The 112,542-nt window shown below is 66.2% G+C and carries 104 protein-coding genes and 1 pseudogene (1 of these 105 only partly in view); 61 read left to right on the forward strand and 44 right to left on the reverse strand.

Annotated elements, in window-relative coordinates; genetic code table 11:
- Nucleotides 1-1,461: cadherin-like domain-containing protein (locus AC1D2L_RS04675; RefSeq protein ID WP_476844676.1), on the reverse strand; the 1,461-nt coding region annotated here is incomplete at its 3' end.
- 193 nt (nt 1,462-1,654) lie between these two features.
- Between AC1D2L_RS04675 and AC1D2L_RS04680 the strand changes: the two genes are divergently transcribed.
- The 5 genes from AC1D2L_RS04680 (at nt 1,655) to AC1D2L_RS04700 (ending at nt 5,120) form a co-directional block, all read left to right on the forward strand.
- Entirely contained in the window at nt 1,655-2,716 is a 1,062-nt protein-coding gene (locus AC1D2L_RS04680; protein ID WP_476844677.1) for an alpha/beta hydrolase, read from the forward strand.
- Between the two features lie 241 nt (nt 2,717-2,957).
- Nucleotides 2,958-3,377 carry a carboxymuconolactone decarboxylase family protein gene (locus AC1D2L_RS04685; RefSeq protein ID WP_476844678.1) on the forward strand — a complete coding sequence of 140 codons (420 nt, stop codon included), beginning with the start codon at nt 2,958-2,960 and terminating at the stop codon, nt 3,375-3,377.
- A gap of 8 nt (nt 3,378-3,385) precedes the next feature.
- Nucleotides 3,386-3,856, forward strand: coding sequence for a (R)-mandelonitrile lyase (locus tag AC1D2L_RS04690; RefSeq protein ID WP_476844679.1), 471 nt, complete (start codon nt 3,386-3,388; stop codon nt 3,854-3,856).
- Nucleotides 3,857-3,868: 12 nt separating this feature from the next.
- The gene (locus AC1D2L_RS04695; protein ID WP_476844680.1) at nt 3,869-4,351 is read left to right on the forward strand and encodes a cytochrome P460 family protein; all 483 of its coding nucleotides are present in this window, start codon (nt 3,869-3,871) and stop codon (nt 4,349-4,351) included.
- 16 nt (nt 4,352-4,367) lie between these two features.
- Entirely contained in the window at nt 4,368-5,120 is a 753-nt protein-coding gene (locus AC1D2L_RS04700) for a DUF4405 domain-containing protein (protein WP_476844681.1), read from the forward strand.
- Here AC1D2L_RS04700 and AC1D2L_RS04705 read toward each other — a convergent pair.
- From AC1D2L_RS04705 to AC1D2L_RS04740, 8 genes are all read right to left on the reverse strand, one after another.
- Complete coding sequence (locus AC1D2L_RS04705) at nt 5,073-5,966, reverse strand: LysR family transcriptional regulator (protein ID WP_476844682.1); 894 nt, start codon at nt 5,964-5,966, stop codon at nt 5,073-5,075. The two genes, AC1D2L_RS04700 and AC1D2L_RS04705, sit on opposite strands and share 48 nt — an antisense overlap.
- Before the next feature lie 109 nt (nt 5,967-6,075).
- Nucleotides 6,076-7,485 carry a chromate efflux transporter gene (chrA, locus tag AC1D2L_RS04710; RefSeq protein ID WP_476844683.1) on the reverse strand — a complete coding sequence of 470 codons (1,410 nt, stop codon included), beginning with the start codon at nt 7,483-7,485 and terminating at the stop codon, nt 6,076-6,078.
- Nucleotides 7,486-7,496: 11 nt separating this feature from the next.
- Nucleotides 7,497-8,315: a chromate resistance protein ChrB domain-containing protein gene (locus tag AC1D2L_RS04715; protein ID WP_476844684.1), complete on the reverse strand. Its 819-nt coding sequence runs from the start codon at nt 8,313-8,315 to the stop codon at nt 7,497-7,499.
- Between the two features lie 251 nt (nt 8,316-8,566).
- Entirely contained in the window at nt 8,567-9,247 is a 681-nt protein-coding gene (locus AC1D2L_RS04720; protein WP_476844685.1) for a GntR family transcriptional regulator, read from the reverse strand.
- A 202-nt stretch (nt 9,248-9,449) separates the two neighbouring features.
- On the reverse strand, nt 9,450-10,475 hold the full coding sequence (locus tag AC1D2L_RS04725; RefSeq protein ID WP_476844686.1) for an extracellular solute-binding protein: 1,026 nt from the start codon (nt 10,473-10,475) through the stop codon (nt 9,450-9,452).
- Nucleotides 10,476-10,536: 61 nt separating this feature from the next.
- Nucleotides 10,537-12,180, reverse strand: coding sequence for an ABC transporter permease (locus AC1D2L_RS04730; RefSeq protein ID WP_476844687.1), 1,644 nt, complete (start codon nt 12,178-12,180; stop codon nt 10,537-10,539).
- Nucleotides 12,177-13,235, reverse strand: a complete 1,059-nt coding sequence (locus AC1D2L_RS04735) for an ABC transporter ATP-binding protein (RefSeq protein WP_476844688.1) — start codon at nt 13,233-13,235, stop codon at nt 12,177-12,179. The genes AC1D2L_RS04730 and AC1D2L_RS04735 overlap by 4 nt, the downstream gene beginning before the upstream one ends.
- Before the next feature lie 57 nt (nt 13,236-13,292).
- Nucleotides 13,293-14,084, reverse strand: a complete 792-nt coding sequence (locus tag AC1D2L_RS04740; protein WP_476844689.1) for an inositol monophosphatase family protein — start codon at nt 14,082-14,084, stop codon at nt 13,293-13,295.
- Between the two features lie 353 nt (nt 14,085-14,437).
- Between AC1D2L_RS04740 and phnD the strand changes: the two genes are divergently transcribed.
- From phnD to phnE, 3 genes are read left to right on the forward strand one after another with little or no spacing between them, the layout of a single operon-like run.
- Nucleotides 14,438-15,487: a phosphate/phosphite/phosphonate ABC transporter substrate-binding protein gene (phnD, locus tag AC1D2L_RS04745; protein WP_476844690.1), complete on the forward strand. Its 1,050-nt coding sequence runs from the start codon at nt 14,438-14,440 to the stop codon at nt 15,485-15,487.
- 36 nt (nt 15,488-15,523) lie between these two features.
- Nucleotides 15,524-16,309: a phosphonate ABC transporter ATP-binding protein gene (phnC, locus tag AC1D2L_RS04750; protein WP_476844691.1), complete on the forward strand. Its 786-nt coding sequence runs from the start codon at nt 15,524-15,526 to the stop codon at nt 16,307-16,309.
- The gene (gene phnE, locus AC1D2L_RS04755) at nt 16,306-17,934 is read left to right on the forward strand and encodes a phosphonate ABC transporter, permease protein PhnE (protein WP_476844692.1); all 1,629 of its coding nucleotides are present in this window, start codon (nt 16,306-16,308) and stop codon (nt 17,932-17,934) included. The genes phnC and phnE overlap by 4 nt, the downstream gene beginning before the upstream one ends.
- Nucleotides 17,935-17,959: 25 nt before the next feature.
- On the opposite strand, the gene AC1D2L_RS04760 is transcribed toward phnE, so the two are convergent.
- Genes AC1D2L_RS04760 through AC1D2L_RS04775 form a run of 4 tightly spaced genes read right to left on the reverse strand, consistent with a single transcriptional unit; the run spans nt 17,960 to nt 22,200 of the window.
- The gene (locus tag AC1D2L_RS04760; RefSeq protein ID WP_476844693.1) at nt 17,960-19,375 is read right to left on the reverse strand and encodes a lipopolysaccharide biosynthesis protein; all 1,416 of its coding nucleotides are present in this window, start codon (nt 19,373-19,375) and stop codon (nt 17,960-17,962) included.
- 20 nt (nt 19,376-19,395) lie between these two features.
- On the reverse strand, nt 19,396-20,268 hold the full coding sequence (locus AC1D2L_RS04765) for a hypothetical protein (RefSeq protein WP_476844694.1): 873 nt from the start codon (nt 20,266-20,268) through the stop codon (nt 19,396-19,398).
- 52 nt (nt 20,269-20,320) lie between these two features.
- On the reverse strand, nt 20,321-20,572 hold the full coding sequence (locus AC1D2L_RS04770) for a phosphopantetheine-binding protein (RefSeq protein WP_476844695.1): 252 nt from the start codon (nt 20,570-20,572) through the stop codon (nt 20,321-20,323).
- Entirely contained in the window at nt 20,569-22,200 is a 1,632-nt protein-coding gene (locus AC1D2L_RS04775; RefSeq protein WP_476844696.1) for an AMP-binding protein, read from the reverse strand. The genes AC1D2L_RS04770 and AC1D2L_RS04775 overlap by 4 nt, the downstream gene beginning before the upstream one ends.
- Nucleotides 22,201-22,606: 406 nt before the next feature.
- Between AC1D2L_RS04775 and AC1D2L_RS04780 the strand changes: the two genes are divergently transcribed.
- The 12 genes from AC1D2L_RS04780 to AC1D2L_RS04835 all read left to right on the forward strand — a co-directional run bounded on the left by AC1D2L_RS04780 (nt 22,607) and on the right by AC1D2L_RS04835 (nt 35,471).
- Nucleotides 22,607-24,190 carry an amidohydrolase family protein gene (locus AC1D2L_RS04780; protein ID WP_476844697.1) on the forward strand — a complete coding sequence of 528 codons (1,584 nt, stop codon included), beginning with the start codon at nt 22,607-22,609 and terminating at the stop codon, nt 24,188-24,190.
- Nucleotides 24,183-25,163 (forward strand): CobW family GTP-binding protein, encoded by a 981-nt coding sequence (locus tag AC1D2L_RS04785; protein WP_476844698.1) that lies wholly within the window; start codon nt 24,183-24,185, stop codon nt 25,161-25,163. The genes AC1D2L_RS04780 and AC1D2L_RS04785 overlap by 8 nt, the downstream gene beginning before the upstream one ends.
- Before the next feature lie 163 nt (nt 25,164-25,326).
- On the forward strand, nt 25,327-26,838 hold the full coding sequence (locus AC1D2L_RS04790; protein WP_476844699.1) for an FAD-dependent oxidoreductase: 1,512 nt from the start codon (nt 25,327-25,329) through the stop codon (nt 26,836-26,838).
- 79 nt (nt 26,839-26,917) lie between these two features.
- A complete protein-coding gene (gene dctP, locus AC1D2L_RS04795; protein ID WP_476844700.1) occupies nt 26,918-27,976 on the forward strand; it encodes a TRAP transporter substrate-binding protein DctP in 1,059 nt (352 codons plus the stop codon).
- Between the two features lie 62 nt (nt 27,977-28,038).
- A complete protein-coding gene (locus tag AC1D2L_RS04800; protein WP_476844701.1) occupies nt 28,039-28,551 on the forward strand; it encodes a TRAP transporter small permease subunit in 513 nt (170 codons plus the stop codon).
- The gene (locus AC1D2L_RS04805) at nt 28,548-29,864 is read left to right on the forward strand and encodes a TRAP transporter large permease (protein ID WP_476844702.1); all 1,317 of its coding nucleotides are present in this window, start codon (nt 28,548-28,550) and stop codon (nt 29,862-29,864) included. Before AC1D2L_RS04800 ends, AC1D2L_RS04805 begins: the two co-directional genes overlap by 4 nt.
- 159 nt (nt 29,865-30,023) lie before the next feature.
- The gene (locus AC1D2L_RS04810) at nt 30,024-30,809 is read left to right on the forward strand and encodes an SDR family oxidoreductase (protein ID WP_476844703.1); all 786 of its coding nucleotides are present in this window, start codon (nt 30,024-30,026) and stop codon (nt 30,807-30,809) included.
- 3 nt (nt 30,810-30,812) lie between these two features.
- Nucleotides 30,813-31,583 carry an SDR family NAD(P)-dependent oxidoreductase gene (locus AC1D2L_RS04815; RefSeq protein ID WP_476844704.1) on the forward strand — a complete coding sequence of 257 codons (771 nt, stop codon included), beginning with the start codon at nt 30,813-30,815 and terminating at the stop codon, nt 31,581-31,583.
- 28 nt (nt 31,584-31,611) lie between these two features.
- The gene (locus AC1D2L_RS04820; protein ID WP_476844705.1) at nt 31,612-32,574 is read left to right on the forward strand and encodes a dihydrodipicolinate synthase family protein; all 963 of its coding nucleotides are present in this window, start codon (nt 31,612-31,614) and stop codon (nt 32,572-32,574) included.
- Between the two features lie 35 nt (nt 32,575-32,609).
- Nucleotides 32,610-34,406, forward strand: coding sequence for an oxidoreductase (locus AC1D2L_RS04825; RefSeq protein ID WP_476844706.1), 1,797 nt, complete (start codon nt 32,610-32,612; stop codon nt 34,404-34,406).
- On the forward strand, nt 34,403-35,014 hold the full coding sequence (locus AC1D2L_RS04830) for a TetR/AcrR family transcriptional regulator (protein WP_476844707.1): 612 nt from the start codon (nt 34,403-34,405) through the stop codon (nt 35,012-35,014). The genes AC1D2L_RS04825 and AC1D2L_RS04830 overlap by 4 nt, the downstream gene beginning before the upstream one ends.
- Before the next feature lie 67 nt (nt 35,015-35,081).
- Nucleotides 35,082-35,471, forward strand: a complete 390-nt coding sequence (locus AC1D2L_RS04835) for a cupin domain-containing protein (protein WP_476844708.1) — start codon at nt 35,082-35,084, stop codon at nt 35,469-35,471.
- 47 nt (nt 35,472-35,518) lie between these two features.
- Here AC1D2L_RS04835 and AC1D2L_RS04840 read toward each other — a convergent pair whose 3' ends face one another.
- The 4 genes from AC1D2L_RS04840 to AC1D2L_RS04855 are packed head-to-tail and all read right to left on the reverse strand — an operon-like array spanning nt 35,519 to nt 38,672.
- On the reverse strand, nt 35,519-36,235 hold the full coding sequence (locus AC1D2L_RS04840; RefSeq protein ID WP_476844709.1) for an ABC transporter ATP-binding protein: 717 nt from the start codon (nt 36,233-36,235) through the stop codon (nt 35,519-35,521).
- A 2-nt stretch (nt 36,236-36,237) separates the two neighbouring features.
- Entirely contained in the window at nt 36,238-37,146 is a 909-nt protein-coding gene (locus tag AC1D2L_RS04845) for an ABC transporter permease (protein WP_476844710.1), read from the reverse strand.
- Between the two features lie 2 nt (nt 37,147-37,148).
- On the reverse strand, nt 37,149-38,117 hold the full coding sequence (locus tag AC1D2L_RS04850) for an ABC transporter substrate-binding protein (protein ID WP_476844711.1): 969 nt from the start codon (nt 38,115-38,117) through the stop codon (nt 37,149-37,151).
- 27 nt (nt 38,118-38,144) lie between these two features.
- Complete coding sequence (locus AC1D2L_RS04855) at nt 38,145-38,672, reverse strand: cupin domain-containing protein (RefSeq protein WP_476844712.1); 528 nt, start codon at nt 38,670-38,672, stop codon at nt 38,145-38,147.
- A gap of 401 nt (nt 38,673-39,073) precedes the next feature.
- On the opposite strand from AC1D2L_RS04855, the gene msuE reads away from it, so the two are divergent.
- Both msuE and AC1D2L_RS04865 read left to right on the forward strand, forming a co-directional pair.
- Nucleotides 39,074-39,640: an FMN reductase gene (gene msuE, locus AC1D2L_RS04860; RefSeq protein ID WP_476844713.1), complete on the forward strand. Its 567-nt coding sequence runs from the start codon at nt 39,074-39,076 to the stop codon at nt 39,638-39,640.
- Nucleotides 39,641-39,674: 34 nt separating this feature from the next.
- Nucleotides 39,675-40,760 carry an LLM class flavin-dependent oxidoreductase gene (locus AC1D2L_RS04865; protein WP_476844714.1) on the forward strand — a complete coding sequence of 362 codons (1,086 nt, stop codon included), beginning with the start codon at nt 39,675-39,677 and terminating at the stop codon, nt 40,758-40,760.
- A 102-nt stretch (nt 40,761-40,862) separates the two neighbouring features.
- Here the strand turns inward: AC1D2L_RS04865 and AC1D2L_RS04870 are convergent.
- Nucleotides 40,863-41,780 (reverse strand): annotated as a pseudogene (locus AC1D2L_RS04870) (AraC family transcriptional regulator); the annotation flags it as partial.
- A 41-nt stretch (nt 41,781-41,821) separates the two neighbouring features.
- Here AC1D2L_RS04870 and AC1D2L_RS04875 point away from each other — a divergent pair.
- From AC1D2L_RS04875 to AC1D2L_RS04900, 6 genes are all read left to right on the forward strand, one after another.
- On the forward strand, nt 41,822-42,556 hold the full coding sequence (locus tag AC1D2L_RS04875) for an SDR family oxidoreductase (protein WP_476844715.1): 735 nt from the start codon (nt 41,822-41,824) through the stop codon (nt 42,554-42,556).
- 206 nt (nt 42,557-42,762) lie between these two features.
- Nucleotides 42,763-44,550: a peptide ABC transporter substrate-binding protein gene (locus AC1D2L_RS04880; protein ID WP_476844716.1), complete on the forward strand. Its 1,788-nt coding sequence runs from the start codon at nt 42,763-42,765 to the stop codon at nt 44,548-44,550.
- 367 nt (nt 44,551-44,917) lie between these two features.
- On the forward strand, nt 44,918-47,074 hold the full coding sequence (locus AC1D2L_RS04885) for a coiled-coil domain-containing protein (RefSeq protein WP_476844717.1): 2,157 nt from the start codon (nt 44,918-44,920) through the stop codon (nt 47,072-47,074).
- A 65-nt stretch (nt 47,075-47,139) separates the two neighbouring features.
- On the forward strand, nt 47,140-48,198 hold the full coding sequence (locus AC1D2L_RS04890) for a TAXI family TRAP transporter solute-binding subunit (protein ID WP_476844718.1): 1,059 nt from the start codon (nt 47,140-47,142) through the stop codon (nt 48,196-48,198).
- A gap of 32 nt (nt 48,199-48,230) precedes the next feature.
- The gene (locus AC1D2L_RS04895; RefSeq protein ID WP_476844719.1) at nt 48,231-48,731 is read left to right on the forward strand and encodes a hypothetical protein; all 501 of its coding nucleotides are present in this window, start codon (nt 48,231-48,233) and stop codon (nt 48,729-48,731) included.
- A 25-nt stretch (nt 48,732-48,756) separates the two neighbouring features.
- Entirely contained in the window at nt 48,757-49,263 is a 507-nt protein-coding gene (locus AC1D2L_RS04900) for a DsrE family protein (RefSeq protein WP_476844720.1), read from the forward strand.
- Between the two features lie 28 nt (nt 49,264-49,291).
- Here AC1D2L_RS04900 and AC1D2L_RS04905 read toward each other — a convergent pair whose 3' ends face one another.
- The gene (locus AC1D2L_RS04905) at nt 49,292-49,966 is read right to left on the reverse strand and encodes an RraA family protein (protein ID WP_476844721.1); all 675 of its coding nucleotides are present in this window, start codon (nt 49,964-49,966) and stop codon (nt 49,292-49,294) included.
- 320 nt (nt 49,967-50,286) lie between these two features.
- On the opposite strand from AC1D2L_RS04905, the gene AC1D2L_RS04910 reads away from it, so the two are divergent.
- The 7 genes from AC1D2L_RS04910 to AC1D2L_RS04940 all read left to right on the forward strand — a co-directional run bounded on the left by AC1D2L_RS04910 (nt 50,287) and on the right by AC1D2L_RS04940 (nt 58,432).
- Nucleotides 50,287-51,876 carry an ABC transporter substrate-binding protein gene (locus tag AC1D2L_RS04910; protein WP_476844722.1) on the forward strand — a complete coding sequence of 530 codons (1,590 nt, stop codon included), beginning with the start codon at nt 50,287-50,289 and terminating at the stop codon, nt 51,874-51,876.
- A 75-nt stretch (nt 51,877-51,951) separates the two neighbouring features.
- The gene (locus tag AC1D2L_RS04915; RefSeq protein WP_476844723.1) at nt 51,952-53,568 is read left to right on the forward strand and encodes an ABC transporter substrate-binding protein; all 1,617 of its coding nucleotides are present in this window, start codon (nt 51,952-51,954) and stop codon (nt 53,566-53,568) included.
- A gap of 74 nt (nt 53,569-53,642) precedes the next feature.
- Nucleotides 53,643-54,467, forward strand: a complete 825-nt coding sequence (locus tag AC1D2L_RS04920) for a M55 family metallopeptidase (protein ID WP_476844724.1) — start codon at nt 53,643-53,645, stop codon at nt 54,465-54,467.
- A 21-nt stretch (nt 54,468-54,488) separates the two neighbouring features.
- Nucleotides 54,489-55,499: an ABC transporter permease subunit gene (locus tag AC1D2L_RS04925; RefSeq protein ID WP_476844725.1), complete on the forward strand. Its 1,011-nt coding sequence runs from the start codon at nt 54,489-54,491 to the stop codon at nt 55,497-55,499.
- 13 nt (nt 55,500-55,512) lie between these two features.
- The gene (locus AC1D2L_RS04930) at nt 55,513-56,424 is read left to right on the forward strand and encodes an ABC transporter permease subunit (protein ID WP_476844726.1); all 912 of its coding nucleotides are present in this window, start codon (nt 55,513-55,515) and stop codon (nt 56,422-56,424) included.
- A 5-nt stretch (nt 56,425-56,429) separates the two neighbouring features.
- On the forward strand, nt 56,430-57,455 hold the full coding sequence (locus AC1D2L_RS04935) for an ABC transporter ATP-binding protein (protein ID WP_476844727.1): 1,026 nt from the start codon (nt 56,430-56,432) through the stop codon (nt 57,453-57,455).
- Complete coding sequence (locus tag AC1D2L_RS04940; protein WP_476844728.1) at nt 57,452-58,432, forward strand: peptide ABC transporter ATP-binding protein; 981 nt, start codon at nt 57,452-57,454, stop codon at nt 58,430-58,432. Before AC1D2L_RS04935 ends, AC1D2L_RS04940 begins: the two co-directional genes overlap by 4 nt.
- Before the next feature lie 108 nt (nt 58,433-58,540).
- Here AC1D2L_RS04940 and AC1D2L_RS04945 read toward each other — a convergent pair whose 3' ends face one another.
- The 6 genes from AC1D2L_RS04945 to hisD all read right to left on the reverse strand — a co-directional run bounded on the left by AC1D2L_RS04945 (nt 58,541) and on the right by hisD (nt 65,541).
- The gene (locus tag AC1D2L_RS04945) at nt 58,541-59,626 is read right to left on the reverse strand and encodes a DUF2778 domain-containing protein (RefSeq protein ID WP_476844729.1); all 1,086 of its coding nucleotides are present in this window, start codon (nt 59,624-59,626) and stop codon (nt 58,541-58,543) included.
- Nucleotides 59,627-59,878: 252 nt separating this feature from the next.
- Nucleotides 59,879-60,724 carry an ABC transporter permease gene (locus AC1D2L_RS04950; protein WP_476844730.1) on the reverse strand — a complete coding sequence of 282 codons (846 nt, stop codon included), beginning with the start codon at nt 60,722-60,724 and terminating at the stop codon, nt 59,879-59,881.
- Nucleotides 60,721-61,893, reverse strand: a complete 1,173-nt coding sequence (locus AC1D2L_RS04955; RefSeq protein WP_476844731.1) for an ABC transporter permease — start codon at nt 61,891-61,893, stop codon at nt 60,721-60,723. Before AC1D2L_RS04955 ends, AC1D2L_RS04950 begins: the two co-directional genes overlap by 4 nt.
- A complete protein-coding gene (locus AC1D2L_RS04960; protein ID WP_476844732.1) occupies nt 61,890-62,963 on the reverse strand; it encodes an ABC transporter ATP-binding protein in 1,074 nt (357 codons plus the stop codon). The genes AC1D2L_RS04955 and AC1D2L_RS04960 overlap by 4 nt, the downstream gene beginning before the upstream one ends.
- 90 nt (nt 62,964-63,053) lie before the next feature.
- Complete coding sequence (locus AC1D2L_RS04965) at nt 63,054-64,055, reverse strand: ABC transporter substrate-binding protein (RefSeq protein WP_476845211.1); 1,002 nt, start codon at nt 64,053-64,055, stop codon at nt 63,054-63,056.
- 178 nt (nt 64,056-64,233) lie between these two features.
- Entirely contained in the window at nt 64,234-65,541 is a 1,308-nt protein-coding gene (hisD, locus tag AC1D2L_RS04970; protein WP_476844733.1) for a histidinol dehydrogenase, read from the reverse strand.
- 150 nt (nt 65,542-65,691) lie between these two features.
- On the opposite strand from hisD, the gene AC1D2L_RS04975 reads away from it, so the two are divergent.
- Nucleotides 65,692-66,237 (forward strand): cupin domain-containing protein, encoded by a 546-nt coding sequence (locus tag AC1D2L_RS04975; protein WP_476844734.1) that lies wholly within the window; start codon nt 65,692-65,694, stop codon nt 66,235-66,237.
- Between the two features lie 98 nt (nt 66,238-66,335).
- Here the strand turns inward: AC1D2L_RS04975 and AC1D2L_RS04980 are convergent, their stop codons facing one another.
- Nucleotides 66,336-67,103 (reverse strand): SDR family oxidoreductase, encoded by a 768-nt coding sequence (locus tag AC1D2L_RS04980; RefSeq protein ID WP_476844735.1) that lies wholly within the window; start codon nt 67,101-67,103, stop codon nt 66,336-66,338.
- A gap of 11 nt (nt 67,104-67,114) precedes the next feature.
- On the reverse strand, nt 67,115-68,314 hold the full coding sequence (locus tag AC1D2L_RS04985) for a mandelate racemase/muconate lactonizing enzyme family protein (protein WP_476844736.1): 1,200 nt from the start codon (nt 68,312-68,314) through the stop codon (nt 67,115-67,117).
- A 175-nt stretch (nt 68,315-68,489) separates the two neighbouring features.
- Here AC1D2L_RS04985 and AC1D2L_RS04990 point away from each other — a divergent pair, with 175 nt between their 5' ends.
- The 6 genes from AC1D2L_RS04990 (at nt 68,490) to AC1D2L_RS05015 (ending at nt 73,279) form a co-directional block, all read left to right on the forward strand.
- On the forward strand, nt 68,490-69,272 hold the full coding sequence (locus tag AC1D2L_RS04990) for a GntR family transcriptional regulator (protein ID WP_476844737.1): 783 nt from the start codon (nt 68,490-68,492) through the stop codon (nt 69,270-69,272).
- Nucleotides 69,273-69,274: 2 nt separating this feature from the next.
- Nucleotides 69,275-70,255, forward strand: coding sequence for a 2-hydroxyacid dehydrogenase (locus AC1D2L_RS04995; RefSeq protein WP_476844738.1), 981 nt, complete (start codon nt 69,275-69,277; stop codon nt 70,253-70,255).
- Between the two features lie 74 nt (nt 70,256-70,329).
- Entirely contained in the window at nt 70,330-71,133 is an 804-nt protein-coding gene (locus AC1D2L_RS05000; protein ID WP_476844739.1) for a transporter substrate-binding domain-containing protein, read from the forward strand.
- A gap of 121 nt (nt 71,134-71,254) precedes the next feature.
- The gene (locus AC1D2L_RS05005) at nt 71,255-71,914 is read left to right on the forward strand and encodes an amino acid ABC transporter permease (protein ID WP_476844740.1); all 660 of its coding nucleotides are present in this window, start codon (nt 71,255-71,257) and stop codon (nt 71,912-71,914) included.
- On the forward strand, nt 71,914-72,567 hold the full coding sequence (locus tag AC1D2L_RS05010) for an amino acid ABC transporter permease (protein ID WP_476844741.1): 654 nt from the start codon (nt 71,914-71,916) through the stop codon (nt 72,565-72,567). Before AC1D2L_RS05005 ends, AC1D2L_RS05010 begins: the two co-directional genes overlap by 1 nt.
- A complete protein-coding gene (locus AC1D2L_RS05015) occupies nt 72,548-73,279 on the forward strand; it encodes an amino acid ABC transporter ATP-binding protein (RefSeq protein WP_476844742.1) in 732 nt (243 codons plus the stop codon). Before AC1D2L_RS05010 ends, AC1D2L_RS05015 begins: the two co-directional genes overlap by 20 nt.
- Nucleotides 73,280-73,381: 102 nt before the next feature.
- Here the strand turns inward: AC1D2L_RS05015 and AC1D2L_RS05020 are convergent, their stop codons facing one another.
- Nucleotides 73,382-74,203: a DeoR/GlpR family DNA-binding transcription regulator gene (locus tag AC1D2L_RS05020; RefSeq protein WP_476844743.1), complete on the reverse strand. Its 822-nt coding sequence runs from the start codon at nt 74,201-74,203 to the stop codon at nt 73,382-73,384.
- Nucleotides 74,204-74,442: 239 nt separating this feature from the next.
- Between AC1D2L_RS05020 and AC1D2L_RS05025 the strand changes: the two genes are divergently transcribed.
- From AC1D2L_RS05025 to AC1D2L_RS05065, 9 genes are all read left to right on the forward strand, one after another.
- Nucleotides 74,443-75,363 carry a PfkB family carbohydrate kinase gene (locus AC1D2L_RS05025; RefSeq protein ID WP_476844744.1) on the forward strand — a complete coding sequence of 307 codons (921 nt, stop codon included), beginning with the start codon at nt 74,443-74,445 and terminating at the stop codon, nt 75,361-75,363.
- A gap of 270 nt (nt 75,364-75,633) precedes the next feature.
- On the forward strand, nt 75,634-77,034 hold the full coding sequence (locus AC1D2L_RS05030; protein ID WP_476844745.1) for a class II fructose-bisphosphate aldolase: 1,401 nt from the start codon (nt 75,634-75,636) through the stop codon (nt 77,032-77,034).
- A gap of 96 nt (nt 77,035-77,130) precedes the next feature.
- Nucleotides 77,131-78,411 carry an ABC transporter substrate-binding protein gene (locus tag AC1D2L_RS05035; RefSeq protein WP_476844746.1) on the forward strand — a complete coding sequence of 427 codons (1,281 nt, stop codon included), beginning with the start codon at nt 77,131-77,133 and terminating at the stop codon, nt 78,409-78,411.
- A 107-nt stretch (nt 78,412-78,518) separates the two neighbouring features.
- The gene (locus AC1D2L_RS05040; RefSeq protein ID WP_476844747.1) at nt 78,519-79,409 is read left to right on the forward strand and encodes a carbohydrate ABC transporter permease; all 891 of its coding nucleotides are present in this window, start codon (nt 78,519-78,521) and stop codon (nt 79,407-79,409) included.
- A 1-nt stretch (nt 79,410) separates the two neighbouring features.
- Nucleotides 79,411-80,295 carry a carbohydrate ABC transporter permease gene (locus AC1D2L_RS05045; protein ID WP_476844748.1) on the forward strand — a complete coding sequence of 295 codons (885 nt, stop codon included), beginning with the start codon at nt 79,411-79,413 and terminating at the stop codon, nt 80,293-80,295.
- A 114-nt stretch (nt 80,296-80,409) separates the two neighbouring features.
- Entirely contained in the window at nt 80,410-80,745 is a 336-nt protein-coding gene (locus AC1D2L_RS05050) for a hypothetical protein (protein WP_476844749.1), read from the forward strand.
- A gap of 6 nt (nt 80,746-80,751) precedes the next feature.
- On the forward strand, nt 80,752-82,137 hold the full coding sequence (locus tag AC1D2L_RS05055) for a phage head spike fiber domain-containing protein (protein ID WP_476844750.1): 1,386 nt from the start codon (nt 80,752-80,754) through the stop codon (nt 82,135-82,137).
- Nucleotides 82,138-82,204: 67 nt separating this feature from the next.
- On the forward strand, nt 82,205-82,957 hold the full coding sequence (locus AC1D2L_RS05060) for an aspartate/glutamate racemase family protein (protein WP_476844751.1): 753 nt from the start codon (nt 82,205-82,207) through the stop codon (nt 82,955-82,957).
- 246 nt (nt 82,958-83,203) lie between these two features.
- The gene (locus AC1D2L_RS05065) at nt 83,204-84,610 is read left to right on the forward strand and encodes a DUF2793 domain-containing protein (protein ID WP_476844752.1); all 1,407 of its coding nucleotides are present in this window, start codon (nt 83,204-83,206) and stop codon (nt 84,608-84,610) included.
- Between the two features lie 192 nt (nt 84,611-84,802).
- On the opposite strand, the gene AC1D2L_RS05070 is transcribed toward AC1D2L_RS05065, so the two are convergent.
- The 4 genes from AC1D2L_RS05070 to AC1D2L_RS05085 all read right to left on the reverse strand — a co-directional run bounded on the left by AC1D2L_RS05070 (nt 84,803) and on the right by AC1D2L_RS05085 (nt 89,252).
- Nucleotides 84,803-85,720 carry a 3-hydroxyacyl-CoA dehydrogenase NAD-binding domain-containing protein gene (locus AC1D2L_RS05070; protein WP_476844753.1) on the reverse strand — a complete coding sequence of 306 codons (918 nt, stop codon included), beginning with the start codon at nt 85,718-85,720 and terminating at the stop codon, nt 84,803-84,805.
- Nucleotides 85,721-85,722: 2 nt separating this feature from the next.
- The gene (gene araD, locus AC1D2L_RS05075) at nt 85,723-87,453 is read right to left on the reverse strand and encodes an L-arabinonate dehydratase (RefSeq protein WP_476844754.1); all 1,731 of its coding nucleotides are present in this window, start codon (nt 87,451-87,453) and stop codon (nt 85,723-85,725) included.
- A gap of 187 nt (nt 87,454-87,640) precedes the next feature.
- Nucleotides 87,641-88,558, reverse strand: a complete 918-nt coding sequence (locus tag AC1D2L_RS05080; RefSeq protein WP_476844755.1) for a dihydrodipicolinate synthase family protein — start codon at nt 88,556-88,558, stop codon at nt 87,641-87,643.
- Complete coding sequence (locus tag AC1D2L_RS05085) at nt 88,548-89,252, reverse strand: GntR family transcriptional regulator (protein ID WP_476844756.1); 705 nt, start codon at nt 89,250-89,252, stop codon at nt 88,548-88,550. The genes AC1D2L_RS05080 and AC1D2L_RS05085 overlap by 11 nt, the downstream gene beginning before the upstream one ends.
- A 224-nt stretch (nt 89,253-89,476) precedes the next feature.
- Here AC1D2L_RS05085 and AC1D2L_RS05090 point away from each other — a divergent pair, with 224 nt between their 5' ends.
- Both AC1D2L_RS05090 and AC1D2L_RS05095 read left to right on the forward strand, forming a co-directional pair.
- Nucleotides 89,477-90,448, forward strand: a complete 972-nt coding sequence (locus AC1D2L_RS05090) for a Bug family tripartite tricarboxylate transporter substrate binding protein (protein ID WP_476844757.1) — start codon at nt 89,477-89,479, stop codon at nt 90,446-90,448.
- A 156-nt stretch (nt 90,449-90,604) separates the two neighbouring features.
- Nucleotides 90,605-91,318, forward strand: coding sequence for a ribonuclease activity regulator RraA (locus AC1D2L_RS05095; protein ID WP_476844758.1), 714 nt, complete (start codon nt 90,605-90,607; stop codon nt 91,316-91,318).
- A gap of 171 nt (nt 91,319-91,489) precedes the next feature.
- On the opposite strand, the gene AC1D2L_RS05100 is transcribed toward AC1D2L_RS05095, so the two are convergent.
- Nucleotides 91,490-92,524 (reverse strand): NAD-dependent epimerase/dehydratase family protein, encoded by a 1,035-nt coding sequence (locus AC1D2L_RS05100; RefSeq protein WP_476844759.1) that lies wholly within the window; start codon nt 92,522-92,524, stop codon nt 91,490-91,492.
- Between the two features lie 249 nt (nt 92,525-92,773).
- Between AC1D2L_RS05100 and AC1D2L_RS05105 the strand changes: the two genes are divergently transcribed.
- Nucleotides 92,774-94,636, forward strand: coding sequence for an ABC transporter ATP-binding protein (locus AC1D2L_RS05105; protein ID WP_476844760.1), 1,863 nt, complete (start codon nt 92,774-92,776; stop codon nt 94,634-94,636).
- A 100-nt stretch (nt 94,637-94,736) separates the two neighbouring features.
- Here the strand turns inward: AC1D2L_RS05105 and AC1D2L_RS05110 are convergent, their stop codons facing one another.
- Genes AC1D2L_RS05110 through AC1D2L_RS05120 form a run of 3 tightly spaced genes read right to left on the reverse strand, consistent with a single transcriptional unit; the run spans nt 94,737 to nt 99,431 of the window.
- Complete coding sequence (locus AC1D2L_RS05110; protein ID WP_476844761.1) at nt 94,737-96,689, reverse strand: MacB family efflux pump subunit; 1,953 nt, start codon at nt 96,687-96,689, stop codon at nt 94,737-94,739.
- Nucleotides 96,690-96,693: 4 nt separating this feature from the next.
- Nucleotides 96,694-97,899 carry an efflux RND transporter periplasmic adaptor subunit gene (locus AC1D2L_RS05115; RefSeq protein ID WP_476844762.1) on the reverse strand — a complete coding sequence of 402 codons (1,206 nt, stop codon included), beginning with the start codon at nt 97,897-97,899 and terminating at the stop codon, nt 96,694-96,696.
- Entirely contained in the window at nt 97,896-99,431 is a 1,536-nt protein-coding gene (locus tag AC1D2L_RS05120) for an efflux transporter outer membrane subunit (protein ID WP_476844763.1), read from the reverse strand. The genes AC1D2L_RS05115 and AC1D2L_RS05120 overlap by 4 nt, the downstream gene beginning before the upstream one ends.
- Before the next feature lie 228 nt (nt 99,432-99,659).
- Between AC1D2L_RS05120 and AC1D2L_RS05125 the strand changes: the two genes are divergently transcribed.
- Nucleotides 99,660-100,565: a dihydrodipicolinate synthase family protein gene (locus AC1D2L_RS05125; protein ID WP_476844764.1), complete on the forward strand. Its 906-nt coding sequence runs from the start codon at nt 99,660-99,662 to the stop codon at nt 100,563-100,565.
- A gap of 294 nt (nt 100,566-100,859) precedes the next feature.
- On the opposite strand, the gene AC1D2L_RS05130 is transcribed toward AC1D2L_RS05125, so the two are convergent.
- The gene (locus AC1D2L_RS05130; RefSeq protein WP_476844765.1) at nt 100,860-101,048 is read right to left on the reverse strand and encodes a hypothetical protein; all 189 of its coding nucleotides are present in this window, start codon (nt 101,046-101,048) and stop codon (nt 100,860-100,862) included.
- Nucleotides 101,049-101,170: 122 nt separating this feature from the next.
- Nucleotides 101,171-101,452, reverse strand: a complete 282-nt coding sequence (locus AC1D2L_RS05135; protein WP_476844766.1) for a hypothetical protein — start codon at nt 101,450-101,452, stop codon at nt 101,171-101,173.
- 29 nt (nt 101,453-101,481) lie between these two features.
- Between AC1D2L_RS05135 and AC1D2L_RS05140 the strand changes: the two genes are divergently transcribed.
- Nucleotides 101,482-101,841 (forward strand): hypothetical protein, encoded by a 360-nt coding sequence (locus AC1D2L_RS05140; RefSeq protein ID WP_476844767.1) that lies wholly within the window; start codon nt 101,482-101,484, stop codon nt 101,839-101,841.
- A gap of 128 nt (nt 101,842-101,969) precedes the next feature.
- Complete coding sequence (locus AC1D2L_RS05145) at nt 101,970-102,920, forward strand: carbohydrate kinase family protein (RefSeq protein WP_476844768.1); 951 nt, start codon at nt 101,970-101,972, stop codon at nt 102,918-102,920.
- 102 nt (nt 102,921-103,022) lie between these two features.
- Here AC1D2L_RS05145 and AC1D2L_RS05150 read toward each other — a convergent pair whose 3' ends face one another.
- Nucleotides 103,023-103,550 carry a hypothetical protein gene (locus AC1D2L_RS05150; RefSeq protein WP_476844769.1) on the reverse strand — a complete coding sequence of 176 codons (528 nt, stop codon included), beginning with the start codon at nt 103,548-103,550 and terminating at the stop codon, nt 103,023-103,025.
- Nucleotides 103,551-103,667: 117 nt separating this feature from the next.
- Between AC1D2L_RS05150 and AC1D2L_RS05155 the strand changes: the two genes are divergently transcribed.
- The 4 genes from AC1D2L_RS05155 to AC1D2L_RS05170 all read left to right on the forward strand — a co-directional run bounded on the left by AC1D2L_RS05155 (nt 103,668) and on the right by AC1D2L_RS05170 (nt 106,855).
- Nucleotides 103,668-103,787, forward strand: a complete 120-nt coding sequence (locus AC1D2L_RS05155) for a transposase (protein WP_476845212.1) — start codon at nt 103,668-103,670, stop codon at nt 103,785-103,787.
- 538 nt (nt 103,788-104,325) lie between these two features.
- The gene (locus tag AC1D2L_RS05160; RefSeq protein ID WP_476844770.1) at nt 104,326-104,592 is read left to right on the forward strand and encodes a YMGG-like glycine zipper-containing protein; all 267 of its coding nucleotides are present in this window, start codon (nt 104,326-104,328) and stop codon (nt 104,590-104,592) included.
- Between the two features lie 212 nt (nt 104,593-104,804).
- Nucleotides 104,805-105,362, forward strand: coding sequence for an HdeD family acid-resistance protein (locus AC1D2L_RS05165; RefSeq protein ID WP_476844771.1), 558 nt, complete (start codon nt 104,805-104,807; stop codon nt 105,360-105,362).
- 26 nt (nt 105,363-105,388) lie between these two features.
- Nucleotides 105,389-106,855, forward strand: a complete 1,467-nt coding sequence (locus AC1D2L_RS05170; RefSeq protein ID WP_476844772.1) for an alpha/beta hydrolase — start codon at nt 105,389-105,391, stop codon at nt 106,853-106,855.
- A gap of 15 nt (nt 106,856-106,870) precedes the next feature.
- Here the strand turns inward: AC1D2L_RS05170 and AC1D2L_RS05175 are convergent, their stop codons facing one another.
- The 5 genes in view from AC1D2L_RS05175 to AC1D2L_RS05195 are tightly spaced (at most 3 nt apart) and all read right to left on the reverse strand, a layout consistent with a single transcriptional unit that may run on beyond the window.
- Entirely contained in the window at nt 106,871-108,676 is a 1,806-nt protein-coding gene (locus tag AC1D2L_RS05175) for an SLC13 family permease (protein WP_476844773.1), read from the reverse strand.
- Nucleotides 108,677-108,679: 3 nt separating this feature from the next.
- A complete protein-coding gene (locus tag AC1D2L_RS05180; protein WP_476844774.1) occupies nt 108,680-110,311 on the reverse strand; it encodes a complex I subunit 5 family protein in 1,632 nt (543 codons plus the stop codon).
- Nucleotides 110,308-111,828 (reverse strand): complex I subunit 5 family protein, encoded by a 1,521-nt coding sequence (locus AC1D2L_RS05185; protein ID WP_476844775.1) that lies wholly within the window; start codon nt 111,826-111,828, stop codon nt 110,308-110,310. The genes AC1D2L_RS05180 and AC1D2L_RS05185 overlap by 4 nt, the downstream gene beginning before the upstream one ends.
- A complete protein-coding gene (locus AC1D2L_RS05190) occupies nt 111,825-112,169 on the reverse strand; it encodes an NADH-quinone oxidoreductase subunit K (RefSeq protein WP_476844776.1) in 345 nt (114 codons plus the stop codon). The genes AC1D2L_RS05185 and AC1D2L_RS05190 overlap by 4 nt, the downstream gene beginning before the upstream one ends.
- Nucleotides 112,166-112,542 carry the 3' end of an MnhB domain-containing protein gene (locus tag AC1D2L_RS05195; RefSeq protein ID WP_476844777.1) on the reverse strand. The gene runs 556 nt beyond the window's last position, so the window shows 377 of its 933 coding nt (coding positions 557-933); the start codon falls outside the window, past its right edge; the stop codon is at nt 112,166-112,168. The genes AC1D2L_RS05190 and AC1D2L_RS05195 overlap by 4 nt, the downstream gene beginning before the upstream one ends.

Consider the following 112,542-nt stretch of genomic DNA (forward strand, 5'->3'; position numbering starts at 1 on the left):
GCACAGCGCCGGAAAGGTCGAGGCTGGAACCGGGTCGAGGCTGGAACCGCCGCCGCCCCCTCCGACATCGATGACAAATGTGCGTGCCACCGGCGCCGATCCGTCCTCATTGCCATCCTCGACCGAGACGGCGAAGGACGGCGTGGTCGCGACGCCATCATGGCGGAAGGCGACCTGTCCGGCAGAAAGCTGCTGCGGTGTGAAGCTCGTGGCTGCCACCCCTCCGACCAGGAGCGAACCGCCCGCAATGCCTGAGGCCGTGAAGGCGACGCCCGTCGCGCTGTCGTCGGGGTCGGTATAGAAGAGGTCCGCCTGGCCCAGCACATAGGTGCCGCCACTGGCGACAGCGCTCCGGAGGTCACCGGTCAGGGTCGGTGCGACGTTTACCGTTCCCGTCGTGACGGTGAACACGAAATTCTGCGCGACGGGCGGCGAGCCGTCCTCGTTCCCGTCCTCGACCGAGATCCTGAAGCTGCCGACCGGCTCCGTGCCGTCATGCCAATAGGTGATGCGGCCGGCCGCAAGCTGTTCGGCCGTGAAGCTGGAGACGGCGGTGCCGTCRCGGCGGATGAAGCCGTTGTCGATGTTGCTGACCGTGAAGGTCACGCCGGCGGGATTGTCGTCGGGGTCGGTGAAGAAGATGTCGCTGGTGGTGAACTGGTAGGTGCTGGCGTTGRCGATCGTCGCCTTGAGATCGCCCGTCAGCGTCGGGGCGACATTGCCTTGCCCTGCGGTGAGCGTGATCGTCGCTGCAGCGGTGGCAACTGTCTGGCCGCCATTGGCGGTTCCGTCGCCGTCGTTGAGGGTGAACATGACCTGTCGCGTCGCCGTCGCGCTGCCCGCGCCAGCCGAGAACGCGACATGTTGAAGAAGCGTCTGGACGGCAGCGACGGTGGCGCTCGTACTCAGGCTCACCACGAGATCGGTGCCGCTCGTTCCTCCCGAGACCGTCCCGATGCCGGTCCCGTTGACCCGTACGGTCGTCCCGGACATCGTCACGGTCGTATCCGTCAGGATCCGGAGTTGGTCACTGGCTGAGCCGTTCTCCGTGATGGCCACGCGCAGCGACCCGCCGCCGAAATTCGGAGAGTCGATATCTGTGACGGTCGCAAGGGCGGCGAGTTGGATGGCTGCCGCGCCGGTCTGATGTGACAGCCCCACGCCGGTTCCCGCCGCTGCGCCATTGAGATCCAGCACCGGGGCATCGTTGACGCGCGTGATCGAGACGCTCCCATCCCGCGCGACGCTGGCTTCGGTGCCGTCGCTCGCCACCACCCGGACCGTCCTGGCCGCCGTGGAGGGCTGGTCGCTGCCATTCTCGTAGAAAAGGCCGCGCAGGATGGCCTGGTAGGTTGCCGTCGACGCACTCCCGGAAATGCTGAGCACACCGGTGGACGCCGTATAGCTAATGGCGAGCCCCGCGGTGGCAGCGGTGCTAGCGGCGGCGGTATCGAGGCTCAAGCGCTCCACCGCATTTCCATCCGGGCGGGCCAGCAGCGTTGCATTGAGCGAGACGAGACTGCCCGTATCCTGGTCGATCAGCGTCGCATTCGGTGAGACGGGGACCGAGCGGTTCTCGACGAACGCTGCAGACGACCCGGTGCCAGAGGCCGCACCGTTGAGGTCCAGGACCGCGAAGATTTGCCGTGCCAGGATGGCGTTCCTGCTAGGCGCCGCGGCGCTGGCGTCGCTCCCTGCGAGCGCACAACAGACCAACCGCAACGAACCGCTTGCGATCCAGGACCAGGGCAGCTTCGCTGTCGGGGGTGCGGTCACGACTGCGCCCGGCAGCTTCGACCCGCTCAAGCCGCTTCTACCGGCCGGGCAGAGCTTCCATGGCGATCACCTTTACGCCTTCTACCAGGTGCCGGTGAACGCCCGGGGCCTGCCGATCGTGATGTGGCATGGCGCTGGGCAGTTCTCGAAGACCTGGGAGACGACGCCTGATGGGCGCGAGGGATTCCAGACCCTGTTCCTGCGCCGCAGCTTCGCGACTTACCTGATCGATCAGCCGCGCCGGGGTAATGCCGGTCGCAGCACGGTCGAGGCCACGATCAAGCCGGTGCCGGACGAGCAATTCTGGTTCGGGCAGTTTCGGGTCGGCCTGTGGCCGAACTATTTCGATGGCGTCCAGTTCGACCGGAAGCCGGAGACGCTGAACCAGTATTTTCGAGCGATGACGCCCAATACGGGACCCTATGACGGGAAGCTGATCTCGGACGGTGTCTCCGCCCTGTTCGCGAAAATCGGTCCCGGCATCCTGATGACGCATTCGCAGAGCGGTGGTCCCGGCTGGCTGACCGCGATCAAGAGCCAGAACGTCAAGGCGATCATCGCGTTCGAGCCCGGCAGCGGTTTCGTCTTCCCACAAGGGGAACTCCCCAAGCCGGTTCCAACCTCCTTCGACACCCTCGAGGGCGTGCCGGTTCCGATGACGGATTTCGTCGCCCTGACGAAGCTCCCGATCCTGATCTTCTACGGTGACAACATCCCGGCCAAGCCCAGCGATGTGCCGACGCAGGACGCCTGGCGCGGGCGGTTGGAAATGGCTCGGATGTGGGCCGACACGGTCAACAAGCACGGTGGGCAGGTGAAGCTCGTCCATCTCCCCGAGATCGGTATCCGGGGCAACACGCACTTTCCTTTTTCCGACCTGAACAATGTCGATATCGCCGACCAGGTCTCGAAATTCCTGTCCGAGAAGACGCTGGACTGACACGGGCAACGCGTGCCGTTCCGCATTCGCCGAGGGTCTGAGAGGACCCTCACCATGAACCGTCCGGCATCGCGGACAAGGAGCTCTTCGAAATCGCCGGGTTAACCCACATCGGGATCTATTGGGTGCCCCGGTATGTCGAAGTCGCGATGGGCAAGCTCACACCCTTCTTCGCCCGCCCCCTTGTCGCCGGCCGCAACTGACCTGCTGGCCGCATCCCCTGACCAACTGGAGTTCCTCGATGCAAATCGTCCTTGGCGCGTCGGTCGCCGCACTGCTGCTGGGCTCCTCTCTGCCCGCTCTGGCTCAATCCCAGGTTCCCGCACCGGCCCAGCCAGCGGCTGCGAAGGCGCCGTCCCGCGCGCAGCAACTCATGGGCGACATCGCTCCGAAAATGGCGGAGCTGACGGATAACGTTCTGTTCGGCGACATCTGGGAACGCCCAGGCCTCGCCAAGCGCGACCGCAGCCTCGTCACTGTCGCCGCCTTGATCGCCCTGAACCGTCCCGAACAGTTGCGCTCGCATATCGCGCTGGCGCGCACCAACGGGGTCAAGGAGGAGGAGATCGTCGAGGCGATCACGCAGTTGGCCTTCTATGCCGGCTGGCCGAACGCCATCGCGGCGATCGGCGTGGCTCGCGAGGTGTTCAAGCCGAAATGAGAGCCTACATGCTCGTTCGCGTCTCCGCCGTCCTTGCAGGACTGGCTCCCGCTGCCGCAGCGCTGTCGCAGCCCGCTCAGCCCGTCATCGTCCAGCGCGCAGGCTCGCAGCCGCCGGCGGCTGGCCCCGCCCAGAACTTCACCGGCACGGTGCGGGTCGACGGCCGCTTCCAGGGCAGTCAGCCGGCCCGGATCAGCGGCGGCACCGTAACCTTCGAGCCCGGCGCGCGAACCGCCTGGCACACTCACCCGCTGGGCCAGACGCTGGTGGTCATAGCCGGCCTCGGGCTGGTGCAGCATTGGGACGGCCCGGCACAGGAGATCAAGCCGGGCGACACCGTCTGGATCCCGCCTGGCGTGAAGCACTGGCATGGCGCCACGGCGGGCGCGGGCATGACGCATGTCGCGATCTCGGAGGCGCTCGATGGCAAAACCGTCGAGTGGTTGGAGCATGTCTCCGACGAGCAGTACAGGCGATAGGGCAACGCGAACATGACGCTTCCCAAGTTCCAGATCGCGATGGCTGGCCTGTCGATCGCCGCGGTCCTAACCATGGGCTGGCAGGTCCATGCCGAGGCGACCCGCACAACTTTCCCCGAGCTCGACAAGCTCGTGCACTACACCACGGTGCGGCGCGGCAACGTGACCGAGCACATCATGACGACCCCGGCCGCCATGGAGGCGGTGAAGAACCGTCAGCCAGTGCCTGCAGGCACGCACTTCGTCCTCGTCGACTATCGAGATGGCAAGCTTTTCCGCTACTTCGTGATGGAGAAGGGGCAGGGCTGGGGCGCCGACTACGACGAGCGCCGCCGCACCGGAGACTGGCAGTTCCAATGGTTCTGGCCGGACAGGACGATCAACACGGCGGAGAACACTGCCCGCTGCCAGTCCTGTCACAGCAGCCAGTCGGGAGCGGAGTACCTCTTCACCGGCTCCCGCATTCCCCGTTTCAACGGCACGCCGGTCGAATAGCGCGGGAGCTCCGATCGTGACGCGACTGTTCCTCTTCCGGCTCTGGCTGGATGGATTGACGGCGGCCCTGCTGCTGCTCGGCTTCGCCTATTGGTGGATGGGCAACGTCGTCCACGAGGTGGCGGGAACGTCGATGTTCGTGCTCCTGATCGCGCACAACATCTTCAACCGGCGCTGGTGGGCAGCTATGCTGAAAACACGGCGCGCCCCGCGCAGCCTGTTCAATCTCGGCGTCACATGGGCACTTCTCGCCGCCATGCTGGCGCTGGTCGTCACCAGCACATTGATCTCGAACGCGCTGGCGCCGTACCTCCCGCCCTGGGGCGGCTTCACGATGCGACAGATCCACACGCTGTCGGCGTACTGGGTGCTGGTCATCGTCGCGATCCATCTCGGGCTGCGCCGGCCAATGCTGATGGGCGTCGGCCGCACTCTGTTCGGCATCAAGGCACCCAGCCGTTCGCGAACCGTCATATTGCGTGCCATCGTGTTGGCGGTCGCCCTTCATGGCGCCTGGAGCTGCATCGTGCTCGGCCTCGGCGGAAAGCTCTCCATGCGGATGACGCTGGACTGGTGGAATTTCGAGGAATCGGTAGCGGGCTTCTTCATCCACTGCGGAGCGGCGGCCGGAATGGTGATGGTTCTGACCTATTACGGGCTCAGGCTGATGCAATCAGCGGATGGCCGGAGCAAACGGGGCGGTCAGCTGGCGCGCACCGCATCAGTCGCGATAGCGCAAGGCATCGACGAGGACCGACAAAGCCGATGAGGAGTGTCGGCGGCTGGGATAATACAGGTGATAGCCGGGAAACGGCGCGCACCAGTCTTCGAGCACGCGCACCAGCCGTCCCGCGCGAATATGCGGCAGGGCGTGATCTTCCGGCAGATAGGCCAGGCCCAAGCCGTCGAGTGCCGAGTTCAGGCGCATCGCCAGGCTGTTGAAGACCAGCTGCCCGTCCGAGCGAACCTTGATCTCATGGCCGTTCTTCTCCAGCCCCCAGGCAAACAATCCGCCATAGGTCGGCAGGCGCGACCCGATGCAGTTGTGCTCCGTCAGATCCTGCGGCGCTTCGGGGATCGGGTACCGCTCGAAATAGGCGGGAGAGGCGACGACGGCCATCCGCATCTCGGGGCCGATGCGAACGGCGACCATGTCCTTGGCCAGTTGCTCTCCCAGGCGCACGCCCGCGTCGAAACTGCCCGAAACGATATCGACGAGGGCGTAGTCGACGATGATCTCGACCTTGATGTCGGGATGACCGGGCAGGATCCTGTTCAAGGCCGGCTGCAGGATTGAAATAGCCGCGTGCTCGCCCGCGGTAATGCGGACCGTGCCTGCCGCCTTGCCGCGCAACTCACCCAGGGCCGCGATCTCGGCCTCGATCTCCTCGAAGCGTGGCTCGACAGTCGCGAGAAGCCGCAGGCCGGCTTCGGTCGGAGCGACACTGCGCGTCGTACGGGTGAGCAGTCGAAGCTTGAGACGTTCCTCCAGCCCCTTGATGGTCTGGCTCAACGCAGATTGCGAGATGCCAAGCTTGGCGCCGGCCTTGGTGAAGCTGCGCTCGCGCGCGACCATGGCGAACGCGGCAAGCTCGTTAAAATTCGGATGCGCCATTGATTAGCCTGCCTTATGGGCGAATGCCGATCATGACGCCAGATCGTGTAGTTATGCCAGACCCAAACCACCTGCGAGCAACTTTCCGGCCGCGCCAGCCTGGGATTGTTCACCCCGCGAGCGCGTAGCTGAGCAGCACGCCGGCGAGGGCGGAGGCTGCGAGCGTCGGGATCATGCCGACCTTGAAGCGCAGCATCGCGACCAGCGCGCAAAGGCTGAGCAGGGCCGCCCGCCAGTCCAGCGATGACAGCACCGGCAGGTCGGGCGCGAGTCCGAAGACTGCCACGGAACGCACCTCCCGGAACAGGACGTGAAGCGCGAACCACAGCGCCAGGTTCATCACCACGCCGACGACTGCCGCCGTAATCGCGGTGAGGGCGGCAGAGAGCCCCTTGTTGCCGCGCAGGGCCTCGACATAAGGCGCGCCGAGAAAGATCCAGAAGAAGCACGGCGCGAAGGTGACCCAGACCGTCAGGAGGGCCCCGAGGCTACCGGCCAAGACAGGGTCGAGCGCTCCCGGCGAGCGATAGGCTGCGAGGAAACCGACGAATTGCAGAACCAGGATCAGCGGGCCCGGCGTCGTCTCCGCGAGACCGAGCCCATCGACCATCTCGCCGGGCTGAAGCCACCCGAAGGTCTCGACCGCTGCCTGCGCGACATAGGCGAGCACCGCATAGGCTCCGCCGAATGTCACGACCGCCATCGTGCTGAAAAAGCCGCCGATATGCGTCCAGACGCTGGCCTGCCCGGTCAGCAACCAGAGCAGCGCGACTGGCCCGAGCCAAAGTGGAAGCCAGATGGCGCACACCCGCAGCGCCTTCGCGGCCGATGGCGTTGCATGCGCGAGCTCACCTCGGTCGAACATCAGGTCGACGACGCCCTTGAACTCGGGCGCGCCGTCATTTTTGCCATGGCCGCCGCTGGCGAACGCGGCCAGCGCGTAGCGGCTGCCCAGCCAACCGACGATACCGGCAGACAGGATGATGATCGGGAACGGGATCTTGAGCAGGTAGATCCCGATGAAGGCCGCGACCGCGATCAGCATCATGGCCCGGTTCTTCAGCGCACGCCGGCCGATCCTGAGGCCGGCCTCGATGACGACCGCCAGCACCGCCGCCTTGACGCCGAAGAAGATGGCGTCGACCAGCGGGACCTGGCGATAGACGACGTAGAGCAGGCTCAGACCCAACATCACGAGCGTGCCGGGAATGATGAAGAGCAGGCCGGCGACCAGGCCGCCCATCGTGCGGTGCATCAGCCAGCCGATATACACGGCTAGCTGCTGTGCCTCGGGCCCGGGCAGGAGCATGCAGTAGTTGAGGGCGTGCAGGAAACGCTGTTCGCCGATCCAGCGCCGCTCCTCGACCAGTTCCCTGTGCATCAGGGCGATCTGGCCGGCAGGGCCGCCGAAGCTGAGAAGCCCGATCCTTGCCCAGACTCGCACGGCCTGGGCGAAGGTCGGAGCGGACGGAGCGGACGGAGCGGGGACGCTGTCGACTTGAGAGGTCGCGAGGGTCATGGCGCTCTCCCTCACGCGGCCTTCTGGGGTGTCGGCCAGTTGTGCGTTTCCTCGGTTGCATCCCGGCACCATCGGTAGAAGGCGTCATAGAGCAGCATGCCTGCATCAAGCTGCTCGAGGTCATCCCTGAACATTCGCGACAGGCCCAGCGAGGCGGCGAGGAAACCGGGAGCCTGGGGCGAGAGGTCGGGACGTGCGGTATCGGCAGCCCGCACGATCGTCGCCAGCCGATCGAGCGCGGGCGAGGCGAGCCCGAACTCCTCGATCATGATGTCGAAGGTGCAGCGCTCGCCGCGGTGGCTCCAGAAGACGTCGTCGATGTCGAAGGGCGTCGCGCCGAACCGGTCGGCGACGTCGCGCACCTCCGCCGCCGAGACGAACAGGAAGACGGCTTTGGGATCGATGAAGCGCCGTATCAGCCAGGGACATGCGATCCGGTCGACCTTCGGGCGCGCACGCGTGACCCACAGCGTCCGCCCGGCTGCGTCGCGTGAGGGGAGCTTGGCCGTGGAGGCCAGAAGGCCGCCGGCATCGCGCCAGGCCTCGAAGCCGCCTGCCAGGTTCTCGGCTTCGACGCCCTCGTGCCTGAGCCAGGCGGCGACGCCCTCGCTCAGCTTCTGTCCACGCTGGCAAACAACGACAGCGCGGTGACCGGTATAGTCGCGGGCCCAGCCCGCTACGTCCTTGTGGGACCGATGCTCGGCGGCCGGCAGGATGCGCGCGTCGAGCGCGACATCGTCGGCGATCCGGACATCGATGATCGTCGGCGCGCCGGGCAAGCCGACAAGCCGTGACAACTGGGCAGCGGTGATCTGGATGTTGGAAGACATGGGCGTCCATCCCTGACTCGAGGAAAGTGGACGCGAACATTGGGCTGACGCCTCACGGGGTCGTCGCGAAGAACCCCTTGCGGCAATCTTGAACCATAAGGCGCGCCGGCTTGCAACAGCAGCGGGGACGGCGCTGCCTTGAACCCGGGCGGTCCGCAGGCTGGCTTCTGCGATGCCTGCGATCGAGCCGGCATATGGCCGCAACAGTCGATGTGATCGCGCCCGAGATCGCGCTTCCTCATTCCCCACGCCTAGCCGTCCTGTCCGATAAAGCGCTTCAGCGATGCGGCCACGTTGAGGATGTGGCTGCGCAACGTCTCGCAGGCCTGCTCCACTTGGCCGCTCCGGCACAGGCGCAGCAGCTCGCGGTGCTCCTCCTCGGCGCGTTCCATGGCTCCCGAGAGGGACAGCTGGATACGGGTGTGACGGTCGCATTCCTGCAGGAAGTTCTCGACCAGCGCCATGGCGCGGGGCCGGCGCGCATGGCGGTAGAGCTGGCGGTGGAAGGCGGCGTTGAGCTCGCCCCAGCGGCGCACGTTCTGGAGCCTGAGCTCATGCGTGTACTCATCGAGGAGCGCATCGATCCCACTGTAGTCCTCGGCCGTCAGCATCGGGGCCGAATGCCGCAGCAGCAGCGGCTCCAGGGTGGCGCGCAGTTCGAAGAGTTCGTCGATCTGCTCCGAGCTCAGCTGCGCGACGACCGCGCCACGATGGGCGTTGACCTTGACGAGGCCTTCACCCTCGAGCTGCAGGAAGGCTTCGCGCAGAGGGATGCGGCTCGTGCCAAGCTCTTCCGCGAGCGCACCCTGGCGCAGTTGCATGCCGGCGGGGATTTCGCCGTCGAGGATGCGGCGGCGCAGCTCGGCAGTTACCGCCTCCGCAAGTGTCTTGTGCTGCAGGCCCTTACGTATCGGCTGCGCGTCTGCGGCCATGAAAGGACATGCTCCCAAATTCGCGCCTCGCGGGAAGCGCGCCATCGGTTGGTGGATTGTAGATCATCTACACCCGGCACGTGACGCTTCGGTGACGTCCCTGGCCTGAGGCTCCCGCACGGCCACATGGTCGCGCGGGAGGAGGTTTGCACCCTGCTGATCGCCGCGCGGTGGTCGCTAGGCGAAGCTCACTCGGTGGCTGTCATTTTGCGGCGCTGGCGTAGGACTGCCAGCGCTTGAGGAATTCGTCGCGCTTGGCGGCGGCGTCGGCCTCGTCGATCTCGAAGATCTTGACGCTGCCGATGGCGGGCAATTCGACATGCTTGGAGACGTCGATGTCCGAGCGGCTGGGGCGACGGAACGCGTTCTCCAGCAGCGCGATCTGGACCTCCTTGGAGAGCATCAGGTCATAGGCGGAGCGCGCCGCGACGCCGGCGGGAGCACCCTTCACCAGCACCTGGAACTCGGGGGTCTGGAAGGTGCCGTCCGCGGGATAGAGCAGCGAGATCTCGCGCTGGCCGCCGGCGACATAGGCATAGGCGTTCGACTCGAAGGTCAGGCCGACCGAATATTCGCCCTGCGCGACGGCGCGCAGCACGGTCGAGGCGGCGCTCGATACGGTGAGATTGAGGGCCAGGGCCTTCAGCGCATCGGGGCCGAGCAGCTTGTCGACGCCCCAGAGGATCGTATAGGCGGTCGAGCTGTTGGCGGGGTCGGCAATGATGATCTTGCCCTTGAAGGCGGGGTCGATCAGGTCTTTCCAGGTCTTGGGAGACGCGGTGCCGCCGAGCTGGTTCTTGTTGACCATGGCGACGACGAGATGGACGTTCGAGGCAGTCCAGAGGTTTTGCGGGTGGCGCAGCGCGGCCGGGATGCTGGCGGCCTCGGGAGAGGAATAGGGCTCGAACAGCTGCGTGAAGGCGCCCAGCGTGTTGGCGCTCGAACTCCAGAACAGGTCGGCCTGAGGCTTGGCGGCTTCCGCCTCGATGCGGCGTAGAAGCTGGCCCGAGCCTCCGGTGATCGTGCTGATCTTCAGGTTGGGCAGCTTCTCCTTGGCGACGCCGAGGATCGAGTCGACCGCCTGAGCATTGTTGGAGGTGTAGAGCACGACGGAGCCGGAGGCGCCCTGCGCCAGGGCGGGGCTGAGGCTCGGCGCGGCTGCGAGGCCGGCAAGCCCGGCGAGCAGGGTGCGGCGGTCGATGGTTGCGGTCATGGCGGGTCCCTTCATGGTTTTCCCCTCTGTAAGGCCGCCGCGGGATGTCGGCCGGCCGAATTTCAAATGTCCCGGTTCAGCTCTTCGACGAGAACAGGTCGATCTTGAAGACGCGGGTGGCGACGATGATGGGAATCAGGATCACCGCGACCAGCACCAGCCCGTATGCCGAGGCCTGCGCCATCAGATTGGAGTCGATCAGCTTGTAGATCTGGATCGGCATGGTCTCGCGGCCGCCGGAATAGACGATGATCGAGGCGGAGAGTTCGGCGACCGTGGTCGTCCAGGTCAGCACGGCCGCGGCCGCGACGGCCGGCAGCATCAGCGGCAGCACGACCTTGAAGAAGGTGGCCACCGGCGGCACGCCGAGGCTGATCGAGGCCTCCTCGATGGAGTTCGGGATATTGTAGAGCGTCGATGACGAGTTGCGGATGCCGAACGGAAGGCGGCGCACGACATAGGCCAGCACGATGATGCTCGCGGTCCCGGTTATCGGCAGGAAGCCCGTGTTGAAGGACATCAGCAGGCCTATGCCGATGATGGTGCCTGACAGCGCGAGCGGCAGGGCGGTGAGATAGTCCAGCAGCGGCGTCAGGATGTTGCGCTTCTTGACGATCAGATAGCTCACCAGCGCGCTGAAGGTGATGCCGATCACCGTCGCCACGGCAGAATAGGCGAGCGTGTTCAGGACCGGGTCGGGAGCCAGCCGGAACAGCCGCTCAACATGGGTCGTGGTCCATTCGCCCCAGCGCATGACCGGGCCGCGCGACACGGTGAAGGCGCCGACCAGGATCGAGCCAAGCGGCAGCAGCGAGACGACGACGATGACGCCGGCCAGGAGCCCCGTGACGAGGCCCGCCACCCCGCGCAAACGTTCGGCGCGTGCGCCGCGGCCCTGCGTCACCTCGTGGCGGCCGCGCGAGACGATCCAGCGTTGCGCGAACAGGACGATCATGACGAGCGCGATCGAGACGGTCGCAAGGGTCGACTGCATCACAGGATCGGAGCCGCCTTCGGCGACGGCGGCCTGATAGGTCAGCACCGAGAGCAGTGGCACGCGGCTGCCCAGGATGGTGGCGGTGGCAAAATTCCCGACGACGAGGGTGAAGACGAGGAGCGCGCTTGCCAGCACCGCCGGCAGAACCACCGGCAACATGACCTTCAGCCGAGAGCGGGCAGGGGAGGTGCCGAGGCTCTGGGCGGCCTCCTCGAGCTGGACGTCGAAGCCGCGGATCGCGGCCAGGGTGCCGATATAGACATAGGTGTAATAGGTGAAGGTCATCACCGTGATCAGGCCGGGCCAGCCGTAGAAGCTCGGGATGTCCATGCCGCGCGCGCCGAGCCAGCGCGTGATGAAACCGTTATTCCCCAGCATCATGAGCCAGGTCTGTGCGGCGATGACCTCGGGTATCACCAGCGTGACCAGCGGGAGTACGGCGACGATGCTTTTGCCAGGAAACTCGAAGCGCGCTGTAAAATAGGCCAGCGGCACGCCGATCAGCGTCGTCGTGATCGTGACGGCTATGCCGAGCAGGATCGTGTTGACGATCGCGGCGGCGTATTTCGGATCGCCGGCGACCATGCTCCAGCCGGAGCGCCCGCTCGCCCCGCCGAAGCTGCCGGTCAGGACGTTGAACAGCGGATAAAGCAGAAACACGGCCAGGATCGCGAGCGCCAGCGCCGAGAACCAGAACCAGACCGAGCGCAGCTGCGCGGTCACGACGCCAGCACCAGGGTCTTGTTGGGATCGAAGACGAGCCCGACCGACGCCCCGGGCTCGAAGCGGTCATGTGCGCCGTTCTGGAGATCGACCGCAACGCTGCGGCCGCTGGCGAGCATGATCTTGTAGCTGGTCTTGCCACCGAGATACTGACGATGGGCGACGGTCGCCGGCAGCGCGCCGTCCCGGCCAGGCTCGGTCAGTTCGATATCCTCTGGCCGCGCGACGAGAATGGCCTTGCCGGCGGCGAGCGCCGACGGAGCGCGGGCGTTGATCGGCGCGCCATCGAGGGAGATTGCACCGACTTCGCCTGCCTGGCGCGCCTGCGTCGCGACCTCGACCAGATTGGCGCCGCCGACGAAGTCGGCGACATAGCCGGTCCTGGGTTCGCGATAGATCGCGGCGGGGCTGCCGACCTGCTCGAGCCGGCCCTGGTTCATCACGCCGATGCGATCGGACATAGCGAGCGCTTCCTCGCGGTCATGCGTGACGAAGACCGTGGTGATCTTCGCCTCGCGCTGCAGTTCGACGATGGTCTCGCGGACCTGGACGCGCAGCTTCGCGTCGAGATTGGACAAGGGCTCGTCCATCAGCAGCACCAGAGGCTGGATGACGAGCGCGCGGGCCAGCGCGACACGCTGGCGCTGGCCGCCCGAAAGCGCGGCCGGGTGGCGATTGCCGAGATGACCGAGCCCGACGCGTTCCAGCGCCGCGCCGACCTTGGCCTTGACCTGGCTTTCCGGCTGCTTTCGCGCGCGCAGGCCATAGGCGACGTTGTCGAAAACGGTCTTGTCGGGGAAGAGCGCGTAGTCCTGGAACACCATGCCGATGTCGCGTTTGTGCGGCGGCAGATGCGTGACGTCCTTGTCGCCGAAGCGCAGGCGGCCGCGCTCGGCGGTGATAAAGCCGGCGATCGTGCGCAACAGCGTGGTCTTGCCGCAGCCGCTGGGGCCGAGAAGGGTGAAGAAGGAGCCGGGCTCGATCGTGAGCTCGAGGCCGTCGATCACCCTTTGCCCGCCATAAGCCACGGCGAGGTCCTCGATCGCGATACCCATGTTACCCCTCCGCAATGGCCGCCCCGGCGGATCGTCGCCGTCTCGGAGCCGGTGATGTCAGTTCTTCATGGCCTGTTCGACCAGGCGCAGGGCGTCGCGATGGCGCGCCGGATCGCCGGCCGCCAGAATTCGCTTGCCCGTCTGCTGCGTGATCGGAGCGCCCTCCCAGTCGGTGATGATGCCGCCGGCGCCTTCGAGGATCGGGCGGAAGGGCGCAAAGTCCCAGAGCTTGAGGCGGGTGTCGATGGCGGCGTCGGTGCGCCCCGAGGCGAGCAGCCCGTAGCTCATGCAGGCGCCGCCCCAGATCCGCCAGGCGGTCGCGGCGCGCATGGCGTCGAGCGCCGGGCGCTCCTCGTCGTCGAAGAAATCGGGATTGCTGGCGGAGATGATCGCCTCGGCCAGGCCGCCGCAGGCGCGGGTCCGGCAAGGCGCGCCGTTATGCGTCGTGGAACGGCCCTCGAAGCCGATCCAGCGGTCGCCGGTCACCGGGTGGTCGATGACGCCCAGGATCGGCACGCCATCGCGCATCAGGGAGATCAGGGTGCCATAGACCGGCATGCCGGCGATGAAGGCTGCGGTGCCGTCGATGGGATCGAGCACCCAGACGAACTCGGCGTCCGGATTGATCGGTTCGTCCTCCTCGCCGATGATGCCATGGCGCGGGAACCGATCGGCGATCATCTCGCGCAGGCGGCGTTCGATCCGCGCATCCAGCGCCGTGACGAAGCTGCGGTCCGGCTTGACCTCGACGTCCGGGCGAACGGATGCCGCATCACGCAGGATCGAGCCGCTCTCGGCGACCATCAGGTCCGCGAAGGCCAGCCAGCTGTTCTCATCACTCGCGATCACAACCAAGCTCCCCCACCCGGTGTCATTTTGTAGATGATATACAATCTGAAGGACTGAGGCGAGAGGCCCTGTGGTTTCCGGCGGACGATGCTAGCCGGACGCGGGTCAAACCCGTTTCAGCGTCACTTCGCTCGCGGGCGCCCATAAACGGCGAATTTGCGGCCCGGTACGGGTTTCCGGAGACGATCGGGCCGGCACCGACGTGGCCGTGGCGCGACCGTCGAGGGCATAAGCGGGGCTGTCGTATTCGCCTTAAGTCTTAGTCGGCTCCGGCCGGCGCGGGTGGAATGTGACAGTTTTATGTCACATACCAAAGGGAAGCCAGACAATAGGCGCCTCGGGAGGACCGTTCCATGAGCTTCAAGCTACCGCATCTCGCCGCCACGACCTCCTTGCTGCTCGCTCTGGGCGCCGGTTCCGTCGCCCCCGCCAATGCGCAGGAGGCCTGCCCCGCCAGTGGCCAGCTCGACACGCTGTATTGCGACGCGAACAAGGATCTGGTGGCCGACGCGCCGACCGACCCGAAGAAGTGGAAGGACCCGTCCGCGCTGGTCTGGGCCTATACCCCGGTCGAGGACCCTGCCGTCTACGCCAACATCTTCAAGCCGCTGACCGACCATCTCGCGACCTGCACCGGCAAGCGCATTGTCTACTACCCCGTGCAGTCGAACTCTGCCGAGATCGAGGCGATGCGCTCGGGCCGCCTGCATTTCGCCGGCTTCTCGACCGGGCCGACTGGCTTCGCGGTCAATCTCGCAGGTGCAGTGCCGTTCGCGGCCAAAGGGGCGGGGACCGAGGTGCGTGGCTACAACCTCGTCGCGGTGGTCAAGGCGTCGAGCCCCTTCCAGAAGCTGTCCGATCTCAAGGGCAAGAAGGTCGCCCACACCTCGCCCTCGTCGAACTCCGGCAATCTCGCGCCACGCGTGCTTTTCCCGGAACAGGGGCTGACCGCCGACACCGACTACAAGCCGCTCATGTCGGGCGGGCACGACAAGTCGTTGCTCGGCGTCGTATCGGGCGACTACGACATGGGTGCGGTCGCCGGCGACGTCTATGAGCGCATGATCGTGCGCGGCACGATCAAGAAGGAAGACGTGCGCGAGATCTATCGCAGCCCGATCTTCCCGACCTCGTCCTTCGCCTACGCCCACGATCTGAAACCCGAGCTCGCCAAGAAGCTGACGGACTGCTTCTTCTCCTTCCGCTTCACTCCGGAAATGACCAAGGAGTTCAACGGCGACGACCGCTTCCTGCCGATCAGCTACCAGAAGGACTGGGCGGTGGTGCGCGAAGTCGCCGAGAAATCGGGCACGCCGTACAACAAGTCCGCCTACGAGATCGAGGCCAAGCGCGAGGCCGACGAGATGGCCAAGAAGAAGGCCGCGCCTGCCAAGGCTCCCTGATCGCGCGACGCAGTCCTCAAACCAGGTTCACGATCCATGAGCGCCCTGCCTGAGGCGTCCGGCCAGGGCCGGGCGCTCGTCATTCGAAACCTGGTCAAAGAGTATCGGCCCGGCCAACCCGTGCTCCGCGACATCTCGCTGGAGGTGTCGGAGCCCGGCATCGTCGCGATCATCGGTCCGTCGGGAACCGGCAAGTCGACGCTGATCCGCTGCATCAACCGCCTGGTCGACCCGACATCGGGCTCGATCGTGCTCGGCGGCGTCGATTTGGCGAAACTCCAGGGCGAGGCGCTGCGCCAGGCGCGCCGCCGGCTGGGCATGGTCTTCCAGGAATACAATCTGGTCGAGCGCCTGACCGTGATCGAAAACGTGCTGTGCGGACGGTTGGGTTACGTCCCGGTCTGGCGCGCCTGGACGCGACGCTTCTCGGATGCAGACATCGCGCGCGCCTTCTCGCTGCTGGATTCGGTGGGGCTGGGCGAGTTCGCGACCCGCCGCGCCGACCAGCTCTCGGGCGGCCAGCGCCAGCGCGTCGGCATCGCCCGCGCCGTGATGCAGGAGCCCGACCTCGTTCTCGCCGACGAGCCGACCTCGTCGCTCGACCCGAAAACCTCCGTCGAGATCATGGAGCTGCTCGCCAAGGTCGGACGCGACCGCGACATCCCCGTGCTCGTCAACATCCACAACGTCGCGCTGGCACGGCGCTACGCGCTGCGCATCATCGGCATGTCGAAGGGGCTCGTCGTCTATGACGGCCCGCCGGGCGGCCTCCAGGACAGCCATCTCGCCGAGATCTATGGCGGCGAGGGCTGGATGGAATGAGCGCGCCGGCTGCGTCTTCGGGAAGCCTGCGGCAGCGCGCCTTCCCCACGAACTGGCCGCTGCGGATCGGCGCCGCGGTCTTCCTCGGCTATGTCGCCTATGCCGCGCGTATCCTCGACATCCGCTGGGAGCGCTTCGTCCAGGGCCTGGACAATGGTGCGAAATTCCTGGGCCGGATGTTTCCGCCCAACGTCGCCGCCGACAAGATGCAGTTGCTGCTGGATGGCATGCTGGAATCGCTTCAGATCGCGATCATCGCGACCGCGGCCGGCGTGCTCCTGGCCTTGCCTCTGGGGCTGTTTGCGGCGCGAAACCTGATGCCGCTGCCCGTCACCATCGCGGCACGCGGGGTGATTGCGCTGTGCCGGACCTTCCATCCGGTCATCGTCGCGATCCTGTTCGTCAAGGCGGTCGGGTTCGGGGCGCTGGCGGGCGTGATGGCGCTGGTGATCGCGACGCTGGGCTTCATCGCGAAGCTCATCGCGGAGGCGATAGAGGAGATGTCGATGAAGCCGATCGAGGCGCTGCGCGCGACGGGCGCGCCGTTCCTCTCGGTCGTGACCATGGGGGTGGTGCCCCAAGTCCTGCCGCGTTTCATCGGCTTTGCCGCCTATCAGCTCGATTCCAACCTGCGCAATTCCGCCCTCGTCGGCCTGGTCGGGGGCGGCGGCATCGGGGCCACCCTGTTCACAGCCTTCCAGCGCTTCGACTATGATTTCGTGCTGACCATCATCATCGCGATCATCGTCACGGTGATGGCGGGCGAGGTTCTCTCGGCCTTCATGCGCCGGGTCTATCAGGACGAGGCACCCTCGGGCGTCGTGATCGAGCGGCCGGAGGGGCGCCTCTGGCGTCGCTTCAGCCCGCTCGAACGCTGGTTGCGGCTGGCCTTCTGGGGGCTGGCTGCCGCCGCGCTCGGCTGGTCTCTGCAGACCATCGAGGTCATCCCCGAATTCCTGTACGATGCGCCGCAGCAGACAGCCGACCTGTTCGGCCGGATGTGGCCGATCGACTGGAGCTATTTCGGCAAGACCGTAGCCGAGGCGCTGGTCGAGACGCTGCACACGGCAACACTCGGCACCATCCTGGCGATCGGGCTCGCGACGCCGGTGGCGCTGATGTGCGCTCGCAATGTGACGGCCTCACCGCTGGTCAATGCGCTCGGCCGCTTCATCCTGGTGGCGACGCGTTCGATCCACACGCTGGTCTGGGCGCTGCTCTTCGTCGCCATCTTCGGGCCCGGCGCGCTGGCCGGCGTCATGGCGATCGCCGTGCATTCCATCGGGTTTACCGGGAAATTCCTGGCCGAGGCGATCGAAGAGGCCAAGGCGGGGCCGATCGAGGCCCTGCGCGCCGCGGGAGCGCCGCAGCGGGCCGTGCTGCTCAAGGGCTTCTGGCCGCAGGTGAAGCCGGCCTTCCTGGCCGTAAGCCTGTTCCGCTGGGACATCAATGTGCGCGAAAGCGCGGTGCTGGGACTGGTCGGGGCCGGCGGCCTTGGTGTGGCGCTGCAGGCCTCGATGGACAATCTCTACTGGGATCAGGTCGGGCTCGTGCTCGTGGTCATCTTCGTAATCGTGGTGGCGACCGAAATCGTCACGACGACGCTGCGCTCGCGGATGATCTGACTGCGGGGCGGACTGTGGGCTGCCGTCAGCGGCGCAGCAGCGCCAGCAATGCGCGGTGCTCGACCAGCGCATAGGTCGCGGCATAGGCCGATCCCGATGCCAGTGCTACGGCGACCAGACTGCCTATGCCCACGGGCGCCGGCAGCTGCCACAGCGCCGCGAGCATCACCGCAGCCGCCAGCCCTGTCGCGACCAAGGCGCGCAACGAGACCGGCGGGCCATGGCGACGGGCGATGATAGCGAGGCCGAGCGCGGTTGCCAGCATGGCGGCGATCAGGCAGCCGACGATGCCGCCGAGCAATCCATAGAACACGGCTCCAATGCCGCAGAAGACAACCGTCGACAGCGCCTCGACCGCGTCGAGCGCCGCCATGATGCGGGGCTGCTCGCTGAGCTGGAGAATCTCGTCGAGATAGTGATGTCGGAAGACGCGGACCGCCCCGGCGAGCATCGCATAAGGCAGGATCTCAGCGGTGGCGTCGTGGAATTCTGGCGCCGTCACAAGCCGGGCGAAGGGCTCGGCCACGCTGAACAGCCCGACGGTCGCCGGCACCAGGACGGCGAGCAGGATAGGCCCGGCCACCAGCAACTGCTTCACGCCGGCCTCGATGCCCTTTTCACGCGCGGTGCTTGCCGCGATCGGGAACAGCGCGGTCGTAGCTAGTACGCCAAGCTGCGTCGCGATGCGCTGGCCAATGCCCCAGCCGACATGGAGCAGGCCGACGGCAGCCGTGCCGAGCGCGGCATCGGTGATGAAGCGCACGCTCTGCATCGAGACCCAGGCCAACCCGGCGCCGAGGGTGGTGAAGGCTCCGTAGCGATACGCGGCCACCAGAATGGGGCGGTCGATGCCGCCGGCCAGCCTGGTGAGAGCAACCCGTGGCGCCATCACCGCTGCCACGACGAGATGCGCCAGGGCCATCGCCAGAAAGGCGACGGTCAGGCTCGCCTCCAGCAGCGTAAAGCCGAGCAGCGCAAAGGCGAGGCTCAGGCCAGGCCCCGCGATCTGCGCAAAGGCATGCAGGCCGATATGCTGTGCCGCGCGCGCACGCACGCTCCAATGCGTGACCAGGCTACGCAGCACGCCGGCCAGTGCCGCGCTGGCGACAAGCTCAGCGTCGGGGAGATCATCGTCGAGGACGAGCATGAAAGCCGACACCAGCAGGGCCTGGACCACGCCCGTCGCCAGCAGGATGCCGGTCTCCGTCCGGTCCTGGCGCGCGCGGATGTCAGGCGCGCGTTCCTCGAGATAGCGCAGCACATATTGCGACCACCAGGACAGGGTCGCGATCTGCGCGAGATCCTGCAAGGCCACCACCATCGCGTAGATGCCGAGCTGCGATGGCGAGAGCCAATAGGTCAGCACCAGGATCGTGGCGAGCTGGATCAGCGGCCCCAGCATGCCCGCCGGAACGTAGAGCAGCGTTTTCCGCAGGACCATCGGCGACGCCCCCGGCAGCCCTAGGAGACGCCGAAGAGGACGAGCTCGGAATAGGCGTAATCGAGCCGGTCGCGCGTGATCGGCCCCCGCCAGAAGCGCTGCCGACCGGCCCGGAAATAGGCGCCGGGCGGACAGTCCTCGCGATGCGCGTCGAGGGAGACGAACAGGATGCCGTGGCGTGCGAGGAACCGCATGACGGCCGGGAGATTGCGGATGGCCGCGCTCCGGCTCTCGGCATAGATCACCTGCGCAAACCGGATGCCTTTGCGCCGGATCGGGCGAAACAGCAGCGGTGTGATCGTGTCGCCCTCGCGCAGCACGCCGGCAATGCAGCCCTCCCGGACATGCCAGTCGAGCATCGCAGCCTGCGGCGCGCTCAGCAGGGAAGCGGCTGCGGCGACGCTCAGAACCTTCGCGCCGCGAGGGCCAGGCAGCGCGGCGAAGGGGGCGGCGGCCGCGAGGATCATGCCGCTGTTCCAGATCGAAAAGCCCAGGGTCTCGTTGAGCTTGTACAGCTGGGGGGCCGCTGTCAGATCCGTGAAGACCCCGTCATTCTGGTCGAGGACGGCGCGCAGCATCATCGGCGCCCGCCAGCGATGCGCCGGCTCGATGAACCAGCTCGACAGGTTGATGACGTCGCCGGGTGGCCCGTCGGCGTGATGACGGACGCTGCGCAGGGCTAGCATGATGCCGACGCTGACCCCGGCTGCATCGAGAAAATAGCCGTATCCCCCGTTCTGCGAGGCTGCGAGGCGATCGAGGCCACGACGCCAGAAATCACCGTCCTGCCCAGGGAAGCCGCGCTCGAGCAGCGACACGGCTTCCGGCAACTGGGCAGCCTCGATGGGGCGAAGAGGGATCGTGCGGGTGCGAGCCGATGACGTCTCGCTCATTGCGAGATGAGCCGCAGCGGCGGCAGGCTGCTCGATCGTCGTGCATCCGCCATCAGGCCGCATGCCGCCGAGCCAGCGCCTCGATCTGGACGAGCGTGTCGAGCTGGGTGATGTCGAAATCGGGATCCGTGAGATCCAGTCCGAACTCGGTTTCGAGCAGGGTCATCATCTCGGCGGCGGCAAGGGAGTCGAGCCGGCCGCTCATGAACAGGGAATCCTGTTCGCCGATCGGGCCCTTGTGGCCATTGGCGGCCAGCATCGCCATGACGGTGGCGCGCAGCGCTGCGTTATCCGGGGTCGTCATTCTGCCCTCTGGCGGTTCAAGGAGACCTGCGCGGCTTGCTGCGCGGGACCGGGCAGCGGCGCCGGCATCGCGTCGGTATCGAGCATGCGCAACAACGCGCCGCGGTCGATCTTGCCGTTGATGTTCCGCGGCAGGGCGGCGCAGAGGATGATGCGCCCCGGCACGAGATAGCGCGGCAACCCGCGCGCCATGTCGTCCCGGATCGCGTCTGCCTCGCCGGAGGCACCGGCGACGAAGCCGACGAGGCCCTCGGCCGACCCATAGTTCATCGGCCACGCCACGGTCGCCACGAGTTCGGTGCCGGCGGCGCGGCGCAGATGGGCGTCGACCTCCTCGAGTTCGACGCGATTGCCCTTCAGCTTGATCTGGTTGTCGACCCGGCCGAGATGGTGAAAGACGCCGTCCGCATCCATGCGGCCGAGATCACCCGTGAGATACCAGCGCTCGCCCGCGATGATCCGGAAGCGCTCGGCGGTCAGTTCCGGCTGGCCGAAATAGCCGATGCCGAGCTGCGGCCCGTTGAGCGCGATCTCGCCGGGTTCGCCTGGCGCGACGGGTTTCTGGGCCTCGTCGAGAATGGCGACCGTCATGGTCGGGTAGGGGCGGCCGATCGCGACGATGTCTCGGCCGCTGGTCACGACCGGAGGCGACGTCAGCCTCTGTCGCAGGCCGATGACGGTAGCCTCGGTCGGGCCGTAGATGTTTTCGACCACGCCGTTGGGCGTCGCCTCTGCCCAGGCCTGCGCGGCCGGCACCGGCAGTGGTTCGCCGCAGAAGATCGAGAGCCGCAGGCTCGGAAAGATCCCGGGCTTCAGCGCGCCAGTTTGGCGCATCAGGGCGATCACCGTCGGCACCGACATCCAGACTGTGAGCGCATGGCTGCGGATGAAGCGCGCGGGAGCCAGCATCTCGAGCTGTGCCATCACATGCAGCGAGGCGCCGGCGCGCAGGCAGAGAAAGAGGTTATGGACCGAGAGGTCGAAGGTGACGTCGCAGGCCTCGCCGATGCGATCCGCAGGGGTGTAGGCCGTCCAGGGCTCGCTCTGCTCGAGGTAATGCGCGAGCGAACCCGCGGAGATCACAACGCCCTTGGGCAGACCGGTCGTGCCCGAGGTGAAGATGATATAGCCGACATCGCCCGCTGCCACCCGAGCCGGTTCGGCGAGCGCCGGTGCGGTGAGGGCGCCGCGCCGGTCGACACGCTGTCCGGGGCGTGCGGGCCTGAGCGAACTGCCGTCGGGCACCACAACCAGATCCGGCGCTGCCGCCAGAACTTCCGGGGTCAGAAGCGCGACGCCGTTCTCGTCGGCGACGAGCGCGTCGAGTTCCAACTGCCCCATCAGCGCGATCAGGCGCTCGGCCGGCCATTTGAGATTGAGCGGCACATAGGCGCTTCCGGCCCAGCAGGCCGCGAGAATGCCGACATAGGCTTCGAGGCTGCGCGTTCCGAGAATGCCAACGCGGCGCGATACGCCCGGCGCCGCCGCAATGTGCCCCGCGAGACCCGCAGCCTGATGAGCGAGAGCGCCGTAGGTCAGTTCGGCTCCACCGGCGCGGATGGCGATTGCGTCCGGATCAAGCTTTGCCTGTGCGGAGAGCGAACAGGCGAGATTATAACCGCGGCTCATCCCATCCCCCTTGGTTGCGCACGATATACCACTAGGAAGGTGGACGCTTAGCTGCAACCTGTAACGGGAATTAATCCTAACAACGCTGGGGGCGTTTTGTCGCGTTTCGTTCAAGTCGAAATCAATTCCTGAATGTTCATGCGTATTAATCCATTAGATTATGTAACACGTGCCATATAATCGCGGCGTCCTCGCCCTTCCAATAGGTCACCTGGCCGCATGATCCGGGGAGTCGGAAGGGTTGTGGCAAGACCGCGCGGCCGCTTGCTGGCGAGGTAGCATCGGCTTGCTAGCGTCCAGGCACGAGGGGATGCGTCTGCGGGCCGCGGCCTCCCTCACGTTAGGGGTAGCGCTGGAGCGCGGCGTTCGCCAAGCTGGCCGGAGTGGGCAAAACGAGCAGGGGCGAATGACGAACGAGCAGAAGCCAGTCGCGGCTGGAGACGAATTCGCCGCCATGTTTGCGGAGGCGGGACTTCCGGGTTTGCAGGCCGCGACGGAGAGGCAGCGCGGGCAGGGGCCGCATCGCTACATCAAGCTCAGGAACGCCCGGATCATCGACGGAACCGGTGCTCCTCCCTGGGGCCCGGCCGACGTCGTCATCGAGGACGGGCGGATAACGGGGCTCGCAAAGGCCGGCAAGGCAAAGCCGCTTGATCCCAACCTTCGCCCCGAGGATTTTCTCGAGATCGACTGTGCGGGGAAGTTTCTGACCCCGGGCCTGATCGATTGCCATGCTCATATCGGGGCGCCGTTCCACGCCAAGAACGGGCCCCAGCCTTCCGCCGACTACGTCTACAAGCTCTGGCTGGCGCATGGCGTCACGACGATCCGCGAAACCGGCTGCTTCAATGGCTTGAGCTGGACGCTCGAGCAGAAGGCGGCATCCGAGGCGCATCGGATCGATGCGCCGCGCATCCTCGCCTATGCGCCGTTCCCGGCGACGGCGGACTATGTGAAGAGCCTGCACACGCCCGAACAGGCCGCAACCTGGGTCGAGCGCGCCAAGGCGGCCGGGGCCGACGGTGTGAAGTTCTTCGCCTCTCCGCCCGCCATCATGAAGGCCGCGATCGAGAAGGCCAACGCGATCGGACTGCGCAGCTGCTGCCATCACGCGCAGCTCGCGATGGGCCGGATGAACCCCCTGCAGACCGCGAGCTGGGGGCTGACGAGCACCGAGCACTCCTACGGCATTCCCGAGACGCTGCTCGAAGACCAGACGTTGCAGAGCTTTCCGCCCGACTACGACTATGGCGACGAGTATCTGCGCTTCTCGGCGGCGGGCCAGACCTTCCTGCAGGCGGCAAAGCCGGGATCGGCGAAATGGCAGGCGGTGCTCGCGGGCTTTCTCGAGGCACAGCACACCTTCGTCCCCACCTTCAATGTCTACGACGCCAATCGCGACCTGATGCGCACGCGCCGCGCCGATTGGCACGAGCGCTTCACCGATCCGACGCTGTGGTCGTATTTCCAGCCGCAGCGCGGCGGCCACGGCGCGTATTGGTACCGCTGGTCGACGACAAACGAGATCGAGTGGCGCGAGACCTTCCGGCTGTGGATGCGGTTCGTGAACGACTACAAGAATCTCGGCGGGCGCATCGGCGTCGGCAGCGATTCCGGGTTCATGTTCCAGACCTATGGCTTCGGTTATATCCGCGAGCTCGAACTGCTCCAGGAGGCCGGCTTCACCCCGCTCGAAGTCCTGCGGGCAGCGACTTGCTGGGGCGCGGAGCTCTTGGGGATCGGCGACGACACCGGAACGCTCGAGGTCGGCAAGCGCGCCGACATCCTCGTCCATTGCGGCAACCCGCTCAATGATTTCAAGCTGCTCTACGGCACGGGGGCGATGCGCCTCAACGACGAGGCGAAATCCGTGGACTGGGATCGCAGCCTCGAAAAGGTCATCAAGGGCGGCCTGATCTACGACCCCGCCGAGCTGCTGGCCGATGTGGAGGCCATCGTGTCGGAAGCCCGGGAACGCTCCGGTGGATGACACGGGCGGGCTTCGTCCCGAATTCATCCTGCTGACGGGGGCGCTGGGCTCGGGCAAGACGACGTTGCTCTCCGAGCACCTCGCCATGGCGGCAACGGCGGACACCGGCGTCATCATCAACGACGCCGGCGAGGTGAATGTCGACGGTGCCGTCATAGGCTCCGATCATCGCAACCTCGCGCTGGCGACGCTGAGCGACGGCTGCATCTGCTGTTCGCTGGGCAACAGCCTGCAGGACGGGATCGACGCGCTGCTACTCGCCAGGGCAGAGCGCGGCCTGGGTCCGTTGCGCAGGATCATCCTGGAGACGAGCGGGCTGGCGGAACCTGCCCCGATCCTGCGCTCGCTGGGGCAGGTCCGGCAAACGGCGTTCGACCTACGGATCATCAGCACATTCGACGCCCTGCACGCGCGATCGGACGCGGATTTTCTGCCCCAGTACGCCGCCCAACTGGCGGCAGCGCACAGCGTCGTCCTCACCAAGCTCGACGAGCTCCCGCATGATCTGTGGGAGGTCCGGGCTCGAGAGGCGCGTGCGTTCAACCCGTTGGCGAGGCAGGTCCTGGCCGGCGATCCGCGCGATCGCGCGCGGATCGCTTTCGCCCGCGAGCCTGCCGGCCCTTCCTCGCAATTCGCCTGCTTCGCCGCGTCCGAACCGGCGCCCGACCGGATCACGATCGCCTTTGCAAGCTGGAGTGACGCGGCCTCGTGGGCAGCCATCGGCGAATGGATCGAGAATGTCGCCGGCTATTTCGATACGCGCCTGCTGCGGATGAAGGGGCTGGTGCGGCCAGCCGGCTTCAGCGAGCCGCTACTCATCAACGGCGTCGGCAATGCGTTCTCGCCGCCGCGGCGGGTCAGGAGCGACGATGACGCCGCGCTCGGACTGATGATGATCCTGCGCGATTCCTCCAGGGAGGAATTCGAGGGCTTCGCTGCGGGGCTTCCGACACTGGAACTGCGCTTCAGTTAGGGGAGTCGTCGGTCGGCGACGCAGTTTCGCGCGTTGGCGGAGACCCAGGGGCTAGGCGCCGACCTGCCGGCAGTTGCATCTCCTTGCGTAAATTATCGGCCGGAGCGTTGACTGACGCGGGTATGACTTCAATACTGACCTGCATGTCAGTAAGGGGGTGGGCTTGAGCGAGACGGTCTTCGACGTCATCGTGGTGGGGGGCGGTGGCGCCGGGCTGATGAGCGCCCTGGCTGCGGCCCGCCTCGGTCGTTCCGTCCTGCTGCTGGAAAAAGCAGAAAAGCTCGGCGGCACGACGGCGTTGTCCGTCGGCACGGTCTGCGCGACATCGACCCGCCTGCAGCGCGATGCGGGGATCACGGACTGCCCCGACGCGCATTTCGCCGATCTCGACAGGTTCGTCGGTCCCCTGCTCGCGCGCGACAATCTCGAGTTGCGGCGCCTGCTCGTCGACAATGTTCCCGAGACGATCTCCATTCTGGAGGATCTCGGGGTCACCTTCATGGGGCCGTTGCCCGAGCTCCCGCACAGCAAGCCGAGGCTGCACGCGATCATCCCGCATTCGCGCGGCTTCATCCATCATCTCGAACGCGCCTGCCTGAAGCACGGCGTCACGATCGTGACGTCATGCGAGATGCGCGAGGTGATATATGAGGCTGGACGCGTGCAGGGCGTTTCCATAGCCTCGCGAAAGAGTTCCGACAGTGCCGAGCGGATGCGCGCGCGGCTTGGCGTGATCCTTGCGACCGGAGATTTCAGTTCAGCAACGACGGACTACAAGCGTCGATATATGAGCGGCCCGCTGCTCGAGATCGGCGGGATCAATCCGGCCAGCACCGGGGACGGACAGAGGCTGGCCGAGGCGATTGGCGCCGAGGTCGTGAATGGGGATCTGGCATGGGGACCGGAAATCCGCTTTACCGCGCCGCCGCGGCCGAGCCTGATCGCGCGGCTGCCGACGAGCCGCTGGTTCGCGCGGCTGATCCTGTCTGCGCAGAAGCATCTCCCCGATGCCCTGCTGCGCCCTTTCATGCTGCGCTTCGTCACGACCTATCTCGCGCCGTCGCATGGCCTGTTCCGCGCCGGGGCGATCCTGGTCAATCGCGAGGGGCTGCGCTTCTGCGACGAACTTCAGCGCCCCCAGGACGCAATCGGCCGCCAGTCCGGGCAGGCTGCCTTCATCATCTGCGACCAGGCGATCGCCGAACGCTTCCGCGCCTGGCCGAACTTCGTCTCGACCGCGCCCGGCGTCGGCTTTGCCTATCTGCCGGACTATGCGCGCTCGCGGCCCGACCTCTACGCCACCGCGCCGACACTGGAAGGGCTGGCCGCCAAGCTGAAATTGCCAGCGGACCAGCTTGCAGCAAGCGTGGCCGCGCATAATGCCGAACTCCGGGCGACCCAGGATGGCGACGAGCGCCTGCCGGTCGCGACCGGACCGTTCCATGCGCTGGGGCCTGCCAAATCCTGGATCGTGTTCAGCGAGGGTGGCCTGCGGATCGACACACAATTCCACGTCCTCGACCGCTCCGGCTGCGCCATTGCCGGCCTCTATGCCGCAGGCTCAGCCGGGCAGGGCGGTGTCCTGCTCGAAGGCCACGGCCATCACCTCGGCTGGGCTTTCACATCCGGCCGGCTCGCCGGTCGCAACGCCGCTCTGGCGGCTCCGCCGGATTGATCGTCACGCGACGCGTCAACCGGCAGGGCCGTCAACGAGACGCCTGAAAAACATCAAAACAGAGGGAAGAAGACCAGTCATGTCCAAGCTCACGAATGCACTGACCGCCGCCGCCGTGCTCGGCGGGCTCGCGCTGACGGCGCCCGCCGCCTTCGCGCAGAACAAGATGGAACTGAACATGGCGACGCCCTGGGCGGGCGGGCACTGGCTCGACATCGGCGCCAAGAAATATGCCGAGAACGTCGAGAAGATGACCGAGGGGCGCATCAAGATCAACGTCTTCCCGGCCGGTGCGCTCGGCCCGGCGCTGAAGGTCACGGAGACGGTCCAGAAGGGCGTCGCCGACATGGGCCATAGCTGGCCGGGCTACGACTGGGCGGTCGATCGCACCGGCGCGATCTTCTCGGGCTGGTCGGCTGGACCCAACCCCGAAGAGATGATGATGTGGCTCTACAATGGCGGCGGGGCCGAGCTCTGGAAGCAGTGGCGCAAGGAGAAGTTCGACGTCGTCGCCTTCCCATGCGGCGTGCTCGAAACCGAGTTCTTCATGCACTCGCACAAGCCGATCCGCACCGTCGCGGACATGAAGGGGCTGAAGCTGCGCACCTCGTCCTCATGGGCCGAGATCGCGCCGATGCTGGGCGCCTCGACGGTCGTCCTGCCGGGCTCCGAAGTGTTCAGCGCGCTGGAGCGCAAGGTCGTCGACGCGATCGAATGGGGCGGCCCCGGCAGCAACCTGTCGGAGGGTTTCCACAAGGTCGCCAAATACGTGATCATGCCGGGCCTGCACGCGCCGTCGGGAGCGCATGACTGCGTGTTCAACAACGCCACCTGGGCGAAGATCGGCGACAAGGACAAGCAGTTGCTCGAACTGGCGGGCCGCCTGACCGTGCTCGACACCTATCTCGGCTACGCAAAGAGCGACCTCGACGCCTACAAGCAGATCAAGGCCTCCAACATTGAAGTGGTGCAGGTTGATCCCAGCCTGACGGCCGCCGTGGTCAAGGCCTCGGGCGAGTGGGCCGACAAGCAGTCGACCTCCAATGCCTGGTTCAAGAAGGCCTATGACAGCCAGAAGGCATTCATGGCCAGCGTCAAGCCGATGGCCGAGTTCCGTTTCGCAATCGGCTCGCGCTGATCCCAGCCAGTCGACGGCAGTCTCATCGCTGCTGTCGACTGGCCTCCTGGCTTGAGGTCGTCATGCCCATTGTCCGCTTCATCAACATGCTTTCGCTATGGTCGGGACGGGCGGGAGCGCTGGTCGTTCTCCCCCTGGTTCTCGCCATGGTCTACGAGGTGCTCAGCCGCTACCTCTTCTCTGCGCCGACGCAATGGGCCTTCGAGCTCAGCTACATGATGATGGGCACGATCTTCCTGCTCGGCCTGTCCTACGCCGTGCTGGTGAACCAGCACGTCAATGTCGACTTCCTGCATCAGGTGCTGCCGCGCCGTGGCATCGCGATCATCGATGCGATCGGCTACGTCCTGATGACCGGGATGCTGTTCTGGCTGACCAAAGCGCTGATCGACAACGTCTTCAGCGTCTACCGGTCAGGCGAAGGAACGGGCCTCTCTTCGTGGAACCCGCCGATCTGGCCTTACCGCGTCATCTATGCGCTGGGGTTCGGGCTGTTTGCCCTGCAATGCCTCGCCAAAGCGATCGAGAACCTGCTGATCGTTTTCGGACATGACCCCGAAGGATCGGCTCAATGACATCCGCTACCGTCCTCTGGATGTTCCCGGCCCTGCTGGGACTGATCTTCCTCGGCTTCCCCGTCGCCTTCTCGATGATGATCGCAGCGCTCGGCTTCGGCCTTCTGCGCTTCGGCAGCACGCTGGTGCATCAGTTCGCCCAGCGCGTCGACGACCTCTCCACCAACTACGTGCTGGGCGCGATCCCGCTCTTCATCTTCATGGGCTCGATCCTCGAACGCGCGGGGATCGCCGAGCGCCTGTTCGACGCCCTCTACATGTGGACCCGCAGGCTTCCGGGTGGCCTTGCGATCGCGGCGCTGCTGATGTGCACGATCTTCGCCGCCGCGAGCGGCGTCGTCGGCGCCACGGAAACGCTGGTCGGAATGCTCGCCATCCCGGCCATGGTGAAGCGTCGCTACGACAACCGGCTGATCGCCGGCACGATCTGCGGCGGTGGCTCGCTGGGCACAATCATCCCGCCCTCGGTTCCCGTCGTGGTGCTTGCGCCGATCGCGACCCTGCCGATCGGGGACCTGCTCGCCGGCATCCTGATCCCCGGCCTGACGATGTCGGCTTTGTTCATCCTCTACATCCTGATCGCGTGTGGGCTGAAACCCTCGCTTGCTCCGCCGGAAAAAGATCCCGACCCGCGCAGCCTGGGCGAGAAGATCAAGTTCACGCTGGTCGCGCTGGTGCCTCCGGGCTTCCTGATCTTCACGGTGCTCGGCACCCTGTTCATGGGGCTCGCGACGCCGACGGAGGCTGCGGCCTGCGGTTCGCTCGGTGTTCTTCTGCTTGCGATCGTGTATCGCCGGATGTCCTGGCGGCTGCTGTTCCAGGCCTCGGTCCAGACGGTGTCGCTGACGGCGATGATCCTCGCGATCGTGCTGGCCGGCGGCATGTTCTCCGGTGTGTTCTTCGCATCGGGCGGCATGACGGCGACCAAAAGCATCCTCGACGCCTTCGGCCTCTCGCCATGGTCGGTGGTCGCGGTGATCCTGTTCGTCGCCTTCATCCTGGGGTTCCTGATCGATTCGATCTCGATCATCCTGATCGTCGTTCCGATCGCGATCCCGCTGATCAAGAGCTTCGGCCTCGATCCGCTCTGGTTCGCGGTCGTGCTCCTGGTGATGCTGCAGACGAGCTATCTGACGCCACCGATGGCGCCCTCGATCTTCTATCTGAAGGCGATCGCTCCTCCGTCGATGCGGTTGCAGGACATGTACTGGGGCGTGATACCTTTCATCTGCTGCCAGTTGCTCGTGCTAATCCTCCTGATCGCCTTCCCAGGAATGGCGACCTGGATGCCCAAGGTCATGTATGGCCAATGAGCGATCTGCCACGTCGGCTCCGTCAGGGGCGGACGTGGCTCCCATCATGCGGCAATCGCATGACGGGGGAGGCCGAGCCGGCTTGCTCCGTCGGCTGCCTCACGGTACTTACATACATGTAAGTCAGCGTTGATAGTGTAACAGAACGGGACGAGCAGGATGAAGCTGGCAGGCAAGATCGCGATCATCACCGGTGGCGGGTCCGGTATCGGCCACCAGGCGTGCAGGCTCTTCGCTCGCGAAGGCGCCACCGTCATCGTCGCCGACCGCGACCTTGCGGCTGCCGAGCAGGTTGTGGCGGAAATCACGGGCGACGGCGGCAAGGCGTCTGCCCATCGCGTCGATGTCAGCAAGGAGGCCGAGGTCGAGGCGATGGTCGGCAAGGCCGTCGCCGATTACGGCCGGCTTGATATCCTGGTCAACAACGCCGGCTACGGCATCGCCGGCACTGTGGTCTCGACCTCCGAGGCGGACTGGAACGCGCTGATGTCCGTCAATGTCAACGGCGTCTACCTCGGCTGCAAGCACGCCATTCCCGTCATGGAGAGGCAAGGCGGCGGCGCGATCGTGAACACGGCCTCCGCGGCTGCCAATATCGGCATCCATGACCGTGCAGCCTATGTCGCCTCCAAGGGAGCGGTGGCGGCCCTGACCCGCGCCATGGCGATCGACCATGTCGATGCCGGCATCCGTATCAATGCGGTGGCGCCCGGCACGATCGAGTCACCCTATTTCACGAAAATCCTGAGCGGCCCCGACGGCGCGGAACTGCGCCGGGGGCTCGAGGAACGGCAGGCGATGGAGCGTCTCGGCAAGCCCGTCGAGATCGCACAGGCCATGCTCTGGCTTGCCAGCGACGATGCCTCCTTCTGCACGGGTTCCGTCATGGTCGTCGATGGCGGCTGGACGGCCCGCGGCGATCGCAAACCCCAGAAAAAGGCCTGACGCATGTACGGACTCCAAGGGCGCAAGGCGATCGTCACTGGCGCGGCTCACGGCATCGGCCGCGCCATCGCGGCGCGGCTCGTGGCCGAGGGCTGCGACGTCGGCATCTTCGATCTCGATCTCGCGGCGGCGCAGGCGACTGCCGAGGCTCTCGGCCAGGGTGGCGGCAAGGTCGAGGTTGCGGCCGGTGATGTCTCCTCCAGCCGCGATGTGGAGGCCGGCATCGGCTCGCTGATGCAGGCGCTTGGCCCGGTCGATATCCTCGTGAACAATGCCGGCATCTGCAAGGTCGGCAAGTTTCTCGAGACCACGGAAGCCGAATGGAAGGCGACCTTCGGCATCAATGTCGACGGGCTGTTCCATGTCACGCGCCAGGTCGCGCCCGGCATGGTCGAGCGCCGCAGCGGCGCGATCGTGAACATCGCGTCCTGGATGGGTAAATCAGGCGTGGGTGCCTATGGCGCCTATTGCGCGTCGAAATTCGCGGTGGTGTCGTTGACGCAGTCGCTGGCGCTCGAGTTCGGCGAATTCGGCGTGCGCGTCAACGCCGTCGCTCCTGGCCTGATCGTCGATACCAAGATGCGCGACGAGTCCGAGATCCTGCGGGCGGCCGAAGGGCTGCCGACGGCGCAGGACCGGGCGAAGGAGATTCCGCTGCGCCGTGCCGGCGTGCCCTCGGATGTCGCCAAGGCGGTTGCCTTCCTGGCGTCCCCGGAAGCCGACTACATCACCGGTGAGACGATGAGCGTCACCGGCGGCATCTGGAACGACTGACACAACAACGATCCGCAAGGAGACGCGCATGCCTCGCTTCAAGGATTTCCGCCCCGCCGGCGTTATTCCCGCCACGCTGCTTGCCCTCAACGAGGACATGAGCATCGACGAGCGCCAGACCCGCAAGCACCTGCGCGATTGCGCGCTGGTGGATGGCGTTTCAGCCGTGACGGTCAACGGCCATGCCTCGGAGGTGCATGCCTGCAGCTTCGACGAGCAGCAGCAGATCCTGGCCGCGTCGCTCGCTGAGGTCGGCGACAGAGTGCCGCTGATAAACGGCATCTATGCCGACGGCTCGATCGAGGCGGCGCGGCTGGCGGCCATGGCGGAGAAGGAGGGTGCGTCCGCGCTGCTCGTCTTCCCGCCCAACAGCATGGCTATGGGCGGGCATCTGCGCCCCGAAATGGCATTCACGCACTATCGCCGCATCGCGGATGCGACCGACCTCCCGATCATCGCCTTCCAGTACCCGATGGCGAGCAACCTCGGTTACACCTTCGATACGCTGCTGAAGCTGTTCGAGACGGTGCCGACCATCGCGGCGATCAAGGACTGGTCGAACGATGCGATGCTGCATGAGAAGCACATCCGCACCTTCCAGAACCTCGCGAAGCCTGTGAATGTGTTGACGACGCACTCCTCCTGGCTGATGGCCTCGCTGACACTGGGCTGCAACGGCCTGCTGTCGGGCTCCGGCAGCGTGATTGCGGATCTGCAGGTCGCGCTCTTCCGCGCGGTGCAGGCCGGTGACCTCAAGACCGCGCAGGCGGTCAACGACCGGATCTACCCGCTGTCGCAGGCCTTCTACGCGCAGCCCTTCCTCGACATGCACAACCGCATGAAGGAGGCGCTGGTGCTGCTCGGGCGTCTCGACAAGGCCGTGGTGCGCCCGCCGCTCGTCAAGATAGGGCAGCCCGAGATCGAGCGGATCCGCGTCGCCCTGGAGCAGGCCGGGATCGGTCGCGAAGGCGCGCTGAAGCTCGCCGCCTGACGCGGGACGAGGCGGCTCACAAGGCGAGCGAAGCCATGCTTCAGGCCACCCCGGCGCATCTTTTCAGTGCAGGTCGCATAGGCCCGCTGACGCTGAAGAACCGCATCGTCATGGCGCCGATGACGACGCGCCGCGCCGATGCCGAGGGCCATGTCACCGACGCCGCCATCGCCTATTATGTCGCCCGCGCGCAGGGCGGCGTCGGGCTCATCACGGTCGAGATGGCGGCGCCCGAACGGGCCGGGAAGCATCGCAATTTCGAACTCGCCCTGCATGACGATCGCTTCCTGCCCGGTCTGACCCGGCTGGTCACGGCGATCCATGCCGCCGGGGCAAAGGCCTCGATCCAGATCGGCCATGGCGGCGGGCATACCCGTCTCGACATCGCCGGCGTGACGCCGATCGCGCCATCGGCCATCCCCCACAGCGTCCAGGAGGGGCATACCGAGGTCATCGTGCCCGAGGCGATGACACCGGCGCGGATCGCGCAGACGGTCGCCGCCTTTGCCGAGGCGGCGGCGCGCGCGGCAAAGGCCGGCTTCGATGCCGTCGAGATCCATGGCGCGCACGGCTATCTGCTGTCGCAGTTCCTGGCGCCGTTGGAGAACCGGCGCGAGGATGAGTATGGCGGCAGCCTCGAGAACCGCGCCCGCTTCGCGCTCGAGATCATCCGCGCTGTCAAACGCGCCGTGCCGCGGCTCGCCGTGATCTTCCGGATGAATGGCGATGATTTCTTCGAGGGCGGGATGCCTCCCTCGGAAGCAGTCCCGGTCGCTGTCTGGGCCGTCGAGGCGGGCGCCGACGCCATCCACATGACGGGCGGGCATTATCGGTCGCAGCCGAGCGCCGCGATCATGATTCCGCCCATGGCGACGGCGAGGACGCCGTTCTCGGGGTTCGCGGACGCGGTCAGGCGTGCTGTTGCGGTGCCGGTGATCTCCGTCGGGCGCTATGGCGACCCGGCCGAGGCCCAGGCGGCGATCACCGGCGGAAAGGCCGATTTCATCGCCTTGGGGCGCCCGCTGCTCGCCGACCCGGATTGGGTCCGCAAGGCGGAACGGGGAGACGCAGTCCGGCGCTGCCTCGCCTGCAACACCTGCGTCGATGGCATGCGGGCCGGCAGCGCGCTGCACTGTCTCGTCAATCCCCTGGCGGGCCGCGAACTCGTCAATCCCGCGCCGAAGCCCGTTCGCAGCGGTCAGCGTATCGCCGTCATCGGCGCCGGGCCGGCGGGGCTGAGCTATGCCGGGCTGATGGCGGGGTCCAACGCGGTCACGATCTTCGAGAAGTCCAGCCGCCTTGGCGGAGCCTTCCGGTTCGCCGGGCTCGCGCCGCTGTTCCAGGGCGTCGCGGCGAACCCCGGCAGCCTGACGGACTACATCGCGGCGCTGGCGGAAGACTGCATAGAGCAGGGAGCGACCATCCGCTCAGGGGTCGACGCCCTGGACGATGCCGGCACATTGGCAGGCTTCGACCATGTCGTGATTGCGACAGGAGCGCGCTATAGGGCGGGGACGGGGCGGCTTGTCGAGGCGGCCCTCGCCAGGGGCCTGCTCGGGCGCGATCCCTGGCGCAAGCTCGCAAGCCATCCGCGCCTGCGCGACTGGTTCTACTACAGCGCACGCAAGGCAACGGGCCCGGCGATCGAGGCGCGCCTGAGGGGGCGCGGCTTCACCGTAGAGGTGATTGGCGACGCCGATGTGGCAGGCAAGAGCGAGCAGGCCATCGCTTCGGCTTTCAGGGCGGCCTTTGGTCCTATGGACGGCAGGCAAGCGGACAGACGAGAAGAGGGGCAATTGCCACGGCGCTCAACCCATCGGACCGATCGATGAAGGACGAAATCAAGACAGTGTCGATCGAGCTTCTGCTCCGGCACGGCTTCCAGGGCTTCCGCTTCCGCGATGTCGCCGACCAACTGGGCACGACGCGCGCCAATATCCATCATCACTACGGCAACAAACTCAACCTCTGCGAGGAGGTCATCGTCGACTATGTCGAGCAGACTCTGCTGAACTGGGAGAGCAACTGGCTGAGCGACATGAGTTTTGCCGAGAAGATCGAAGGCATGATGGAGTCCAACCGCCAGCGCTATCTCCGCTACAACCCGTCCGGCACGACCGCCAATCCCTGGAGCCTGATCGGCCGGATGCGCCTGGAGCGCGACCTGATCGGCGCCCGGGCGAGCCAGGCGCTGGTCGATTTCGGCATCACGCTCGACAATCTCGTCAAGGCCGGCATCGACAAGGCCGTCGCGGCTGGTGAACTCACCGACGACATTCCGCGCGACGACATCGCGCTGCAGCTCGTCGCGATCGCCAACAGCGCCGGGCCGATTACCCAGGACGGCGGCAACTTCGACCGCCTGGAGCAGCTCTACCGCTCCTTCAGTCGCATCGTGCATCACGCATACGGCACCAAGCCGCCGGCGCAGGGCAGTTGATCGGGGCCGGCAGGTCGCGACGTCGGAACGCAAACAGGTTCATCGCTGGATCATCAAAGGGAAGACCATGGCACTGCTCGACCACAACACTCAGCCGCTCGAGAAATGGCGCGATGGCGTGATGACGCAGATGCGCGTCTCAGCCGTGGTCCAGGGCCGGCAGCTCTGCATCTTCGACCAGTTCTGCGAGCCGGGACTGGGCGCGCCGATGCATCTCCACGCGGTGGAGGAGGTGCTCGAGGTGTTCGGGGGAACAGCCGAGATCTATCTCGGGAAGGAGACCATGGTCGTCACCGCCAATCAGTCCGTGCTGGTCCCGGCGGGCGCGCGACACGGTTTCAAGAACATCGGCACGGACACGCTGCATGTGCGTGCCACGTTGGCCGCCGCGATCTTCGAGGCGTCCTATGACGATCGCAACGAACTCTCGCGGCGCTACCTGCCGCCGGCGGATTGACGCGACACGCGCGCCCCGGCCTAGCAGGGCGCGCGATCCATCCGGGCTCAGGCCGCGCGCTGTTCGCCGACCCCGAGCCAGCCCAGCAGTTCGCGGCGCAGCCCGGGCAGGACGGGATCGTCGACACGGCGCGGTCGCGGCAGATCGACCGCAACCTCATGCGCGATGACACCGTCCTTCATCACCAGGACGCGATCGGCCAGAAGCAGAGCCTCCTCGACGTCATGGGTCACCAGGAGGACGGCGCAGCGATGGCGCTGCCAGAGCTCGCCGACAAGGGCCTGCGCCTTGATCCGCGTCAGTGCATCGAGCGCGCCGAACGGCTCGTCGAGCAGCAGCAGGTCGGGCTCGCGGACCAGCGCCCGCGCCAGGGACGCGCGCTGGGCCTCGCCGCCCGAGAGCACCTTCGGCCAGACCTCGGCGCGATGCGACAGGCCGACCTCGGCCAGCGCGGCATCGGCCCGGGCGCGGTTCTCTCCCCCGGGCAAGCCGAGCGTGACGTTCCGCCAGACCGGCTTCCACGGCATCAGCCGCGGCGCCTGGAAGGCGACGGCGCGGCGCACCGGCACCGTGACGTCGCCCGAGATCTCATGGTCGAGATCGGCGAGCACCCTGAGCAAAGTGCTCTTGCCGCAACCGCTCGCCCCGACGAGCGCGACGAATTCACCGGCCGCGATATCGAGGTCCAGGTCGCGGATCACGGCGCGCTCGCCGAAATGGCGCGACAGCCCGCGAACAGTCACCGCATTGGCTGGGACAGTCATTGTCAGGCTCCCGAGAAGGCTGGCCGCCAGGCCAGAAGCACGCGCTCGAGCAGCCGCACGATCGCATCGACGCCAAGCCCGAGCAGGGCATAGATCGCAAGGCACACGACGATGACGTCGGTCTGGAAGAACTCGCGGGCGTTGTTCATGAGATAGCCGATGCCGGCTGTGGCATTGATCTGTTCGCCGAACACCAGCGCCAGCCACGCAACCGCGAGGGAATAGCGCAGGCCTACGAGTGCGCCCGGCATGGCGCCCGGCAGGATGACATGGCGGATCAGGCCGGTGCGCCCAGGCCCGAGCGTCCGTGCCGCCTCGACCAACGACTGGTCGACATTGCGGATGCCGGCATAGACGTTGAGATAGAGCGGGAACGAGGTCGCGAGCGCAATCAGCGCGATCTTCGGCTGCTCGCCGATGCCGAACCAGATGATCAGCAGCGGGATCAGCGCGATGGTCGGGATCGTCCGGAGCATCTGGACGGTGGAGTCAATCAGGTCCTCGCCGATCCGCGACAGGCCCGACACCAGCGCGAGCCCGACCCCGATGGTTCCGCCGATCGCCAACCCGGCGACGACGCGCCCGAGCGAGGCCACGATGGCGGCCTGCAATTCGCCGGTGGCGATGAGTTCGCCGGCGCTGCCGATCACGGTCGCCGGCCCCGCCAGCACCTCGGGCGGCAGCACGCCCGAGATCGCGGCGAGATGCCAGATCAGGACAAGCAGCAGCGGGCCGGCGGCGCGCCGGAGCGGGCGCGGCAGTCCCTGCCTTTGCGTGGCGGCTGGCAGGACGCGCGTCAGGCGAAGCGCGTCGCGTGCGCGGCTTTGCGCCGGGCGCGGCAAGGGGAGGGTGCGCGGCGCCGGGACGCGAGGCGCCTCGAGCCGCGCGAAACTGATGTCGGCCTGGCTCATTCTCAGGCTCCGATCGTCAGGTCGCGGAAGACATGGCGGTTGAAGTCGATCTCGCCCGTGAGAACGCCCGCCGCAGTCCAGGTATCGAACGTCTTCTTCAGGCCAGCCACGACGCGGTCGTCGATCGCCAGCCTGCGGTTGGCGAGATCGTCCTCTGCAAGTTCGCGAGCGATGGCCTCGTCCTGCTTGGCGAAGGCGCGATACCAGGCGATGTAGGCCTCCGGGTTCTTGCGGCCCCAGGCATAGGCGCGCTCGACGCGGTTGGAATAATCCGCGATCGCCGCGAGCTTGCCGGGGTCCTCGATCGCGCTCTGCGTCGCGCTGTAGACACCGAGCCCCGAATTGATGCCCTCGCCCTCGGACAGGACGCGGGCGCCGAGCGCGCTGCGGATGCGTGCGCCATAGACGCCCCAGGTCGCCCAGGCGTCGATGCTGCCGGCGCCGAAGGCCGCCCCCGCATCGACGGGGTTGAGGAAGGCGAGCTTGACGTCGCTCTCCTTCAGGCCGGCCTTCGCGAGTTCGCCGATCACGAGATAATGCGAGACGCTGCCGCGCGTCGTCGGCGAGATCGTCTTGCCGGCGAGATCGGCGACGCTCGTCACCTTGCTGCCCTTGGGTACGTAGAGCCGCGTGCCGCGTCCGCCATTGCTCCAGGCGGATACGACCTGGATCCTCGAGCCGCCCGCCATGGCACTGACCGTCGGAGAATCGCTGGCGGAGCCGATGTCGATGGCGCCCGCCTTCAGCGCCTCATGCAGGTGCACGGCGGCCGGGTAGACTGACCATTCGATCTTGTAGGGGAGATCATCGAGCAGGCCCGCGGCCTTGAACTTGCTGTGGTTCTGGCCGACCTGGTCTCCGACGCGCAGAGTGACCTTGCTGAGGTCGGGACCGGCGGCGCGAACGAGGTTGGGGGCGGCGATCAGGCCGGCGCCGAGACCGGCGGTGAAAGAACGACGGGTGAGCGTCATGGAGCTTGTCCTTCTACAGACTGGGTGTCAGTGCGCGTTGGTGTCGGGATGGGCGTGGATCGGATCGACCCAGTAGACGGCCTCGGGCTTCTCGACCGGATCGACCGTGGTGATGTTGACGACCACGGCCTCGTTGTCGGAGCGCACCAGAACGCACTCCAGGATCTCGTCCGGCTTGGCGTTGATCTCCTGATGCGGGACGTAGGGCGGCACATAGATGAAGTCGCCCGGCCCGGCCTCGGCGACGAACTCCAGCCGGTCGCCCCAGCGTAGTCGCGCCCGCCCTCGCACCACATAGATCACGCTTTCCAGCGGGCCATGATGGTGCACGCCGGTCTTGGCGTCGGGAGCGATCGAGACGGTGCCGGCCCAGATCTTCTGGGCGCCGACACGGGCATGATTGATCGCGGCCTGCCGGAACATGCCGGGCGTTTGCGCGGTGTTTGAGTCGAGCTGGTTGCCGGCGATGACCCGAACGCCATCATGTTTCCAGCGCGCGCTGTCGCCAGGATGAACCTCCGTAGCATCGTGTTCGTGAATATGGTCGCCGCACATGTCGCTATCCGTGATGAATTCGAGCGGTTAGATAGCATTGAATAGCGATCTGGCGAATTCTAGTATCTGTGGATACTGCGGGTCATTCAGATTAAGCCAGAAATCAGCCAATCGATTGCTTTCTTTTAGTTTTTCGAAGGCCGCGCCTATTTTAATCTGCATGTCAGGGTCCATCGGGAAAAACATTCTCTCGCGGTTTCGGCTGTCACCCCCAGCCACATTGCGCGGGAGAAAATGTATCTCGCCAGGGTGGCAAAAACGAAAGCGACGCCTCCGAAGCTGGGTATCTTTAAAAGAACATTCTGTTTGACTTAACGAACGATCGGGGTGGATTCTGGGAAGCAGGAAAGCGCCCCTCCGAGGGCTGGCAGAGCGAAGCCGACAGAGACGAAGGAATGCCAATGGCCCCGGTCCGCATCGTAGGTTTCTCGGGAAACCCGTCCCGCCCCTCCCGGACCCGGTCGCTGGTCGAGACGGTCGCTACCGGCGTCGCGTCACGGCTGGGCGGACATTCCCGGCTTTATGATCTGAGCGATCTCGGGCCTTCGCTGGGCAGCGCGCAACGTGTCGGCGATCTCGACGCGAGGGCCGCCGCCGTGATCGCGGCGATCGTCGACGCGGATTTGCTGGTCCTCGGCAGCCCCACCTACAAGGGCAGCTATTCCGGCCTGTTCAAGCATGTCTTTGACCTGATCGATCCCTTTGCCCTGACCGGCAAGCCGGTCATCCTGACCGCGACCGGCGGCAGCGACCGCCATGCGCTGATCATCGAGCATCAGCTGCGCCCGCTTCTCGGCTTCTTCGCCGCCCACAGCGCCCCGACCGGCATCTATGCCAGCGAAAGCGATTTCACCGACGGACGCGTCACCTCCGAACAGGTGCTCGGCCGGATCCGGCAGAGCGTCGTCGAGATCGAGCGCTTTTTCCCATCCAACCAGTCGGCCCCGGCGCTTCTCGCCGCCGAATGAACTCCTCCACGTTTTCACCGAAAGGACATCTGTCATGAGCATCGAGTTCATTGGCTTCGTCGGCAACCACCAGGCCTCGGAAACCATTGCCCGCAGTGGTCCGGTCATCGATCTCGACTATGTCGAGGCCTTGGCCAAAGCTCAGGACCAGGGCGGCTTCGACCGAGTGCTGTTCGCCTTCCACTCGACCTCGCCGGAAAGTATCCTGATCGCCCAGCATGCGGCCTCGGTGACGCGCAGGCTGAAGCTGATGATCGCCCATCGGCCGGGCTTTACGGCGCCGACGGTGGCAGCGCGTCAGCTCGCTTCGCTCGATCACATCAGCGGCGGCCGCGTCGGGGTCCACATCATTACCGGTGGCGACGATGCAGAGCTGGCCCAGGACGGCGATCACCTGACCAAGGATGAGCGCTATGCCCGCACCAGCGAGTATCTCGACATCGTCCGGCGCGAATGGACCAGCGCCGAGCCCTTCGATTATGACGGTCGCTACTATCAGGTGAAGCGCGGCTTCTCGGAAGTTAAGCCCTTGAAGGCGCCGATCCCGGTCTATTTCGGGGGCGCCTCGGATGCTGCCATCGCAGTCGCCGGTCGCCATGCCGACATCTATGCGCTCTGGGGCGAGACGCATGACCAGGTGCGCGAGCTGATCGCCAGGGTTCGCGCCGCCGCCCAGCCCTACGGACGCCAACCGCGCTTCTCGCTGTCGCTGCGGCCGATCCTCGCCGATACCGAGGAGGCCGCCTGGGCGAAGGCGGACCAGATCCTTGAGACCGCGAAGGCACGTATCGCGCAGAGCGGCTTTGCCCGCACCGCGCAGGGGCCCGCCAATGAGGGTTCTCGCCGCCTGCTCGAGGCCGCGGCGAAGGGTACGCGGCTCGACAAGCGGCTCTGGACGGGGCTCGCGGCGCTGACCGGCGCCAAGGGCAACTCGACCTCACTCGTTGGCACGCCCGATCAGGTGGCCGATGCGATCCTCGACTACTACGATCTCGGCGTGACCAGCATCCTGATCCGCGGCTTCGATCCGATCCGCGACGCCGTGCAATACGGCAGCGAGCTGCTGCCGCGCGTGCGCGAGCTCGTCCGCGCCAGGAGTGTCAGCCGCGCGGCGGCATAGAGGGGCGGGCGGGGAAGGGCTGCGTTCAGTCTTCCCGTTGCACAAAGCATCATGGGAGGCGCCGTCGTTCACCGCGATCGCGCCTCCATTCTGTTTCGGCGAATGGCCGAAGCTGCGCCGGAAGGCGTGGCCGAACGCACTTTGCGAGCGGTAGCCGACGTCGGCCGCGATGCGGGACAGCGTCGCCTTGCCTTCGTTCACCAGTTGCCGTGCGAGCAGCATGCGCCAGCGGGTGAGATAGTCTAGCGGGGCGCGGCCGACGCGGTCGCTGAAGCGGGACGCGAAGGCCGAGCGTGACATGCCGACATGGCCGGCAAGCGTCGCGACCGTCCACGGCCGCGCCACCTGCGCATGCATCAGCCGCAAGGCCTCGCCGATCTTCGGATCCGCCATCGCTCCAAGCCAGCCGATACGTCTCGCTCCGTTCCCGGCGAGGTGGGCGCGGATCGCCTCCACGATCAGGATCTCCGCAAGCCGGGCTGCGATCAGCGAGCCGCCGAGGCCGCCCTGTCCGAGCTCCGCCTGCAGGAGGTCGAGAATCCGCGACATCGTGCCGGCGGATGGCGAGTTCGCGGCGATGTGCATGAAGGCGGGGAGGGCGTCGAGCAGGAACGTCGCATCGCTGTTCTCGAAGGCGATGCCGCCGCCCAGCATGATGGTCTCGTCGCCGCCCAGCCGGGCGAATTCGCGCCCCGCATCGCCGTAGAAGGCCGTGCCGTCGACAGGGGCGATATCGGGGTTGCTGGCGACGGCATAGGGGGTGTCGCCAATCAAGAAGACATCGGCCGCCGCGAGGCGCCAGGAGGCCTGTCCCGGCAGCAGGACGAAGCAGTGGCCGCGCAGGAGCGCAACGAATTTCAGTCGCCTCTGGGCCGGGAAGGCAAGATGCCAGTCGGCGGACGCTTCGAGGCGCGTGCGACGGACGCTGCGCGCGCCCAGCAGGGCCAGGACCGCGGAGAGGGGATCGTTCTCAGAACTGGACGATTGCGACAAACTCATGGAGCCACGAGCATAGATCATCCGGTATCGCGTTTCTATCTCTCCACCAAAGGAGAGCGAACATGGCAAACGACAACAAGGTTATCGTCATCACGGGCGCCGGCAGCGGCATCGGCCGCGCCACGGCGCTGCTGCTGGCCCGGCAGGGCGCCGCGGTCATCCTGGGCGGGCGCCGGGAAACACAGATTGCGGCCGTCGCCGAGGAGATCGTCAGCGCGGGGGGCCGCGCCGCGTTCCGTCGGACCGACGTCACACAGCGCAGCGATCTCGAGACGCTGGTGGCACTGGCCAGCGAGCGCCATGGGCGCCTCGATGCAATCGTCAACAATGCGGGCATCGGTCCGATCTCGCGTTTTGACGCGCTCAGGGTCGAGGACTGGGATGCGATGATCGAGGTGAATATCAAAGGGGTGCTGCATGGCATCGCCGCGGCGCTGCCGCTGTTCGCCCGCCAGGGCAGCGGGCACGTCGTCAACGTGGTTTCGACCGCTGGTATCAAGATTGTGCCCTCGATGGGGGTCTATGCCGCGACGAAGAACGCCGTCCGCACGATCACCGAGGCCTTGCGGCAGGAAGCGGGGCCTCATCTGCGGGTGACCGAAGTCTCGCCGGGGATGGTCGCGACGGATTTCGCGGACTCGATGACCGACGAGGCAGCGAGAGAAGCGACCCGTAAGCGCGCATCTGCGATCGCGATCCCACCCGAAGCCGTCGCGCGGGCCATTGCCTATGCGCTGGAGCAGCCTGCCGACGTCGAGATCGGCAGCATCGTGATCCGGCCGACGGCGCAGGACTGAATTCGCCGCTCCAAGGCAAGGCGGGCGGGCTGGAATAGCGGGGCAGGCCGATCTTCTTCTGCCGCCTTAAAGTGGGCTTAAGGTTGCCACTCTTACGAGGACAATCGCGTCGAAAGCGTGGCCACGCTTTCGAATCGCGATAAAGCAAGATCAAGCACGGTCAGGATTTGACCGTGTATATGGCCGATGAAACGCGAAGGTAAGTTATGAGCAGTCAGTATATCCAAGATATGGTTGATAATGTGAAGGAAGGTCGCCTGTCGCGCCGCTCCTTCATCCAGCGGATGGCGGCGGTCGGGATCGTCGCGCCGATTGCCAGCCAGATTCTTGCCTGGAACGACGTTGCGCTGGCCAATGCCACGCTCGAATACAAGCCCGCCAAGGCTGGCGGCGGCGGACCCCTCAAGATCCTGCTCTGGCAGGCTCCGACGCTGCTGAACCCGCATTTCGCGTCCGGCACCAAGGATCAGGTGGCTTCGCGCATCTTCTATCAGCCGCTCGCCGGCTGGGACAAGGAAGGCAACCTCATCCCGCAGCTTGCCGCCGAGGCGCCGTCGCGCGCCAATGGTGGCCTGTCGGAAGACGGTCTCAGCGTGACCTGGAAGCTGAAGCCCGGCGTCAAATGGCATGACGGCAAGCCGCTCACCGCCGACGACGTCGTCTTCACCTGGGAATACGCCGCCGACCCGGCGACCGCCGCCTACACCAACGGCGTCTACAAGGACATCAAGGTCGAGAAGATCGACGACCTGACTGTCAAGGTCATCTTCGCGCAGCCGACCCCGTTCTGGGCCAACCCCTTCGTCGGCGTTGCCGGCATGATCCTGCCGAAGCACCACTTCGCGGATTACAAGGGCTCGAAGTCGCGCGAGGCGCCTGCCAACCTCAAGCCCGTTGGCACTGGCCCCTACAAGCTGGTCGAGTTCCGTCCCGGCGACATCATCTCCGCGACGCGCAACGAGGAATACCACGTCGCCAACCAGCCGCACTTCGACACGCTCGAGGTCAAGGGTGGCGGTGACGCGGTCTCGGCCGCCCGCGCCGTGCTGCAGACCGGCGAATACGACTACGCCTGGGACACGCTGGTAGAGGAAGAAGTCCTCAAGCGCATGGAAACAGGCGGTCGTGGCCGGATCAGCGTCGCACCTGCCGGCGACATCGAGTTCATCACACTGAACACGACCGACCCGTGGACCGAGGTCGACGGCGAGCGTTCGAGCATCAAGACCAAGCACCCGACCCTGTCGGACCCCGCCGTCCGCAAGGCCCTGAACCTGCTGATCGACCGCGATTCGATCCAGAAGTTCATCTACGGCCGCGCCGGTGTCGCGACCGCGAGCTTCGTCAACGAGCCCAAGCGCTACAAGTCGACCAGGCTGAAGTACGAGTTCAGCGTCGAGAAGGCCAACAAGGTCCTCGACGAAGCGGGCTGGGTGAAGGGCTCCGACGGCGTCCGCGCCAAGGACGGCAAGAAGCTGAAGTTCGTCTTCCAGACCTCGATCAGCGCCCCGCGCCAGAAGGTCCAGGCGGTGTTCAAGCAGGCCTGCCAGCGTGCTGGCATCGAGCTTGAACTCAAGTCGGTCACGGCTTCGGTGTTCTTCTCGTCGGACGTCGCCAACCCCGACACCTACACCAAGCTGTACACCGACATCGAGATGTACACGACCACGCAGCCCCAGCCCGATCCGGAGCGCTTCCTCGGCCAGTTCACCTCCTGGGAAGTCGCCAACAAGGAGAACAAGTGGCTTGGGCGCAATGTCTCGCGCTACATCAGCAAGGAGGCTGACGAGGCCTATCTCGCCGCCCAGAAGGAGCTCGACCCCGCCAAGCGGGCCGAGTTGCTGATCAAGGTCAACGACATCTATTGCGAGGCCAACGTCATCCTGCCGGTGCTGTCGCGCGCCAAGGTCGTCGCCGTGGGCGCGACCCTGGCCGTCGACCACAGCGGCTGGGACGTGGATACCTGGAACCTCGCTTCCTGGTATCGCAGCTAAGTGGCGAGCCGCCCCCGACCCGGATAGTGCGGCCGGGGGCGCGCTCAATGTGATCTCATAATGCGGTAGCCCGGCGGACCCTGTCCGCCGGGCTACATTCATTTCGGGATGACGCCGCGGCCTGTGCAGCGCGAGAGCGGAGGCCGGGTTATGGCGGGGTACCCCGTCCGGGCAATTTCCTGCCCCTATGCACGTCTTCTTGTCGCTTCCGATCTGAGGTCATCTCGACCGCGACGAGGGCGTGGTCGATGCTTCGCGGACCGTCTTTAGCGGACGTATGGGTTGGCGTCGGCCAAAGCAGGCTCGCAAATGACGTGGCTTGTCGCCCAGTACGATCCATGCCGCCGATTGAACAGGCGCCTGATATATGCGCGACGCGAGCGAAAGGTCATCGGAAGACAGGAACATCGTCATCGGAACGGGTGACGACGGCCGGCCTTACGATGTCGTCCATTGGGCGGGCCAGTGGAACGGAGACGCTCCACACGACCAGCCGCACACATCCGGGGACGCGCATGTCTCGAACCCCAGCGAGCCCGCGGCTGCGATAGCCGATGGCTCGGCCAGATCGGCACAGGCAAAGGCCGCCCAGGCCGGCGCCAAAGCGCGGCGCCGGCGCCGGATCGCCCTGGGAAGCGGCGCCGCCGTCGCGGCCATTTTGCTGGTGATGGTGACGCGCGAGCCCGACCATCCCGTTATCAGCGAACCCGGGGAACCTATTGCGTCCGCGCCGTCGAGCCCCGCTTCCAGCATCGCCAGCACCGAGGAGCTTGCCGAGGCATGGCGCAGCATCGAGGCGCTCAAGGCTCAGTTGCGCAGCGAGGCCGACCGCACCGAGCAGGTGCTGGCTCAGGGACGCGAGAAAGCCGCAGCCCTTGAACAGGAGGCCGAGACCGCGCGGCGGGTGCTGGCTGACGCCACGACTCAGCATCGCCAGGCGTTGGAACAGGAGCGTGCGCGCGGGGCGGAACTGGCAAGCCAGGTCCTTGCCGCGCGGCAAGACATCGAGACGCAGGTGGCGCAGCTGCGCAAGTCGGGCGACGACGCCGGGCAGCTCAAGCAGATCGAGGCGGCAAGGACTGCGCAGGCACTGGAGCTGGAACAGCAGAAGGCGGCCGCTCTCGCCGAGGCCGGAGCGGCGCGCCAGGCCATGGCCGATGCCACCGAGCAACATCGCCAGGCGCTCGACCAGGAGCGCCAGCGGTCCGCCGCGCTTGCCGGTCAACTCGCTGCCGCCCAGCGCGACAACGAGGGGCAGGCGGGGCAGATTCGCAAGGCGGCCGCCGACTTCATCCAGATCAAGCAAAGCGAGACCGCAAGGACCACACAGCTTGTACAGCTCGAGCAGCAGAAGGCGGCTGCCCTGGCCGAGGTCGAGGCCGCACGGCTGGCGCTGACCACGGCAGCGTCGCAACAGCGACAGGTGCTGGAGCAGGAGCGGGGGCGCGGGGCCGCACTGTCCAACCAGATTTCGTCGGCGCAACGCGAGATCGAGGGGCAGGCGCTCCAGTTGCGCAAGGCTGGGGCCGAGATCGCGCAGCTCAAGCAGGCGGAGACCGCAAGGACCGCGCAGGCGCTCCAGCTCGAGCAGCAGAAGGCGGCTGCGCTGGCCGAGGCCGACACCGCGCGGCAGGCGCTGGCGGCCGCGACGACACAGCATCGCCAGGCACTCGAGCAGGAACGTGCGCGCGGGGCCGCGCTGGCAAACCAGGTCTCTGCTGCCCAGCGTGAGCTCGAGGGCCAGTCGGCACAGCTTCGCAAGGCGGGCAGCGACGCCGCCCAGTTCAAGCAGGCCGAGGCCGCGAGAGCCGCGCAGACTCTCCAGCTCGACCAACAGAGGGCAGCAGCTCTCGCCGAGACCGATGTCGCGCGCCAGGTCCTGAGCGCCGCCACGGCACAGCATCGTCAAACGCTCGAGCAGGAACGTGCGCGCGCGACAGCCTTGGCCGGCCAGCTCTCGGGCACGCAGCGCGACTTCCAGGCGCAAGCCGAACAGCTGCGCAAGGCCCAGGACGGAATCAGCCAGCTTCGGCAGGCGACCGATGCGACCATCGCCGAGTTGCGGCAGGCGCTGCAACAGGAGCGCGATCGCGCGGCCGCCATGGCGCAGGAGGTGTCGGTGCGTCCCGGGATCGCAGGCTTCGCCGTGACCGGGCCGGTGACGTCTGTCCCGCCAAGCCGGCAGGTCCCTGCGGCGCAGGTCGCCGAGGCAGCGCCAGCAGTGGTCCCGGCAGTGGTCCCGGACGCCCCGGACAATGCTGAATCGATGCGGCTGATCGCGCGCGCCAGCGTGCTGCTGGGCCAGGGCGACATCGGGTCCGCGCGGATCGTCCTCGAACGCGCGGCCGAGATGGGCAGTGCGCGCGCGAGCTTCATGCTGGCGGAGACCTACGACCCCCGCATTCTCTCGGCCTGGGGCACCTATGGCACGCGGGGCGAGGTCACGAAGGCCCGCGAGCTTTATGCCAGAGCGCAGGCCGGCGGCATTCAGGAGGCGAAGGATCGCGGCGCGCTGCTTCAGTGACCACCAACAGGCGGCCCGCGCCGGCGCTTGCGGGCAGGCATCCAGGCTTGAGAGGATAATTGGCGATGAAGATGCTTTCGGGAGGGTTTTTGCTCCTGCTGACCGCGTTGACTGCGCTCGTGCCTGCGCTCCGGTCCACGGAGTCGCTCGCCCAGACAGCGCAGACAGCGCAGACGGCGCAGGTCGGCCCGAGAGGCGCCGCATCCCCGTCGCGCGGGCGCCCGGCAGCCACCGAACAGGAGAAGATCAACGCCTGGACGGTCGGGCTCGCGGCCGGGTTGATCGAAGGGGCGCCGTTGCGCCTCGGCGCGGAGATGGCCCGCGTCACCGACAACGGGCCCAACATGCTCGTGCTGCCCATCGTGACCCGCGGCGCGACGGAAAACCTCAACGCACTGCTTTATCTGCGCGGCGTCGACACCGCGATCATCAACTCGGATGCGCTGGAGGAGTACCGGGCGCAGATGCCCCAGATCCGGCGAAAGATCACCTATCTGCTCAACCTCTTCCCGTCCGAACTCCATATTCTGGTCCGGCCCGAGATCCAGACCCTGCAGGACCTCAACGGCAAGAAGGTGAACTTCAACACGCAGGGCACGGCGGCAGCCTATTCGGGCCCGATGATCTTCAGCCGCCTCGGCATCAACGCGGAGAAGATGTTCATTCCTCACCCGATCGCGCTCGAGCAGATGCGCAAGGGCGAGATCGCGGCGGTGGTTTTCATCACCTCCAAGCCGGTCGACGCATTCGTGCGCGGGCGTTTCGAGCCTGGCTTCAAGTTCCTGCCCGTCCAGTACGAGAGCAGGTTCGAGGATTACTATCTCCCCGCCGTGCTGGAGGCTCGCGAGTATCCCGCGCTGATCAAGGCCAATGAGCGGGTCGCGACGATTGCCGTGCCGACGGCGCTCGTCGCCTTCAACTGGCCCCAACAGACGAATCGCTATGATCGCGTCGCCCGCTTCGTCGACCTGCTTTTCAGCCGCATCGACAAGCTGCAGGGGCCCGGTTTCGACGAGAAATGGAAGTCGATCAACCTGGCCGCGACCGTCCCCGGGCTCGACCGCTTCGCGGCAGCGCAGGAATGGCTCGACCGTCAAGCGCAGGCGCCACGGGCGCCGCAATGAACGTGATCGTGGTGTCTATGGCGTTTGGGATCATGAGCCGGGCCGTTCTTGCCCAGGGCGTGCCCGAACCGGCGGCGCCGCCGCCCGCCAGCGACGCCTGGGTCGTCAGCGAGACTACGTCTCCGGTGGACTATTCGCCGATCGTCACCGCGACTGCCTCCTCGCGTGAGACTGCCGCCAGCGCCCTGACGCAGCTCTCGATCCTCTGCCGGGGCGGCCGCACCGAGATGGTGGTCGCAGGGCCTGCCCTCTCGGCCGGCGGCACTGATTACGAGCTGTCCTATCGTCTCAACAACGGCCAGCCGGTGAGGTTGTCCGCTGCCAGGACCCCATCCGGAACGGGCGTCGCCTTCAGGGGTGATGTCGTGAGCCTGCTGCAGTCGCTGCCGGATGAGGGCGCCCTGGCGATCCGCCTCGCGGCGCGTAGCGGAGCTGCCCATGAGGGGCAGTTCTCCCTCACCGGTCTGAAAAGGGCGCGCGGCAGGGTCGCTGCCGCCTGCAACTGGCCTCCTGGCAAGCCGCGCACCGAATAGTCCTCGAACACAAGGGCGAAAGACAATGACGATCAGGTTCCAAGATGGGGTCGCGGCCGCAGTGGCGGGCAGCCTGGCTTTGCTCATCGCGATCGCACCTGTAGCGGCGCAGAGCGTCAAGCAGACAGCTGTACAGACCGCGAAGCGGCCTGCTGCCGAGAAAAAGGCTCACAAGCTCGTCCTGCAGGTCAACACGAACGAGCCCGGGACGATGAACCTCGCGCTCAACAACGCGGCGAATGTCGCGCAGTACTACCAGGACCTCGGCGAGAAGGTGGATATCGAGATCGTGACCTTCGGGCCCGGCCTCAACATGCTGCGCGACGACACCTCGCCGGTTAAGGCTCGCATCAAGGCGATGGCGGCGAGCACGCCGACCATATCCTTCAAGGCCTGCGGCAACACCCAGGGCAATATGAGCAAGGCGGAGAACAAGGAGATTTCCTTGATCCCCGAGGCTACAGTGGTGGCGTCAGGCGTCGTCCACCTCATGGAATTGCAGGAGCGCGGCTGGACCTACGTCCGTCCCTGACACCGGTCCGGTCTCGCTGCCGATGACATCAGGCGGCGTTCTGCGCCGGTGCCAGTCCGAAGGTTTCGACCACGGTACGACCCGCGGCGAGGTTCGCGATCCATTCGGCTTCGCGGGCCTGCTTTGCCTGCGCGTCGGCGAAACGGGAGCGCACGAATGCGGGCGCCAGCGCCACGAGGCCGTCTTCGTCTCCGATGATCAGGTCGCCAGGGCTTACCAGCCGTCCACCGATCACGACCGGCAGGTTGATGGCGCCGCGCTCGGCCGAGGCGGGGCCACGCGGCGTGACGAAGCGGGAGAACACCGAGAAGTCCTGCCAACCGGCCAGCGTCGCGACGTCGCGGACCGCGCCGTCGCAGACAAGGCCGACGCAACCGCGGGCCCTGAGATGACCGCCGAGGATCTCGCCGATCATCGCGAACTCGGCATTGCCGGCAGCCGCGATCATCAGCACGTCGCCGGGGCCGACGATCTCGAGCGCGTGCACAACCGCGCCGAAGTCCGGCGGCTCGCACAGCGCCGTTACGGCGCGACCAAACAGCGGTGGCTGCCGGCCCGGCGGATTGAGCGGGCGGATGGCGGGGTCGATCTGGCCGCTGTTGCGCGCGAGATCGACGGCGATCGCGACCGGCACGGAGCGCCAGGCCCCGATCTCGGCGTCTGTCAGTTGGGAGGGCGTGGGGGGATGGATCAAGACAGTCATAGGATACCCTCTCCGACTGATGGGCGGTCTTGCCGCGGCCAGCAAGGTCTACGTCACAACCGGGCAGGCGTGCCAGCGCTTCGGCGCGCCGCCGACGCAAGGGAGCGGGCACCGCCTTCTCGCGCGAGATCATGCGAAAGACGGCTCTCCCGCCGCACGATTGCGCCAAAAGCGTAATTATGAGTCCGCTATCGCAGGGGTTCACATTTCAATAAGCTCAAGCTTCGTGATAGCTGCCCTCGGACCGCGATCGGGACTCTTGACGAGAGCCGTACCGGGCCGACCGGCCGCCACGCGTGATGCAGACGAGGGAACCGATCATGAAAACATTTCTGCTGGCGACGCTGTCTGCGTCGGCGCTGATGGCGGCGCAGCCGCTCATGGCCAAGACGCTTATCTACTGCTCGGAAGGCAGCCCGGAGAATTTCGCACCGAGCGTGAATACGACCGGCACCTCATTCGATGCCAACACCCAGATCTATGACACCATTGTGCAGTTCGAGCGCGGCGGCACAAAGGTCGAGCCGGCGCTAGCCGAGAAATGGGACATCTCGCCCGATGGCCTGACCTACACCTTCCATCTGCGCAAGGGCGTGAAGTGGCACAACACGCGGGCGTTCAAGCCGACGCGCGAGTTCAACGCCGACGACTTCGTCTTCATGATCGAACGTCAGTGGAAGGAAGCCAATCCTTATTTCAAGGTCACCAGCTCGAACCATTCCTATTTCAACGACATGGGCATGCCCAAGCTGTTGAAGTCGGTCGACAAGGTCGATGACTACACGGTCAAAATCACGCTGACCCAGCCCGAAGCGCCCTTCCTGTCCGACCTCGCGATGCAATATGCCAGCGTGCAGTCGAAGGAATATGCCGATGCGATGCTGAAGGCCGGCACGCCCGAGAAGCTTGACCAGGATCCGATCGGTACGGGACCGTTCTCGCTGGTGCAGTACCAGAAGGACGCGATCATCCGCTACAAGGCCTTCCCGGATTACTGGGCCGGCAAGGCAAAGATCGACGACCTGATCTTCGCGATCACGCCGGATGCCTCGGTGCGCTGGGCCAAGCTGCAGAAGGCCGAGTGCCATGTCATGCCGTATCCGAACCCGGCCGACCTGGAGGCGATCAGGAAGGACGCGAATGTCCAGATCCTGGAGCAGCCGGGCCTGAATATCGGCTATCTCGCCTACAACACGACCAAGAAGCCGTTCGACAACGTCAAGGTCCGCCACGCCGTCAACATGGCGATCAACAAGAAGGCGATCATCGACGCGGTCTACCTGTCGAGCGGCATTCCGGCGATCAACCCGATCCCGCCGTCGATGTGGTCCTACAACGACGCCGTCAAGGACGATCCCTTCGATCCCGACGCCGCCAAGAAGGCGCTGGCCGAGGCGGGCTATCCCAACGGGCTCGAGATCGACCTCTGGGCCATGCCGGTGCAGCGCCCGTACAATCCCAACGCCAAACGCATCGCGGAGCTGATGCAGGCCGACCTCGCCAAGATCGGCGTCAAGGCCGAGATCAAGAGCTTCGAATGGGGTGAGTACCGCAAGCGCATGCAGGCGGGCGAACACCAGACCGGCATGCTCGGCTGGACCGGCGACAATGGCGATCCAGACAACTTCCTGCACACGCTGCTGGGTTGCGATTCCGCCAAGACCAACGGCTCGAACGTCGCCAAGTTCTGCTACCAGCCCTTCGAGGACCTGGTGCAGAAGGCCAAGACGACCTCGGACGTGGCCCAGCGCACCGAGCTCTACCGGCAGGCGCAGGTGATCTTCAAGGAGCAGTCTCCCTGGTTCACGATCGCCCATGCTGTGCAGTTGAAGCCTGTCCGCAAGGAGGTGAAGGACTTCAAGCTTTCGCCCTTCGGCCGGCACGTTTTTTACGGTGTCGACGTCAATTGATCCACTGGCCCGATTGATGCATTGACGGCTGGGCGCGGCCTGGAGGGGCCGCGCCTGTTTCCCATGGAGATCGCTATGTCTGTTCGCATGATGGCCGCTGCGGCGGCCCTCGGTTTGAGTACGCTTTTATATTCCGGCGGGGCCGGGGCGCAGGCGCTTGTCGTCTGCACCGAAGCCAGCCCTGATTTTCTGAATCCGCAGTTTTCCGGCCAGAACACCGCCTATGACGTTGCCGCTCAGATCTATGAGCGCCTGGTCGCCACCGAGCGCGGCGGTTCCCAGCTCATCCCGAGCCTGGCGGAATCCTGGACGATCTCCGAGGACGGCCTGAGCTACACGTTCAAGCTGCGCAAGGGCGTGAAGTTCCACTCTGTGAAGGGCTTTACCCCGACGCGGGACTTCAACGCCGACGACGTCATGTTCTCGTTCCAGCGCATGTTCGACGAGAGCCACCCCTACTACAAGGTCGGTGGAACCAATTACGGCTTCTTCAACGAAATCGTCAGGCCGAGCCTCAAGGCGATCGAGAAGGTCGATGCCGAGACCGTGCGTCTCGTGCTGTCCAAGCCGAACTCGCCGCTGCTGAGCGCTCTGTCTGTCGAGCCGATGTCGATCTTCTCGGCCGAATACGCCGAGGCGATGGCCAAGGCCGGCACGCAGGAGCAGGTCAACTTCGTTCCCGTCGGGACCGGGCCTTTCGCGATGACGTCCTACCAGAAGGACGCGACGGTCCGCTTCAAGGCGATGCCGGATCACTGGACCAAGAAGGTCGGCAACAAGGACCGCATGGCCCTGGTCAGCGACCTGATCTTCGTGATCACGCCGGATGCTTCCGTGCGCTACGCGAAGGTCAGGTCGGGCGAGTGCCAGATCGCGCGCTATCCCAACCCCGGCGACCTGCCGGCCATGAAGGCGGACCCGAACCTGAGCATGCTGCAGGGCAGCATCGCCGACCAGAGCTTCCTCGCCTTCAATCAGGACAAGAAGCCCTTCGACGACAAGCGCGTCCGCGAAGCCCTGATCTATGGGACCAACATCCCGGCGATCATCGACGCCGTCTACCAGGGCACCGGCAAGCAGGCGGTCGCCGCCGTGCCGCCGTCGCTGTGGTCGCATCATGACGGCCTGAAGCCGCGCCCCTACGATCCCGAGAAGGCCAAGGCCCTGCTTGCGGAGGCCGGCTACAAGGACGGCTTCGAGACCGTGCTCTGGGCGATTCCGGTCGTCCGCGCCTATATGCCGAACGGCCGTCGCGCCGCCGAGCTGATCCAGGCCGATTGGGCCAAAATCGGCGTCAAGGCGACGATTCAGAGCTATGAGTGGGGCGAATACCTCAAGCGTGGCCGCGCCGGTGACCATCAGGTCGGCATGTTCGGCTACACCTGGGACTATCCCGATCCGAGCCAGATCCTGACCTCGGGCTGGACCTGCGCAGGCGCCAAGTCGGGCACCAACCGTTCGCGTTGGTGCAACCAGGAAGCTTCAGCTGCCCTGCTCAAGGCGAGCGAGCTCACGGACCAGGGCGAGCGGACCAAGCTGTATCGCCGCTTCCAGGAGCTGCTGAATGAAGATGCAGCCGGCCTGTTCTTCGCCAATGCGCAGGCGTTCACGCCGGTCCGCAAGGAAGTGAAGGACTACAAGATCCACTTCTTCGGTGGTCAGCCCTTCTACGGCGTCTCGCTGGTCAAGTAACGAACAAGACCGGGCGCGCAGCTTTGCTGCCGCGCGCCCGGCTCAAGCATGATCGACGGGGGAACGGGACGGCTGTGCGTATCTATATCTCTGCAGACATCGAGGGCATCGCGGGCGTGGTTTCGCGCGCTCATACGCGGCCCGAAGGCTTCGAGTACCAGCAGGCCCGGATCTGGATGACCGACAGCGTCGCCGCTGCGGCCAATGCGGCCTTCGCAGCCGGTGCGACCGATGTCGTGATCAGCGACAGCCATGGCAATGCGCAGAACCTGCTGCTCGATCGCCTGCCCAGGCAGGTCGAGGTGGTCCGCTCCTGGCCACGGCCGCTTTCGATGATGCAGGGTATCGAGCATGGCCGCTTCGATGGTGCGTTCTTTATCGGCTACCATGCCGGCGCGACCAATCCCGGCGGCATCCTGGCCCACACATTCTACAGCGCGGTCGTGCGTGACATTCGCGTCAACGGCATGTCTGCGCCTGAATCCCTTATAAACGCCGCGATCGCCGGGCATTTCGATACGCCGGTCCTGCTGGTCAGCGGCGACGACGTCTGCATCGCGGAGACGAAGGCGATCCTGCCGGGTATCGAGGATGTAACAGTAAAATGGGCGCATAGCAGGCTTTCGGCGCGGACTCTGATGCCTGAAGCGTCGTATGAGCTTATCAGCGACGGTGTTACGAGGGCGCTCTCGCGGCGAGCCGAGATCAAGCCGCACCGCATCCCTGGCCCCATCACGCTGGAACTCGACTACCTCTATCGGCAGCCGGTGGAATTCATTGCCATGCTCAAGGGCGTTGAGCAGATCGACGCGTTCACCATCCGCTATATTGCCGACGACATTCTCGACCTCCAGCGCTTCCTCGTGTTTGCGCTGGGCTACAACCCGACCCTGCAGTAACAGGGCGCAATTAGGTTTCCGATGCTCCGTTTCATCTTCACGCGCGTCAGCCTGGTGATCCCGACCTTTATCGGCATCACCATGCTCGCCTTCTTTTTGATCCGCCTGGTTCCGGGCGATCCGATCGAGACCATGGCCGGCGAGCGCGGTATCGACGCCGCACGCCATGAAATCCTTCGCAAGGAACTGGGCCTGGACCGGCCCCTGCTCGTGCAATACGGCGTCTATATCGATCGGGTCCTGCGGGGCGACCTCGGCAAGTCGATCGTGACCAGCGAGAGCGTCGTCTCCGAGTTCCGCACGCTGTTCCCCGCGACGATCGAACTTGCGCTCTGCGCCATCCTGCTGGCCCTGGCGATCGGACTGCCGGCGGGCATCATCGCGGCGGTCAAACGAAACTCGATCTTCGACCACGGGGTGATGGGTCTATCGCTGACCGGCTATTCCATGCCGATCTTCTGGTGGGGCCTGCTGCTGATCCTGCTGTTCTCGGTCCAACTCGGGATCACACCCGTCTCTGGCCGGATTGCGGTGCAGTACTACATCGAGCCCGTGACCGGATTCCTGACCATCGACAGCCTGATGGCGGGTGACTTCGGCGCATTCAAATCGGCGCTGTCGCACCTGATCCTGCCGACGATCGTGCTCGGCACGGTGCCGTTGGCGGTGATCGCGCGCATGACGCGCTCGGCGATGCTCGAGGTGCTTGGCGAGGACTATATCCGTACTGCGCGCGCCAAGGGCATGGCCCCGCTGCGGGTCGTGGCGCTGCATGCGCTGCGCAACGCGCTGATCCCGATCATCACCGTCATCGGCCTGCAGGTCGGCGGGCTCTTCACGGGCGCCATCCTGACCGAGACGATCTTCTCCTGGCCGGGAATCGGCAAATGGCTGATCGAGGCGATCAGCCGGCGCGACTATCCGATCCTGCAGGGTGGCACGCTGCTGCTCGGCATCGTGGTGATGAGCGTCAATCTCTTCGTCGATCTGCTCTACGGGCTGATCAATCCCCGCATCCGGCACGCGCGCTGAGGGGGCTACGATCATGACAACCGAAACTCTCGAAACCCCTGTCGCTGCCGCCCCGAGCGGAACACCGCCTCATCCGCTGCGCGAGTTCTGGAGCTATTTCAGCGCCAACCGCGGCGCTGTGGCGGGCCTCGTGGTGATCACGCTGGTGATCATCGCGGCCGTTTTCGCCGATATTCTGGCGCCGCATTCGCCCTATCTGACCAACAACGCAGTTTTCCTGAAGCCGCCGGTCTGGCAGGAGGGAGGCTCCTGGAGCTATCCGCTCGGCACCGACGCGATCGGGCGCGACATGCTCTCGCGCCTTCTCTATGGGGCGCGCCTCTCGCTGATCATCGGCCTTGCGGTCGTGGCGCTGGCCATGGTCCTGGGCATCGTGCTCGGACTCGTTGCCGGCTTCTTCAAGGGCGTCACCGAGATCGTCATCATGCGGCTGATGGACATCGTGCTGACGATGCCGAGCCTGCTGCTCGCGATCGTCATCGTCGCGATCCTCGGGCCCGGCCTGACCAATGCGATGCTGGCGGTCGTGATCGTGGTGCTGCCGCATTACGTGCGCATCACCCGCGCCGCCGTGGTCGCCGAGATCTCGAAGGACTATGTCATCGCGGCGAAGGTCAGCGGCGCCGGCACATTGCGCCTGATGTTCAGCGAGGTCCTGCCCAATTGCGCGGCCCCGCTGATCGTGCAGGCGACATTGGGTGTCTCCACCGCCATCCTTGATGCCGCCGCGCTCGGCTTCCTGGGCCTCGGCGCCCAGCCGCCGACCCCGGAATGGGGCACGATGCTGGCCGACGCCCGCGAATTCGTCCTGCGCGCCTGGTGGGTGGTGACACTGCCCGGCCTCGCCATCCTGATTACGGTCCTCGCGTTCAACCTGCTCGGTGACGGGCTACGCGACGCGCTCGACCCCAAACTGAAACGCTAAAGCCCATGCCACTCCTCGAAATCGAGAATCTGAGAGTCGAATTTCCGACATCCGCCGGCCTGCTCAAGGCGGTCGACGGCATCAACCTGACGCTGGAAGAGGGCGAGATCCTCGGCGTCGTCGGCGAGTCCGGCTCCGGCAAGAGCGTCACCATGCTCGCGCTGATGGGTCTGGTCGCCTATCCCGGCAAGATCACGGCCGACAAGCTGCGCTTCGACGGTCGCGACCTGCTCGCCATGTCCGACAGGGAGCGACGCCACCTGACGGGCAAGGACGTCGCCATGATCTTCCAGGAGCCGAGCACGAGCCTCAACCCGTGCTTCACCATCGGCTTCCAGATCATCGAGACCCTCAAGAAGCATGAGGGGATGGACACCAAGACGGCGCGCCGGCGCACCATCGAGCTGCTCGAACAGGTCGGCATCCCTGCGCCCGAAAGCCGGATGAAGTCATACCCGCACCAGCTCTCGGGCGGCATGAACCAGCGCGTGATGATCGCGATGGCGATCGCCTGCAATCCGCGCCTGCTGATCGCCGACGAGCCGACGACCGCGCTCGACGTCACCATCCAGGCGCAGATCCTGGACCTGCTGGTTTCCCTGCAACGCGAGCGCGGAATGGCGCTGGTCCTCATCACCCACAACATGGGCGTGGTGGCCGAGACGGCACAGCGCATCATGGTGATGTATGCCGGGCAGATCATGGAGGAGCGCAACGTCGCCTCGCTCTTTGCCGCCCCGCAGCATCCGTATTCGGCCGCGCTGCTGGCGGCGCTGCCTGAGCGCAGCGTGGGCGAGACCCGCCTTGCAACCATCCCCGGCATGGTCCCGGGACTGCATGACCGGCCCAAGGGCTGCCTGTTCAGCCCGCGCTGCGCCTTTGCCACCGATCATTCGCGGCAGGTCCAGCCGGAGCTGCGCAAATGGCAGGACGGCCAGATCCGCTGCCATTATCCCCTGGGAGATCCACAGCGCGAGGCGATGCGAGCGGCCGGCGACGGGCGCCTGATCGGGACGGAGCCGAGCCTGTGACCCAGCCCATCATCATTGCCAAGGACCTGACCCAGACCTACGCCATCAAGCGTGGCCTTTTCCGCGCGCCGGCTGGCCTGCAGGCGGTCAGCCGCGTGTCCTTCTCCGTCGAGGCTGGCAAGACGCTGGCCGTGGTCGGGGAATCCGGCTGCGGGAAATCGACGCTCGCCCGCATGGCGACGCTGATCGAGACGCCGACCTCGGGTGAACTAACACTGGACGGCGTGGACGCGATCCATCCGCCGTCCTCCGAGACGCGACGCCTGCGTCGTACCGTGCAGATGGTCTTCCAGAACCCCTATGGCTCGCTCAATCCGCGCAAGCGTGTCGGCTCGATCCTCGAAGAGCCGCTGCTGATCAACACCGAGCTGAGCAAGGGCGAGCGCACCGAACAGGCGCGCGCCATGATGGCCAGGGTCGGCCTAAGGCCGGACTACTACAACCGCTATCCGCACATGTTCTCCGGCGGCCAGCGCCAGCGCATCGCGATCGCGCGCGCATTGATCCTGTCGCCGAAGCTCCTGGTGGCGGACGAGCCGGTCTCGGCGCTGGATGTGTCGATCCAGGCGCAGGTCCTCAACCTGCTGGCGGATCTGCAGGATGAGCTGAAGCTCGCCTATCTCTTCATCTCGCATGATCTCGGCGTCGTCCGGCACATCGCCCATGAGGTGATGGTGATGTATCTCGGCCATGCCATCGAGCATGGACCGAAGGAACTGGTCTTCGCCCGGCCGCTCCATCCCTATACGCAGGCGCTGCTCGCCTCGACGCCCAGCGTCTCGACCGAGAAGCGCAAGCGCATCGTGTTGAAGGGCGAATTGCCGTCGCCGCTGAACCCGCCGAAGGGCTGCGTGTTCTCGACGCGCTGCCCCTATGTGACCGATCTCTGCCGGACTGAACGCCCCGCGGCACGGCCGCTCGACCAGCGCCTCGTGGCCTGCCACTACGCGGAGCGCTTCCTGGCCGAGGCTGCCTAACCAGCCGGACTGGTCGTCCGGATCGCGAATACGCAAAGGCGCCACTCCCTGCTGAGCGGCGCCTTTTTCATTTGGCGAAGCGAACGCCTGGTGGACCGGGTCTCGAACTCAGCCCCGGCCGGCGACGACGACAAGGCGCTTCACCTCGCCGCGGAGATAGGCCTGCAGGAACTTGTCGTAGTCCTTGAACGAGACGCAGCCATTGGAATCGCCGTTCGGACCGAGCAGATAGGTGTGCGTCAGCAGCCCTGCGCGGCCGTAGATCGCAGCGCTGCCGCCGACCGGATTGAGCCGCAGGGCGCGCACGCCGTGGAACAGTGCCTCGCGCATGCTCAGCGTATAGGTGTGCGGCGGCGTCGCGCCGCGCATCCGCAGATGGACATTGCTGGGGTCGTCCATGTGCTCGCCGAGACCGGAATGGGCTTCCAGCTTCTCGCCATTGGGCATGTAAACGGTGCGGGCGCTGATGTCGTAGATCGCGGTCGCCTGCGCCGTGCTGGGCGCGGGGGTGACCAGCGGGCTCAGCCTGCGGCCGCGACCGGCGTCGATGATGTCATCCTGCGGCGCAGCGTAGGCCAGTGCGGTGCTTGCCGGAGCCCGCTCGACGCCGAAGAGTTTTTCGAAGAACGAGCGGTTGTCTTCGGGCGTGGCGGCGGCCGCGGCGGCTGTCCTGTTGCGGCGCAAGGAGGGGCGCTCGGCGGCGCGCGGACGCTCGGGGGCCGCCTGCGGGTTCAGGTCGGTGGGACGCGGGATCGGGCGCGGCGCATCCGCGACGATGCGCGGCTTGTCGAGAGGCAACGGCGGCAGCGCCAGTTGGGCGGGCGGCGTGGCCTGCACCGGGTCGGGCACGGCCGCCATGTCGAAGGGCGCCGGAACCGTGGGCGCGGGAGCTTTTGGCGCGACAGCGGAGGCGCGGAAACCGGCATCGAAGGGCGGTGCCTGCTTCAGGGTTTGCGGTGGGGCGCCCAGCGAATAGCCGGGGTCGAGCAAGGGATTGTAGGGGCTTGCCTTGGCCATCCTCTGCGGAGCGGGCATGGATGATGCCGACTCGGTCGACGCGGGCTGCGGCGCATAGATGTCCGAGAGCGCGATCACCGCGAGGGCGCCCATCGCCACAATGCCGGCGGGTATCGCGAGGCGGGACAAGCTGAGGCGTGCGGCTTTGCCGCCTGACCTGCGGGACGTGATACTCATGGGCCGCACTCTCGGGATACTCAGATACTGCTCCCGACCCCGGACACGCAGCGGCGCAGGGCCCGCTCGCCGCAACTCGATCGTGAGCCGCGAGCAGACCGCCTTCCGGCAGCGTCGTCAGTGGAGGGAAGCCCCAAACTCGAACTGCCTCCATAGGACGCGCGCTTGGTTAATCGGCGGTGAACCGGATCCGTCTTTTTTGAGGGGATAGGTGAGGCGATATCGCCTGCGGCCCGGCGCGCGATCCTGCGCTCAGGCGTCGCCTGCCTGGCGCTTGCGCCGCAGGGCGCCGATGAGCCCCGCGCCCTTGACCGCAAGCACCAGCGCGAAGGTCAGGACGATGATGACGAAGGCTGCCGCCGCGATCGCCGGGCTGATGTTCTCCCGCAGCGAGGCGAACATCTGGCGCGCCATGGTGGTCTGGTTGGGGCCTGCGACGAAGAGCGTGATCACGACCTCGTCGAGCGAGGTCGCGAAGGCAAAGACCGCGCCGGTGAGGATGCCCGGCATCGCCAGCGGCAGCGTGACATTGCGAAAGACCGCAGTCGGTGCTGCGCCCAGGCTGGCGGCGGCCTTTTCCAGCGCGGGGTCGATGCTAGCGAGCGAGCCCGAGACATTGACCAGGACGAAGGGCACGCAGAGCACGGCATGGGCGATGATCACGCCGGGATAGCTGCTCGCCAGACCCATGCGGGCATAGAGGATCTGCATGCCGACGCCGAGCACGACAGCCGGCACCACCATCGGCAGCAGGAAGATCGAGCGCAGCAGGCCGGAGAACGGCACGAGCTCCCTTCTCAAGCCGAGCGCGGCCAGCGTCCCGACCACGGTGGAGAGGAGCGTGGCTCCCGAGCCGATGATCAGCGAGTTGACGATCGAGCGCTTCCAGGCATCGCTCGTCGCCAGCGTATTGAACCACCGCAGCGAGGGGCCGCTGATCGGGTAGGTCAGGAAGACGCTGTCGGTGAAGGCGAGCGGCAGGATCGCGACCAGCGGCAGCAGCAGGAAGGCCACGACGAGTGCCGCGAAGGCCAGCCTCGCCGCGCCGAAGGCCAGCGCGCCGGGCGTGGCTGCGAGGTTTGGCGAGGCCGCGCTCATGCCTGCCCCAGAGGCGTGCGTGAGAGCCGGCCATAGACGATGTAGAGCACGGTCGTCGGCACCAGCAGAAACAGCCCGAGCGCGCCAGCCATGCCCCAGTTGGCGGTGCCCGTCGCATAGAAGGCGATGACGGAGGAGATCATCTGGTCGCCGGCGCCGCCGGTCAGCGCGGGGGTGATGTAGTAGCCGAGCGCCACCATGAAGACGAGCAGCGAGCCCGAGAGCAGGCCGGGCATCGCCAGGGGGAGCAGGACATGGCGGAAGGCCTGGAGCGGCCTGGCGCCTAGCGCGGCGGCGGCCGGCATGAGGTTGCGCGGGATTGCGACCAGGCTGGCATAGATCGGCAGCACCATGAAGGGCAGCAACACATGCGTCATGGAGATCAGCACGCCGGTGCGATTGTAGATCAGCGGCAGCGAGGCATCGATCAGGCCCAGCGCCTTCAGGATCTGGTTGATCAGCCCCTGGTCCTGCAGGAGGATCATCCAGGCGGCGGTGCGCACCAGCAGCGAGGTCCAGAGCGGCAGCAGCACCGCCAGCAGCAGGAGATTGCGCTTCCAGCCGGTGAGGCTTGCAGCCAGCATGGCAAAGGGGAGGCCGATCGCGGCGCAGGCCAGCGTCACCTGTGCGGCAATGACGAATGTCCGCAGCATGATCGCGCGGTTGACCGCCATGTCGGGAGCGACATGCTCGATCGCCCCGCCATCACCGCGCTTGAGGTCGACCGCGGCGAGCAGGTTGGCGTCGGTATAGGCCGGCATGCCTCGCTTGAGCGCGAGCCAGAAGGCGGTCTGGCTCCAGCGGGGATCGATGCTCTCGAGCTTCGGGGTGGCATCGGGACCGGCATTGCGCAGCGCCGTGACCGTGCGCGGGAGCAACGTGCGGAAGCCAGCCTGCTGGCTGTTGAGGCTGCGCACGGCGTCGCCAAACACCTCCTGCACGACCTCGCTGCGCAGGTCCTTGACGAGGGCATCCTGAACCTCGGGCGAGGGCAGGCCGTCGCCGTTCCATTGCGCGATCGCCACCGCCGTATTCGGGAAGGCGAGGCGCACCGTGCCGCCCTGCACGGAGGTCGCGATCATCGTCCAGAGTGGCCAGACGAAGAACAGGCCGAGGAAGACGATCAGCGGCAGCACCAGCAGCGATGCTTTCAGGCGGCCGGACCTCATGGCGCCACCAGCGTGCAATCGTCCCTGTTGAAACTCACGAACGCCTGGGTTCCGACCGACAGTACGACGTCGCGGCGACCGGCCTTGGCGACGAGCCGCTTGCCCTGCCATGTGAGGTGCACGCGGACATGGTCGCCATGGTAGACGTCGTCCTCGACCGTGACGGGCAGCGCGTTCGAGGCTGCAGGGTCATTGCCGAGATGCAGCATTTCCGGCCGGATCGAGACCAGCGCCGGGGAGCCCACCGCAAATCCCTCGGGCGCGTTGCAGTCGACGGAGCCCCCGCTGGCGAGCGCGACCGAGGCGAGGCCGCCGGACGAGGCCGAAACCGTGCCTTCGAGCAGATTGGTCTCGCCGATGAACTCGGCGACGAAGCGGGTGCGCGGGCGATCATAGAGACCCGACGGCGTATCGAGTTGCTCGATCTTTCCGCGATTGAGTACCGCGACGCGGTCCGACATGGTCAGGGCCTCGCCCTGGTCGTGGGTGACGAAGATCACGGTCAGGCCGAGCTTGCGATGCAGTTCGCGAATCTCGAGCTGCATATGCTCGCGCAACTGCTTGTCGAGCGCGCTCAGCGGCTCGTCCATCAGCACGACCTTCGGCTCGTAGACAATCGAACGCGAGAGCGCGATGCGCTGCTGCTGGCCGCCCGAGAGCTGGATCGGCTTGCGATCCCGGAGATGGCCGAGCTGGACGAGATCGAGCGCGCGCAAAACCCGTGCCTCACGCTCGGCCCTGCCGACGCCGCGCATCCTGAGCGGAAAGGCGATGTTCTCGGCGACCGTCATATGCGGAAACAGCGCGTAGTTCTGGAAGACTACGCCCATGTCGCGCTTGTAGGGCGGCAGGCGCTCGACGCGCTTGCCGTCGACATGGATCGCGCCGCCGGTGGGTGCCTCGAAGCCGGCCAGCATCATCAACAGGGTGGTTTTGCCCGACCCCGAGGGGCCAAGCAGGCTGACGAACTCGCCTTGCCCGACATTCAGGTCGAGTGCGTCGACGACCTTGGCCGCGCCGAATGCCTTGCTGACGTTTTCAAAGCGGATGAACGCTGCCGAAGCGGGCAAATGGAAGTCCTTCAACTGAATGGCCGGCGCGAGTTAGGCGCCAGCCATTGTGACCATGCGTCTCGGTTGAGCCAAGCCTTGCGGCCCTAGCTACTTGCCGAGCCAGGCGTTGAAGCGCTTCGTCAGGTCCTCGATGTTGTCGTTCCAGAAGTCGATGTCGATCGAGATCGCGCCCGAGAGGTTGGCGGGCGAGGTCGGCAGGTCTGCCGCGAGATCGGCCGGCACAGCGGCTGCGGCTGCCTTGTTGGGCAGGCCATAGGCGATGTCCTGCGGCAGCTTGGACTGGTTTTCGGGCAGGCTGGCGAAGGCGATGAAGTCCATCGCGGCGTCCTTGTTCGGGCTGCCCTTCAGGATAACCCAGCTGTCGACGGCATAGATGCTGCCGGGCCAGACGGTCTTGAACTTGGTGCCCTCGGTCTTGTTGATGCCGCTGATGCGGCCGTTATAGGCCGAGGTCATCACGACCTGCCCGGACTTCAGGAGTTGCAGCGGCTGCGCGCCGGATTCCCACCAGATCATGTCGCCCTTGATCTCGTCGAGCTTCTTGAAGGCGCGATCGACGCCACCCGCGCCGCGCAGGGTCGCGTAGACGTCCTTGGCGGCGACGCCATCGGCCATCAGCGCGAATTCGAGCGCGTATTTCGGGCCGCGGCGCAGCGCGCGCTTGCCGGGGAATTTCTTGGTGTCCCAGAAATCGGCCCAGGAGGTGGGGGCGGTCTTCAGCTTGTCGGAATCGTAGGAGAGCATGGTCGACCAGACGATGGCGCCGACGCCGCAGTCATTGACGGCGCTTTCGAGGAACTTGTCCTTGCCGCCGAGCTTGGCCCAGTCGATCTTCTCGTAGATGCCGTCGGCGCAGCCGATCGCGAGTTCGTCGGCCTCGACCTGCACCGCGTCCCAATTGGGCACGCCCGCCTTGACCTTGGCCTGAACCACGCCGACGCCGCCATCCCAGGACTCGTCAAGGACAGGTTTCCCGGTCTTGTCGGCGAAGGGCTTGAAGTAAATTTTGCGCTGCGCGTCTTGGTAGTTGCCGCCCCAGGATACGACGGTGAGGTCGCGCGCGGAGGCTGCCCCAAAGGCTGAGAGCATCAACCCCGCCGCAAGTCCGGCGCTGCCTATCACATGCTTGAAGCTTGCCATGATCGTCTCCCGTTTTGTTTGCCGCCTCGGAATTCGCCCCTCGCGAATGCCAAACCAGTCCTTGCCGACCATTGGAGCCCTGATCGCGTTTTCGCGCTAGTGGCCCCGCGTGGATCATGTCGAAAAATCAGGCACCGATCTCCTGCAGCAATTGTGCCGGGGCCAGGCGCAACGCCGCCGCCCGGCGGTGGCCCTCCAGGCCCTCGCTGGCGCTCTGGCGCATGGCCGGCGGCGCAACCGCCGCGACGCCGCGTTCGTCGAGCCACTGATGGGTGCAGGTTTTCAGGTAGGAACCGACCCATAGGCCGCCGGTGTAGCGCCCGGCCGCCATGGTCGGCAGCGTGTGGTTGGTGCCGCAGCACTTGTCGGAATAGACCACGCTGGCGGCGACGCCGATGAAGATCGAGCCGTAATTGCGCAGTTTCCTCGCGGTCGCCTGGGCATCGCGCGTGTGCACCTCGAGATGCTCGGCGGCGATGTGGTCCGAATAGGCCAGCATTGCAGCCTCGTCGGCGCAGACGACGATCTCGCCGTAATCGCGCCAGGCCTCTGCCGCGACGCCGGCGGTCGAGAGGTTGCCGAGCTGGCGCTCGACCTCGGACAGCGTCGCCTCCGCCAGCGCGCGATCGGTCGTGATCAGGCCGACGCGGGTGCGCACGTCATGCTCGGCCTGGGCGAGAAGGTCGACCGCGATGGTGACGGCATCGCCGGTCTCGTCGGCGACGACGAAGATCTCGCTGGGGCCGGCGAGCTGGTCGATGCCGACCAGCCCGAAGACCTGGCGCTTGGCCTCGTTAACATAGGCATTGCCGGGACCGACGATCTTGTCGACTGCCGGGATGCTCTCCGTGCCGAAGGCCATGGCCGCGATCGCCTGAGCGCCGCCGATGCGAAAGATGCGGCCAGCTCCGGCGAGGTGGCAGCCAGCGATCATCGCCTGATGAGCGCCCGGAGGCAGGCAGGCTATGACCTCGTCGCAGCCGGCGACCTTTGCCGGCACGATCGTCATGATCGGCGCAGACAGCAGGGGGTAGCGCCCGCCGGGGACATAGGCGCCGATGCGGGCGATCGGGATGATGCGGTGTCCGAGATGCAGGCCGGGCAGGGGCTCGACCTCGAGCGGCAGGATTGTCTCGCGCTGGGCCTGGGCAAAGGAGCGCACGCGCTCGATCGCAAATTCGGTGTCGGCGCGGGTCTGCGGATCGAGTGCCGCGACGGCGGCGTCGCGCTCGGCGGCGCTGACCTCGAAAGTCTCGACCTCGACCTTGTCGAAGCGGCGGGAGTAATCGCGCAGTGCGGCATCGCCGGTCTGGCGGACGTCGTCCAGGATCTGCTTCACAGTCGCCTCGACCGGGGCATTGTCGCCCCATGCGCTGCGCCCGGGCTGCTTGATATGGGTCAGCTGGCTTGCGAGCTGCGGGTCGAGTTTCGCCATGGGGTCCGCCTGGGGTCGTGGATAGCCCTGGCATTGACGGCTCTTCCGGCGCTGCACGCAATAGCGTGCGGCGGGCGTGTTGAGGATATTCACCAAGGCGCGTAGCGTCAGGCACGCCGCTTTCGGCGGGGAACAACGCGAGGGGATGCCATGAAGATCGGCGACAGGCTGCGCGAGTTGCGCATGAGGCGCAAGCTGAGCGTGCGGGCCGTGGCGCTTCGCTCGGGGATCTCGCATTCCTCGATCTCGCTGATCGAGCGCGACCTGATCAGCCCGTCGCTCGACACGCTGCATGCAGTGCTCGACGCGCTGGGTACGACATTGCCGGGGTTTTTCCTCGATCTTCAGACGAATGCGCCGCGCAGCCCCTTCTGCCGGGCGGACGAACTGACCGAGATCGGCCGCAGCGATGCGATCTCGTACAGGGTGATCGGCATGGGTTTCCCGAGCCGCTCGATGCTGATGCTCCATGAAACCTATGCGCCCGGGGCCGATACCGGCGAGGCCTTTTCGCATTCGGCGCAGGAGGGCGGGCTGGTCCTGAGCGGCGCAGTCGAGATCACGGTCGCCGGGCAGACGGCTGTTCTTGGGCCAGGCGATGGTTATTATTTCGACAGCCGCGAGCCGCATCGCTTCAGGAACGCGGCCGAGGGCACGAGCCAGATCGTCAGCGCGATCACGCCGCCGACTTATTGAGGAACGGGATTTCGAGCGGTGCGCCGCGCGATCGCGCCATCATCCCGGGACACCCTTTCGGGGCGGCCGGGATGACGCGTGTCAGTGGTTGCGGGGCGTCACAGCACCGAGGACATGCCCCCGTCGACGTAGATGATCTGGCCGTTGACGTAGTCCGAGGCTGCCGATGCCAGGAAGACCGCTGCGCCGACCAGTTCCTGGGGCTTGCCCCAGCGCCTGGCGGGCGTGCGGCCCTTGACCCAGGCGTCAAATGTCGGGTTCTCGATCAGCGCCTGGTTCATGTCGGTGATCATGTAGCCCGGCCCGATCGCATTGGCCTGGATACCGTGCTCGGCCCATTCCGCAGCCATGGCGCGGGTCAGCATCTTGATGCCGCCCTTGGCGACCGTATAGGGCGCGACCGTGGCGCGTGCGAGCTCACTGGTCAGCGAGCCGATATTGATGACCTTTCCGTGGCCGCGCGCGATCATGCGCTTGGCCGCCTCGCGACCGATCATGAAAGCCGAGGTCAGGTTGGTGTTGATGACGCGCTGCCAGTCTGCGGTCTCGAGTTCGACCATCGGCTTGCGGAACTGGATGCCGGCATTGTTGACCAGGATATCGACCGCGATGCCGGCGTCGTCGAAGAGCGAGAAGGCGCGCAGGATGTCGGCCTCGCTGGTGACGTCGAAGGCGGCGGGCTCGGCGGCGCGGCCCTGCTCATGGAACTGCGAGACGGTCTCGGCGACCCTGACCGGGTCCGTGCCATTGACCAGGATGCGCGCGCCGGCATCCGACAGGCCCTCGGCCATAGCGCGGCCGAGACCACGCGAGGAGCCGGTGACCAGCGCGGTCTTGCCGGTGAGATCGAAGAGGGGATTGCTCATCGCTTGGACTTTCACAGGCTGGAGCTGCGGACGGTCAGGTCCGGGCGCTCGAAGACGGCGGGCAGCAGCTCGACGCCGAGGCCGGGGCCCTCCATCGGGAAGACGTAACCGTCCTTGAACACCGGCATGGTGGTGATGAGCTCGTTGTACCAGCCGGTGTAGAAGGCGCGCACCGATTCCTGGATCAGCGTATTCGGCTGGCTGAAGGAGGCATGGATGGCGGCGATGAAGCCGACCGGTCCGATGCAGTCATGCGGCGCGAAGGGGCGGTGATAGGTGTCCGCCATCGCCGCGATCTTACGGCCTTCGGTGAGGCCGCCGGTCCAGCACAGGTCGACCATGACGATGTGCATGGCATCGCGGTCGAGCATCTCCTTGTAGGGGAAGCGCGAGCCCAGCGTCTCGCTGGCGCAGGTCGAGACGGTGGTCGAGCGGGCGAACTCCGCCAGAGCCTGCGGCGAGTTCATCCGGATAGGATCCTCGTACCAGGTCGGGCTGTACTGCTCGAGTTCGCGGGCGATCTTGATCGCCGTCGGCAGGTTCCAGAGCGAATGGAACTCGACCATGATCTCCATCTTGTCGCCCACGGCCTTGCGGATCTTCTCGAAGGGCTCGCAGGCCTTGCGCATCTGCGCGGGCGTGATGTGCAGCCCCTGGTTCTCGATCGCGGCAGGGTCGAACGGCCAGATCTTCATCGCCGTGATGCCGCTTTCGAGCAGGCTCTCGGCGACTGCGTCGGCCCGGTTCATGAAGCCGCCGAGGTCTTCATAGGGGCCTTCCGTCGCGCCCAGGTTCCAGGTCGAGACCGGTTTGATGTTCTGCGAGCGGACATAGTTGTAGCCGGCGCAGGTGTTGTAGATGCGCTGCTTGTCGCGGCACAGGCCACCCAGCATCTGGTGCACCGGTTGCCCGCAAACCTTGCCGAAAATGTCCCAGAGCGCGATGTCGACGGCCGAAGTCGCGCGCGACTCGACGCCAGTCGAGGCCTGCGCCATCGGCAGGTTGGTCATCTCGCGATGCAGCGCCTCGATATGCAGCGGGTTCTTGCCGAGCAGGCGCATCGCCAGCGTATCGTGCAGATGGGCTTCGACTGCGCCTGCGCCATAGAAGGTCTCGCCGAGGCCGATGATGCCGGCGTCGGTGTGAACGCGCACCCAAAGAACGTTGGCGAACTCTTCGGTCCGCAGCGTTTCGATTTTGGTGATTTTCAAGGTCGGCCTCCCATGGCGGCGGCGCCTTCGCCGGGTTCGAGCCCCTGGGAGCGCCTTCAGCGGTTGCGGTCTCTGGCGGGGACCATAGATGCGCTTGTAAAATATCACAACATGTTTATGGTGACGCCTAAAGTGGGACCGCTCGAACGAGTTCCGCCCGGAGGGAATTGCAGGAATGGCCAAGCGCGCGAGCCGGCCCACGCTGATCGAGGCAGATGCCGCTGGCGCTCCCCAGCGACGCAATCGCGTCAACCTGTTCGATCTCGCCTATCAGCGCATCGAAGAGCTGCTGGTGACCTGCGAACTGGCGCCGGGCCGTTTCCTCGCCATGCAGGACCTCCAGGACATCACCGGCTTTGGGCGCACCCCGGTGCATCACGCCGTGAACCGGCTTGCGGCCGACACGCTGATCGTCATCCGCCCGCGCCATGGCCTGCAGATCGCGCCGATCGACCTGGCGCGCGAGCGGGTGCTGCTGCATCTGCGGCGGGATATCGAGCGCTTCGTGATCCGGCTCGCGGCCGAGCGGGCAGGGCCCTCGCATCGCAACCAGATGCTGCACATGGAGCGGCTGTTGCGCGAACGCCGCGACGGGCTGACGCTCGCGGAATTCAACACGCTCGACCGGCGCATCGACCAGATGGTGCTGGCGGCTGCGGCCGAGCCCTTCCTCGAGCACACGCTGAGGCCGCTGCACACGCTCTTCCGGCGCATCGGCTTCATCCACCACAGCTACATGGTCGAGCAGCCCAGCCTCGCCAGTTCGATCGATCATCACCTGGCGGTGCTGAATGCGGTCGCGACGCGCAACGCCGAGCGGGCGGTCGCGGCCTCGGACTCGCTGATCACCTTCGTCGACGCGATGTTCGACGAGATGGAAACGCGTATCGATCCCTCCCTCCTGGACTGCAGCATCGAGCCCCTGCTCGGCGCGCTCACGGCAAGAAAACGGTCATAGCCATGCGTATCATCTTCCACGGCGAGAACGCCGCTTCCTTCAGCGCCGGCTTTGCCGAACTGGTCGGCCCCGAGGCCGAGGTCGAGATCCTGCCGGACGTGCTCGACAGCGAGGCCGAGCGCGAGGCCTATGCGCAGGCGCAGGCCGTGATCGGCGTCAAGTTCGACGCGACGCTGCCGATGCCTGCCGGGCTGAAGCTTTTTCACGTTCCCGGAGCGGGCTACGACGCCGTGAAGCTCGACCTGCTTCCGCCCGGGACGAGCGTCTGCAACTGCTTCGGCCATGAGCAGGCGATCGCCGAATATGTGATGAGCGCGCTGCTGGCCCGCAACATTCCGCTGGCGGATGCCGACCGGCGCCTGCGCGAGGGGGACTGGGCCTATTGGGCGGGCTCGCCGGATCGCGTCCATGGTGAGATCGCGGGCAAGACGATAGGGCTGCTGGGCTTCGGCCACATCGGCAAGGCGATCGCGCGGCGCGCCAAGGCGTTCGAGATGAACGTCCATGTCGCCAACCGCAGCGCAGTGGCGACCTCCGATCTCGTGGATCGCGCCTTCACCCTCGACCAGCTCGGCGCGTTCTGGGGTAGCGCCGATTATATCGTCGTTTCCGTGCCTCTGACGGCAGAAACGACGGGGATCGTGGATGCTGCGGCGCTCGCGGCCATGCGTGCGGATGCCGTCATCGTCAATGTCGGGCGCGGGCCGACGATCGACGAGGCAGCGCTGTTTGCGGCGCTGAAAGCCGGCGCCATCGGTGGCGCGATCATTGACACATGGTATCAGTATCCCGGCCCGGGCCAGATCGGTATGTTCCCGGCGAAACTGCCTTTCCACGAGCTTTCAAACGTTTTAATGACGCCGCACATGTCGGGCTGGACCAGCGGAACCATCCGTCGGCGACAGCAGACCATGGCCGACAATATCAAGCGGTGTTTCGCGGGCTCCTCGCTCCAGAACCTCGTTCGAGAAGGAACGCGATAGGATCTGACTCCGACCAACCGGCCGTCCGAAGCCGGGACACAAAATCAAGCAATTGCAAACCAGGGAACGCATCAATGAGCTTTTCGAAACATCTGAAGATCGCCGGCTTGGCTCTGGCGATGGGGGCTGGCCTGCTGGCCGCGACCCAGGCTTCCGCGCAGTCGGTGACCGACATCATCAAGCGCGGCTCGGTCAAGATCGGCGTGCTGATCGGCGCTCCGCCCTATGGCTCCGTCGATTCGCAGGGCAATGCGATCGGTTATGACGCGGACGTGATCGCGCTGATCGGCAAGTATCTCGGCGTCAAGGTCGAGATGGTGCAACTGACCCCCCCGGCCCGCATCCCGGCGCTGGAAGCCAACAAGGTCGACTTCCTCGTCGCGACGCTCGCCCCGACGCCCGAACGCGCCAAGGCGGTGATGTTCTCGATCCCCTACAGCGCCTTCCAGACCGGCGTTTACGCCAAGAAGGGCGTCGCGATCAAAACCTGGGATGACCTCAAGGGCAAGAAGGTCGGCGTCAACCGCGGCTCGAGTGTGGAGCGCGAGTTCACCAGCCGCGAGAAGGAGCTGAACCTCACCATCCTGCGCTTCGAGGATGACGCCACTACCATGCAGGCGCTGTTCTCCGGCCAGGTCGAGGCGATTGCCGGTCCGGACGCCCAGGCCAACGCAGCCATGAAGGCGCGCGGCGAGACCGAGACCGAGCTCAAGTTCGTCTTCGGCGTGCAGCCGAACTCTATGACCATGCGCAAGGACGCCTATGAGCTGCGCCAGTGGCTCAACAACTTCATCTATTACGTCAAGCAGAGCGGCGAGCTCGACGCGATCGCCCAGAAGTGGGTCGGCAGCCCGCTGCCGCCGCTGCCGACCTTCTGATCAGGCCGCCTGATCAGCCCTGCTGACGAGTCGGCGCGCGATCCAGCGCGCCGGCGATCCTCGCCTCGAAGGCCGAAGGAGCGCGCCGTTGCTCTTCCAAGACGTCATATCCAGATGGCCCATGATCCTGAACGGGGTCATGCTGACGATCGCGCTCTCGTTCATCGCGATCGGCCTGGGCCTCGTCCTTGCGACGCTGATGACTGCGTTGCGCAGCCTGGCGGGTAGCTGGGCCGGCTACCTTGTCGACGCCTATGTCGAGCTGATGCGCAACACGCCGTTCCTGGTGCAGCTCTTCATGATCTTCTTCGGCCTGCCGCAGCTCGGCATCCGGCTGAACGGCCTTGAAGCCTCCATCCTGGCGATGACGCTGAACCTCGCGGCCTACGCGACCGAGATCATCCGCGCCGGCGTCGATTCCATTCACAAATCGCAGATCGAGGCCGGTATGGCGCTCGCCATGAGCAAGCGCCAGGTGCTGCAATATGTCGTGCTGCAGCCGGCCTTCGCCCGCGTCTGGCCGGCGCTGTCGAGCCAGTTCGTGCTGATGATGCTGGCTTCCAGCATCTGCTCTTTCGTGTCCGTGCAGGAGCTCTCGGGCACCGCGGCGATCATCGAGCAGGACACGTTCCGCAGCTTCGAGACCTACATCATCGTCACCGTGATCTACCTCGTGCTGGCGCTCTCGTTCAAACTCTTCCTGAACTGGCTTGGCCGAAAGCTCTTCCCGCAGGTCTCCGGTCTCGCCCGCCTCACCGAAGCGCATGGGGAGGCCGCCTGATGCAGACCTTCGGTTGGCCTGAGGCCTATTTCATCCTGCGCTCGGCGAGCTGGACGCTTGCCCTGACGGCGATCGCGTTCGTCATCGGTGGCCTGATCGGCGGCGTCTTCGCGATCATGCGCCTGTCGCGCGTCAAGTTCCTGCGGCGCTTCGCTGCCGGCTACATCCTGGTGATCCAGTCGATCCCGGTGCTCATGGTGCTGTTTATGAGCTATTACGGGCTCTCGGCCGTCGGCATCGAGCTGCCGCCCTTCTTCGCGGCCTCGGCTTCGCTGGCGATCTATGTCTCGGCCTATCTCGCCGAGATCTGGCGTGGGTCGATCGAATCCGTGCCTCGCCAGCAATGGGAGGCCTCGGCCTCGCTGGCGATGACCACCAGCCAGCAATATCGCTACATCATCCTGCCGCAGGCGATCCGGATCTCGCTGCCGCCAACGGTGGGCTTCCTCGTTCAGCTCGTGAAGAACACCTCGATCGTCCAGGTCGTGGGCTTCGTCGACCTGATGCGCGCGGGCATGCTGGTCAACAACGCGACCTATCAGGCCTTCCAGATATTCTCACTGGTCGCCTTCATCTATTTCGCGATCTGTTTCCCCCTGTCCCGGCTCAGCCGCCATCTCGAAAAGGTGATGAATGCCAGCCGTTCTCATTGAAGACGTCCATAAGCGCTTCGGCGCGCTCGAAGTCCTGAAGGGTGTCTCGCTCAGCGTCGATGCCGGGCAGGTCGTTGCCATCATCGGCCGCTCGGGCTCGGGCAAGTCGACGCTGCTGCGCTGCATCAACGGCCTCGAGAGCTTCCATGCCGGCAGGATCGAGGTCGCCGGCCATGCCCTGACGCAGGACCCCAAGAAGCTGCGCGAGCTGCGCAAGGACGTCGGAATCGTCTTCCAGAGCTACAACCTGTTCCCGCATCTCACGGTGGGGCAGAACATCATGCTCTCGCCGCGGATCACGCAGAACGTGCCGCAGTCGCGCGCGCTGGAACTCGCCAAGGATGTGCTGGCGCAGGTCGGCCTGTCCGAGAAGTTCGACAGCTACCCGGACAACCTCTCCGGCGGCCAGCAGCAGCGTGTCGCCATTGCGCGCTCGCTCGCCATGCAGCCCAAGGTGATGCTGTTCGACGAGGTCACCTCCGCGCTCGATCCAGAATTGACCGGCGAGGTCCTGATCGTCATGGAAAAGCTCGCCAAGGCCGGCATGACCATGCTGCTCGTGACCCATGAGATGAACTTTGCCCGCAATGTCGCGAGCACCACGGTTTTCATGCATCAGGGCAAGATTTGGGAGAGCGGGCCCTCGAGGGAGCTGTTCGCGGCCCCGCAGACGCCGGAGCTCCAGAACTTCGTCAGGGCTGGCGCGCACTAAATCGGCAGGGGATCGTCCGGGGGCGGTTTCATCCCGGGCGACCGCAGGTGCGGGATTCCGCATCAGCGCGGACTGGCCGCTGGTCCGGGTTGACCGGTCGGTTCAGCGTCGTCGGGGTCTGCGATCGGCGCCGTCGGGCGGTGCGATCCCCGTCTCGTCCGAGATGATCAGCTCGCAGCCTGCCTTGGCGATCATGGCCGAGGTCGCCGGGCCCGGCTTCCTGTCCGTGATCAAGGTACTGAACGCGCCGAGATCTGCGAGGCGCGAGGTCGCGACGCGCGCGAATTTCGAGTGGTCGGCCAGCATGATCGAACGCCTGGCGTTGCGGAGCATGGCGCGGCCGACTACCGCCTCCTCGTCGCGATATTCGAGCAGGCTGCCATCGGGCGCGATGGCCCCGATGCTGGTCAGGAGCAGGTCGCAGCGATAGTTCTCGATGCTGGCGACAGCAGCGATCCCGCCGACCGCGCGATTGAGCCCGAGCCAGCGCCCGCCCGTGATCTCGATCGAGATATCGGGGCAGTTCTCCAGGATCGTCGCGGCCGAGGTGCTGTTGGTCACCACGCGCAATCCGCCGGGACGGCGCTCGGCGATCGCCTTTGCAAGCGCGTCCACCGTCGTGCCCGGAGTCAGGAACAGCGAGCTTCCGGGCTTGACCAACTCGGCCGCCACGGCGCCGATCGAGGCCTTCTCTGCCGCCGTCTCGACATGGCGCAGGTCGTAATCGGCATTGGCGGTGCTGAGATTGGCGCTCGCCCCGCCATGGTGGCGCCGCAGCAGGCCGCGATCCGACATGTCCTGTAGATCGCGCCGCAGGGTCTGTGGCGTGACGTTGAAGGCAGCCACCATCTCCTCGATCGCGAGGTAGCCGCGCCGGGACAAGATATCGAGAATTTCGCTGTGGCGTTTGTTGAGTGCGGCCATTCTGGCGGCATGAATACAGGGGCGCGGATGCCCAACGCAATGCGCGTTTCCGAAAATGTGAGTTGCGAAAGAGAAAGCTTGCTGCATCATCGCGGCTGCGGTGGCGCAGCGGCACTGCAGCCAAGCCCCGCGACAAGCCGGGGCGCGACACAGTCATGGGGCGGAAAGATGCAGGGCAGGCGAAGTGAAGTCCTTCGGGCGTTGGCGGCAGCGATGTGCAGCGGGGCGCCTGCCGCCCGATGAAGCGCATCATCTGTGTCGGCAACCTCGTCCATGACGAGGTCTTTCATGTCGATTCCCTGCCGGCTGCGGGGATCAAGACCGGCGTCCTCGACTATCACCAACGCTTCGGCGGGCCGGCTGCCACGGCAGCCGTCGCCATCTGCCGGCTGGGTGGCATCGCGTCCTACTGGGGGCGCGTGGGCGATGATCCTGCCGGTGCGGCTGCGATCTCGCTCATGCGGGAACACGGCGTCGACTGTGACGGCGTCGCTACGCTGCCCGGGCGGACGCTGCGCGCCATCGTCCTCGTCGACAAGCGCGGCGAGCGCAGCATCGTCTCCGACCGGCTGAGCCTGCCGATGGGCACGGGAGTTCTGCCGCGGGACGGTCTCGACCCCGGCGGGATCGTTCTTGCCGATACGCGCTGGCCCGGGGCTGCGGACATCGTCTTCGACCGGGCTCGGGAGGCGGGTCTAGTCACGGTGCTCGACGCCGATGGCGGGCAGGCGACGGACAATGCGCGCCTCATCGCCAAGGCCGACCACGTCGTCTTCTCCAGCGAGGGCCTGCGCGATTTTGCCGGGGAGGGGGCGCCGGACGTGCTGTTGCGGCGCTGCGAGCCTCGCCCGGGACAGGTGTTCGCGGTGACACTCGGCTCGCATGGCAGCCTGTGGCTGCTGGATGGCGAACTCGCCAGCGTCCCCACATTTCCGGTTGCGATGACGGACACCACCGGCTGCGGCGACGTCTTCCACGGCGCTTATGCGCAGGGGCTGGCGGAGGGTATGGCGCCTCTGGCGGCAGCGCGCCTGGCCTCCGGAGCCGCCGCGCTCAAGGGCGCCAACGGGTGTGGCTGGGCGGGCATGCCGGACCGCGCGGCGGTGGAGATTCTGCTTGCGACCGGGACGGAGGGACAGTCGGTACCCTGCGAACGATGAGCGAAAAACGAAAACGCATGTTGCGATAACGAAAATAAAATGCATCACTCGTGGTCGATAACAAAGAAATTGGTCGACAACTAAGAAACGTCTTTTCGGGAGGTTACCTGTTTCTGTGCCGAGCCGGCGACAGGGACGCATGCGCTGCGGTCTCCGAACCCGCTTCGGACGGACCGGGCATCCGTCTCGTCTGGCCAAGGGCGCCGAACGCGCGATCTTCCGCATTGACCAAAATGTCTGTTCAACCCCCTGCTCGGGAAGGTGTGACTTATGGCCTGCTCCTCGCTCGCTGAGCTCGCGAAAGACCTGAGGGCGATCAATGTCGATCTCTCGGGCACGTCCCCGGACTTTTCCCAAAGCACGAAGCCGCCGGCCGACATGCTCGACCGCTGGGCCGAGACGTCAAGCCTCGGCGAGCCGGAAGCTCGTGCAGTGGCGATCTGGGCTATCCGCGAGGCGGCGCTCGCCAACGAGGTCGTGCCCGCGTCGATCCAGGAACTCTATCTCGCCCGGGCTGCCGGCACGTGGGAGGGGTGCACCGTGCCCGCCATGAACCTGCGCGGCTGGAGCTACCCCACCATCCGCGCCGCCTTTCGCGCCGCCAAGGAGATGGATGCGAGCCTGTTCATCTTCGAACAGGCCGTCGGCGAGTCGATCTACGCTGCCCAGCCTCCGGCCGAATACACAGCCGCCGCGCTGGCGGCCGCCATGCGCGAGGGCTACCAGGGCCCAGTCTTCATGCAGGCAGACCATGACCAGGTGAACGCCTCCGCTTATGCCAAGGACGGGCCGGCCGAGGTCAGGAAGCTCGAGGAGATCATGCGCGCGCAGGTCGATGCGGGCTTCTACAGCCTCGATATCGATGCCTCGACCGTGGTCGACCTGTCGCTGCCCAATGTTCGTGAGCAGCAGCGCCTGAATGCCGAACTGACAGCGCATTTCACGGAGTTCGTACGCGGCATCGAGCCCGAGGGCGTCACGATCTCGCTCGGCGCCGAGATCGGTGAGGTCGGTCACGAGAACACGACGCCCGAGGAACTGCGGGAGTTCATGGTGGTCTACAAGGACAAGATTGCCGGCAAGAACCTCACTCCAGTCAGCAAGATCAGCATCAACACGGGCACCTATCACGGTGGCAAGATGCAGCCCGACGGGAAACTCGCGGACGTCGCGGTCGATTACGATCTGCTGAAGACAATCTCGGATATCTGCCGCACGGAGTTCGCCATGAGCGGGGCGGTCCAGCACGGCGCCTCGACGCTACCGGGGGAGCAGCTGGCGAAATTCCCCGGCACCGGCGCTGTCGAGACCCATCTTGCTCTCGGCTTCACCAACCGGACCTTCGACCATCCCAGCCTTCCGAAATCCTTCGCCGACATGATCAGGGACTATACGTTCACCCACCATGCCAATGAGCGGGGCGAGGACGAGAACGACCTGCAGTTCCTCTACAATGTCCGCAAGAAGGCCTGGAAGGTGATGAAGGAGCCGTTCTGGGCGCTCCCGCAGCCGGTCCAGGATGAGGTGATGGCGTCGCTTCAAGACATGTTCCGTGACATGTTTACCTGGATGAATGTCGGAAACACCACAGCGCTGGTGCGCGACAACACCACGCTGACCAAGGTCGCGCCACCCGTGCCAGACGCCGTGACGAAGCTGCTCGCGCACTGACTGCAGAGACTGCCGGAAGACGCCGGCCCGCAACGACGGGCCGGCCAGATCAAGAAAAGCCGAGGAAACGACCACAACAACCGGAGGAGAACGTCCATGAACCTGCATCGTAGGTCATCATTGCTCAAGCTCGCGGCAATGACATTTGCGTCCGTCCTGTCCCTGCCGATCCTGGCCCAAGCGCAGCAGAAGGAAGTGCGTTGGGGCCAGTGGAAAGGCACCGAAGTCGGCGAGAAGTTCATGGCCGAGCTCAAGGCCGCTTTCGAGAAGGACCATCCCGAGATCAAGCTCGTGCCGGTCGACTCGCCCTTCACGGGTTTCCACGACCGCGCGATCGTCCTGCACCAGGCCAAGAAGCTGCCCGACGTCCTGCTTGTGCAGGTCGACTGGGTCGCCGAGTTCGCCGATCTCGGCATGATCGACGCGCTCGATGACCGCATCGCCAAGGAGCCGAAGGCGTTCTTCGACAATATTCCGGTGACATTCCACCAGCAATGGCGCGGCAAGCAGTATTACCTGCCGATCGAGAGCGGCGCGGTCGCGCTGTTCTACAACACCGACCTGTTCAAGGCCGCGGGACTGTCGGGCCCGCCCAAGACCTGGGACGAGTTCGCAGACTACTCGCGCAAGCTGACCAACCCGGCCAAGCGCCAGTTCGCGATCACCGGCACGCTGCAGGGCGAGCCGCCGACCAACATGACCTATGAGATCTATCCGCTCCTGCTCCAGGCCGGCGCAAAGATGATCGACTCGACTACGAACAAGGCCGTGTTCAACAGCCCCGAGGGCGTTGCCGCGATCGAGTGGTATGTCGACCGCATCAACAAGGACAAGGTCTCTGTCCCCGGCGTCCTCAGCAATGGCGAGAAGGAGAAGCGCGCCAACTTCGCCTCCGGCAACATCGCTATGATGTTCGAGGGGCCCTGGGGCGTCGCGATCCAAAAGCAGCTCAATCCCAACCTGAACTACGACATCGCGCCGCTCCCGTCGGGGAAGACGAGCGGCACCATGGTGCGCGGTTCGCTGAATGCGCTCTCCAGCCAGGCCAGCGACAAGGATGCCGCCTGGACCTTCATCAAGTGGATGTCGGGACCCAAGGGTATCGAGATGTGGGCCAAGGGCACGGGTGCCTTCCCGGCCCGCACCGACGTCGCCAACCAGGACTGGTTCAAGGAGCGCAAGCTGTTCCAGGCCTTCGTGACCCAGATGGGCCGCGACAACGCCCAGTCGCCGTTCCTGGTCATGCCGAACGCGGTGCAGATGAACAAGATCATGAGCACCGAGATCCAGAACGCCGTGCAAGGCAAGAAGACCGCCAAGCAGGCGCTCGATGATGCCGCCGCCGAATGGAACAAGATCCTGGCCGCGGCCAAGTAAGCATCCCCTCCCGGGAGGCGCACGCGCTGCGCCTCCCATCACCGCTCAGAAGCCGGCCCGTTCGTTCGCGGAACAGGCGGGGTCGGCTTCGCATCGATCGGTCGGCCATGCTGTCGCTCAAACGCAGATATCCCGAAGAAATCCTCGCCTTCACCTTCCTGTGGGCGCCGCTGCTCATCCTTGTGGCGCTGTTGATCTACCCGCTCATCGACGTCATCCGCCTGAGCTTCTATGACAGCAACCTGCAGCGAGAGACCTTCGTCGGGCTCGGCAATTATGCGGCGCTGCTGCGCGATTCGTTGTTCTGGCAGGCCTTCTACCAGACGGTCGTCTTCACCTTCTGGAGCGTGACGCTTCATCTGGTCATCGGGCTCTCGCTGGCGCTGCTGCTCAACATGCAGATCGACCCGGGCTTCCGGACCTTCGCGCGCGGCCTGCTGATCGTGCCCTGGCTGCTGGCGCCGACCGTCGCCGGCATGATCTGGGTGCTGATGCTGGCGCCGATCGGGGTCTTCAACGGCATGCTGATCTCGCTTGGCCTGCTCGACCCGATGGAGACGATATCCTGGCTCGGCGATCCCTCGACGGCGCTGGGCTCGGTCACGGCGATGAATGTCTGGCGCGCCTTCCCCTTTTTCATGGTGATGCTGCTGGCAGGGCTTCAGGCCATCCCGAAGCAACTCTACGAAGCCGCCGAGATCGACGGCGCTTCGCTCCCGCGCCAGTTCTGGCACATCACCCTGCCGCAACTGCGTAGCGTCATAACCACGATCGTGCTGCTGGACTCCATCTGGACGTTCCGCGCCTTCGACCCGGTCTTCGTGATGACAGGTGGTGGGCCCTCGCATGCGTCCGAAGTGCTCGCCACCGCGATCTATTTCGACGGCTTCCAGAAGCTGCGCTTCGGCTACGCCTCGGCGGAAGCCGTGGTGATGTTCGTCGTCCTCTTCATCGTCAGCGCCTTCTATGTCCGGCGCACAATGAGCAATGTGAACTGACATGCCGAGCACCGCGATCCAGAGAGCCTCCTTGCCCTCCCTGCCGTCCAGCCAGCGCCGGAAGGAGCGGCTCCTCAACCTTGCAGCCTATGGCCTGCTCAGCCTCGCGATCCTGATCGTCTTCTTCCCGCTCGCCTGGATGCTGACGGTCTCGGTGCGTCCCAACCTCGAAGTCATGCGGATGCCGCCGGAATGGATCCCGCAGGTCTTCACGCTCGAGGGCTACGCCAAGATCTTCGCCAACACGAAGTTCCTGATCGTCTTCCTCAATACGATGGTGGTGTCGTTGCTCGTCACCATCCTCTCGCTCGTGCTGGGCGCGCTCGCCGCCTATGCGCTGGCGCGCTTCAAGTTCGCCGGGCAGCGCGCCGTGCTGATGTTCCTGATCACAACGCAGATGTTCCCGCTGGTGCTGCTCTGCATCCCGTATTTCCGGATCTTCATCACGCTGGGGCTGTATGACACCCGGACCTCGCTGGTCGTGGTCTACCTCACCTTCACGCTGCCCTTCTGCGTCCTGATGCTGCGCAGCTATTTCCTGAACATCCCGCGCGATATCGAGGAGGCCGCGATGGTCGATGGCTGCTCGCGGATGGGGGCGATCTTCCGCACGCTGATACCGATGTCCTATCCGGCCTTTATCGGCGCGGGGCTCTACACCTTCCTGCTGGCCTGGAACGAATTCCTCTTCGCCGTGGTGCTGATCGAATCCTGGGAAAACCGGGTGCTGACCATGGCGATCTACAGTCTGATGGCCGAATTCGTGACCGAGTGGAACACGATGATGGCGTTCTCTGTGCTGGCAAGCCTGCCTCTGGTGATCGCCTTCATCTTCCTGCAGAAATTCATGGTTCAGGGCATGACCGCGGGCGCGCTGACGTCCTAGCCCGTACAGGATGGGGCAGGGACGGGCAGATCCAAGGGCTTTGCGGGGAAGGCCACTTATCCCCGCCCGCCGACGCGGACCGTAAGCTCGCGCGACCACAACAGAGGGGTCGCCATGCTTTCGTTCCATGAGGAATTTCCGCTGAATTCGGGCCGGCTGGCCTATGCGCCGGCCTTCTCCGACGTCGTCAACGATGTCGTGCTGGCGGCCGACACGCTGTCGCGCATCGCCATCCCCACCGGCGCGCGTTTCGTGGCGCTGAGCTTCGATGGCGATGTGCGGGCGAAGCCAGGCGTCTCCGACACCACGCTGGCGTTGCCGACGACGAACTCGGCCGAAGGCGCAGGAAGTGCGCTCAACCCGGCGCTGCGCCGGCTGCCGGCATCGGCGACGCATCTGTGCCTGCGCGCGCCGGCCGCCTGCAAGGGTTCGCTCGAGTTCTGGGGCTGACGGCGCATGCAAACCCATCTGGAACCGCTCGCGCGGATCGGCCGGGCCCGGCTCGGGCTGCCCGGTCTCTCGACGCCACCCCGGCATGGCTGGGCCAACGCCGTGGAATTCGCCGACCTCGCAGCCTTCGCGGACTTCAATCGCAACCGCTACGCGATCACCTCGGTGCCGGCGGGGGAGATTGCAGCCGCCAACGCGGCCGCGCTGTGCCACAAGCGCCCTTGCAGTTTTGGCGACTGGTTCGCGTTCACGGCCACGTCGACGGAGCGCGCCTATGTCGACGCGGCGGGTCTCTATCGGACGAGCGCGACGGCTGATCAGCCGCGCTTTGACTGGGCGAGCGGGCGGCGCCGGCTTGCGCTGAACGGGGGCTCGACCAATCTGATGCTGCGCTCGTCGGAATTCGCCACATCGCCCTGGGCGGCAAGCGGTGCGGTTGCCATCACGGCTGATGCCGGTACAGCGCCAGACGGGACCGCGACGGCCGATCTCGTTGCCGACACCACGACAGCCGACGTCAATGGCGTCACGCAAAACTGCGCGATCACCAGCAGCGCAAATCCCTATACCGCCTCCTGCTTCCTCAAGGCCGGGACGTCGAGCGTCGCCAGCCTGCGCCTAACCATCGGAGCCTCAGTGGTGGTCGCCGAGGTCGTCGCCAATCTCGCCACCGGTGAGGCGCAGTGGCGCAGCGGCGTTTCGGGAGCGGCTTTCACCATCACGCCGTTTGGCAATGGCTGGCATCGCCTCGCCGTGACCTGCCTGGACAATGCCAGTGGCAACAGCTCGATCAACCTGATCATTCGGCCGGCCTTCGCCACGACCTACAGCAACGCGATCGGAATTGCAGCAACCGGCGGCGTGCTGGCCTGGGGCGCGCAGATCGAACAATCCAGCTTCGCCACACCCTATATGCCGACCACCAGCGCGGCAGTCACGCGGGCTGCCGAAAGCTGCCGGTTATCCGTCGCCGTCGAGGCGCTTCTCCAGCGCAACGCGGCCAGCGTCGTGGTGCGGGGCGGGCTGACGCAGAGCACGAGCACGGGCCGCGTCATCGGCACGGTGACGAGCAGCGGGCTGGCCTGCGGCTCGACGACGGCAGGCCAACTCACCACATCTGACGCCGCCAACTCACGCGGTCTCAGCGCGACGCTGGGTAGCGGGACCAAAACCGCCTTTGGCGCGGCCTATGGCTTCGACGGCTCGGGGCAATCGCTCGTCGGCAATGGCGGGACGGTGGTCGGCGATGCCTATGCGCCTGATGCCCGCAGCACTGTCTATCTCGGACGCAGTGCGGCGGGAGGCTATGCCGATGGTGACTACGACTTCGTCGGGATCGCTCCGTCGCGGCTCGGCGATACCAGGCTTGCCGGGTTGGCCGTGCCTGTTTGAACGCTCTGGCGCGGCCAACCGGGGACATGCTCTACCTGTTGCCATAACGGCAAACAGGTAGCTGCGGATGATGACGGCAGAGTCGAGCAGACCATCAAACGAGCGGATCGCGCGGGGCGGCAAGGCGATCTATGGCGTGCCTCTCGGCATCCTGATGCTGGAGGCGCGCTTTCCGCGCATCCATGGCGACATGGGCAATGGCACGACCTGGCCGTTCCCTGTGCTCTACCGCGTCGTTCCAGGCGCGAGCCCTGACCGCGTGGTTGTCGGCGGCGCGGCCGGGCTGCTGCCGGATTTCATCGAGGCGGCGCGCGACCTCGTGCGCCTCGGCGCCGAGGCGATCACCACCAATTGTGGTTTCCTCTCGCTGTTCCAGCAGGAACTGGCGGCGGCGGTCGGCGTGCCGGTCGCGACCACTTCGCTGATGCAGGTTCCCTGGGTGCAGGCGACGCTGCCGCCGGGCAAGCGCGTCGGCGTCGTCACCGTCTCGAAGGCGAGCCTTACGCCTGCCCATCTCACGGGCGCGGGCGTTCCGCTCGACACACCCGTCACCGGGACAGAGAACGGCCAGGAGTTCTTCCGCGTGCTGATCAAGGCCGAGAAGGACGATATGGACATCGACCTCGCCGAGCAGGACGTCGTGCAGGCCGCGCGCGATCTGGTTTCGGCCAATCCCGATGTCGGCGCCATCGTGCTGGAATGCACCAACATGCCGCCCTATGCCGCCGCCGTACAGCGCGCCACGGGGCTGCCGGTCTACGACATCTATTCGATGATCACCTGGTTCCATGCGGGCCTGAGGCCGCGCGTCTTTGGGTGATAAGCTTCTCGGGTCGCCTTGGGCTGTACCTTCAGCCCTCATCCTGAGGAGCCGCGAAGCGGCGTCTCGAAGGATGGTCCAGTTCGTGCCAGTGCCTGCTGGAGCATCCTTCGAGACGCGCCTCCGGCGCTCCTCAGGATGAGGGCTGAGTGATTGGAATGCGCCGACTTATCCCCGGCCCCTGCGGCTCGATGAATACTGGCCTCGCATCCGGCGCGTGTCGCGTCCAACTCCTGCGAGGTTTTCATGACCGCAACGCCGCGGCTTTCGCTGCCCCTCCTCGCCGCCGGCCAGGCGCAAAAACATGTCACCCATAATGACGCCCTTGTGCGGCTCGACGGCATGATCCATCTCGCCGTTGCCAGCCGTTCGGAAACGGCGCCGCCGTCATCCCCGAGCGAGACCGACGCCTATATCGTGCCGGCCGACGGCACCGGCGCATTCGCCGGCCGCACCGACCGACTCGCGCTCTACGAAGACGCCGGTTGGACCTTCCTGACGCCGCGCATCGGCTGGCAGGCCTGGGTCGCGGACGAGGCCGAGTTGCAGATCTGGACCGGCACGGAATGGCGCAGGGCCGCGCCGACGAGCAGCATGGGCGCTGAGCTCTGGGGCGTGAACGGCACGGCCGACGAGACGACGCGCTTCGTCGTCGCCGCCGAGGCGAGCCTGTTCAACCATGATGGCGCGGGGCACCAGCTCAAGCTCAACAAGGCCGGGGTGGGGGACACGGCGAGCCTGCTCTTCCAGACCGGCTATTCGGGCCGTGCCGAGGTGGGGCTGGCGGGCGACGACGACCTGCATGTTAAGGTCAGCGCGGATGGCGCGAACTGGATCGAGGCGCTGGTGATCGACCGGAGCACGGGCGCCGTCTCGCTGCCCGCGACGGATTGGGCGCAGGACCGGCCGCTGCCCAATCTGCTGGTCAATGGCGATATGCTGGTGAACCAGCGCGGCTTCTCCGGCGGGGCGCTCCCGGCCGGCAGCTATGGATTCGACCGCTGGAAGGCGGGCGCAGCGGGCGCGACGGTATCCGTGAGCGGTTTCGAGATCACGTTGAGCGCGGGCGCTATCATCCAGCCCGTCGAGCCGGCGCTGTGGGGCATTAGTTCCTTCGCCTCTCTGCCGCTGTGCCTCTCGGTGGAGGGTCTCACCGGCGGCAGCCTGACGGTGACGATCGGCAGCCAGAGCGGGACGATCACCGCCGGGAGCGGACGACGTGCCATCACCCTGATGCCCGCGAGCGGGGACAGCGGCACGCTCGCGGTGCAACTCGCGCCAGCCTCGAGTGCCGCAAGCTTCTCCCGCATCAAGCTCGAATTCGGCACGGCGGAGTCCGGCTGGGCCGCGCGACCGCTGCCCGAGGAGGAGCGGCTGTGCCGGCGATATCATTGGGTGCGCAGCGGCCAGCTCCTGCTCGACGGCTATCAGGCGGCCTCCGGCACGACCCGGCAGGAGATCGCCTTGCCGTGCAGGATGCGGGCCACACCGTCAGTCAGCTTCACCACCTCGCTGGACACCAACATCGAGACGGGCACCGATCCGGTCGTAGGCGCTCTCTCAGCCGAGACCGCCTATGCCGAGATTTCCGCTGAGGCACTCGGGCGCGTGAGCGCGACATTCGACGACATCGTGTTCGACGCGGAGCTTTGAGGCTCAACACGTCATTCCGGGGCAGGCCGCAGGCCTGAGCCCGGAACCCATGGCCACGACATCGGCTGGTAAGGTTTGCGGCCTGATTGGAACACGACCGTCATTGTGAGGAGCGACGAAGCAATCCAGGGGGGCGTAGAGCTCTACGATGCTGGATTGCTTCGCTGACGCTCGCAATGACGGGGCGGTGGCTTATTCGCTCACCGGCTTGCGCGCCTTCAGCAGTGCGATCAGCCCCTCGTCTCGGCGCTGTTCGAGTTCGGCGATCGAGCGGCCGGCGCTCTCCTCGGCGACACCATCGACGATGGCGCGCTGGACCTCCTCGCCGAGCCCGGGATTGCCCAGCGATTCCCAGCGCCTCAGCTGGCTTGGGCCGAGATGGGCGAGATAGCCTTCGATCCCGCCTTCACCGCCGCCGAGATGGTAAGTCATGTGCGGTCCCATCAGCGCCCAGCGCAGGCCGGGGCCGTTGACCAGCGCCGCGTCGATCTCGGCCACGCTGGCGACGCCCTGCTCGACGAGATGGACCGCCTCGCGGTAGAGCGCCGAAGCCAACCGGTTGGCGATATGGCCGGGCATTTCCCGGTTCATGATGACAGGCCGGCGGCCGAGGCTTCGGTAGAAGTTGGCCGCACGCGTGACCGCCGCCTCATCCTCACCGACGATCTCGACCAGCGGCACGAGATGCGGCGGGTTGAAGGGGTGGGCGACGATGATACGCCCGGGCCGAGCGCAATCGGCGACGATGGCGCTGCGTAGCAGCGCGGATGTGCTGCTGGCGATGATCGCCTGCGGGTCGGTCAGCGCGTCGATCTCGGCTAGGAGCTGGCGCTTGGTCGCCTCGTTTTCCGGCCCGTTCTCCTGGACGAAATGCGCGCCCTTCAGCGTCTCTGGGAGGTCTGTCGAAAAGGCGATGTTGCCGGTGCCGGCGGGACCGATTTCCGCCAGTTGCGCGCGGGCGCGCTCGACATGGGCGCGGAACTTCGCCTCTGCCGCGGGCGAGGGGTCGTAGGCCGCGACGTCGATGCCGTGGGCGGTCGCCAGCGCCGCCCAGCTCGCGCCGATGAGGCCGGCGCCGATGATGGCGATGCGCTCGATGATCTCGCTCATGCCTAGTGGATCTCCGGCTCGGGGATCTTTGCGGTGCCTTCGAGGAAGTCGAAGTCGCAGCCCTTGTCGGCCTGGCGGATATGGGCGGCAGACATCTTGCCCCAGCCGCGCGGATAGTCGCGGTCCGGCGGGCTCCAGGCGGCGAGGCGCGCGGCGATCTCGGCCTCGGAGAGGTTGACCGAGATGCTGCGGGCCTCGACATCGACGCTGATGATGTCGCCGGTCTTCACCGCCGCGAGCGGGCCCTTGATATAGGCCTCCGGCGCAACATGGAGCACGCAGGCGCCATAGCTCGTGCCGGACATGCGGGCGTCCGAGATGCGCAGCATGTCACGCACGCCCTGCTTGAGCAGCTTGCGCGGGATCGGCAGCATGCCCCATTCCGGCATGCCGGGACCGCCGACAGGGCCGCAGTTCTTCAGCACCATGATGTGGTCGGCTGTGACGTCGAGGTCCTCGTCGTTCACAGCCTTCATCATCGCGTCGTAGTCCTCGAAGACCAGCGCCGGGCCGGAATGCCTGAGCAGGCGCGGCTCTGCGGCTGACGGCTTGATCACGCAGCCATCGGGGGCGAGGTTGCCCTTCAGCACGGCCAGCCCGTTGGCTGTGGAGACGGCGCGGTCGAGCGGGCGGATGACGTTGTCGTCATAAACCTTTGCCAGCGCGATCGTCTCGGCGATCGGCTTGCCGGTGACGGTCATCGCGTCGGTGTGGAGCTTGGTCTCCAACTGCTTCAGCAGGGCAGGGAGCCCGCCCGCGTAGAAAAAGTCCTCCATCAGGAATTCGCCCGACGGACGCAGGTTGGCGATCACCGGCACGGTTCGCGAAAAGGTGTCGAAGTCGTCGGGCGTCAGCGGCACGCCGGCGCGGCCGGCCATGGCAACGAGGTGGATGATGGCGTTGGTCGAGCCCGCCACCGCCATGTGCACGGTCAGCGCGTTCTCAAAGCTTTTTCGCGTCAGGATACGGTCGGGGGTGAGGTCTTCCCAGACCATCTCGACGATGCGCTTGCCGGATGCCGCCGCCATGCGCGGATGGGCTGCGTCGGCTGCGGGGATGGCTGAGGCGCCGGGCAGGGTCAGCCCCAGCACCTCGGCATGGCTCATCATCGTCGCGGCGGTGCCCATCACCATGCAGGTGCCATAGGAGCGAGCGATGCCGCTTTCCATCTCCTGCCACTGGTCGTCGGTGATGTTGCCGGCTTCCTTCTCGGCCCAGTATTTCCAGACGTCGGCGCCCGAGCCGAGGATTTTTCCGGCCCAGTTGCCGCGCAGCATCGGGCCGGCTGGCACGAAGATGAAGGGGAGCCCTGCGCTGCAGGCGCCCATGATCAGGGCCGGCGTGGACTTGTCGCAGCCGCCCAGCAGCACCGCGCCGTCGAGCGGGTGGGAGCGGATCGATTCCTCGGTCTCCATCGCGAGGAAGTTGCGATAGAGCATGGTGGTCGGCTTCTGGTACTGCTCGGAGGCCGAGGCGACCGGGATCTCGACCGGAAAGCCGCCCGCCGCCCAGACCGCGCGCTTCACGGCCTCCGCGCGATCGCGCAGATGGGTGTGGCAGGGGTTGATCTCGGACCAGGTGTTGATGATGCCGATGACGGGTTTTCCCATGAACTCGTCATGGCCAAACCCCATCTGCAGCGCCCGCGAGCGATGGCCGAAGGAGCGCAGATCGCTGGCCCCGAACCAGCGCTTCGAGCGCAGCGTATCGGGCGTCTTGCGTGGATGGGACATGGGCGTTTCCTTAGGTCGTTTTTGCTCTTGAACCTCTCCGTCATTCCGGGGCGGCCCGTAGGGCCGAGCCCGGAACCCATGAACACGAGGCGGCCGGCAATGCCAGCAGCGAAGCCCGCGCCTCCCTCTGCATGGGCGTGTTCATGGGTTCCGGGCTCATCGCTGTGCGATGCCCCGGAAAGACGGATTACTCAGCCGCCGCGCGCAGGGCGCCCCAGCCGGAGACGATGCTGCGTAGTTCCACGCGCTCGGCCTCGTTGAGCTCCGGCAGGCCGGGCAGGCGGACCGGGCCGACCTGTGTGCCGAGCAGGCCGAGAGCCTCCTTCACGACCGTGACATTGGCGCCGTTGCCGTATTTGGTGCGCATGGTCTCGAAGCCGGCGATCTCGCTGACCAGCTTGCGGGCGAGCGCATAGTCGCCGGCCTCGAGCGCGGTCCAGATCGCGAGCGAACGCTCCGGTGCGACATTGACGAGGCCCGAGGTGAAGCCGCGCGCGCCGAGCGCATGGAAGGGCGCCGCCCAGCCTTCGGCTAGGCCGCAGATCCAGTTGGCGGAGGTGCCTTCCGTGGCGCGCACGCATTCGGCCAGTAGCATGACATTGGGGGAGGCGAACTTCACGCCCGCAACATTGGCGTGGGTCGCGACGCGGACGAGGTCCTTGATGCCGATCGCGTCGGAGCGGATATAGGCCACGACCGGCATGTCGAGTGCCTCGGCGATGGCGATGATGTAGTCGGCCTGGCTTTGGGGCGCGGCGAAGGGATCGAGCGGGTGGTGCACCATCACCGCGTCGCAGCCGGCCTCGGCGGCGAGCTTGCCGGTCGAGACGGCCTCGCGGAGCGAGCGGCCGATGCCGGCTGTCACCAGTGCCTTGCCCGCAGTGGCCTCGGCTGCGACGGCGTGGCTGCGCACCACCTCGTCTGATGTCATCGGGTAGAACTCGCCGGTGTTGCCGGCCGAGACGATGTTGTGGATGCCGGCCTCGGCGATCCCGCGCACGATCCTGCCGGTGACGGCCCAATCCGCCTCGCCATCGCTGCCCCAGGCGGTGACATGCACGCCCGAAATGCCGCGCAGCGCGGTCCTCACCCTGTCATTCGTCATAACGCAGTCCTTCCGCATCGGCGCCGAACACCTGCCGTACATGGGCTTTCGCCGAGCGGACGATGTGGCGGCGCATGGTTTGCTCCGCGAGGCCCGGATCGCGGGCGCGCAGCGCTTCGAAAATCGAACGGTGTTCTTCCAGCCCCAGCCGCCGCTCCGCCGGTTTGGCGAGGAGGGCGATGCGCTGGGCGTGGTCGTACATGCGCTGGCCGTCGAGCCGGCGCTCCAGGTAGGTACAGCCTGACAGGCGGTGGATCATGCCGTGATAGGCCTCGTTGAGGGTGACGATGTCCTCGAGTTCGCTGTGCTCTGTGGCGTGTTCCATGTCGCCGATCAGTTGCGCCATGGCAGCGATGTCGGCGTCGCCGATCCGGTTGGCGGCGATGTGGGCCATGACGCTTTCGAGCGCGGCGCGCCCGAGCGCCATTTCGAGCGCCTGGCGGGCGGAAAACTCGACGAAGACGCCGCGCCGGCTCTCGGTGCGGACGAGTCCCTCGCTCTCGAGCTTGCGGATGGCGTCCTTCACCGGCGTCGTGCTGACGCCGAGCATCTCGGCGAGATGACGCTCGTTCAGGCGCTCGCCATAGCTGAACTGGCCAGCGACGATCGCGCGGCGCAGGCGCTCATGGACGTGCTCGCGCAGCGAGCGCAGCAGATGCGGAGCGACGGGTTCGATGGTGATCATGTCCGGCATGGGTGTTCCGAGGCAAGCGCGCCGCGCGACTCTCCTGAAAGCGCGTGCGGAGCTTTCCGCCATCACCACACCCTCTCACCACAAACGGCAAGCATCGGCAAGTCTGAAATTTCAGATTTCAAATCTCCGATCCTGTGTTATGTCCGATGCCAATGGCGCGCGAAAAGCGGGCCGCGCCGGCCTCAAAACGCGCCGGCAAGGGAAACGAAACCGGAGGAAACACCATGACCATGACACGTAGGGCGATGATCGCCGCCGCCTGCCTGCTCGGCGCGCCGGCCGCAATGGCGCAATCCGACTATCCAGGCAGCCGCGTGGTGACGATCGTCGTGCCCTTCGCGGCGGGCGGGACCACCGACCTTCTGGGGCGCATCCTGGCAGACCGGCTGGGCGCAAGGCTGAACGGCAAGTTCATCGTCGAGAACCGCGTCGGTGCAGGCGGCAATACGGGCGCTGCGGCGGTGGCGCGCGCCGCCCCCGACGGCTACACCCTGACCATGGGCACGGTGTCGTCCCATGCCATCAACCCCGGCGTCTATGCCAAGATGCCCTACGACCACATCAAGGACTTTGCGCCGATCTCGCAGGTCGCCAGCGTTCCCAACATCCTGATGGTCAATCTCGACCTGCCGGCCAAGACGGTTCCCGAACTGATCGAGTTGCTCAAGAAGAACCCCAACAAGTACTCCTTCGGCTCCTCGGGCGCCGGCACCTCGACGCATATGGCGGCCGAACTGTTCAAGGTCTCGACCGGAACCGATATGGTCCATGTGCCTTACCGCTCGAGCGGGCAGGTGACGCAGGATCTGCTCTCCGGCCAGATCCAGATCACGTTCGACAACATCACCATCGCCTGGCCCCATGTCGAAGCGGGCAAGATCCGCGCGCTCGCCACCGCGACCCCGCAGCGCCTGGCGGTCGCAAAGGATCTGCCGGCGCTGTCGGAGTTCATCCCGGGCTATGACGCCAGCTCCTGGCACGGCTTCTTCGCGCCCTCGGGCGTGCCCAAGGAGATTGTGGCAAAGCTCTCGACCGAGACGCAGGCGATCATGCGCGAGCCCGCCGTGATCGAGCAGTTGAAGAAGCTCGGCGTCGATCCCGTCGGCTCGACCAGCGAGCAGTTCACCGCGCATATCGCCTCGGAAACCAAGCGCTGGGGCGAGGTCGCGCAGAAGGCCAATGTACGGATCGAGTGAGCCTTTTTTCCAGACCCGTCATTGCGAGGAGCGCATGCGACGACGCAATCCAGGGGCGGCAGAGCACTACGTTCCTCTGGATTGCTTCGCTGCGCTCGCAATGACGGTGCCGATGCCCGGCAGTTCTAGCTAATTCACACGTTGCGGATCCCCCGAATGACCAGCCTCACCCCAGAGAACCGCAAGAAACTCCAGCGTGTCTCGACCGCGACCCTGACGACGGCGCTGTTCAAGCGCGGCTTCCGCAATGTCTTCATCCAGGACGTCCGGCCGCTGAACCCGGCGGGTCCTCAGATGGTCGGCGAGGCCTTCACGCTGCGCTACATCCCGGCACGCGAGGACCTCGACCATCTCGGCATGTTCGAGGGCACGCAGCATCCGCAGCGCCGTGCTGTCGAGGATTGCCCGCCCGGCCATGTCATGGTGATCGATAGCCGCAAGGATGCGCGCGCGGCCTCGGCCGGCGGCATCCTGGTGTCTCGACTGATGCAGCGCGGGGTGGCCGGCGTCGTCACCGATGGCGGCTTTCGCGACAGCCCCGAGATAGCGGCGATGCCGTTCCCGGCCTATCACAACCGCCCCAGTGCGCCGACCAACCTGATCCGGCATCATGCGCTCGACATCAATGCGCCGATCGCCTGTGGCGATGTTGCTGTCTATCCCGGCGACATCATGGTCGGCGATGGCGAGGGGGTGTGCGTCGTGCCGGCCCATCTCGCCAACGAGGTCGCCGAAGAGGCGTATGAGCAGACGGCCTATGAGGATTTCGTGGCCGAACGCGTGCGCGCGGGGCAGGGCATCTTCGGGCTGTACCCCGCCAATGCCGAGACCAAGGCGGAATTCGCGAAGTGGCGGTCGGGCTGGGCGTAAGGGCGCGGACGTCGACTCATGTCTGCCTGATCCTTTACACGCGGTGTCAACCCGGGCGACCGCAGGTTGACCCGGGATCCATTCCGGAACCTGACAGGCAAGCGCTCTGGCATGGATCCCGGATCTCCGCTTCGCTGCGTCCGGGATGACAGGCTGGGGGCCAGCGGGCTCTCAGATCCGATAAAACTCCCGGTACCACGCCACGAAGCGCGCAATGCCCGTCTCGATCGGCGTGTCCGGACGGAAGTCGACCTGGGTCTGGAGATCGCCGACATCGGCATAGGTCGCCCGCACGTCGCCGGCCGGCATCGGCAGATGGCGCTTGATCGCCGCCTTGCCGCAGGCGTCCTCGATCACGGCGATGAAGCGGTCGAGCCGGACCGGGCTGTGGTTGCCGATGTTGTAGATGCGGTGCGGCGCAGCGGCGGTTGCGGGATCGGGCGCGGCGCTGTCGAAGTCCGGATTTGCGGATGGCGGAAGCGCCGTCAGGCGGCAGATCGCCTCGCTGACATCGTCGACATAGGTGAAGTCGCGGCTCATCCGGCCTTCGTCATAGACGTCGATCGGCGTGCCCTCGAGGATGGCCTTGGTGAATTTGAAATAGGCCATGTCGGGCCGTCCCCAGGGGCCGTAGACCGTGAAAAATCGAAGCGCGGTCGCGCGGATGCCGTAGAGATGGGCGTAGGAATGCGCCATCAGCTCGTTGGCGCGCTTCGTCGCGGCGTAGAGCGAGACCGGGTGGTCGGCGCCGTCATGCTCGCTGAAGGGCGTCTTGCTGTTGGTGCCGTAGACCGAGCTCGACGAGGCATAGATCAGGTGCCCGACGGGGTGGCGGCGGCAGGCCTCCAGCATCGAGAGAAAGCCGTCGAGGTTGGAGCGCGCATAGGCGTAAGGGTTGTCCAGCGAGTAACGCACGCCCGCCTGCGCCGCGAGATGGATCACGACATCGGGTGCCCATGCAGCGAAGGCGGCCAGTACCGCTTCGTTGTCGGCGATGTCCAGCGCCTCGAAGGAGAAACCGTTGCGGGCTGACAGCCGGTCGAGGCGCGCCTGTTTCAGGGCCGGGTCGTAGTAGTCGTTGAGATTGTCGATGCCCAGGACCGTGATGCCGCGATCCAGCAGCGCCTGCGCGACATGGAAGCCGACAAAGCCGGCCGCGCCGGTGACGATGGCACGCCGGACCGGGATGGGGGAGGCGGGGTTCATGATGCCGCTCTAGCGCGAGGCGCGCCATGCCGGTTGCCGATCTCGATCATGACTGAAACCGCTTAGTGAGGCGCGTATGCGCGGTCAACCGAGCGCAGCGATACCAAAGGCGGACGCACTGCCGGCCGCCCCATTCCGGAACGAGATGGAACAGGTTTAATATAGGATCGAAATCGGCGCGCATGGTTGCGTCACCCTGGCGCGACGCAGGTCCGAGCCGAGCCTGTCGCGATAATTCTCGGATACAAGATGGCTTTCACTTCACCTCCGGCCACTGCCGGGGCATCGTTTGCACTGCGCTTCAAGACGCTGGCGCATCTGCCGCGCCTGCTGCTTTCGCTCTGGCGGACGAGCCCGGTGCTGGCGGCCTGCGTCGTGGTGCTGCGGCTGCTGCGGGCGGCGCAGCCGCCGCTGGTGCTCTATGTCGGCAAGCTCATCATCGACGAGATCATCGTGCAATCGCGCATGCCCTCGGCAGGGCCCGATCTCGCGGATTGGCTTGATAGCGGGCGCCTGAACGCGCTCTGGACCTGGCTCCTGCTGGAATTTGCGCTGATGGTCGGCGCCAACGTCCTGACGCGGATCGGCGCGCTGATCGAAGGCATGCTGAGCGAGCTTCACGGCACGGCGCTGAGCATCCAGATCATCGGGCATGCGGCCGACCTCGACCTGCGCGACATCGAGACCAGCGAGACCCAGGACAAGCTGCAGCGTGCCCGCATCCAGACGGCGATGGGCGGAGGCCTGCTCAACACAGTGCTCAGCCAGGTGCAGGACGCCGTCACGCTGGTCATTTTCCTGGGCGGATTGATCGCCTTCGTTCCCGTGCTGATCGGGTTGCTGCTGCTGGCCCTGCTGCCGACCCTGTTCGGCGAGGCTCATTTCAACGAGAAGAGCTATGCGCTCAGCCGGGCACTGACGCCCGAGCGGCGCTATATGGAGTATGTCCGCAATGCCGGCTCGGTCGCTTCCGCGGCCAAGGAGGTCAAGCTGTTCGGGCTCGGGCCCTTGCTCGCGCAGCGCTACGCGGAGGCTGCAGGCAAGGTCTTCTCCGCCAATCGCAAGCTGGCGACCGGGCGTGCGCTGTGGAGCGGGCTGTTCGGGGCGGTCGCCTCGCTGGCCTATTACGCGGCTTACGCCGTGGTGGCCTGGCGCACGGTCCGGGGCGAATTCAGCATCGGCGAGCTGACCTTTCTGTCCGGCTCGCTGTTGCGCCTGAACGGGCTGTTCGAGCGCCTTATCGTCGGGCTGACCAATCTCGCCTCGCAGGCGCAGTTCCTCGACGATTTCTTCTCCTTCATGGACATGCGCTCGTCGATGCCGCAGCCGGCGACTCCGTGCCCGTTTCCGGCGCCGATGCGGCAGGGCATCGTCTTCGAGAATGTCGGCTTCCGCTATCCCGACAAGGACGGCTGGGCGCTGCGCAACCTCAGCTTCACACTGCCGGCAGGCGAGACGCTGGCGCTGGTGGGCGAGAACGGCGCCGGCAAGACGACGATCGTCAAGCTGCTGACCCGGCTCTACGACCCCGACGAGGGCCGCATCCTCGTCGACGGTATAGACCTGCGCGAGATCGACGTGGCCGAGTTGCGCGACCATGTCGGCGCGATCTTCCAGGATTTCGTGCGCTATCAGGTCACGGCCGGCGAGAATATCGGCATCGGCCGGGCTGCCGAACTCGACAACCAGCCCCGCATCCGCGACGCCGCGCAAAAGAGCCTGGCCGATCCGCTGATCGAGAAGCTGCCGCTTGGCTACGACCAGATGCTGGGCCGGATCTTCGCCAAGGGGCTCGATCTCTCAGGGGGCGAATGGCAGAAGATCGCGATCGCACGCGCCTATTTCCGCGACGCCGACATCCTGATCCTCGACGAGCCGACTGCGGCGCTCGATGCCCGCGCCGAGGCCGAGATCTTCGAACGCTTCCGGGGCCTCAGCCAGTCCAAGACGTCGCTGCTGATCTCGCACCGCTTCTCGACGGTGCGCATCGCCGACCGCATCCTCGTGCTGGAGAACGGTGCGATCCTGGAAAGCGGCAACCACGAGGAGCTGGTCGCGCTGGGCGGCCGCTATGCCGAGCTGTTTGCGCTGCAGGCGGCGGGGTTCCAGTAGGACATCGTCATTGCGAGCGAAGCGAAGCAATCCAGGAGTGCATAGAGCTCTACGCTGCTGGATTGCTTCGCTGCGCTCGCAATGACGGCGAGGTGCGGCCTTACGCCCTTGCCAGCGCCTCGACCGGATCGAGGTTTGCGGCGTTGCGTGCGGGCAGGAAGCCGAAGGTCAGGCCGATCAGCGTCGAGCAGGCGATCGCGGCGGCAAAGGCCTCGCCGGAATAGACGAACTTGATCGGCGAACCGGCGAGGCCGAAGCCGGAGCCGATTGCAAGCGCCAGCCCGATGCCCAGCACGCCGCCGATGAAGCAGACCAGCGAGGCCTCGATCAGGAACTGCTGAAGGATGTCGCTGCGCCGGGCGCCGACCGCCATGCGCAGGCCGATCTCGCCGGTGCGCTCGATCACCGAGACCAGCATGATGTTCATCACGCCGATGCCGCCGACAAGCAGGGAGATCACCGCGATCGAGGCGATCAGCAGCGTCATCGTCTCGGTCGTCCCGGTGATCGCGCGGCGGATCTCGTCCGTGTTGCGCATGAAGAAGTCGGTGGTGCGGTGGCGATGCGTCAGCAGCTCGGTCACGGCCTCCTGGGCGGCCTCCGTCGAGGTGTCGTCGGTGACGCGCAGGCTGATGCTGCGCAAGGAGAGATCGCCGAGGAAGCGGCCCTGGACGGTGGTGTAGGGCAGGTAGACCTGCGGGTTCTGGCTGCCGCCGAAGCCGCCCTGCTGAAACTTCATCACCCCGATGACGCGGCAAGGCACGGCGCCGACCAGGACGACAGCGCCGATCGGGTTGCGCGAGCCCGGAGGGAACAGGACCTGAAGCGTGTTCTCGTCGATCACCACATCCTGCGCGAACCGGCGCACATCGTCTGCATCGAAGAAGCGGCCCTGGACCAGGACGCTGCCGCGCACGTCGAAGTACTGTTCACCGACGCCGTTGACCTGCGCGCTGGCCTCGATCGCGCCGAAGCGGACATTGGCGGAAGTCGTCACGGTGGGCGTGACGCTGGCTGCATAGGGCTGACTCGCCAGGATCTGCGCGTCGCCGACCGTCAGCGTCTTAACCCGGCCCGAGCGGATGTCGCCGAAGCCGGAGCCCGGAAATATCTCGAGCGTGTTAGTGCCGAGGCTCGAGATCGAGGCCAGCACGCTCTGGCGCGAGCCCTCGCCGAGCGCCACGACCGCGACCACCGAGGCGATGCCGATGATGATGCCGAGCATGGTCAGCGCTGTGCGCAGGCGGTGCGCCTGCATCGCCCGCAATGCCATGCCGAACGCCTCGCGCAGGCGCCCGGCGGCGGCGCGCCAGCGGCTGGCGGGCGCCGGGGGCGGCGAGGGTGGGGCCACGGGCTCCGATAGCGGCACGCTGCGCGTGTCGGCGATGATCTTGCCGTCGCTGAGCTCGATGATGCGCTGGGCCCGGGCCGCGACATTCATGTCGTGGGTGACCAGGATGATGGTATGCCCTTCGCGGCTGAGCTCTTCCAGCAGCGCCAGCATCTCCTCGCCGCTCTTGCGGTCGAGCGCACCGGTTGGTTCGTCGGCGAGGATGACGCGGGCGCCGTTCATCAATGCGCGCGCGATCGAGACGCGCTGCTGCTGGCCGCCGGACAACTCGGAGGGGCGATGCGTCTTGCGGGCGCCGAGGCCAAGCCGCTCGAGCAGGGCCGCGGCGCGGCCGTGGCGAGGGCCGGCCTTCATGCCGGCATAGATCGCGGGCACCTCGACATTGGCGAGCGCCGTCAGCTCCGGCAGGAGATGGTAGCGCTGGAAGATGAAGCCAAAATACTCTCGCCGAAGCCGCGCCAGCTCCTCGGGGCCGAGGTCGCGCGTCGAGCGGCCATCGATCTGGTAGTCGCCAGCGGTTGGCCGATCGAGACAGCCGATCACGTTCATCAGGGTTGACTTGCCGGAGCCGGAGGGGCCGACGATGGCGACCATCTCGCCGGCCTCGATCGTCAGGTCTGCGCCGTCCAGCGCCGAGACGCCGGTCTCGCCGATGCCGAAATCGCGCCGGACGCCGCTGAGCTTGATGAGGGGCACGCCCACGCCGTCAGAACCCGAAGGGTGAACGGGGGCGGCGTGTCTGGCCGGCCGCGGTGGGCCCGCCGCTGGCGCGGGCGGTGACGACGCGCTCGCCAGCCTTCAGGCCCGAGGTGATTTCGGCAACGATCTTGTTGTCGAGCCCGACCGTGACCTTGCGCATCGCCGGCTTGCCCTCGTCGTCGAGCACTTCGACGACGGTGCCGCCGCGCCCGCGCCGGATCGCCGTCGAGGGGATGGTGACGACGCCCGTCGCCTTGCCGACGACGACAGTGACCTGAACCGTCATCGAGGTCAGGAGCCTGCCCTGTGAGTTGGGGACCTCGAACAGCGCATTGTAATACACCGCAGTGGCGGTGGCGGCGCTCGAACTGGTCGAGGTCGAGGAGCTGTTCATGTTCTGCGTCTTCAGCGTGTCGGGCGCGGGCTCGACGAAGCTGATGCGGCCGGGAAAGCGGGTATCGGGCTCGCCAAGCACGCTGAAGAAGACGTCCTGCCCGGTCTTGACCCGCAGCACGTCGGCTTCCGAGATCTTGGCCTTGACGGTCATGATCGAGACATCGCCGAGCACCACGATGGTGGGCGCGGATTGCACCGCGTTGACCGTCTGGCCTTCCTGCGCGACCACCGCGAGCACGGTGCCTGCTGTCGGGGCGGTGATGCGGGTGTAGCCGAGATTGGCGCGCGCGGTCTCGACCTTGACCTTGCCGGAGGTGATCTGCGCCTCGAGCGCCGCGATCTGGGCGCGCGTGGTGCGCACCGTCATCTCGGCGTTCTCATAGGCGTCGCGCGAGACGGCGTTCTGGCTGACCATCTGCTTCTGGCGCACCAGCACGGATTCCGCATAGGCCAGCGTGGCCTGGCGCTCGTCGCGCTGCGCATTCATCATGGCGAGGTCGGCTTCCGCCGAGCGCAAGGCGTTCTGCTGGGTAATCGCGTCGATCTCGGCGATCAGATCGCCCTGCGCGACAGTCTGGCCGAGCTTGACCTTGAGCGTGGTCAGGCGGCCGGAGACCTGGGCGCCGACGCTGACCTGGCGGATAGGCTCCAGTGCGCCGCTGGCGAGCACCGCTTCCTCGACATCGCCAACGACGGCAGCCACGCTCGGCAGGGCCTGTGCCGGCACTTGCGAGGTCTGCTGCGAACGCAGGGCGTAACCTCCGGCGGCGAGCGCACCCAGCACCAGGACGAGCAGCGCAATACGGCGAAACCTCATTGGTTTGTTTCCCCGGACGGCAGGGCGCGCAGGCGCGGTCCCTGCGGCCCGTCTTCAACTGTAGGATGCGCAAGGTCGACCGGCCGGATCCAGCCGCCGCCGAGCGCCTTGTTGAGCGCAATGAACTGGGTCGCAAGCGCGATCCGGCTCTGGAGCAACGCTTCCTCCGAACTATACAGCGAGCGCTCCGCATCGAGCACATCAAGGAAACTGGTGCCGCCCGAGCTATAAAGCGAGCGCGACAGGCGGGCGGCCTCGCCGGAAGCCGAAGCGGCGCGCTGCAAGCTGACGAGGCGAAGGCGCTCCTGCCGCAAGCCCACCAGCGCGTCTTCCACATCCTGAAGCGCCGTCAGCACGGAAAGGCGAAGCGCGGAATCGGACTGGTCGCGCTGGGCGCGGGCCACATCGACCGCCGCCGCAAGTTCGCCGCCATTGAAAATAGGCACGCTGAGCGTGGGGCCGAAGGCCCAGCCGATCGCGCTGTTCCTGGCGAGATCACCTAACTTCAGCGCCGAGGTGGAGATGTTGCCGGTCAGCGAGATCGAGGGATAGCGCGCGGCTTCCGCCTGGCCGATGCGCGCGGTCGTCGCGGCCAGCCTGCGCTCGGCGGTGCGGACATCGGGGCGGCGGCGCAGCACGTCGGCGGGAATGCCGGCGCGTGGGGTAGCCGCTGCAGCAGGAACGCCACCCGAGCGGGCGAAGGGCCTCGCCATCGCAGATGGGGGCTGGCCGGTGAGCACCGCGAGGCGGTGCAGCGTCTGCGCCAGTGCCGCTTCGAGCGATGGGATCTGGGCCTGCGTGCTGGCGACCTGGGCCTCGGCCCGCGCGGTATCGACGGCGGAGACATCACCGGCGCGGAACCGGGTCTTTGTCAGCTCCTCCGTCTGGCGGAAGGTCGCGACCGTGCGCTTGGTCAGGGCAATGCGCGCCTGATAACCGCGCGCCTCGACATAGGTCGCGGCGACATCGCCGACCAGGGTCAGCAGGACGCCGTCGAGATCATCCTCGGCGGCATCCGCGCCATAGGTCGCCGCTTCGACCGCTCTGTCGCGCGCGCCGAATATATCGAGCTCCCAGGAGGTGTCGAAACCGGCGCGATAGCTGCTGCGGGTCGCTCCGCCCGAACGCGAGCGGATGGCGGAAGCGGAACCGTCGACCTGCGGGAACAGGGCGCCCACAGTCTGAGCGCGCGACGCGCGGGCCTCTCGGATGCGCGCCTTGGCCTGCGCGACGTCGAGATTACCGGAGACGGCGTCGGCGATGATCGTGTTGAGCGTCGGGTCCTTGAACAGCCGCCACCATTCGGCGGGGTTGGGCACCTTCTGCTTGGACGACGTCGCGCTCCAGTGCTGCGGCAGGTCGATCGCGGGTGGGGCGTAGTCGGGGCCGACGGCGCAGGCCGCGAGACCCATCGCCAGCGGCAAGAGCGCCAGGCGCAGGCATGCCTTGGCGTCCATCCCCGCAGCCAAGCGGCTCCAGGCGTCGATGGGCGCGACGGAGCGCGGCCTTGCGGCGCTGTGCAATCTGATCACGCGGCGAGATCCAGGACCCGAATCGGTGCGGGCGGTACGTCCGCTCGTGGCGTGAGGCCTACAAAGCAGCCGGGGCAATTGCAACTATGGCGCGGCGACAGGCGTTCCGCGCCGCAATTGGGGTAGGGCGTTGCGGCAGCTTGGCGATGGCGAAGAGAGGCAGCAGGGACTAGACCTCCTGCCGTTCACAGGTCGATACGCTCCAGCCGAGCGCCAGGGAGAGAGACAATGGGCTTCAAGCCTCCGTTCGCCGGAATACATGCCATCCTCTACGCGCTCTTCGACGCCCAGGAGCGACTCGACCGCGAGGCGATGCGCCGGCAGACGAAGACCTGCCTGTCGCTCGGCGTGCATGGCATGGCCGCGCTGGGACTGGCGACCGAGGTCTCGAAGCTGACGCAGGTCGAGCGCCTGCAATTGATGGAATGGGTGTCGGAGGACACCGCAGGGGCCGTTCCGCTGGCCTTCACGATCTTCGGCTCGTCGGTGGCCGAGCAGGTCGCGCAGGTCCGGGCGGCGGAGGCGGCCCAGGCCGATTGGGTGATCCTTCAGCCGCCCATGGCGGGGAGTTTCGGCGCGGCAGAGTATATCCGCTTCTTCGGTCGCGTCGCCGAGGCGACGTCGCTGCCGGTCGCGATCCAGAACGCCCCGGCCTATATGGGGCGCGGCCTGTCGGCAGAGGAAATCCGCGATCTCGTCACGCAGCACCCCAATATCTGCCTGGTCAAGGGGGAGGGGCCGGCGGTGGAGATCCGCCAGCTGATCGCGACCACTGAAGGACGGCTGCCGGTGTTCAACGGACGCGGCGGGCTCGAATTGATCGACAATCTGCGCGCAGGATGTGCCGGGTTGATCCTGGCCCCCGATACGATCGACTACGCGCTCAAGGCATATAACCGCTTCCTTGCGGGCGACGAGACCGGCGCGGACGAGGCCTACCGCGAGGCGTTGCCGGCGATCGTGTTCATCATGCAGTCGATCGAAAACCTGCTTTGCTACGGGAAGCGCATTTTCGGCGAGCGCGCCGGCATCGCGATCCACGACAGGGCACCGGCCATGCGCCCCACGGAGTTCGGCCTCGAACTGGCGAAGCGGCATGCGGCGCAACTCGGGGCGCTTTCCGGGGAACGCTGAGCGCGGCCGCGCCGCGATCAGCCGCGCCGGGATCATGAGCCTCGCGCTGGGCGGACCTTAGGCAACGACCAGAGATCAGGCCGCGTCATCATGATGACGGATCGACCGTGGAACCAACCGCCCTGGCGGTCGTTGCCTCGTCAGGTTCACATATGGGGCAAGATCATGACACCGATCGAGATCGTCATCGTGCTGACCTGCATGGCCTGCTTCGGTCTCTGGTTGGGGGCCGCCGACCGCGCATAGCACCGCCCGCGCTTTAGTGAGCGCAACGCATTTTGCAGCGCGACCTGGTCAGCAGCGGCATTCCACTTTCTCGACCTGCGGTCTGCCCTGCTGCATCAAGATCCGCTCCTTGCGTCCATCGGGCAGGACCCGGATGACACCCTGGCCGGCATCATCAAGGAAATAGGCGGGGATTCCCGCCTTTCGAGACTGATCGAGCGTGCGCTTGCGGAACTCCAAGAGTAGCGCATTCTTCATGTGATCCTCCCCAGGCATAGGCCGAGCGGGCAGGGCCGTCACCGACTCCGCGCTCACTGTTCAAATGGGTGAAGCTGACGATTGTTCCAGTTTTCCGTCCCGTTTTTTGCGGTCCGGTCCGATCACGAATTCGGCAAGGCGCGATGCCCGTCCCCGGCGATCTCGCGGGACTCGCCTACCGTCTCGATATCGGGCGACGTCATGTCGTAACGCGTCGTCAATGCCGCGGCGATCTTGATCAGATCGACATGGCCGTCGACGAGAACATTGCGCAGGCTGCCCGCCTCGATGATTGCGGCGTTGGCCGGCCAGTTGGCGTCGATCTGGCGTTGGACCTCCAGGTAGATCATTCGCGCGAGATCCTCGATCTGCCGGTTCTTCTCAGTCTGGTCGTGCTCGGCCATGTTGGCGGGGTGTCCTCGCGGGGGGGGCGGTGGAGAATAGCATTCTCACACACCGCATCATCGTCCGGCAGCGGAACTCGCACGCACTCTGCCGGTTGGTTTTCGAGCAATGGGAGGATGCGAGATGGCACAGGACCGATGCGCCGGCGCCCTATCGAACCGCGCGCCGGCCCGGGCAATCCGGCGAGGCGAGCGAGCAGCGGCCGGGGCCGAGCCCTTTGTCGGGCAACGCGACAGGCCCGCATGCGCCATACGAGGCCGACGACCCCGAGGGTCTGGCCGCGGGCAAGCATGTCCGCGAGGACCACGTTCCCGAGCCGGTACCGACGTCCCAGCCGAAGAAAGGGCTCGAGAGCGAGAACATCGTGATCCTTGGCAAGGACAGCTAGCGGACCGTGAGGCGACTAGGGCCTCGAGGTGGCTGAGTTCGCTGCCCCAGGGTTGCCGCGCGCCTCCCAACCCCGGTAGCACTGGTCGGCACCGCCTCATGATCGTGGCGACCTTGTGAGACCTCTCCATGATCCTCGTCTGCGGCGAAGCCCTGATCGACCTCTTCGTCCCAAACGGACCTGAGGAGCACCTCCATACAAGGGCTGTGCTGGGAGGATCGCCCTTCAACGTCGCCGTTGGGCTGGCGCGCCTCGGCCATCCCGTTTCGTTTCTCGGAGGGCTGTCCGGCGACGTCTTCGGCCAAGCGCTGGCGAATAAGCTCGAAGCCGAAGGAGTTGATCTCTCCCATGCGGTCCGCTCGGAGAGGCTGTCGACGATCAGCGTCGTGGGCGCCGACGAGCATGGCCATCCCAGCTACAGCTTCCATGGCGAGGGAAAGGCCGACCGCCAGCTTGACCTGAAGCATCTGCCGCCAGAGCTTCCCGGCGCAATCGAGGCGATTGCCATCGGGTCCTACACGATGATCGTGGAGCCTGTCGGCAACACGCTTCTGCATCTGGCGGAGCGCGAGAACGGGCGGGTGACCATCTCCCTCGACCCCAATGTCCGGCCGGGGGTGACGCCGGACATGGCCTCATGGCGCCAGCGCTTCGAAGCCTTCCTGCCACATGCCGACATCGTCAAGGCCAGCGAGGAAGACCTCGCCACGGCCTATGGCTCGGGGGTGGACATCGATAGTCTCGTCGCTCGGTGGCACGCGGCAGGACCGGCGCTAATCATGGTTACCTATGGCGGCAGGGGAGCCGCTGCGCATCTGCGCGGGCATGAGCCCATCTTCATTCCCGGCCGTGCGGTTGCCGTGATCGACACCGTCGGCGCGGGCGACACATTCCACGCTGCTGCGCTGGCCAATCTCGCGGGCGTCGGCCGGCTTGCCAAGTCGCGGTTCGGCGGGCTGACCATCGGGGAGGTGGCAGAGGCGGTCCGGTACGCCGTGGCCGCAGCCTCCATCACCTGTACGCGTCAGGGGGCTGATCTGCCGACGCGGGCGGAGGTCGCGGCGGCGCTTTCAGCCTAGGCGAGCAGAGGGGCGGGATGTCGCCGCACGGGAATCCCGCCCCGCTTTACGATGATGCGCATATCGCTGCGCGAGGGGCCGGTTCAAACGACCCTGACCCTTTTAGTTGATGGCCTTCAGGCTGGTGAGGATCGCATCGATCGCCTTGGAGTGCGTCTTGCGTTCGTCTTCATTGCCCCACAGCGTCAGCAGAACGACACGGTCCTTGCCGCCCGGCAACATGACGAAGTCTACTGTCGTCGGTTCGTCCTTGAACGTTGTCGAGAATTTATAGTGCGTCGCCTTGATGCCATTGAGAGTAATCTCGGATTCCGCAGGCTCGTTGACCTTGATCCCGGTGCTTTTCATCCATTTCTCGTTGCTCTCCATCATCGCGCGGACGTTCTTGATCGCGGCAAATTCAACAGAAATGTAGACGTCCTTGTTGGGCGACCAACCCTCGTACCCATACTTGACCTCTGTCGTGGTCCAGTTGTCAGGGATCGAAATAACGATGGCCGGATCCTTGTCCGGGACGGCGAAATTCTTGGCGAGCGCAGGCGTAGCAAGCAGGGCGACAGCCAGTGCAATTGCGGAAATGCGACGGGATTTCATCTTCAGGATTTCCATTAGGCGGGATGCGGGCTGCACCTGCGGCCATCCTTCATCATATCAACTGCATCCGAGCGCAATCTCATTTGGGTCATGTTGAATAGCCCCTAGAATTGAGGACGCCTTGTATCCCAGTTCTGAGGCAAGGAGGGCATGATGGGCCCCTGCCATCTCAGCGACGATTTCAAGCGTGACGCCGTCGTGCAGATCACTGAGTTTGGCTACCGCGTTTCAGAGGTGTCCAAGCGGCTCGGCGTGAGCCCGCACTCGCTCTAGGCTTGGAAGCTGACATTCTCGAAGCCGCCCGCGCGGCTGCTATAGACCAGGCTGTGGAGTCCGCCGTCCGAAGGCCGATCTGAGGCGGGTCGTGGAGGAGCGCGACGTCACAAGACGGATGCCCCGCCCCGTCGGCAAGGGTGTCGTCTGGTTGGCATAATCGATCTGCATCTGCGTATCCGGTCTCAGGGGCTGCCCTGGTCAAGATGGATATCCGCGCGTCCGGGTCCTCATACAAACCAGGACATCGGACGGCGCATTCAGGATCATGATCTCCGAACCGCTGGTCTGACCGTTATGCCATCTGTCTTTCACCTCTCGCAGACCTCGCGCGGCACAGCTTGGGCCAGCCGCATCCTTGATGCGCTCGACCCGGAGCGTGGCACGAGAAGCGCGCCGATGGACGGCCTTACGATCGAGGCGAACGATTGGAACGGAATGCACGTAGATTGGGACGCAGTGCAATAGCCACCTCTTTGGTCCGGGCTATGATGATCCGATCGCATTTTGGGTCCATTACGTGCACGGAAAGCCCGCCATGATACGCCCCGTCGTCTTCCTCGCCCTTGCTCTCTCCCTCGCGGGCTGCAACCCCGATTCCCAGGCTCAGCGGACATTGGGTGGCGGTGTGATCGGCGCGGGCGGTGGCGCGCTTATCGGCGCCGCAGCCGGTGGTGGACGGGGCGCCGCGATCGGCGCCCTGGCGGGTGGGTTGACCGGAGCCCTGATTGGACGCGCTACCACTCCCGACAACTGCATCTTCGAGGATCGGGACGGGCGCAGGTTCACGGCTCGGTGCCCATAAGGGGTCTCGCGCCGGCCGAGGGGGCGATGGCTGCGAGCCTCGCCATCCTTGGTCCCGGTGCCTGCCCCGCTGCGCGTGCCAAGATCGGGTTGCCAAATAGGGATGCTGAGAACAGCGCTGGGATTCTCTGCTGATCCATGACGGGCCCGCGGAAGGCATAAGCTGGCCAGTTGCCGCGCACAACGCCGTGCGGCTTGGGAAGGGTTTTCCAGATGACGACCGATGCGCCAGGCCTCTCGGATCAGGGCCTCGTTCGCCTGCAATCAGGCAAGATCATCGCGCTCGGTGTCGCGCTGATTGTGTGCGGCATCGTCGCCATAGCCAGCCCGGCGCTCTCGACCATGGTCGTTACGCTGTTCCTCGGCCTCGTCATCGGCGTCAGCGGCCTCGTCAAGATCGTCCAGTCCTTTCTGCTGAAGGGCTGGAGCGGCTTCATCTGGCAGTTTCTCGTCGGCCTGATCGAACTGCTCGGCGGCCTGCTCGTCTACCTCAATCCGATGAAGGGTGCGCTTGCTATCACGCTGGTCATCGCGCTGGTGCTGCTCGCGGAAGGGCTCGCGCAATTCGCCCTCGCGGTGAGAATGCGAGCGCATCGAGGCTCCGGCTGGATGTTCCTCTCCAGCATTGTCACGATCATCGCCGGCTTCGCCCTGGCGATGCGCCTGCCCGGAAATGGCGCCTATACGCCCGGCGCATTGGTCGGCATTTCGCTGCTCTTCGCCGGATGGGCCTATATCGCGATCGCGCTGGCCGCGCGCCGTGCGACTTGAAGCGGCGGCGGAGCAGGATAGACGGCATGCGTAGGTTTCTCGGCAGGGCGCTGAAGCGCGGCGCTATCCTGATAGCCATCGTCGCGATCTCGCTCGTAGGCTTTCGTATCTACGACAGCCAACGCGGTGCGCCGCTGGAACCCTGGCATACCTTCGTGCCGGAGGAACTCTCGATCGCCGCGCTCGATAAGAGCGACTGGACGGGCTACCTCAAGGCCGAGGAGGCCGCGTTCCGCAGCATCCGCGATGAGGTTACCCAGAAGCTCGACGCCGATGAACGTGTTCCGGTGAACCGCTATTTCGACGGCAGCCCGATCTATCCCGCCCGTTTCGCCCAGGACTGGAACCGCTCCTATGTGATGGAGCCGGAGGGCAAGCCGGTAGGCGCCGCCGTCTTCCTCCACGGCCTGACCGACTCGCCCTACAGCCTGCGCCATGTTGCCCGGCACTATCGGGACCGTGGTTTCCTCTCCGTCGCGATCCGGCTGCCCGGACATGGCACCGTTCCCGCGGGGCTGACCGAAGTCGAATGGCAGGACTGGCTCGCCGCCACGCATCTGGCCGTCCGCGAGGCCCGCCAACGCGTCGGTGCAGGCGTGCCGTTCCATATCGTCGGCTTCTCGAACGGCGGCGCTCTGGCCCTGATGCATGCGCTCGAGGCACTTGAAGATCCGGCGCTGGCGCGGCCCGACCGCATCGTCCTGATCTCGCCGATGGTGGGGATCACGGCCTTCGCGCGCTTTGCCGGGCTCGCCGCCCTGCCGGCTGTCCTGCCGCGTTTCGCAAAGGCGGCCTGGCTCAGCGTGCTGCCGGAGTTCAACCCGTTCAAGTTCAACTCATTCCCAGTGAATGGCGCCCGGCAGTCCCATCTCCTCACCGATGCCCTGCAGCAGAGGATCCTGCGGCTGTCGCGCGAAGGCCGGCTGAAGGATCTGGCGCCGATCATCACATTTCAGTCGGTGATGGATTTCACCGTCAGCACGCGCGCGATCATCACCTCGCTCTACGCCCATTTGCCGGCCAATGGCAGCGAGCTCGTGCTGTTCGACCTGAACCGGAGCACCAAGTTCGGGCCGCTGCTGAGCTCGACCTCTGACACGCTGCTGACCCGCATGCTGCCGCCCGCGCCGCGCGCCTACCGGGTCTCGATCATCACAAATGCCGGGCCTGATGCGACAGAGATGGTCGAGCGATCGACGCCGGCCGGGGAGACGCAGGAGAGCGTGCGCCCGCTCGGCCTGAACTACCCGCATGACGTGTTCTCGCTGTCCCATGTCGCGCTGCCCTTCCCGACGACGGACGCGCTCTATGGTCTCGCCCCGGACAAGACCGAGGACTTTGGCATCCAGCTCGGGGCGGTGGCGGCGCGCGGCGAACGCGGCACGCTGATCGTCAATCTCGATTCCCTGCTGCGGATGTCGTCGAACCCGTTCTTTCCCTATCTGATCGAACGGATCGACGAGCCGCTGGCCGGGGCGCGGAGCGGGCAGTAGCGCCCGCGTCGTCCGTCAGAAGCGCCAGATCAATGGCACGTAGAACACCGCCATGACGAAGAACCATAGCATCAACGGAACGCCGAGCTTCCAGTAGTCGCCGAACGCGTAGCCGCCCGGCCCCATCACCATGAGGTTGGTCGAGGTCGCGATCGGCGTCAGGAAGGAGGCCGAGCCCGCGATGCACAGGCTCATCAGGATCGGGCGGGGCGAGATGCCCAAGCTCGCGGCCGCCGCCATCGCGATCGGGATCACCAGCATCGTGGTGGCGGTGTTGCTCATGATCTGGCCGAGCGTCGCGGTCAGGATGAAGAGACCGGCGAGGAAGACGATCGGCCCCGCATCGCCCGTCAGCGCGACGAGATAGCCGGCGACGAGTTGCGCCGCGCCCGACTGCACCATCGCGATCGAGAGCGGCATCATCGCGCCGACGAGGATCACGGTCGTCCAGTGGATCGCGCGGTAGGATTCATCGACCGAGACGATGCCGGTCAGTATCAGCATGCAGGCGCAGGCGAGCCCCGCGGCGGCGGGCGGCACGATCCCGGTCGCCAGCATCACCACGAGCCCCGCCAGCACTGCAATCGCGATGCCCGCGCCGGCGCCCATCGGCACGGCCTGGCGGCGCACGAGATCTGGCGAGTTGACCACCAGCACGTCCGGGTCCTCGAGCCGGAGATCCAGCGCCTCCCAACTGCCTTCGAGCAGGATCGTGTCGCCCGCCTGCAGCCAGGGCTCGCGCGGGCCGAGATCGACGCCGGCACGCTGGACCGCGAGCACGACGAGATCGCCGCTGTCGGTCACCATGCCTGGATGCATCGCCCGGCCGATCAGGGCCGAGCGCGGCGGGATAACCACCTCCGCCAGCCCCGAGCGGCGGTTGAACATGCCGGCGTCGCCGGCCGCCTCCTCGCGCAAGGCGAGATGCTGGTCGGCCGCCAGCGCGGCGGCAGCCTGCGCCTCGCCCCGCACCAGCAGATAATCGCCCTGCGCTATGGCCTGGTCGCGCAGGGGGAGGCCGGAGGTCCCTGCCTGCACCGCCATGATCTGCAGTCGTGCGGGATCGCCGAGATCGAGATCCGCCGGCGCCATGCCGATGAAGGGCGAACTCGGCCGCACCCGCATCCGGAAGACGCCGTCGCTCAAGCCGTAATGCTCGACCAGCGTCTGCGCGTGACGGCTGAAATCGGCGGGCAGCCGCGCGCTGCTTTCCTGCGGCAGGAGCCGCCGGCCGAGCAGCAGGATGATCAGCATTGTCCCGGCGAGCAGCGGCAGGCCTACAAGGGCGAATTCCGCGAAAGCGAAACCCTTTTGCCCCGAATCTTCCAGCGCCTCCGAGACGAGGATGTTCTTGGGCGCCCCGGTCAGCAGCAGGTTGGCGCCGGCATGGGCGGCAAAGGCCAGCGGCATCAGCAACTGCGCGGGAGACTGGCGCAAGCGGATGGCGGCCATGACGACGACCGGCATCAGCGCCGCCACGGCGCCGCCGCCGCTGATCAGCGCGGCCAGGCAGCCGACGGCCCCCATGATGATCGAGAGAAGTCGCCAGCGGCTGTTCTCGCCCGCCCTCGCGATGAGGAACTGTCCGGCCCAGGCCGTGACGCCGGTCTTCTCCAGCGCCGCACTGACGATGAACAGGCTCGCGATGAACACGACCGCCCGGTCGCCGAAGCCGGCCATCGCCTGCTCCAGCGTGACGACGCCCGTCGCCCACAGCGACAACGCCGCAGACATCGCGACGACGACGACCGGCAGGCTGTTCCAGGCGAAGAGCAGGATCGTTCCCGCGATGATGATGCCGGTGCTCTCGATGTCGGTCATGGCTCATCCCCTCGACTGCAGGGCGCCGCCGAGCAGCACGACCAGCGCGATCAGCAACAGGCTCCCCACCGGCCAGCGCCGCAGCACCGCATCGACTTGGCCGATCCGCGTGAGGAAGCCCTGCAGGAGCGGCGCGCCACGCCGCAGCGAATGCAGGATATCGCCTTCAGGGATGGCGCCCTGCAGGGCCGTCAAGCGGCTGAGGCCGAGCATGGCCAAGGCGCCGAGCGCCATCGGCCAGAGCAGCTTCCACAGCGCCTCCGTTGAGACGAGAGAGGCCAGGCTCTCGCCCGAGATCGCCGGATAGAGCGACCAGGGCAGGATGAGCGATGCGGCAGTCACCACGAGCCAGGGCAGGGTCTCCGCCATTGGCGCGCGCGCATCGTGGTCGGTGGCCGCACCGGCCCTGACCACGCGCAGGAAATGCAGCATCAGCAGCGTGCTGCCGGCGCCGGCGAGCGAAACGGCGACGCTGAGCGCGCCATAGCCCAGCATCGGCTTCGCGGCGAGCTTGGCGAGCGCGCCACTGGTCAGCGGCATGCCGCCGAGGCTGAGCGCCAGTACCGCGGTCAGGAAAAAGACCGGCCGCAGCCGCGCGCTGCCCGTCGCCATCACGATGCCGACCGCGAGGAAAAGGGCGCCCTTCACCAGCGTATGGTGCACGCCGTAATAGGCGACGAGATCGAGCCCTGCCGGGTCAGCATTGGCGAGCGCCGTGCCGAGCAGCACAGCGATTAGGCCCATCTGGCTGACTGTCGAATAGGCCAGGATCGTCTTGGCGCGGCGCTGGGTGAAGCCGATGGCGGCTCCGTAGTAGGCCGTAACCAGCCCGATCAGGATAAGCGCGTCCCCCCAGCCTGGCAGACCGGTCTCGAAGGGCAGGAAGCGGATCAATCCGATCACGCCCGCCTTGACGACGACACCGCTGAGCACCGCCGAGGCCGGCATCGGCGCGGCCGGATGGGCGAGTGGCAGCCAGACATGGACCGGGACCAGCCCCATCTTGAGGGCGAAGCCGAGGACCAGCAGGGTGACGATCAGGTTCCTCTGGGGCGCTTGGGCGAGACCTGCTGCCACGTCCCGGATCAGCGGATTGGGCTCGGGGTTGGTCATGGCCAGCATCACCAGGGCCAGCAGCAGGAAAGCTTCGCCCAGCAACGCCAGCACGACGTAGATCGTGCCCGCGCGCTCGGCAGTTGCGGTCTGCTCATGCGCGATCAGCCCGTAGGCAGAGAGACTCGCCAGCGTGAACAGCAGGTAGAAGCCCGCGATATCGGCGACGATGAGGACGCCGAGGCTGCCCGCCAGCGTTAGCAGCCACCAGGCGCAGAAGCGCCCCATGCCAGGCTTGCGGCCGAGATAGGAGGCGGCATAGGCGCCGGCTGCACCCCACAGAAGCGCGGCGCCGCCGAGCAGGATCGCGCCGGGCCGGTCGAGCGCCAGCGTCATGCGGAAGGGAGAGGGGAAGAAGACTTCGGTTCCTGCCGGCGCCAGCATCGCCGTGAGCAGCGCCGGCAGCGGCGCGAGTACGACGAGGACAGGTGCATGGATGCGGAAACGCCGCCACAGGCAGGCAGCCGCCATGGCCAGCGGCAGCAGCACTGAGGCGGCCAGCAACAGGCTCGCGGCGTTCATGGCGACACCGCCAGCGGTACGGGCACGCGGCCGAGCTGCAGGAAGCCGAAGGGCTCGAGCGGGATGAAGCCGAGCAGGACTGCGGCCACGGCCAGGACGAGCGCGATGGCCTCGAGCTTGCGCGGGATCGGCCTGCCGGGGACCTCCACCGCGTTTGGTTGCACCAATGCCGTGTTGATCACGCGGAAGACGTAGCCCGCTGCAAGCACCCCGCCGAGCAGGATCGTCACCGCGAGCCAGAGCTGGCCTCCGGTCACCGCCGCCGTCAGGAGCAGGCATTTCGCGATGAAGCCGCCGCTCGGCGGCAGGCCCATCAGCGAGAGCCCGGCGAGACCGAAGGCGAAGGCACTGATCGGCAGGCGGCGCCCGAAGCCGCGCAGATCCGCGATCCGGTCATGTCCGAAAGCCTCGGCGATCACGCCCGCGGCCATGAACATCGCCGCCTTGGCGAGCGCATGCGAGACCAGCTGAAGCGCCCCGCCAGTCGCGGCGATCGTCGCCCAGGGCGGCACGGAGTCAAAGCCGATGGCCAAGGGAAAGACGATGAACAGGTAGCCGATCTGCGCTACGGTCGAATAGGCGATCATCAGCTTCAGCCGGGCCTGCTTCAGCGCCATCACGCTGCAGAACAGGATCGAGGCGGCCCCCAGAATGGCGAGGATTTGGCCGGCGAAGGCTGCAGCCTGGGCCGGCGCGACATCGAGCACGAGCCGCAGGATCAGGAAGATCGGCGCCTTGACGACCAGTGCCGAGAGGATGGCGCTCGCCGCCGCCGGAGCCCCCGCATGGGCGGGCGGCAGCCACAGATGCAGCGGGAACAGCGCGGCCTTCGCCAGGAGGCCCGCGATCATCAGAGCGAGTGCCATCGACAGGGCCGGCCCGCCTTGCCCGAGCGCCGAGAGGCTGCGGATGTCGAGCGTGCCGGTGCTGCCATAGACCAGCGCGACACCCAGCAGATAAAGCAGCGAGCCCAGCAGCGCGAACATCAGGTAGCGCAGCGCGGCGGCGATGGTCGTGGCGCGCCCGTCGAGGCAGACGAGCGGCACGGCCGCAAACGTCAGCAGTTCGAGCGCGACATAGAGGTTGAACAGGTCCTCGCCGACGAAGATCGCGTTCAGCGCGCTCCAGAGCGCCATCAGCAGCGGCCAGAAGGTCGCGCCCGCGCGGCCGTCGCAGGTCGCGACGTCGAGCCGCTGCAGGCCGCGCGCAAACAGGGCCACCGCCGCGACGATGACGGCCGTCATCGCCAGCATCGTGGCCGAGAGCCCGTCGGCCCGCAGCGCCAGGCCGAGCGGCGGCTGCCAGTTGCCGACTGAATAGGTCAGCGCGACCTCGGTCTTCAGCAAGGTGGCGACGATCGCGACCGCAACGGCCAGGCCCGCCGCGATCGCGGTGCAGGCAAGGCGCGCTGCATGGCGCTTGTCGAGAGCGAGCATCGCCAGCACCGCGACCACAGGCAGGATCACGGCGAGGACGAGCAGATAGCCGCCGGGCGACGTTGCATGGGCCGGGATCATGCGACGTCCCGCTCCGCACCCGGCGGGGGCTCGAGCGTCTCGCGCCCCGTCAGGTCGAACAGCCGTCGCAGCAAGGCCACGGCCAGCGCTGTTGCCGAAAATGCGACGACGATGCCGGTGATCACCATCGCCTGTGGCACGGGATCGCCGGGAAGCCCCGCTGCGGCGCCTCGACGAGCTATCGCGCCGAAAACCAGGAAGATGCCTGCGCCCAGGATGTTGAACCCGATGATCCGGCGCAGCAGATCGGCATGCGCGATCGCCATGAACACGCCGATGCCGCAAAGCCCGGCGCCGCACAGGCCAAACAGAACGGCGGGGCTGGCGAGGGGCCCGATCACGGCGCCGACATTTTGCTGGAGGGGCCGGCGACCAGCAAGGCGAGCGTCGCGCCGACCGAGAGCGTCAGCGCCGCCTCGATGCCGACGATGAGCGGCTTCGCCCAGCCTTCGGGGTAGGAGAGGAAGCCGTCGGCAATGGCAAAGCCGAGGAAGCCGACAAACAGGAATAGTACGGGTCCGCCGACCATCGCGTAACGCAGGCGTGCATCGTCGATCCGGGGCGCGGGGCGCAGGCCCGCGATCATGACGAGAAGCCACATCACCGCCAGGATGGTGCCGGCCTGGAAGGTGCCGCCGGGCGCATCGGCGCCGACCCAGAACATGTAGACCGCGATCAGCACGCCGAAGGGCGGCAGCGTCTCGGCGAGAAGGC

Source organism: Allobosea sp. P1_B10, assembly GCF_056406735.1.

Coding starts and splice junctions, on each gene's coding strand:
- AC1D2L_RS04680 (WP_476844677.1), top strand. CDS start 1,655: ATGGCGTTCCTGCTAGGCGCCGCGGCGCTGGCGTCGCTCCCTGCGAGC.
- AC1D2L_RS04685 (WP_476844678.1), top strand. CDS start 2,958: ATGCAAATCGTCCTTGGCGCGTCGGTCGCCGCACTGCTGCTGGGCTCC.
- AC1D2L_RS04690 (WP_476844679.1), top strand. CDS start 3,386: ATGCTCGTTCGCGTCTCCGCCGTCCTTGCAGGACTGGCTCCCGCTGCC.
- AC1D2L_RS04695 (WP_476844680.1), top strand. CDS start 3,869: ATGACGCTTCCCAAGTTCCAGATCGCGATGGCTGGCCTGTCGATCGCC.
- AC1D2L_RS04705 (WP_476844682.1), bottom strand. CDS start 5,966: ATGGCGCATCCGAATTTTAACGAGCTTGCCGCGTTCGCCATGGTCGCG.
- chrA (WP_476844683.1), bottom strand. CDS start 7,485: ATGACCCTCGCGACCTCTCAAGTCGACAGCGTCCCCGCTCCGTCCGCT.
- AC1D2L_RS04715 (WP_476844684.1), bottom strand. CDS start 8,315: ATGTCTTCCAACATCCAGATCACCGCTGCCCAGTTGTCACGGCTTGTC.
- AC1D2L_RS04720 (WP_476844685.1), bottom strand. CDS start 9,247: ATGGCCGCAGACGCGCAGCCGATACGTAAGGGCCTGCAGCACAAGACA.
- AC1D2L_RS04725 (WP_476844686.1), bottom strand. CDS start 10,475: ATGAAGGGACCCGCCATGACCGCAACCATCGACCGCCGCACCCTGCTC.
- AC1D2L_RS04735 (WP_476844688.1), bottom strand. CDS start 13,235: ATGGGTATCGCGATCGAGGACCTCGCCGTGGCTTATGGCGGGCAAAGG.
- phnD (WP_476844690.1), top strand. CDS start 14,438: ATGAGCTTCAAGCTACCGCATCTCGCCGCCACGACCTCCTTGCTGCTC.
- phnC (WP_476844691.1), top strand. CDS start 15,524: ATGAGCGCCCTGCCTGAGGCGTCCGGCCAGGGCCGGGCGCTCGTCATT.
- phnE (WP_476844692.1), top strand. CDS start 16,306: ATGAGCGCGCCGGCTGCGTCTTCGGGAAGCCTGCGGCAGCGCGCCTTC.
- AC1D2L_RS04760 (WP_476844693.1), bottom strand. CDS start 19,375: ATGGTCCTGCGGAAAACGCTGCTCTACGTTCCGGCGGGCATGCTGGGG.
- AC1D2L_RS04765 (WP_476844694.1), bottom strand. CDS start 20,268: ATGAGCGAGACGTCATCGGCTCGCACCCGCACGATCCCTCTTCGCCCC.
- AC1D2L_RS04770 (WP_476844695.1), bottom strand. CDS start 20,572: ATGACGACCCCGGATAACGCAGCGCTGCGCGCCACCGTCATGGCGATG.
- AC1D2L_RS04775 (WP_476844696.1), bottom strand. CDS start 22,200: ATGAGCCGCGGTTATAATCTCGCCTGTTCGCTCTCCGCACAGGCAAAG.
- AC1D2L_RS04780 (WP_476844697.1), top strand. CDS start 22,607: ATGACGAACGAGCAGAAGCCAGTCGCGGCTGGAGACGAATTCGCCGCC.
- dctP (WP_476844700.1), top strand. CDS start 26,918: ATGTCCAAGCTCACGAATGCACTGACCGCCGCCGCCGTGCTCGGCGGG.
- AC1D2L_RS04800 (WP_476844701.1), top strand. CDS start 28,039: ATGCCCATTGTCCGCTTCATCAACATGCTTTCGCTATGGTCGGGACGG.
- AC1D2L_RS04805 (WP_476844702.1), top strand. CDS start 28,548: ATGACATCCGCTACCGTCCTCTGGATGTTCCCGGCCCTGCTGGGACTG.
- AC1D2L_RS04810 (WP_476844703.1), top strand. CDS start 30,024: ATGAAGCTGGCAGGCAAGATCGCGATCATCACCGGTGGCGGGTCCGGT.
- AC1D2L_RS04815 (WP_476844704.1), top strand. CDS start 30,813: ATGTACGGACTCCAAGGGCGCAAGGCGATCGTCACTGGCGCGGCTCAC.
- AC1D2L_RS04820 (WP_476844705.1), top strand. CDS start 31,612: ATGCCTCGCTTCAAGGATTTCCGCCCCGCCGGCGTTATTCCCGCCACG.
- AC1D2L_RS04825 (WP_476844706.1), top strand. CDS start 32,610: ATGCTTCAGGCCACCCCGGCGCATCTTTTCAGTGCAGGTCGCATAGGC.
- AC1D2L_RS04830 (WP_476844707.1), top strand. CDS start 34,403: ATGAAGGACGAAATCAAGACAGTGTCGATCGAGCTTCTGCTCCGGCAC.
- AC1D2L_RS04835 (WP_476844708.1), top strand. CDS start 35,082: ATGGCACTGCTCGACCACAACACTCAGCCGCTCGAGAAATGGCGCGAT.
- AC1D2L_RS04840 (WP_476844709.1), bottom strand. CDS start 36,235: ATGACTGTCCCAGCCAATGCGGTGACTGTTCGCGGGCTGTCGCGCCAT.
- AC1D2L_RS04845 (WP_476844710.1), bottom strand. CDS start 37,146: ATGAGCCAGGCCGACATCAGTTTCGCGCGGCTCGAGGCGCCTCGCGTC.
- AC1D2L_RS04850 (WP_476844711.1), bottom strand. CDS start 38,117: ATGACGCTCACCCGTCGTTCTTTCACCGCCGGTCTCGGCGCCGGCCTG.
- AC1D2L_RS04855 (WP_476844712.1), bottom strand. CDS start 38,672: ATGTGCGGCGACCATATTCACGAACACGATGCTACGGAGGTTCATCCT.
- msuE (WP_476844713.1), top strand. CDS start 39,074: ATGGCCCCGGTCCGCATCGTAGGTTTCTCGGGAAACCCGTCCCGCCCC.
- AC1D2L_RS04865 (WP_476844714.1), top strand. CDS start 39,675: ATGAGCATCGAGTTCATTGGCTTCGTCGGCAACCACCAGGCCTCGGAA.
- AC1D2L_RS04875 (WP_476844715.1), top strand. CDS start 41,822: ATGGCAAACGACAACAAGGTTATCGTCATCACGGGCGCCGGCAGCGGC.
- AC1D2L_RS04880 (WP_476844716.1), top strand. CDS start 42,763: ATGAGCAGTCAGTATATCCAAGATATGGTTGATAATGTGAAGGAAGGT.
- AC1D2L_RS04885 (WP_476844717.1), top strand. CDS start 44,918: ATGCGCGACGCGAGCGAAAGGTCATCGGAAGACAGGAACATCGTCATC.
- AC1D2L_RS04890 (WP_476844718.1), top strand. CDS start 47,140: ATGAAGATGCTTTCGGGAGGGTTTTTGCTCCTGCTGACCGCGTTGACT.
- AC1D2L_RS04895 (WP_476844719.1), top strand. CDS start 48,231: ATGAGCCGGGCCGTTCTTGCCCAGGGCGTGCCCGAACCGGCGGCGCCG.
- AC1D2L_RS04900 (WP_476844720.1), top strand. CDS start 48,757: ATGACGATCAGGTTCCAAGATGGGGTCGCGGCCGCAGTGGCGGGCAGC.
- AC1D2L_RS04905 (WP_476844721.1), bottom strand. CDS start 49,966: ATGACTGTCTTGATCCATCCCCCCACGCCCTCCCAACTGACAGACGCC.
- AC1D2L_RS04910 (WP_476844722.1), top strand. CDS start 50,287: ATGAAAACATTTCTGCTGGCGACGCTGTCTGCGTCGGCGCTGATGGCG.
- AC1D2L_RS04915 (WP_476844723.1), top strand. CDS start 51,952: ATGTCTGTTCGCATGATGGCCGCTGCGGCGGCCCTCGGTTTGAGTACG.
- AC1D2L_RS04925 (WP_476844725.1), top strand. CDS start 54,489: ATGCTCCGTTTCATCTTCACGCGCGTCAGCCTGGTGATCCCGACCTTT.
- AC1D2L_RS04930 (WP_476844726.1), top strand. CDS start 55,513: ATGACAACCGAAACTCTCGAAACCCCTGTCGCTGCCGCCCCGAGCGGA.
- AC1D2L_RS04935 (WP_476844727.1), top strand. CDS start 56,430: ATGCCACTCCTCGAAATCGAGAATCTGAGAGTCGAATTTCCGACATCC.
- AC1D2L_RS04945 (WP_476844729.1), bottom strand. CDS start 59,626: ATGAGTATCACGTCCCGCAGGTCAGGCGGCAAAGCCGCACGCCTCAGC.
- AC1D2L_RS04950 (WP_476844730.1), bottom strand. CDS start 60,724: ATGAGCGCGGCCTCGCCAAACCTCGCAGCCACGCCCGGCGCGCTGGCC.
- AC1D2L_RS04955 (WP_476844731.1), bottom strand. CDS start 61,893: ATGAGGTCCGGCCGCCTGAAAGCATCGCTGCTGGTGCTGCCGCTGATC.
- AC1D2L_RS04965 (WP_476845211.1), bottom strand. CDS start 64,055: ATGCTCTCAGCCTTTGGGGCAGCCTCCGCGCGCGACCTCACCGTCGTA.
- hisD (WP_476844733.1), bottom strand. CDS start 65,541: ATGGCGAAACTCGACCCGCAGCTCGCAAGCCAGCTGACCCATATCAAG.
- AC1D2L_RS04975 (WP_476844734.1), top strand. CDS start 65,692: ATGAAGATCGGCGACAGGCTGCGCGAGTTGCGCATGAGGCGCAAGCTG.
- AC1D2L_RS04980 (WP_476844735.1), bottom strand. CDS start 67,103: ATGAGCAATCCCCTCTTCGATCTCACCGGCAAGACCGCGCTGGTCACC.
- AC1D2L_RS04990 (WP_476844737.1), top strand. CDS start 68,490: ATGGCCAAGCGCGCGAGCCGGCCCACGCTGATCGAGGCAGATGCCGCT.
- AC1D2L_RS04995 (WP_476844738.1), top strand. CDS start 69,275: ATGCGTATCATCTTCCACGGCGAGAACGCCGCTTCCTTCAGCGCCGGC.
- AC1D2L_RS05000 (WP_476844739.1), top strand. CDS start 70,330: ATGAGCTTTTCGAAACATCTGAAGATCGCCGGCTTGGCTCTGGCGATG.
- AC1D2L_RS05005 (WP_476844740.1), top strand. CDS start 71,255: ATGATCCTGAACGGGGTCATGCTGACGATCGCGCTCTCGTTCATCGCG.
- AC1D2L_RS05010 (WP_476844741.1), top strand. CDS start 71,914: ATGCAGACCTTCGGTTGGCCTGAGGCCTATTTCATCCTGCGCTCGGCG.
- AC1D2L_RS05015 (WP_476844742.1), top strand. CDS start 72,548: ATGCCAGCCGTTCTCATTGAAGACGTCCATAAGCGCTTCGGCGCGCTC.
- AC1D2L_RS05020 (WP_476844743.1), bottom strand. CDS start 74,203: ATGGCCGCACTCAACAAACGCCACAGCGAAATTCTCGATATCTTGTCC.
- AC1D2L_RS05025 (WP_476844744.1), top strand. CDS start 74,443: ATGAAGCGCATCATCTGTGTCGGCAACCTCGTCCATGACGAGGTCTTT.
- AC1D2L_RS05030 (WP_476844745.1), top strand. CDS start 75,634: ATGGCCTGCTCCTCGCTCGCTGAGCTCGCGAAAGACCTGAGGGCGATC.
- AC1D2L_RS05035 (WP_476844746.1), top strand. CDS start 77,131: ATGAACCTGCATCGTAGGTCATCATTGCTCAAGCTCGCGGCAATGACA.
- AC1D2L_RS05040 (WP_476844747.1), top strand. CDS start 78,519: ATGCTGTCGCTCAAACGCAGATATCCCGAAGAAATCCTCGCCTTCACC.
- AC1D2L_RS05045 (WP_476844748.1), top strand. CDS start 79,411: ATGCCGAGCACCGCGATCCAGAGAGCCTCCTTGCCCTCCCTGCCGTCC.
- AC1D2L_RS05050 (WP_476844749.1), top strand. CDS start 80,410: ATGCTTTCGTTCCATGAGGAATTTCCGCTGAATTCGGGCCGGCTGGCC.
- AC1D2L_RS05055 (WP_476844750.1), top strand. CDS start 80,752: ATGCAAACCCATCTGGAACCGCTCGCGCGGATCGGCCGGGCCCGGCTC.
- AC1D2L_RS05060 (WP_476844751.1), top strand. CDS start 82,205: ATGATGACGGCAGAGTCGAGCAGACCATCAAACGAGCGGATCGCGCGG.
- AC1D2L_RS05065 (WP_476844752.1), top strand. CDS start 83,204: ATGACCGCAACGCCGCGGCTTTCGCTGCCCCTCCTCGCCGCCGGCCAG.
- AC1D2L_RS05070 (WP_476844753.1), bottom strand. CDS start 85,720: ATGAGCGAGATCATCGAGCGCATCGCCATCATCGGCGCCGGCCTCATC.
- araD (WP_476844754.1), bottom strand. CDS start 87,453: ATGTCCCATCCACGCAAGACGCCCGATACGCTGCGCTCGAAGCGCTGG.
- AC1D2L_RS05080 (WP_476844755.1), bottom strand. CDS start 88,558: ATGACGAATGACAGGGTGAGGACCGCGCTGCGCGGCATTTCGGGCGTG.
- AC1D2L_RS05085 (WP_476844756.1), bottom strand. CDS start 89,252: ATGCCGGACATGATCACCATCGAACCCGTCGCTCCGCATCTGCTGCGC.
- AC1D2L_RS05090 (WP_476844757.1), top strand. CDS start 89,477: ATGACCATGACACGTAGGGCGATGATCGCCGCCGCCTGCCTGCTCGGC.
- AC1D2L_RS05095 (WP_476844758.1), top strand. CDS start 90,605: ATGACCAGCCTCACCCCAGAGAACCGCAAGAAACTCCAGCGTGTCTCG.
- AC1D2L_RS05100 (WP_476844759.1), bottom strand. CDS start 92,524: ATGAACCCCGCCTCCCCCATCCCGGTCCGGCGTGCCATCGTCACCGGC.
- AC1D2L_RS05105 (WP_476844760.1), top strand. CDS start 92,774: ATGGCTTTCACTTCACCTCCGGCCACTGCCGGGGCATCGTTTGCACTG.
- AC1D2L_RS05115 (WP_476844762.1), bottom strand. CDS start 97,899: ATGAGGTTTCGCCGTATTGCGCTGCTCGTCCTGGTGCTGGGTGCGCTC.
- AC1D2L_RS05125 (WP_476844764.1), top strand. CDS start 99,660: ATGGGCTTCAAGCCTCCGTTCGCCGGAATACATGCCATCCTCTACGCG.
- AC1D2L_RS05130 (WP_476844765.1), bottom strand. CDS start 101,048: ATGAAGAATGCGCTACTCTTGGAGTTCCGCAAGCGCACGCTCGATCAG.
- AC1D2L_RS05135 (WP_476844766.1), bottom strand. CDS start 101,452: ATGGCCGAGCACGACCAGACTGAGAAGAACCGGCAGATCGAGGATCTC.
- AC1D2L_RS05145 (WP_476844768.1), top strand. CDS start 101,970: ATGATCCTCGTCTGCGGCGAAGCCCTGATCGACCTCTTCGTCCCAAAC.
- AC1D2L_RS05155 (WP_476845212.1), top strand. CDS start 103,668: ATGGGCCCCTGCCATCTCAGCGACGATTTCAAGCGTGACGCCGTCGTG.
- AC1D2L_RS05160 (WP_476844770.1), top strand. CDS start 104,326: ATGATACGCCCCGTCGTCTTCCTCGCCCTTGCTCTCTCCCTCGCGGGC.
- AC1D2L_RS05165 (WP_476844771.1), top strand. CDS start 104,805: ATGACGACCGATGCGCCAGGCCTCTCGGATCAGGGCCTCGTTCGCCTG.
- AC1D2L_RS05170 (WP_476844772.1), top strand. CDS start 105,389: ATGCGTAGGTTTCTCGGCAGGGCGCTGAAGCGCGGCGCTATCCTGATA.
- AC1D2L_RS05175 (WP_476844773.1), bottom strand. CDS start 108,676: ATGACCGACATCGAGAGCACCGGCATCATCATCGCGGGAACGATCCTG.
- AC1D2L_RS05180 (WP_476844774.1), bottom strand. CDS start 110,311: ATGAACGCCGCGAGCCTGTTGCTGGCCGCCTCAGTGCTGCTGCCGCTG.
- AC1D2L_RS05185 (WP_476844775.1), bottom strand. CDS start 111,828: ATGATCCCGGCCCATGCAACGTCGCCCGGCGGCTATCTGCTCGTCCTC.